This window comes from Nostoc sp. (assembly GCF_036917755.1).
GTDB lineage: Bacteria > Cyanobacteriota > Cyanobacteriia > Cyanobacteriales > Nostocaceae > Nostoc.
This window is the reverse complement of the sequence record NZ_JBALFC010000112.1, coordinates 1-115,343: the sequence shown is the minus strand read 5'-3', so window position 1 is coordinate 115,343 and position 115,343 is coordinate 1. Positions and strand designations below refer to the sequence as shown.

The 115,343-nt window shown below is 42.2% G+C and carries 114 protein-coding genes, 1 tRNA gene and 1 pseudogene (1 of these 116 running past the window's edge); 66 read left to right on the top strand and 50 right to left on the bottom strand.

Going from position 1 to position 115,343, the window contains the following annotated elements:
* The 8 genes from V7L05_RS25110 to V7L05_RS25075 form a co-directional block, all read right to left on the bottom strand.
* Positions 1-501, bottom strand: the 5' portion of a protein-coding gene (locus V7L05_RS25110; RefSeq protein WP_335168109.1) for a pPIWI_RE module domain-containing protein. 2,040 nt of this gene lie to the left of the window's left edge; the window shows 501 of its 2,541 coding nt (coding positions 1-501); it begins with the start codon at positions 499-501; its stop codon lies beyond the left edge, outside the window.
* Positions 502-503: 2 nt separating this feature from the next.
* A complete protein-coding gene (locus V7L05_RS25105; RefSeq protein ID WP_335168107.1) occupies positions 504-3,917 on the bottom strand; it encodes a hypothetical protein in 3,414 nt (1,137 codons plus the stop codon).
* Positions 3,901-5,421, bottom strand: a complete 1,521-nt coding sequence (locus V7L05_RS25100) for a restriction endonuclease-related protein (RefSeq protein WP_335168105.1) — start codon at positions 5,419-5,421, stop codon at positions 3,901-3,903. Before V7L05_RS25100 ends, V7L05_RS25105 begins: the two co-directional genes overlap by 17 nt.
* A 132-nt stretch (positions 5,422-5,553) precedes the next feature.
* Positions 5,554-6,759 (bottom strand): bifunctional phosphopantothenoylcysteine decarboxylase/phosphopantothenate--cysteine ligase CoaBC, encoded by a 1,206-nt coding sequence (coaBC, locus tag V7L05_RS25095; protein WP_335168104.1) that lies wholly within the window; start codon positions 6,757-6,759, stop codon positions 5,554-5,556.
* Positions 6,760-6,870: 111 nt separating this feature from the next.
* The gene (gene isiD, locus V7L05_RS25090) at positions 6,871-7,083 is read right to left on the bottom strand and encodes a protein IsiD (RefSeq protein ID WP_292761436.1); all 213 of its coding nucleotides are present in this window, start codon (positions 7,081-7,083) and stop codon (positions 6,871-6,873) included.
* A gap of 154 nt (positions 7,084-7,237) precedes the next feature.
* The gene (locus tag V7L05_RS25085; RefSeq protein ID WP_335168120.1) at positions 7,238-7,858 is read right to left on the bottom strand and encodes an alpha/beta hydrolase; all 621 of its coding nucleotides are present in this window, start codon (positions 7,856-7,858) and stop codon (positions 7,238-7,240) included.
* A 222-nt stretch (positions 7,859-8,080) separates the two neighbouring features.
* Complete coding sequence (locus V7L05_RS25080; protein WP_335168102.1) at positions 8,081-12,004, bottom strand: helicase-related protein; 3,924 nt, start codon at positions 12,002-12,004, stop codon at positions 8,081-8,083.
* Positions 12,004-15,198 carry a hypothetical protein gene (locus V7L05_RS25075; protein ID WP_335168100.1) on the bottom strand — a complete coding sequence of 1,065 codons (3,195 nt, stop codon included), beginning with the start codon at positions 15,196-15,198 and terminating at the stop codon, positions 12,004-12,006. Before V7L05_RS25075 ends, V7L05_RS25080 begins: the two co-directional genes overlap by 1 nt.
* Before the next feature lie 279 nt (positions 15,199-15,477).
* Here V7L05_RS25075 and V7L05_RS25070 point away from each other — a divergent pair, with 279 nt between their 5' ends.
* From V7L05_RS25070 to V7L05_RS25060, 3 genes are all read left to right on the top strand, one after another.
* Positions 15,478-16,338 carry a DUF6429 family protein gene (locus V7L05_RS25070; protein WP_335168098.1) on the top strand — a complete coding sequence of 287 codons (861 nt, stop codon included), beginning with the start codon at positions 15,478-15,480 and terminating at the stop codon, positions 16,336-16,338.
* 163 nt (positions 16,339-16,501) lie between these two features.
* Entirely contained in the window at positions 16,502-18,022 is a 1,521-nt protein-coding gene (gene purH, locus V7L05_RS25065) for a bifunctional phosphoribosylaminoimidazolecarboxamide formyltransferase/IMP cyclohydrolase (protein ID WP_335168096.1), read from the top strand.
* A 576-nt stretch (positions 18,023-18,598) separates the two neighbouring features.
* Positions 18,599-19,213 carry an HD domain-containing protein gene (locus V7L05_RS25060; protein WP_335168094.1) on the top strand — a complete coding sequence of 205 codons (615 nt, stop codon included), beginning with the start codon at positions 18,599-18,601 and terminating at the stop codon, positions 19,211-19,213.
* Here V7L05_RS25060 and V7L05_RS25055 read toward each other — a convergent pair.
* Entirely contained in the window at positions 19,204-19,932 is a 729-nt protein-coding gene (locus V7L05_RS25055; RefSeq protein WP_335168092.1) for a lipoate--protein ligase family protein, read from the bottom strand. The genes V7L05_RS25060 and V7L05_RS25055 overlap by 10 nt on opposite strands.
* A 73-nt stretch (positions 19,933-20,005) precedes the next feature.
* Positions 20,006-20,485 (bottom strand): YbjN domain-containing protein, encoded by a 480-nt coding sequence (locus V7L05_RS25050; protein ID WP_335168090.1) that lies wholly within the window; start codon positions 20,483-20,485, stop codon positions 20,006-20,008.
* A 433-nt stretch (positions 20,486-20,918) separates the two neighbouring features.
* Between V7L05_RS25050 and V7L05_RS25045 the strand changes: the two genes are divergently transcribed.
* Both V7L05_RS25045 and V7L05_RS25040 read left to right on the top strand, forming a co-directional pair.
* Positions 20,919-21,314, top strand: a complete 396-nt coding sequence (locus tag V7L05_RS25045) for a type II toxin-antitoxin system RelE/ParE family toxin (RefSeq protein WP_335168088.1) — start codon at positions 20,919-20,921, stop codon at positions 21,312-21,314.
* Positions 21,286-21,603 carry a helix-turn-helix domain-containing protein gene (locus tag V7L05_RS25040; RefSeq protein WP_335168086.1) on the top strand — a complete coding sequence of 106 codons (318 nt, stop codon included), beginning with the start codon at positions 21,286-21,288 and terminating at the stop codon, positions 21,601-21,603. The genes V7L05_RS25045 and V7L05_RS25040 overlap by 29 nt, the downstream gene beginning before the upstream one ends.
* A gap of 292 nt (positions 21,604-21,895) precedes the next feature.
* Here V7L05_RS25040 and V7L05_RS25035 read toward each other — a convergent pair whose 3' ends face one another.
* Entirely contained in the window at positions 21,896-24,025 is a 2,130-nt protein-coding gene (locus tag V7L05_RS25035; protein ID WP_335168083.1) for a helicase-related protein, read from the bottom strand.
* A gap of 192 nt (positions 24,026-24,217) precedes the next feature.
* Here V7L05_RS25035 and V7L05_RS25030 point away from each other — a divergent pair, with 192 nt between their 5' ends.
* From V7L05_RS25030 to V7L05_RS25000, 7 genes are all read left to right on the top strand, one after another.
* Positions 24,218-24,490, top strand: a complete 273-nt coding sequence (locus V7L05_RS25030; protein WP_194003525.1) for a hypothetical protein — start codon at positions 24,218-24,220, stop codon at positions 24,488-24,490.
* Positions 24,487-24,855 carry a clan AA aspartic protease gene (locus tag V7L05_RS25025; protein WP_334706161.1) on the top strand — a complete coding sequence of 123 codons (369 nt, stop codon included), beginning with the start codon at positions 24,487-24,489 and terminating at the stop codon, positions 24,853-24,855. The genes V7L05_RS25030 and V7L05_RS25025 overlap by 4 nt, the downstream gene beginning before the upstream one ends.
* 98 nt (positions 24,856-24,953) lie before the next feature.
* Positions 24,954-25,076, top strand: a complete 123-nt coding sequence (locus V7L05_RS25020; protein WP_335168080.1) for a hypothetical protein — start codon at positions 24,954-24,956, stop codon at positions 25,074-25,076.
* Positions 25,052-25,138 carry a hypothetical protein gene (locus tag V7L05_RS25015; RefSeq protein WP_335168119.1) on the top strand — a complete coding sequence of 29 codons (87 nt, stop codon included), beginning with the start codon at positions 25,052-25,054 and terminating at the stop codon, positions 25,136-25,138. Before V7L05_RS25020 ends, V7L05_RS25015 begins: the two co-directional genes overlap by 25 nt.
* Positions 25,139-25,268: 130 nt before the next feature.
* Positions 25,269-26,702: a BCD family MFS transporter gene (locus V7L05_RS25010; RefSeq protein WP_335168077.1), complete on the top strand. Its 1,434-nt coding sequence runs from the start codon at positions 25,269-25,271 to the stop codon at positions 26,700-26,702.
* A gap of 74 nt (positions 26,703-26,776) precedes the next feature.
* Entirely contained in the window at positions 26,777-27,574 is a 798-nt protein-coding gene (locus tag V7L05_RS25005) for an inositol monophosphatase family protein (protein WP_335168075.1), read from the top strand.
* Positions 27,575-27,679: 105 nt separating this feature from the next.
* Complete coding sequence (locus V7L05_RS25000; protein WP_335168073.1) at positions 27,680-28,219, top strand: hypothetical protein; 540 nt, start codon at positions 27,680-27,682, stop codon at positions 28,217-28,219.
* Between the two features lie 329 nt (positions 28,220-28,548).
* Here V7L05_RS25000 and V7L05_RS24995 read toward each other — a convergent pair whose 3' ends face one another.
* The 4 genes from V7L05_RS24995 to V7L05_RS24980 all read right to left on the bottom strand — a co-directional run bounded on the left by V7L05_RS24995 (position 28,549) and on the right by V7L05_RS24980 (position 30,315).
* Positions 28,549-28,908, bottom strand: coding sequence for a cupin domain-containing protein (locus V7L05_RS24995; RefSeq protein ID WP_335168071.1), 360 nt, complete (start codon positions 28,906-28,908; stop codon positions 28,549-28,551).
* Positions 28,909-28,986: 78 nt separating this feature from the next.
* Entirely contained in the window at positions 28,987-29,634 is a 648-nt protein-coding gene (locus V7L05_RS24990; protein ID WP_335168069.1) for a pentapeptide repeat-containing protein, read from the bottom strand.
* On the bottom strand, positions 29,631-29,840 hold the full coding sequence (locus V7L05_RS24985; protein ID WP_335168067.1) for a hypothetical protein: 210 nt from the start codon (positions 29,838-29,840) through the stop codon (positions 29,631-29,633). The genes V7L05_RS24990 and V7L05_RS24985 overlap by 4 nt, the downstream gene beginning before the upstream one ends.
* Positions 29,821-30,315, bottom strand: coding sequence for a hypothetical protein (locus tag V7L05_RS24980; protein WP_335168066.1), 495 nt, complete (start codon positions 30,313-30,315; stop codon positions 29,821-29,823). Before V7L05_RS24980 ends, V7L05_RS24985 begins: the two co-directional genes overlap by 20 nt.
* Positions 30,316-31,294: 979 nt before the next feature.
* Between V7L05_RS24980 and aroF the strand changes: the two genes are divergently transcribed.
* From aroF to V7L05_RS24965, 3 genes are all read left to right on the top strand, one after another.
* Complete coding sequence (gene aroF / locus V7L05_RS24975) at positions 31,295-32,167, top strand: 3-deoxy-7-phosphoheptulonate synthase (RefSeq protein WP_335168064.1); 873 nt, start codon at positions 31,295-31,297, stop codon at positions 32,165-32,167.
* A gap of 451 nt (positions 32,168-32,618) precedes the next feature.
* On the top strand, positions 32,619-33,242 hold the full coding sequence (locus V7L05_RS24970) for a Uma2 family endonuclease (RefSeq protein ID WP_335168063.1): 624 nt from the start codon (positions 32,619-32,621) through the stop codon (positions 33,240-33,242).
* 245 nt (positions 33,243-33,487) lie between these two features.
* Positions 33,488-34,435 (top strand): fatty acid desaturase family protein, encoded by a 948-nt coding sequence (locus V7L05_RS24965; protein WP_335168060.1) that lies wholly within the window; start codon positions 33,488-33,490, stop codon positions 34,433-34,435.
* Between the two features lie 109 nt (positions 34,436-34,544).
* Here the strand turns inward: V7L05_RS24965 and V7L05_RS24960 are convergent, their stop codons facing one another.
* Positions 34,545-35,303 (bottom strand): YebC/PmpR family DNA-binding transcriptional regulator, encoded by a 759-nt coding sequence (locus tag V7L05_RS24960; protein WP_335168059.1) that lies wholly within the window; start codon positions 35,301-35,303, stop codon positions 34,545-34,547.
* A gap of 300 nt (positions 35,304-35,603) precedes the next feature.
* Between V7L05_RS24960 and V7L05_RS24955 the strand changes: the two genes are divergently transcribed.
* The gene (locus tag V7L05_RS24955) at positions 35,604-35,726 is read left to right on the top strand and encodes a hypothetical protein (protein ID WP_267870679.1); all 123 of its coding nucleotides are present in this window, start codon (positions 35,604-35,606) and stop codon (positions 35,724-35,726) included.
* Positions 35,727-35,738: 12 nt separating this feature from the next.
* Positions 35,739-35,831 (top strand): hypothetical protein, encoded by a 93-nt coding sequence (locus V7L05_RS34840; protein WP_442937010.1) that lies wholly within the window; start codon positions 35,739-35,741, stop codon positions 35,829-35,831.
* Between the two features lie 346 nt (positions 35,832-36,177).
* On the opposite strand, the gene V7L05_RS24950 is transcribed toward V7L05_RS34840, so the two are convergent.
* The 3 genes from V7L05_RS24950 to V7L05_RS24940 all read right to left on the bottom strand — a co-directional run bounded on the left by V7L05_RS24950 (position 36,178) and on the right by V7L05_RS24940 (position 37,941).
* Positions 36,178-36,363 carry a hypothetical protein gene (locus V7L05_RS24950; protein WP_335168055.1) on the bottom strand — a complete coding sequence of 62 codons (186 nt, stop codon included), beginning with the start codon at positions 36,361-36,363 and terminating at the stop codon, positions 36,178-36,180.
* 499 nt (positions 36,364-36,862) lie between these two features.
* Positions 36,863-37,591, bottom strand: a complete 729-nt coding sequence (locus tag V7L05_RS24945) for an ABC transporter ATP-binding protein (protein WP_335168053.1) — start codon at positions 37,589-37,591, stop codon at positions 36,863-36,865.
* A gap of 125 nt (positions 37,592-37,716) precedes the next feature.
* The gene (locus V7L05_RS24940; RefSeq protein WP_229495593.1) at positions 37,717-37,941 is read right to left on the bottom strand and encodes an indolepyruvate ferredoxin oxidoreductase subunit alpha; all 225 of its coding nucleotides are present in this window, start codon (positions 37,939-37,941) and stop codon (positions 37,717-37,719) included.
* Between the two features lie 852 nt (positions 37,942-38,793).
* Here V7L05_RS24940 and V7L05_RS24935 point away from each other — a divergent pair.
* Positions 38,794-39,609 (top strand): class I SAM-dependent methyltransferase, encoded by an 816-nt coding sequence (locus V7L05_RS24935; protein ID WP_335168052.1) that lies wholly within the window; start codon positions 38,794-38,796, stop codon positions 39,607-39,609.
* Between the two features lie 215 nt (positions 39,610-39,824).
* The gene (locus V7L05_RS24930) at positions 39,825-41,495 is read left to right on the top strand and encodes an HAL/PAL/TAL family ammonia-lyase (RefSeq protein WP_335168049.1); all 1,671 of its coding nucleotides are present in this window, start codon (positions 39,825-39,827) and stop codon (positions 41,493-41,495) included.
* A gap of 510 nt (positions 41,496-42,005) precedes the next feature.
* Here the strand turns inward: V7L05_RS24930 and V7L05_RS24925 are convergent.
* The 6 genes from V7L05_RS24925 to V7L05_RS24900 form a co-directional block, all read right to left on the bottom strand.
* Complete coding sequence (locus V7L05_RS24925) at positions 42,006-43,220, bottom strand: ATP phosphoribosyltransferase regulatory subunit (RefSeq protein WP_335168047.1); 1,215 nt, start codon at positions 43,218-43,220, stop codon at positions 42,006-42,008.
* The gene (locus V7L05_RS24920) at positions 43,220-44,173 is read right to left on the bottom strand and encodes a J domain-containing protein (RefSeq protein WP_335168044.1); all 954 of its coding nucleotides are present in this window, start codon (positions 44,171-44,173) and stop codon (positions 43,220-43,222) included. Before V7L05_RS24920 ends, V7L05_RS24925 begins: the two co-directional genes overlap by 1 nt.
* A 55-nt stretch (positions 44,174-44,228) precedes the next feature.
* Positions 44,229-44,396 (bottom strand): histidine kinase, encoded by a 168-nt coding sequence (locus V7L05_RS24915; protein WP_335168042.1) that lies wholly within the window; start codon positions 44,394-44,396, stop codon positions 44,229-44,231.
* Positions 44,397-44,401: 5 nt separating this feature from the next.
* Positions 44,402-45,214 (bottom strand): inositol monophosphatase family protein, encoded by an 813-nt coding sequence (locus V7L05_RS24910; RefSeq protein ID WP_335168040.1) that lies wholly within the window; start codon positions 45,212-45,214, stop codon positions 44,402-44,404.
* Between the two features lie 131 nt (positions 45,215-45,345).
* Entirely contained in the window at positions 45,346-45,891 is a 546-nt protein-coding gene (locus V7L05_RS24905; protein ID WP_335168118.1) for a thermonuclease family protein, read from the bottom strand.
* A gap of 25 nt (positions 45,892-45,916) precedes the next feature.
* Positions 45,917-46,285, bottom strand: a complete 369-nt coding sequence (locus V7L05_RS24900) for a 2Fe-2S iron-sulfur cluster-binding protein (RefSeq protein WP_334944103.1) — start codon at positions 46,283-46,285, stop codon at positions 45,917-45,919.
* 106 nt (positions 46,286-46,391) lie between these two features.
* Between V7L05_RS24900 and V7L05_RS24895 the strand changes: the two genes are divergently transcribed.
* The 3 genes from V7L05_RS24895 (at position 46,392) to V7L05_RS24885 (ending at position 48,115) form a co-directional block, all read left to right on the top strand.
* A tRNA-Ser gene (locus V7L05_RS24895) sits at positions 46,392-46,476 on the top strand.
* A 316-nt stretch (positions 46,477-46,792) separates the two neighbouring features.
* Positions 46,793-47,473 (top strand): HEAT repeat domain-containing protein, encoded by a 681-nt coding sequence (locus tag V7L05_RS24890; RefSeq protein WP_335168038.1) that lies wholly within the window; start codon positions 46,793-46,795, stop codon positions 47,471-47,473.
* 75 nt (positions 47,474-47,548) lie between these two features.
* On the top strand, positions 47,549-48,115 hold the full coding sequence (locus V7L05_RS24885) for a phycobiliprotein lyase (protein ID WP_335168036.1): 567 nt from the start codon (positions 47,549-47,551) through the stop codon (positions 48,113-48,115).
* A 157-nt stretch (positions 48,116-48,272) separates the two neighbouring features.
* Here the strand turns inward: V7L05_RS24885 and V7L05_RS24880 are convergent, their stop codons facing one another.
* Positions 48,273-49,793, bottom strand: coding sequence for a site-2 protease family protein (locus V7L05_RS24880; RefSeq protein ID WP_335168116.1), 1,521 nt, complete (start codon positions 49,791-49,793; stop codon positions 48,273-48,275).
* Positions 49,794-49,986: 193 nt separating this feature from the next.
* Here V7L05_RS24880 and V7L05_RS24875 point away from each other — a divergent pair, with 193 nt between their 5' ends.
* The 3 genes from V7L05_RS24875 to V7L05_RS24865 all read left to right on the top strand — a co-directional run bounded on the left by V7L05_RS24875 (position 49,987) and on the right by V7L05_RS24865 (position 58,296).
* Positions 49,987-50,715: an MBL fold metallo-hydrolase gene (locus tag V7L05_RS24875; protein WP_335168034.1), complete on the top strand. Its 729-nt coding sequence runs from the start codon at positions 49,987-49,989 to the stop codon at positions 50,713-50,715.
* Between the two features lie 441 nt (positions 50,716-51,156).
* The gene (locus V7L05_RS24870; RefSeq protein WP_335168032.1) at positions 51,157-57,528 is read left to right on the top strand and encodes an ATP-binding sensor histidine kinase; all 6,372 of its coding nucleotides are present in this window, start codon (positions 51,157-51,159) and stop codon (positions 57,526-57,528) included.
* Between the two features lie 39 nt (positions 57,529-57,567).
* Positions 57,568-58,296 carry a Uma2 family endonuclease gene (locus tag V7L05_RS24865; protein WP_335168030.1) on the top strand — a complete coding sequence of 243 codons (729 nt, stop codon included), beginning with the start codon at positions 57,568-57,570 and terminating at the stop codon, positions 58,294-58,296.
* 47 nt (positions 58,297-58,343) lie between these two features.
* Here V7L05_RS24865 and aroQ read toward each other — a convergent pair whose 3' ends face one another.
* Positions 58,344-59,024 carry a gamma subclass chorismate mutase AroQ gene (gene aroQ / locus V7L05_RS24860; protein ID WP_335168028.1) on the bottom strand — a complete coding sequence of 227 codons (681 nt, stop codon included), beginning with the start codon at positions 59,022-59,024 and terminating at the stop codon, positions 58,344-58,346.
* Positions 59,025-59,239: 215 nt separating this feature from the next.
* A complete protein-coding gene (gene ctpA / locus V7L05_RS24855) occupies positions 59,240-60,484 on the bottom strand; it encodes a carboxyl-terminal processing protease CtpA (RefSeq protein WP_335168027.1) in 1,245 nt (414 codons plus the stop codon).
* 457 nt (positions 60,485-60,941) lie between these two features.
* Here ctpA and petB point away from each other — a divergent pair, with 457 nt between their 5' ends.
* From petB to V7L05_RS24830, 5 genes are all read left to right on the top strand, one after another.
* Positions 60,942-61,589 (top strand): cytochrome b6, encoded by a 648-nt coding sequence (gene petB / locus V7L05_RS24850; protein ID WP_334828689.1) that lies wholly within the window; start codon positions 60,942-60,944, stop codon positions 61,587-61,589.
* A 260-nt stretch (positions 61,590-61,849) separates the two neighbouring features.
* Positions 61,850-62,332: a cytochrome b6-f complex subunit IV gene (gene petD, locus V7L05_RS24845; protein WP_292771259.1), complete on the top strand. Its 483-nt coding sequence runs from the start codon at positions 61,850-61,852 to the stop codon at positions 62,330-62,332.
* A gap of 643 nt (positions 62,333-62,975) precedes the next feature.
* Positions 62,976-63,419, top strand: a complete 444-nt coding sequence (locus V7L05_RS24840) for an ATP-binding protein (RefSeq protein ID WP_334944163.1) — start codon at positions 62,976-62,978, stop codon at positions 63,417-63,419.
* 541 nt (positions 63,420-63,960) lie between these two features.
* Positions 63,961-65,142: a glycosyltransferase gene (locus V7L05_RS24835; protein ID WP_335168025.1), complete on the top strand. Its 1,182-nt coding sequence runs from the start codon at positions 63,961-63,963 to the stop codon at positions 65,140-65,142.
* A 58-nt stretch (positions 65,143-65,200) separates the two neighbouring features.
* Positions 65,201-65,572 (top strand): hypothetical protein, encoded by a 372-nt coding sequence (locus V7L05_RS24830; RefSeq protein ID WP_335168024.1) that lies wholly within the window; start codon positions 65,201-65,203, stop codon positions 65,570-65,572.
* 168 nt (positions 65,573-65,740) lie between these two features.
* Here the strand turns inward: V7L05_RS24830 and V7L05_RS24825 are convergent, their stop codons facing one another.
* Positions 65,741-66,040, bottom strand: a complete 300-nt coding sequence (locus V7L05_RS24825; protein ID WP_335168022.1) for a hypothetical protein — start codon at positions 66,038-66,040, stop codon at positions 65,741-65,743.
* A 31-nt stretch (positions 66,041-66,071) separates the two neighbouring features.
* Positions 66,072-66,503, bottom strand: a complete 432-nt coding sequence (locus V7L05_RS24820) for a hypothetical protein (protein WP_335168020.1) — start codon at positions 66,501-66,503, stop codon at positions 66,072-66,074.
* Between the two features lie 295 nt (positions 66,504-66,798).
* Here V7L05_RS24820 and V7L05_RS24815 point away from each other — a divergent pair, with 295 nt between their 5' ends.
* The 8 genes from V7L05_RS24815 (at position 66,799) to V7L05_RS24780 (ending at position 73,127) form a co-directional block, all read left to right on the top strand.
* Positions 66,799-67,140: a hypothetical protein gene (locus V7L05_RS24815; protein WP_335168018.1), complete on the top strand. Its 342-nt coding sequence runs from the start codon at positions 66,799-66,801 to the stop codon at positions 67,138-67,140.
* A gap of 185 nt (positions 67,141-67,325) precedes the next feature.
* Positions 67,326-69,467, top strand: coding sequence for a pentapeptide repeat-containing protein (locus V7L05_RS24810; protein WP_335168017.1), 2,142 nt, complete (start codon positions 67,326-67,328; stop codon positions 69,465-69,467).
* A gap of 6 nt (positions 69,468-69,473) precedes the next feature.
* Positions 69,474-69,608, top strand: coding sequence for a hypothetical protein (locus V7L05_RS24805; protein WP_335168015.1), 135 nt, complete (start codon positions 69,474-69,476; stop codon positions 69,606-69,608).
* A gap of 23 nt (positions 69,609-69,631) precedes the next feature.
* Entirely contained in the window at positions 69,632-70,123 is a 492-nt protein-coding gene (locus V7L05_RS24800) for a hypothetical protein (RefSeq protein WP_335168013.1), read from the top strand.
* Positions 70,124-70,267: 144 nt separating this feature from the next.
* Complete coding sequence (locus tag V7L05_RS24795; RefSeq protein ID WP_094352643.1) at positions 70,268-70,474, top strand: hypothetical protein; 207 nt, start codon at positions 70,268-70,270, stop codon at positions 70,472-70,474.
* A gap of 204 nt (positions 70,475-70,678) precedes the next feature.
* On the top strand, positions 70,679-71,935 hold the full coding sequence (locus V7L05_RS24790; RefSeq protein ID WP_335168012.1) for a GNAT family N-acetyltransferase: 1,257 nt from the start codon (positions 70,679-70,681) through the stop codon (positions 71,933-71,935).
* A 1-nt stretch (position 71,936) separates the two neighbouring features.
* The gene (gene ruvX, locus V7L05_RS24785) at positions 71,937-72,413 is read left to right on the top strand and encodes a Holliday junction resolvase RuvX (protein ID WP_335168010.1); all 477 of its coding nucleotides are present in this window, start codon (positions 71,937-71,939) and stop codon (positions 72,411-72,413) included.
* 141 nt (positions 72,414-72,554) lie between these two features.
* Complete coding sequence (locus tag V7L05_RS24780; protein WP_334944072.1) at positions 72,555-73,127, top strand: DUF3727 domain-containing protein; 573 nt, start codon at positions 72,555-72,557, stop codon at positions 73,125-73,127.
* 7 nt (positions 73,128-73,134) lie between these two features.
* Here the strand turns inward: V7L05_RS24780 and V7L05_RS24775 are convergent, their stop codons facing one another.
* The gene (locus V7L05_RS24775; protein ID WP_335168007.1) at positions 73,135-74,409 is read right to left on the bottom strand and encodes an RNA-guided endonuclease InsQ/TnpB family protein; all 1,275 of its coding nucleotides are present in this window, start codon (positions 74,407-74,409) and stop codon (positions 73,135-73,137) included.
* A 377-nt stretch (positions 74,410-74,786) separates the two neighbouring features.
* Here V7L05_RS24775 and V7L05_RS24770 point away from each other — a divergent pair, with 377 nt between their 5' ends.
* The 5 genes from V7L05_RS24770 to V7L05_RS24750 all read left to right on the top strand — a co-directional run bounded on the left by V7L05_RS24770 (position 74,787) and on the right by V7L05_RS24750 (position 78,155).
* Positions 74,787-75,020 (top strand): HNH endonuclease, encoded by a 234-nt coding sequence (locus tag V7L05_RS24770; protein WP_442937071.1) that lies wholly within the window; start codon positions 74,787-74,789, stop codon positions 75,018-75,020.
* A 314-nt stretch (positions 75,021-75,334) separates the two neighbouring features.
* On the top strand, positions 75,335-75,874 hold the full coding sequence (locus V7L05_RS24765; RefSeq protein WP_335168005.1) for a YqeG family HAD IIIA-type phosphatase: 540 nt from the start codon (positions 75,335-75,337) through the stop codon (positions 75,872-75,874).
* Positions 75,875-76,129: 255 nt separating this feature from the next.
* Positions 76,130-77,239, top strand: a complete 1,110-nt coding sequence (proB, locus tag V7L05_RS24760) for a glutamate 5-kinase (protein WP_335168003.1) — start codon at positions 76,130-76,132, stop codon at positions 77,237-77,239.
* A 52-nt stretch (positions 77,240-77,291) separates the two neighbouring features.
* Entirely contained in the window at positions 77,292-77,879 is a 588-nt protein-coding gene (locus V7L05_RS24755; protein ID WP_335168001.1) for a Uma2 family endonuclease, read from the top strand.
* A 39-nt stretch (positions 77,880-77,918) separates the two neighbouring features.
* On the top strand, positions 77,919-78,155 hold the full coding sequence (locus V7L05_RS24750) for an AbrB/MazE/SpoVT family DNA-binding domain-containing protein (protein WP_335167999.1): 237 nt from the start codon (positions 77,919-77,921) through the stop codon (positions 78,153-78,155).
* 36 nt (positions 78,156-78,191) lie between these two features.
* On the opposite strand, the gene V7L05_RS24745 is transcribed toward V7L05_RS24750, so the two are convergent.
* Complete coding sequence (locus V7L05_RS24745) at positions 78,192-78,833, bottom strand: HAD family hydrolase (RefSeq protein ID WP_335167997.1); 642 nt, start codon at positions 78,831-78,833, stop codon at positions 78,192-78,194.
* A 13-nt stretch (positions 78,834-78,846) separates the two neighbouring features.
* Positions 78,847-79,845 carry an ROK family protein gene (locus V7L05_RS24740; RefSeq protein WP_335167996.1) on the bottom strand — a complete coding sequence of 333 codons (999 nt, stop codon included), beginning with the start codon at positions 79,843-79,845 and terminating at the stop codon, positions 78,847-78,849.
* 111 nt (positions 79,846-79,956) lie between these two features.
* Between V7L05_RS24740 and V7L05_RS24735 the strand changes: the two genes are divergently transcribed.
* Positions 79,957-80,178, top strand: a complete 222-nt coding sequence (locus V7L05_RS24735; RefSeq protein WP_335167994.1) for a hypothetical protein — start codon at positions 79,957-79,959, stop codon at positions 80,176-80,178.
* An 18-nt stretch (positions 80,179-80,196) separates the two neighbouring features.
* On the opposite strand, the gene V7L05_RS24730 is transcribed toward V7L05_RS24735, so the two are convergent.
* Positions 80,197-80,949, bottom strand: coding sequence for a Mut7-C RNAse domain-containing protein (locus tag V7L05_RS24730; protein ID WP_335168114.1), 753 nt, complete (start codon positions 80,947-80,949; stop codon positions 80,197-80,199).
* Positions 80,950-81,825: 876 nt separating this feature from the next.
* Here V7L05_RS24730 and V7L05_RS24725 point away from each other — a divergent pair.
* Positions 81,826-82,803, top strand: a complete 978-nt coding sequence (locus V7L05_RS24725) for a sucrase ferredoxin (RefSeq protein ID WP_335167992.1) — start codon at positions 81,826-81,828, stop codon at positions 82,801-82,803.
* 205 nt (positions 82,804-83,008) lie between these two features.
* Here the strand turns inward: V7L05_RS24725 and V7L05_RS24720 are convergent, their stop codons facing one another.
* Positions 83,009-84,598, bottom strand: a complete 1,590-nt coding sequence (locus tag V7L05_RS24720) for a helix-turn-helix domain-containing protein (RefSeq protein WP_335167990.1) — start codon at positions 84,596-84,598, stop codon at positions 83,009-83,011.
* Positions 84,599-85,592: 994 nt separating this feature from the next.
* Here V7L05_RS24720 and fdxB point away from each other — a divergent pair.
* From fdxB to V7L05_RS24695, 5 genes are all read left to right on the top strand, one after another.
* Positions 85,593-85,886: a ferredoxin III, nif-specific gene (gene fdxB / locus V7L05_RS24715; RefSeq protein ID WP_335167989.1), complete on the top strand. Its 294-nt coding sequence runs from the start codon at positions 85,593-85,595 to the stop codon at positions 85,884-85,886.
* A 554-nt stretch (positions 85,887-86,440) separates the two neighbouring features.
* A complete protein-coding gene (locus V7L05_RS24710; RefSeq protein ID WP_335167987.1) occupies positions 86,441-86,578 on the top strand; it encodes a hypothetical protein in 138 nt (45 codons plus the stop codon).
* Positions 86,579-86,583: 5 nt separating this feature from the next.
* Positions 86,584-87,573, top strand: coding sequence for a cytochrome c oxidase subunit II (locus V7L05_RS24705; RefSeq protein ID WP_335167986.1), 990 nt, complete (start codon positions 86,584-86,586; stop codon positions 87,571-87,573).
* Positions 87,574-87,796: 223 nt separating this feature from the next.
* The gene (gene ctaD / locus V7L05_RS24700; protein ID WP_335167984.1) at positions 87,797-89,488 is read left to right on the top strand and encodes a cytochrome c oxidase subunit I; all 1,692 of its coding nucleotides are present in this window, start codon (positions 87,797-87,799) and stop codon (positions 89,486-89,488) included.
* 362 nt (positions 89,489-89,850) lie between these two features.
* A complete protein-coding gene (locus tag V7L05_RS24695; protein WP_335167982.1) occupies positions 89,851-90,447 on the top strand; it encodes a cytochrome c oxidase subunit 3 in 597 nt (198 codons plus the stop codon).
* Here the strand turns inward: V7L05_RS24695 and V7L05_RS24690 are convergent.
* On the bottom strand, positions 90,444-90,593 hold the full coding sequence (locus V7L05_RS24690; protein WP_335167980.1) for a hypothetical protein: 150 nt from the start codon (positions 90,591-90,593) through the stop codon (positions 90,444-90,446). The genes V7L05_RS24695 and V7L05_RS24690 overlap by 4 nt on opposite strands.
* 13 nt (positions 90,594-90,606) lie before the next feature.
* Here V7L05_RS24690 and V7L05_RS24685 point away from each other — a divergent pair, with 13 nt between their 5' ends.
* The 5 genes from V7L05_RS24685 to V7L05_RS24665 all read left to right on the top strand — a co-directional run bounded on the left by V7L05_RS24685 (position 90,607) and on the right by V7L05_RS24665 (position 93,845).
* Positions 90,607-91,092 (top strand): hypothetical protein, encoded by a 486-nt coding sequence (locus V7L05_RS24685; protein ID WP_335167979.1) that lies wholly within the window; start codon positions 90,607-90,609, stop codon positions 91,090-91,092.
* 29 nt (positions 91,093-91,121) lie between these two features.
* Positions 91,122-91,247 (top strand): hypothetical protein, encoded by a 126-nt coding sequence (locus tag V7L05_RS24680; RefSeq protein ID WP_335167978.1) that lies wholly within the window; start codon positions 91,122-91,124, stop codon positions 91,245-91,247.
* Between the two features lie 188 nt (positions 91,248-91,435).
* Positions 91,436-92,047: a cupin gene (locus tag V7L05_RS24675; protein ID WP_335167976.1), complete on the top strand. Its 612-nt coding sequence runs from the start codon at positions 91,436-91,438 to the stop codon at positions 92,045-92,047.
* 223 nt (positions 92,048-92,270) lie between these two features.
* Complete coding sequence (locus V7L05_RS24670; protein ID WP_335167973.1) at positions 92,271-92,768, top strand: nitrogenase-associated protein; 498 nt, start codon at positions 92,271-92,273, stop codon at positions 92,766-92,768.
* 318 nt (positions 92,769-93,086) lie between these two features.
* Positions 93,087-93,845 carry an HAD family hydrolase gene (locus tag V7L05_RS24665; RefSeq protein WP_335167972.1) on the top strand — a complete coding sequence of 253 codons (759 nt, stop codon included), beginning with the start codon at positions 93,087-93,089 and terminating at the stop codon, positions 93,843-93,845.
* Positions 93,846-93,887: 42 nt separating this feature from the next.
* Here V7L05_RS24665 and cysK read toward each other — a convergent pair whose 3' ends face one another.
* The gene (gene cysK, locus V7L05_RS24660) at positions 93,888-94,847 is read right to left on the bottom strand and encodes a cysteine synthase A (RefSeq protein ID WP_335167970.1); all 960 of its coding nucleotides are present in this window, start codon (positions 94,845-94,847) and stop codon (positions 93,888-93,890) included.
* Between the two features lie 1,029 nt (positions 94,848-95,876).
* Between cysK and V7L05_RS24655 the strand changes: the two genes are divergently transcribed.
* From V7L05_RS24655 to V7L05_RS24630, 6 genes are all read left to right on the top strand, one after another.
* Positions 95,877-96,299: a hypothetical protein gene (locus tag V7L05_RS24655; protein WP_334944026.1), complete on the top strand. Its 423-nt coding sequence runs from the start codon at positions 95,877-95,879 to the stop codon at positions 96,297-96,299.
* Between the two features lie 39 nt (positions 96,300-96,338).
* Entirely contained in the window at positions 96,339-96,620 is a 282-nt protein-coding gene (locus V7L05_RS24650; RefSeq protein WP_292759915.1) for a hypothetical protein, read from the top strand.
* Between the two features lie 2 nt (positions 96,621-96,622).
* Positions 96,623-96,934: a hypothetical protein gene (locus V7L05_RS24645; protein WP_335167968.1), complete on the top strand. Its 312-nt coding sequence runs from the start codon at positions 96,623-96,625 to the stop codon at positions 96,932-96,934.
* Between the two features lie 412 nt (positions 96,935-97,346).
* Positions 97,347-97,709, top strand: coding sequence for a hypothetical protein (locus V7L05_RS24640; RefSeq protein WP_335167966.1), 363 nt, complete (start codon positions 97,347-97,349; stop codon positions 97,707-97,709).
* A 199-nt stretch (positions 97,710-97,908) separates the two neighbouring features.
* The gene (locus V7L05_RS24635; protein ID WP_335167964.1) at positions 97,909-98,916 is read left to right on the top strand and encodes an LLM class flavin-dependent oxidoreductase; all 1,008 of its coding nucleotides are present in this window, start codon (positions 97,909-97,911) and stop codon (positions 98,914-98,916) included.
* Positions 98,906-99,280: a hypothetical protein gene (locus V7L05_RS24630; protein ID WP_335167962.1), complete on the top strand. Its 375-nt coding sequence runs from the start codon at positions 98,906-98,908 to the stop codon at positions 99,278-99,280. Before V7L05_RS24635 ends, V7L05_RS24630 begins: the two co-directional genes overlap by 11 nt.
* A gap of 293 nt (positions 99,281-99,573) precedes the next feature.
* On the opposite strand, the gene hypB is transcribed toward V7L05_RS24630, so the two are convergent.
* From hypB to V7L05_RS24575, 11 genes are all read right to left on the bottom strand, one after another.
* Positions 99,574-100,395 carry a hydrogenase nickel incorporation protein HypB gene (gene hypB / locus V7L05_RS24625; protein WP_335167961.1) on the bottom strand — a complete coding sequence of 274 codons (822 nt, stop codon included), beginning with the start codon at positions 100,393-100,395 and terminating at the stop codon, positions 99,574-99,576.
* Entirely contained in the window at positions 100,386-100,727 is a 342-nt protein-coding gene (gene hypA / locus V7L05_RS24620; RefSeq protein WP_335167959.1) for a hydrogenase maturation nickel metallochaperone HypA, read from the bottom strand. Before hypA ends, hypB begins: the two co-directional genes overlap by 10 nt.
* Positions 100,728-100,740: 13 nt before the next feature.
* Positions 100,741-101,844, bottom strand: coding sequence for a hydrogenase expression/formation protein HypE (hypE, locus tag V7L05_RS24615; protein ID WP_335167958.1), 1,104 nt, complete (start codon positions 101,842-101,844; stop codon positions 100,741-100,743).
* Positions 101,845-101,890: 46 nt separating this feature from the next.
* Positions 101,891-103,075: a hydrogenase formation protein HypD gene (gene hypD / locus V7L05_RS24610; RefSeq protein WP_335167956.1), complete on the bottom strand. Its 1,185-nt coding sequence runs from the start codon at positions 103,073-103,075 to the stop codon at positions 101,891-101,893.
* A gap of 188 nt (positions 103,076-103,263) precedes the next feature.
* Positions 103,264-103,524, bottom strand: a complete 261-nt coding sequence (locus tag V7L05_RS24605) for a HypC/HybG/HupF family hydrogenase formation chaperone (RefSeq protein ID WP_335167954.1) — start codon at positions 103,522-103,524, stop codon at positions 103,264-103,266.
* 78 nt (positions 103,525-103,602) lie between these two features.
* A complete protein-coding gene (hypF, locus tag V7L05_RS24600; protein WP_335167951.1) occupies positions 103,603-105,951 on the bottom strand; it encodes a carbamoyltransferase HypF in 2,349 nt (782 codons plus the stop codon).
* Positions 105,952-105,999: 48 nt separating this feature from the next.
* Positions 106,000-107,208, bottom strand: a complete 1,209-nt coding sequence (locus tag V7L05_RS24595; RefSeq protein WP_335167950.1) for a hypothetical protein — start codon at positions 107,206-107,208, stop codon at positions 106,000-106,002.
* A 590-nt stretch (positions 107,209-107,798) separates the two neighbouring features.
* Positions 107,799-108,644 carry a NifU family protein gene (locus tag V7L05_RS24590; RefSeq protein WP_335167948.1) on the bottom strand — a complete coding sequence of 282 codons (846 nt, stop codon included), beginning with the start codon at positions 108,642-108,644 and terminating at the stop codon, positions 107,799-107,801.
* 126 nt (positions 108,645-108,770) lie between these two features.
* Positions 108,771-108,995: a hypothetical protein gene (locus V7L05_RS24585; protein WP_335167946.1), complete on the bottom strand. Its 225-nt coding sequence runs from the start codon at positions 108,993-108,995 to the stop codon at positions 108,771-108,773.
* Between the two features lie 8 nt (positions 108,996-109,003).
* Complete coding sequence (locus V7L05_RS24580; protein WP_335167944.1) at positions 109,004-109,270, bottom strand: hypothetical protein; 267 nt, start codon at positions 109,268-109,270, stop codon at positions 109,004-109,006.
* A gap of 100 nt (positions 109,271-109,370) precedes the next feature.
* A complete protein-coding gene (locus V7L05_RS24575) occupies positions 109,371-110,345 on the bottom strand; it encodes a hypothetical protein (RefSeq protein ID WP_335167941.1) in 975 nt (324 codons plus the stop codon).
* Positions 110,346-110,756: 411 nt separating this feature from the next.
* On the opposite strand from V7L05_RS24575, the pseudogene V7L05_RS24570 reads away from it, so the two are divergent.
* Positions 110,757-111,551, top strand: a pseudogene (locus V7L05_RS24570) (Rpn family recombination-promoting nuclease/putative transposase).
* 93 nt (positions 111,552-111,644) lie between these two features.
* A complete protein-coding gene (locus tag V7L05_RS24565; protein ID WP_335167940.1) occupies positions 111,645-111,866 on the top strand; it encodes a hypothetical protein in 222 nt (73 codons plus the stop codon).
* Between the two features lie 133 nt (positions 111,867-111,999).
* On the opposite strand, the gene V7L05_RS24560 is transcribed toward V7L05_RS24565, so the two are convergent.
* Complete coding sequence (locus V7L05_RS24560; protein ID WP_335167938.1) at positions 112,000-112,227, bottom strand: hypothetical protein; 228 nt, start codon at positions 112,225-112,227, stop codon at positions 112,000-112,002.
* Positions 112,211-112,672, bottom strand: a complete 462-nt coding sequence (locus V7L05_RS24555; protein ID WP_335167936.1) for a PIN domain-containing protein — start codon at positions 112,670-112,672, stop codon at positions 112,211-112,213. Before V7L05_RS24555 ends, V7L05_RS24560 begins: the two co-directional genes overlap by 17 nt.
* Before the next feature lie 60 nt (positions 112,673-112,732).
* Here V7L05_RS24555 and leuB point away from each other — a divergent pair, with 60 nt between their 5' ends.
* The 3 genes from leuB to V7L05_RS24540 all read left to right on the top strand — a co-directional run bounded on the left by leuB (position 112,733) and on the right by V7L05_RS24540 (position 115,099).
* Positions 112,733-113,821 carry a 3-isopropylmalate dehydrogenase gene (gene leuB, locus V7L05_RS24550; RefSeq protein WP_335167934.1) on the top strand — a complete coding sequence of 363 codons (1,089 nt, stop codon included), beginning with the start codon at positions 112,733-112,735 and terminating at the stop codon, positions 113,819-113,821.
* A gap of 90 nt (positions 113,822-113,911) precedes the next feature.
* Positions 113,912-114,172, top strand: a complete 261-nt coding sequence (locus tag V7L05_RS24545; protein ID WP_335167932.1) for a hypothetical protein — start codon at positions 113,912-113,914, stop codon at positions 114,170-114,172.
* Between the two features lie 102 nt (positions 114,173-114,274).
* Positions 114,275-115,099, top strand: a complete 825-nt coding sequence (locus tag V7L05_RS24540) for a prepilin peptidase (protein WP_335167931.1) — start codon at positions 114,275-114,277, stop codon at positions 115,097-115,099.
* The last annotated feature ends 244 nt before the right edge of the window (positions 115,100-115,343 follow it).

Here is a 115,343-nt window from a genome sequence, read left to right as displayed (position 1 = left end):
ATCCTCTTTTTCAGAAAACGGTTTGAGATAATTTGTGAACCAATCATTAATAATTGGGCGAAGCATTTTCTTTATTTCTTCTTCATTGCCACCAGTAAGGTAAACAAAAGGTGCTGGCACAGCATCGCCTTTAGCATATTTAGCATAATTCAAGGCATACTTGCTAAGACCTACTTCTGGTTCAATTCGTGCTGCATCTTTCAATACTACTTGTAGGAAATTTCGCAATGAGCCATAAGGAAGATTTTTGACATTAGCTCCTTGTTGAATCTCGACAAAACATTGCAAACCTGCTTTTGTCCAAGTAAGATTAGAACCCTCTACTATGATTGGAGCAAGATTGTCTGGTACCGTGAAAGCTAAAGGAAATTCTTCAATTAATTCGAGGCGTTGCTGAATGTAAAATTTACCCGAAACTAAATCACCTTCAGTTTCTTCGTCTTCCTCTTCTGCAAATAAATCTTCTTTCAATTCAATTTCATCATCAAATTTGTTAATCATTTTTACATTTCCAATAGTGGTGAAAACTCATCAAAACCTTCTTTTTCATCCGTAGATTCTTCTAACGAATTTAGTTCATCAGGATAAATTACTCCTTGAATGCGTTGTAAAGGTTCTAGAAATGCGCCATAAAGTTCCTGATAAATTTCTCGAATTACGGGGTCTTTATGGTTAATACATTCTTCTAAAATTATTCGCATTTGAACCAGCATACTATCTCGTCCAGAGTCTGCTTTACCTTCTGTTGATTTTGTAGCCCAAGCTGCATCAACAAAGTAAACTGATACCGGGCATCCATTCCGCATCCCTCGACCAATTGTTTGCAGAATAGCAACCATTTGATTAGCTGTAAACGATTTGAACAGTTCAGGGCCTAAACGGCTAGCCATTAAGGGTTCACGTAACAATCTATTAGCAGTTTTCCAAAGGTCTTTTCTTGATTGTTGCCAAGAAGTTGCGATCGCATTTAAATCTTCTGTTTCACTAAAAACTCGACTATCAAATTCTTGTGTTGCCCGTCCTGCCAAGCTGTACAACAGCCGCATATCATCTTTGGTAGGATGAGGACGAGTCAGGAAGTAAATCGAGCCAATTGCCGCATCTAGTTTCCTATCCCCTTTGGTGAAAACGATGTTGACACCTCGATTAATTGCCAACATGGGAAAAATTAAAATATCACAGTTTTCATCATCTCCTAATGCCTCACACTGAGCAGAGGTGATAAAATCCTGCGGTTGTTCTCCATCTCTGAGGGATTTAACAATTGCCTTTGTATGCCGCCCAACTTCAGGATGATAGTCATTGATATACTTCTTGATTGTGCGAGCCTGTTCATAACTATTGACAACTAAAGCGGCTTTGCGGCGAATACCAGATTTTACATCAAAATGACGCATGGACTTGTAAATTTCAGATTTAGTAATTCCTCCCCGTACAAGAGCATCTACCATCCGCAGAAGATTACGTTTTTGAAGATCGCCAGCACCGCTATATTTGAGGGGTTCATCACCACGTTCACTATCTGGAAACCATTTGAAACGATAAACGCTCTGTTCCGGTTTATGTTCTGACTGACGCGGTTTTAGTAAATAATGAGGGCCAGCGTTAATGTGGTAGGCGGGACTAGCTTCTAAAAATGAAGTTGCCGAGGTAATTAAAACGGCTGGGCTGGGATGTCCATCATCTGCCTCTAACAACTGATGAAAGCGATGCATTAACATTCGAGGCGCACCAACAAATGTAATGTAGGACAATCGCACATTTTTGGCGGCGGTACGTGTTGTTTGTGCTTTGAAAAAACTGTATTCCACCCCAGAAAATGAACCTAAAATGCTTTCTGGAATAAATTTTCGGAGTTCTGGTGATGCAGTTGACTCTCCAATGGTTTCACGAATGAATCCCTCTGCAACCATCGTTCTAGTTCCTGGTACAATTCGCTGATAACCCAAAATTACGAAAGTAACAGTCACAAGTAATTTAGCCAAATCTTCTGCTTCTATTGTTGGTAAATGATCTGAAAAACAGAGCTTGAGAAATAATTCAGCAATTTCTTCAACGATCGCATCACGTCGCTTAATGAGATTTTCAGCCAGGTAACGGCGGAAATGACTAATGAGAGTTTTCCATTGCTTTTCAAGGGTTTCACGGTTATAGCCTAAAATCCGAGGCCACAAATCTGCTTTAAAGTCTTGAGCGTTCTCAACACCTGTGCGATCGTAGAAGGCGTTATATGCTGCGGCTTCCCAAAATTCAGTCAGTGCCCGACTTTTACTAAAGCCTAGTTTGGCTTCTTGTTCATCAAGGTCATTCTGCTGAGAGGATTTCTTTAAAGTATTCAATAGTTCGCTAACAATCCGTAATACAGTCAGCAATTGATTTTCGTAGCGTTCTCCCACCCGCGACTTAGACATATTCTGAAGGGTGGTAATTAAGGAAGTATTATGGTTGCCAAATTCTGACAAGTCACGACTATAAAGTTCTACATCCCGATCAAATAATCGATAGTTTTCACCACGAGCAAAGCGGTTATGGATTTGTTCTAGAATTACCCGATGAATGGATCGCTCTGAGCCTGAAATACTTAAGGTTGCTGCCCCATAACTATCTAACACTGATTGCACCATGTCGCCTTCGTCGAAAACAACTACGTCGAAGGTACGAGCAATTAATTCAAAATATCGTACTTGTTCCTGAATCGCGTGAGGTGATATTTGAGTATCGAGCGATCGCACATGACCAACCCAAATATTAGCATCCAACAAATCTCGCGGTGCTTTGTTTCGACCGCACATTGTCCATAAAGGACACAGGCATTTCTTCATCTTTCCCTGTTTCCCCCCACCTTGCAATATCTCGTTGCAAGGTGCATAACCAAAGCCCCACATAGACATATCGGCAATTGAAAAGGCTGGTAAAACGCAGTTCATCCCAAAAACTTCTGCCTGTTCTAAGGTGTAAGCAAAGCCACCATTACCTTTTGTTGCGATCGCCTCAGCAATATTATCTGCATGGCCACGGCGAGTTTCATCGCCTTGACCTACCAGCATTCCCACCTTAACTTGATGAAATGCCAACTCAGCCATGTACTGTCTAGCAACTTCTATGGAGGGAAACACAAACATTGCTTTATAGTCATTTAGTCCCAGCCAGATAGCGATCAACACGAGAATGGTTGTTTTACCTGACCCTGGCAAACCAATTAAGTGCTTGATGTCTTCTAATTCCAACACATCATCTTCTTTCCGCAGACCTTTTCCACCCTCGGATACCATGAGGTCAAAGCGCTCAAAACGATCTGCCCAATTACCACGTCGTCGCTCAGTATCTTGCTTTTCACGCTCATCCATCTCAAGAGCCAGATCGCGCAGTTCACTTAGGGGAATGCGAATTTTTCCTCTTGGTTGGCGGTTAAGAGAATGTGTGCGACGTGCAGCAATCGGGGCAGTTATACGAGGGATGTCTAACTTCACGGCGGTTGACTCTTCACCTAATGCAACCGCCATCGCCTGACGAGGATCGGCAAATGTAAAACCATACGAATCGTATGACAAAGGAGTACTCAAAATTTGACGCGCTTGTGTAATTTGAGAATCTTCTAAAGGATCTGTTCTTTTGAAGTGCAGTGTTTCGGTGTCAATCTCATACGTCCCTTTAGTGTGGTTGCAGTAGTGATGATTGTTATAAAGAGCAATTGCGTGTTGAACTGACTGCCGTGTAACAAAAGTCAGCGACATCTGCCGCATATTGAAAATGGCTTGACGGGCTTCCTCTAATGCAGGTGCATTTAAAATGCTGGCCATGCCTGACATAATTACTGGCGCGTACTCCAGTGAATTAGTATTAATAAATTCCTCCATTAAGACGCAAAGCCAGCAAATTCGGTTTATACCTTTCCAAAAATCAGGTTTGGTTCGCATAAGGCATCTTCTTTAAAAAATCAATTACAGAGGAAACCAACATAATTTCTAAACTGGCAGGATCGCCCTTTTTATCTAATGTTGAGATGAGGGTAGAAATGTAGCTTGGGTTATCCTCAATTAAGCGATCGCTCACAGCAAGAATGCGGCGGCGATAGTGAATCAGCCCGCCAATACTACGATTGAGACGCAAAGCCAGAGTCACCGGACTTGTGTAAGATTTGGCATCAATTCCAATTGCCCGTTCGTTAATTGCCACATCGCATAAATCGGACTCTGGGTAAAGTTCAGCATTGAGCTTATTTTGTCGGGCTGTATCAAAAATAGCTAATTCGTCAATTGCTGGGCCTGTCCAGTAGGTAAGAATTCGTGGCTCGGCAATTCGTAAAATATCTTTGGTGGGATCTAGTTTTTCAGATACTTTTGGTGAGTTGTGGCCAATGCACTGGCGAATTGGACAGCGCCCTTGTGAAAAATGTTTTTTGTTGGGATGCGATCGCATCAATGTGCCACAGTGGGCGCAGCGATGTGCTAATCCATCAACTAGCCAGATATCTGGTACTGAGTCGAAGAATTTCTCAATGAGCATTCCCTGTAAAGGGGTCAAGTCATTTTCAACCAAGTAGTCTAATAGTTGCCGTTCTCCTATTAAAGAGTACCTGCCAAACAATTCTCTTAGCGCGGTGTAAGCTTTGTGTTGACGACGGCCGCCCAATCGTTCAGTTGCTTGGCATAAGTCAGTATATAATCGATGCTCAATCACATTGTCTTCCCCAAAAGCTCCGCTCAGGTTGGCAATCTCTGCACAATCTGAAGTAGGTACTCGTAAATCTGGATCGATTAAGGTAACGCTAGAAAAGCGAAAGTCTGATTGGTTAAAAACCCCTAACTGCCAAGGATCACAACCAAGAGAGTATCGAGCGTTATCTAAAACAGTATGCACGCAAGCAGCGCGATCGCTTAATCCTTCTTCAATATATAGACGACCTAATTTGCACATTGCTTGATAGAGTTCTGGAGGCAACATACTATCGTCTTGGCGCACAATTTCTCGACCTGGGAGAACCCGATCGTATTGGCGAAGAATTCCCTGAGCAAGTAACATCACAGCATCTTCAGCCAGATCCCTCGCTGGGCGGTGTCCTGTAGGTAAAGGCAAAGAAGTTGCTGAAATTGCAGGTAGCCATGTCGGATCATGACCTTGAGCCTCTGCAATAATTTGCCTCTCTAAAACATCTTCAGGAAAGGAAGGTAAAACTTGAGCGATCGCCGCAAGTGTCCAACCCTTCTTTAATAGTAAAATTGTTGCCAATCCCTCCAAAATCTGCCGCAAGCCAAATTCTTGCCCTTTAGGTTGTGATAAAAGTTGTTTCGCTCTCCATGACCGAACGGTACGCAGGGCAGGTGGTTCTATAGACAGTTTAAGCTGTTCAATCTGGCGTTTTAGCTCCTTTGCCAGAGCCTCCGCAGTTCCCTGCCACTGACGCACGTCCTCAAAGTACATAACTGTAATCGGATAGTTTTTACATCAATCTGTGTTTACACTAAATGATGTAATTTAAAATGTCAATACATCAACAAGACGCAAAGAGAAATTTTTGTGTCTTGTTGACGTATTGAGGATTAGGAAACTTGGTCAAAATAGGACAAAATCAAATAATTGATGTGCCATTTCTAATTTAGAACAAGGTGCGATCGCTAGCTGCCGTCCTTGACTATCTAAAAATATCGCTTGATTATTATCACTACCAAAACCACTATTAGGTTGATCGATGGGATTAGCAACAATCGCATCTAGTTTTTTATTCTGTAACTTTTCTAACGCAGGCTTGACAATATCACCAGTTTGTGCAGCGAAACCAATTAATCTCTGATGCGGTTGTTTGAGTTGTGCTAATTGGGCGACTATATCCGGTACTGCTTCCAGGGGTAAAGCTTGGGGGAGCGATCGCTTAGGCAATTTCTCTGTACTATAATCTCGTGGCTTCACATCTGCCACGGCTGCTGACATCACAATGATATCAGCGTTGGGTAAGCATTCCACCATGACGTGCTGCATTTGTTCGGCACTAATGACGGGAATTGCTTGCACTCCCAATGGTACATCCCAATTAGCTAGGCCATGTACTAAGGTGACGTTTGCCCCTCGGTGAAGTGCGGCTTGAGATAGCGCCAATCCCATCTTACCTGTGGAAGGATTACCAATAAACCGCACTGGGTCAAGATACTCTCGCGTTCCCCCAGCACTAATTAACACTCGTTTACCTGCTAAATCTCGTTTGCCTTGAGTGTGTAACAAAGATTGGATGTGAGCCAAAATTTCTGGAGGTTCTGCTAATCTACCAGCACCGATGCGATCGCACGCTAATAAACCCGATGCTGTACTCATTCCATGATATCGGCTATCTGTCAATAGCTGTTGCCAATTTCGTTGCACCGATAACTGTTCCCACATATCTGTATTCATTGCGGGTGCTAACAGCACGGGACAAGTAGAAGCCAGCACGGTATTTGTGAGTAAATTATCAGCCATACCGTAGGCTAACTTTGCTAATGTATTAGCTGTCAAGGGGGCAATTACCATGACATTTGCCCATTCACCCAACTCAATATGCAACGGACGAGAGTGAGTTGGTTTCCAGAAATCATCATCTGTGTAGGCGGGATGACGAGATAGGGTGGCTATTGTTAGAGGCGTGATAAATTCTTGCGCCGAACGGGTGAGGATAACTCGGACTTCCACCCCAGTTTTAAACAGCGTCGAAACCAATTCACAGATTTTGTAGGCGGCGATACCGCCACCTACACCAATTATAACCCTGTTCAATTTTGGATTAGTCATGGTAAAAAGTTAGGAGTAAGTAGTAATTTAAGAGCAAGTAGTTACGAATATTAATTTCCAACTCCTAACTCCTGTACAGACGCGATTAATCGCGTCTCTCCTAACTCTCAACTACGCTTCATCGTAGGGTTCCAAGTCTAAGAGGTAGATATAGGGTTCAACTAACTCTGGACGCTGAAATGCGATCGCTCGCAATAGATGCCAATCATTTAAACCCTCAAAAGCATTGCTATAATTATCCAGTTCCAGACGTGTCGCTAGTTCTTCTACTTCTGCCGCAGTCATGGCAGCAATTTCTTTTTGGGAAATGCTTAGAGTTGTCATAATGCTTGCCCCTCCCTTATGCAGCACTCGCCTTCAGCATGGGTTAAGTTGCGTTGAACGCACCCACCCAATATATATTACTCATTAAAAGTCATTAATTTCGTGAAAATTGTCAGAATTTGTACCAGAATTTATAAAAAATTCGTAATGCTGACTAGCCAATTGTATTTACAACGAAATTCCGTAGTACCTTTAACGTTTGTGGATGTATTTCATGCCCCATGTCAAATTCGTGGTATTCTACCGCCACTCCTAGAGACTTGAGAGTTTCTCGTGCCTTCAAAGCGGCTTGTAGGGGCACAACTTCATCATATCTCCCGTGGCTGATTAAAGTCGGCGGTATCTCACTTTTAGCTGCCGTTAGTGCATCAGGATGTAAATACCCGCTCATGACAACTAAACCTGCTAGGGGCAATTTTGAGCCGACATCTAAAGTCATTGCTCCGCCTTGAGAAAATCCACTTAAAATGGTGCGTGATAAAGGTACGCCAGTGCTACTCTCTAAAGATTGCAAAAAATCTATGAGTAGTTGCCGACTTTCTGCCAACCCTTGATACATATTCTCAACCCGCAAGTCATACCATGCCCTTCCTACAGGGGAATAGGCATAAGGAAAAGGTGCATTGGGTAATACAAACTGGTAATCGGGTAAGTTGAGCAAGGGTAACAAAGATGCGACATCCTCAGCATTAGCACCCCAACCATGCAAAGTTACAATTAAGCCTGCGGGGGGTTGAGAAGTTGCTGTGGGAACGGTGATAAATTGTAAAGACAGAGGTTTACTCCTAAAATTATACTCTTCTAATAGATCCTATCTCTTCAAGCAGACTTAGTATTTAATGCTTGTTCAAAGAATGCGATCGTCATAGACATCGCTAAGTACAGCATTTCATAAATCAGTGACGAATTGAGTGAGCTACTAGTAAGGCTTTGCGAGACTTGATAACGCTACGAACTTGTGAAATTTTGTACTAAGTAATTCTTAAGCGTACATTAACTATTTGTTATCTGCTTCATCTTCAAGCAGGATGGTGTTCAGAAGATTCAATTCACTGGATGCCATAAAATAGCGATCGCTAAAAACTGTTTCTAATTGTGTAAAAATCCGTCTACCTGCTACAGCTACCCAAGGAAATGTTCGATAGTGAGATACTACGGGTATAGTTAATCCTTGAGGAGTTAGGGAGCGTCCTAGCGCACTTCTCCAAGCTTGCGGATCTTCTAATACCTGTTGGCGCATATCATCTTCTGATTGTTCATCCCAGAAATGGGGATAGTCTAGAGGTAAGCCAATAACTATGTTTTTAGTTTTTAATGCTTGACGTGTGGAAGATTCAATCACAAATCCCTGTTGTTCCCGACTCAATAGTTTATACAGTTCGTTGGCAGGACGTTTGAGTTTTGAGGGAAATTTGAACTTCTTACTTTCGGCAATTTCTTTTAGTAATCCTAAAAGATGACTGCTATTTTGTTTAACCTCAGCTTTCCATGCTTCAAAGCTAAATATTTCTTCAGTTTGGCGATCGCTCCAGTCTTCTATCCAGAAAGGGCCGATACAAGTTAGATTATCCGGTATCTTTAGCTCATCGTTATCTAAAGATGGCAATAATCGGCTCGAAATCCTAGAAACAGTTTTGGTCAAAGCTTGTAAAGTTTGATAATTTGCATACGACTTGGCATTTCTGTCTAATGATTGACCTCTCAAGTCAAAATGTTTAAAGATTTTTCCGATTAACTGATCTGCTTTGCCCACAATAGCTTTAGCGTCTTGGGGGTGACTATCGCGGATAAAAACTTTAGCTTCATGCAAGAAATCTAAGACATCATCAGACATTAAACGCAACAATTCTTCATTCCCAACAGAGCCAACAGGGACAAATGCAATTCGGTTTTTATTAAGTCCTGCATCACCTTTGATGCGGGTATGAATTGTAGAGCGCAACATTACCAGTAAAGTCAATAAATCGCTTGACTGACGCAGCCATAGTCTTTTGGGGTCAATGTCCTCTCTTTCAATAATGAAATCATTGATGAGCATAACTAACCGTCTATCTTTGTCATCTCCAGAAACTTCCATTCCGGTTTCTAGATTTGTATACATTCCTCGACCACGATAAATTAATTGCGCGACTTCCATTAAAGCAGCTTCAATATTAAATCGGGGAATTGCAGCTATAATGCAATCTGTTTTCGGGAAAGAAACACCTCTTGCGCCTGAAGAAGTCATAAGGAAAACTCGGACTTCATCTCGTCGTGGCGGCTTTACTAATTGCAATCGCCGATCGGGTGATACACTTTGATCCAAAACCTCCACCTGTTCTCTGTTTACCAGAGCTTCTTTACCAGTGGTCAATTTTTCCTGCAACTGGCGCAGAAAAGCTTTATCCTGAGCAAAGAAAATTAACTGCTCTGCTCCCTGTTGTAACCCAGCCTTGATTTCTAAGTAGGCATTTGTTAGCGATTCCTCTTCTGATTTTTCTCGAATTGCTTGTCTAATTGTCTGCTCTGTGCCGTCACTGTTTTGACCTGGTTTAATGGACGACAGCCTAATACTGTAGTCAATACTGAGTTTACTGGCGGGATAGCTATTTGTCATGACGTGTAACGTTGGGTGTTTTCTGAGGCCAATTTTTGTATGAGTGCCTGTCACCCGAAACGGCGCTTCACCTCGACTTTGACTTATTAGAATTTTATCAGGAGCGCGATCGCCTGAGTTCAAAAAGCTATCCAACACAACTTCATTACTGAGTGAGGCATCAGCAAGAATCAGCACAATTTTAAACGGGGATGGAGTTGTCTCAAACGGTTGAATAAACTGCTGTTGCAACCATTCTGCTAACTTGCGGACAAAGGGCGCTCCTGCTCCATCACCAGCCAGTTCGTCTACCATGACAACTATAGTGGGAATCCGCGCTGCAAACTCTGAACGTTCCTTTTTTCCAGGCTTTGTATCAGCTTTTTTTGCAAACAAATTGCTGAAGGCATTAACTGTGGTTGATTGATCGTTAAGCGTCCGATAACCTTGGATAGCAGCAGTCATCACCAGTTGATTAACTTGGGGATTGGCTTTGAGCAATATTCGGGCTGACTTTGCTATGGTACCCAATACACCAGGACTTTTAAGCGATTCTACGCTGTAATCCCGTTCGTTGAGGCGACGTTTGAACCGAGTCGAGCCGACTATATTGCAATCAATATCATGTTCTTGTTCTGGGGTGAGGAAGAAGATATGCTCATCAGGACGTGTGAGTTTTTCGATACCATCGACAACAACGCCACTATCGATCAAGCGAGGTGGAAAGTTGTTTTGCTGAACCTGTTTTTTATACCATTCGGGAGCTGCATCAATCAAATTTTTATTGCTGGTGATGGTTAATATCCCAGTAGGCTGCTCATTTTCTCTAGCAAGTTTGTCCGTCACATCTCGATTAATTACAACTCGCGGACTGAGATACAAAAATAAGAAACCTTTATCCTGCTGCTTGAGAAATTTCATCACAGCAGTCGTTTTACCAATACCCGGATTTCCTTCCAAAGCTAGGACGTTAATTTTACCGACTTGAGCAGCAGTTATACCAGCAAATACTGCTGCCTCGTGTACTTGTCGCAGAGGAATTGTTGCCTTATCGGGATTGATTTCATTGATACAATCGGCAATTCGTGTAACAGGATTGCCTCCAAAGAACTCAAGTAATGCGTCATGCTCTTCAATAGATGCGATCGCCTCAGTCTTGCTAATTTCACCCATTGGGTTGTAAAAATCCGTCACATTCTCATGAAAAAGAAAGTGAGAGTATTGACCTAGAGTTGGTTTTTCAGCTAGATGTTGTGCTTGTTCTTTAAAAGCAGAGGGTAGCGATCGCACTAACTTTCTGAACACCAAACGAATTTCTGCATCTAGATCCAGTGGCACATCATCATTTGAATGTTTAGTATTACGATATGCTTTTCCCAATGATTGCATTAACTTGGCTCTAGTATCTGGTTCAGGTTCCACACCGAAGAATTGAGCCGTAAGACTTTCAATACCATTGGATGTGACAGCGATCGCTCTAGCATGACAACTTCCTTCTAATCGCTTATGCACGCGCAACAGATGAATCAGGCGATCGGTATAAGATGATGCCTGACAGAGCTTAAATAATGGTTTATCTTGACCACTAAATGCTGAAAGAAAATTTTCCAACCTTTTAGAAAGTAAAAACTCTTCACCCTCCACCTCTGCACAAACTCTAGAGAAGACCCCCCGCGATTCAATGTAACGCGCATAGCGACTCATTTCTTCTCTATGAGGGGCTTCTTTTTGAAAATCTGCAAATTTGATGGGTGCGTTATAGGAAAATTCCAAACAGAGAATTAAGTTTTCAATTTTTTTGTGTTTTGGATTTTTTGGCTGAGAGAAGGCAGTTTTCCCATCTTTAGGGAAACTAGATTCGTTGGACAGCCATAAAATAAAATCGGCTCTGGCTGGTTGTCCTCGGTTGACTAAGTTCTCATCTGGTTTTCCTGGTAGTTTGAAAGCTTCTTGAAATGCTTTTGCTGTCTCTTCTTTTTCTTCATCCCGTTGCATTTGCTGACCTGGGAGTGTCAACGGACACCAAATTGCTTCTAGTTTAGGTTGTCTAATTTGACTGTGGTTGAGACACTCACGCATTGCTGTCCAACCTAAACCATAGCCGAGTACCAGCAGATGACGCAGCATTGTTTCCACCCATTCTTTGTTATTGGGATCTGTTATTTTGAATGCTTTCACTAGTTGCTGGGAGACATCTGCATTTTTGTGAGATTGCCAAGGCTGGAGAACAGGATGATCGTTCAACAGTAAGTTTCTGTGAATCAACTGTTGTAAAACACCGCGTTTAACAGCAATTTCAAATACCTGCCCCCAAATAGAGGCTTGTTGTAGAAAGGATGATTCCATTACTTCCTGTGCAGAACTTGAGAAACGTGGGTAAGTACAGCGCGATAATTAAGTAATACCTGTCCTTTGCGGCGGTTATGGAGAACTTTGACTTCACCAGCCTCTTCAACTGTATTAGGCGATATCCAACTAAATGGATCTAGTACTGGGCTAAGTTGACTTTTGTACACACCTCGTTCAGCTTCAATAAAATGCAAGCCCCGTAGTACAGCTAGTAAGCAAGGATGAATACGAGAGTCTGAATCAGGATTAATCAAATGCTGACGAGCGCGTTCAGTCCAGTTAATATTGCTAACTTTTCCATCTGATACTAAGAAATAAATGCAGAAACCAGATTGTAGGCGCTCTTCTGCTTGGATAGCATAAAGTGTGGCAAAAGTATAAACCGGAATTAAATTACGAAAGTAGTCTGCCCTAACAGAGCGCTGAAAATCTGAATGATCTCCAGCTTGCAAAATTTCAAATGCCGCTTCACTGTAACCGCGATCGCGCAAGCGTGTAGCCGGAAATACATCCCGCACCATTGGGTAAATGTTGATATCAGGAAACGTTTGAAAGACTTCTTCTAAAAATTCTGTAGGTATTAAAGAAGAATTGTAATCTGCGGCTCGATTAATGCGGCGATCGCCATAGGCATGAGCTAATAAAATAATGTGCTGACATCCTTGGGCTTTAAGATGACGAATTTCTTCTTGAACTAGGCGTTGCGTTTTCAGATGTTCTGGAGAATCAAGCACATCAGACTGCATCCGTTCTCTTTTCAGTTCATAACCGATAAACGGTTCACTAACGGCTGTGGCAATATAACTTTGAGTGAGAAAAAGATAAGCCTTTTCTTCATCATTGGGAAAATTTCCCTCGTTACAGGGACGGCTGGCGTATGAAATTAAACCAATCTTGGGGGCTGAATGAGAATCTGGGCTACTAATGCAAAGTGGAAACGCACTTAAAAACGCCTTAAAAGTACCAGATTTAATAAAATCTTGCGTTTTTTTGGGTTGTTTCACCAAATTATCTAGAATAAGTCCCTGCATTCGGATCGGGGTATCTTCACCTAGTATGGCTTCCAAGGTTTGGGCGGCTGCGTAAACGTAAGCATCGCCGCTCTTGTCCTTATCTTCATCTAGTTGTTTTCCTGTTTCTTGCAGTCGCAGCATTAAGGTTGTAAAGTCAACCGATTTTTCCTTCTGACCACGTTTTTGCAATCGTGTAATAATCCGCCATAAACAGCAGTAAACTAGCACAGCAAAGGCGGTAACTGCGGCTGCATGATACTGCTTATTTTCCTCAGATTCTCTTGTATTTGCTCGCCGCCTCACAGTTTCAACATCGTATTCCACTATGATTGCGGCTGATAATGCCCACCCAGCAAATTGAGAAGCATTTGTAGATAGCTCATAAGTCCATTGACGATCTTCTCCCCTCTGCCAAGAACGAGGAACCCAACAAACTTGGAGGAGTTTCTGTGGCAATAAACGCTTTGCCCGTAATTGACTTAGTGTATCTTTAGTTTTTAAGTCATACTCCGAAAGCTCGGCAGTAACTTTAACCGAGAAAAGAAGTCCTGATGTTGCTGGTTGCTCACAAATTTCAATATGTTTGAACCATTCAACCTTTTCGCTGGAATTTTCTTGTGGCTCTACAAGCAACTTTCTCACACCCAATGTTGCACCTTCTAGGCGATCCCAATTAATTATGCTGCTTTTTACACAGATGAATTGTTGTGAGGAGCGATCCTGAACTTGAGATATGACTTTTTGGTTCCTGTCGCGCAGTACTTCCTTCAGAGCCTTGGCAATAGACTTCATTGACTCGGAGCGTTCCTGTAATTCTTCTAAAGTCTGGCGAATAGCTTCTGTACCCTGCGATTTAAAATTTGCTAGGAGTTGATTCACCATATCTGTTAGTGATTCTTTAGTTAGCGGTTCCTCGTCCTTTTTGGGAACGACGACAGCCAAAAAGATCAGTTGAGCTAAACGACGACAAATTTCCCAAGGTTTTTGTAAGGAAGATTCATCATTACTCAGTAAATATTCTCTAATTTGATCGAGTCGTACTTCAAAAGCAGGTTTGCCTAATTCTGGATTTTCCCCATTGACTCGAAAACGATAACTTACTTCACGCTCTACTTGATTTTTAGTCTTTTGCTCGAAAATTTGAGTTTTCCACTCAGGCCAAACAGCTAGACAATAATAAAAGGTCGCTTTGCTAAGTTCATCTGCCAAGTCGAACTCAGCTGCACTACCGAAATGAGCCGTTAAATCAACCGTATAGCCTTCTTCTTGAGCAGATTCAACTAGAGTGAGTATTCGATTGACATACTCTACTAAAAGTTGGTAATCTGGGTCGTGACTTGAGCGGGCATTTTCTGCGATCGCTTCCATAATCCGAAAGCTAATTGTCAATCGGACGCGTGACAATGCTTCGTCGTCTATGAAATTTAAAAAACGCTGAATTTGGCTATCGTATCGATTTTTTTCTTCTTTCAAAGTTGTGATCGATGAATTAACATTATCTTCATCATTGTCAAGTTCGTTTTCTAAATATTCTGTGGCAGCACTGCACATTTGCTCAAAATAATCAGTATTTTCAACTCGTTCGCGCGCACAAATAACCGTCGCCACAGACTTGTTATCTTTAGTATCTCCAGCTTGAAATGCTATATGTATGAGGTTGGCAGTATTGGCTATATTTTGGAAAGACGTACCTGCTTTTTTAGCAAGATGTTTGAGTTGCTTATCAGGGTCATCTAACAGCAATGTGGATAATAAGCTGTCGGAAGGCACAGCAGTATTGAGTGCTTGGTCAATAGCAGCCATTAATCTGTCTATCGCACCAGGTAACTTTGTAGCATTGCCATCACTCAAACAGCCGCCAACGCGCGACCTATTTCCATAAGCTGGCATCGATAAATCTTGAATAAACCCACCGCCAGGAGCAGGTTTAAAAGCTTCTTTAAATTTAGCTTGTGCAAATAGCCGATACATAACGGCTGAAGTACTTATTCTCAGGCGTTTATTCTGTTTGTCATCAAATTCAAACAGCTCCATCCCTCTAGGGTTTAGCTGGTCAGTATTTGCCTGATTACTGCTAGGAGAAATAGCTTGAGCAAGTAGCTCTATGACTGTAGCGAGGTCAATAGAAGGCTTAAGCGATCGCGGGTCAACGTTAGCGCCAGTACCTTGTGAAGGCATAATTATTTCCTTTGTAATTTTCAGTATTACGACTGCTTCATTTGCCTGAACTTTACAGTCTCAGCAAATGGACTCTATATTTTTATTTATCTTAAATGTGTCTAATCTGTCAAGATACTTGTATTTTACGTTTATAATACTTTTCTTAAGATTTTTTACATTAAATAATTTTTTACATGATAATGTGTTTCTTTGAAAAGATCAGGGGAAACTTAATGAATATAAATTTATAAACAGAAAAGAAATAATATAAATTTTAATTTTTTCTAAAAAGCAAAAATGGATAAAAATAATTTTGAAGCATTTACTAACTTACCAGCATTGAAAAAAAATGCTATTCAAGTCTGTGGTCAAGAATTTATTGATAACTTGACTAAAAAAGGTATATATGCGAAAGATAGTGAATTCTGGGAAGAGGTTAATAAGAAGCTAAATATTCCTAATGATGCCTATGAAATTAAACAGGCTAGAGAACAAGCAGAACGCGAACAACTGTTGTTAGAAAAGAAAGCTAAAGAGCAAGCAGAAACACAAAGATTGCTGACAAATAAAAAAGAAATCTTTAGTAAAAACATAAAAGATTGGAAAATTACTGTTTTTGAACTTCCAGAATCAGATATTTTTGGCAAAAATTTTCTAGCAGAGTGTACTAAAGAACCAGACTTAATAAAAACTACTTGGTTTTACAAGAATCAACAAGAAGCCTATAGTAGAGCTTGTAATCTTGCAGATGAATTTGAAGTACAACAAGAAAGTTTAAGGATTTTTATGGAGCATTACGCAGTAATGAAAGATTTATATCTAATGATTATATACCTTTCAAGTGGAGATCAACACAACCGCTACCTTAACAATAATCGTGAAAAATCTAAAGAAAATTTTACTGGCGTTAGCTGTTGGAATGGATTTGATTTTGAGATAATTCATGCTTTAGAGGCAGAAGGATTATTAGAAACTTCGTCAACTAAAAAAAGTCTGGTAATGAATAAAATAGGTATGAAAGCTGCAAGAGAGATTTTACAAAGGATTAATATTGATGGAGTTGAAAGGCTACTAGAACAGCGCGAATATCATGAAGAATATATTAATTACACGAGTCAATTAGATATTATGCAAGAGCAAGAAGAAGATGAAGAATAGATGTTGGCCTGCGACAATGCCTGCCATCTGTAGCGATCTTAATAGATAAAATTGATAATCAGATGGTTATTAACGTTATTATCCCTAATGATCTTGAACTAAAGTAAGGCTTATGTAAAACTTGAGATCCTTCGCTTCCAGCCTATTTTTAAGGAATTGATCAATGGCGCGTCTAGCCCTGCTGAGTGTATCTAACAAAACTGGTTTAATTGACCTAGCCCGTAGCTTGGTTGAAGAATTCGACTTTGATTTAATCAGCAGTGGGGGAACAGCTCAAGCCCTCAAAGATGCGGGACTCCCTGTTACCAAAGTTGCAGATTATACAGGTTCACCAGAAATTTTAGGTGGTCGAGTCAAAACGCTGCATCCGCGAATTCATGGCGGAATTTTGGCGCGGCGAGATGTTCCCCAAGATATTACAGATTTAGAAAATAACCAAATTCGCCCGATTGATTTAGTGGTGGTGAATCTATATCCTTTTGAGGAAACGATCGCTAAACCAGGAGTAACATTATCCCAAGCTGTTGAGCAAATTGATATCGGTGGCCCGGCTATGCTACGAGCATCATCGAAAAACTTCGCTCATCTGGCTGTATTATGCGATCCAGCACAGTATGACGAGTATTTGGAGGAATTACGCCAAAATAACGGCGAAGCATCCCTAGAGTTTCGGCAAAAGGCGGCATTAAAAGGATTTTCGCATACTGCTAGTTATGATCAAGCGATCGCATCTTATCTCGCAGGAACAGAAAATTACAACCTTAGCGGTACACAATTGCAATCTCTGCGTTACGGCGAGAATCCCCATCAACCCGCCGCTTGGTATCAAACTGGTATTACTCCAACGGGATGGACAGCCGCAACGAAATTACAAGGCAAAGAACTTAGTTACAATAACTTAGTTGATTTAGAAGCCGCACGCCGAATTATTGCTGAATTCACTGATACCCCAGCAGCAACGATTATTAAACATACAAATCCCTGTGGTACAGCGCTGGGAAGCACTATTTCAGAAGCCTATCAAAAAGCTTTCAACGCTGACTCTACTTCTGCTTTTGGTGGGATTGTCGCACTCAACCGCCCGATTGATGCGGCTACAGCTAGTGAGTTAACCAAAACATTTTTAGAATGTGTGGTTGCACCAAGTTGTGATGCAGAAGCTCAAGAAATCCTTGGCAAAAAATCTAACGTGCGGGTTTTGACTCTAGCTGATTTGAGCAGTGGTTCTAAGGATACAGTGAAAGCGATCGCAGGTGGTTTCCTTGTCCAAGCTAGCGATGATGTGATTGCTGACACCAGTCAATGGCAAGTAGTCACCGAACGTCAACCCACCGACAGCGAATTAGCCGAATTGCTGTTTGCTTGGAAAGTTTGCAAACACGTTAAATCTAATGCCATTGTTGTGACAAGCGATCGCACTACACTAGGAGTAGGTGCTGGTCAAATGAACCGCGTCGGCTCAGTTAAAATTGCCCTAGAACAAGCTGGAGAAAAAGCCAAAGGTGCAATTCTCGCCAGCGATGGATTCTTCCCCTTTGATGATTCAGTCAGAACAGCCGCAGCAGCAGGAATTACAGCCATTGTCCAACCTGGGGGAAGTTTGCGCGATAAAGATTCCGTCAAAGCTGCTAACGAACTGGGTTTAGTTATGGTCTTAACTGGTGTACGTCATTTTTTACACTAGATTATTGACCGTAAAGTGTGCAGTTTTGAAAGTGTCACTCAATATACTTGCCCTTTGATAGAAGCAGTGATATCGTAGAGTCGTGTGTGAGGAGCAAGTTAAAAATAAAGAGCGCCTGGGGTGGAAACACGGCAACACTCCCAAGCGCTTTTTAATTTGTCAGAAATTGGATTGCTCGTACAGTTTTGAAAGTGTCACTCAATATACTTGCCCTTTGAGAGAAGTAGTGATATTGTTTATTTGTGTGTGAGGAGCAAGTTGAGAATAAGAAATGCCTGGGGTGGAAACACGGCAACACTCCCAGGCATTTTTTAATTTGCATATATAAATATAAATTGGCGGTGCAGTTCTGAAAGTGTCACTCACTATACTCGCCTTTTGATTGAAGCAGTGATACTATTTATTTGTGTGAGGAGCAAGTTAAAAATAAAAAGCGTTTGGGGTGGAAACACGGCAACACTCCCAGGCGCTTTTTAATTGGTATGCAAAAAAAGTACTTGCAGATTCGCTGGAATTTTTGAGATAATCAGCTACAGTCCAAGATGGAGTCAACACTACCCACAATCAGAAATTCAGGTGCAAATCAATCGGCTGACTCAACAAATTCAGTTCATCATCGAGATTGATCAATTGAAACAGGTGATGCGTCAAACCCTACTTATTGATGGATCACGCCGGGAAAATAGTGCAGAACACTCTTGGCATTTAGCGATGATGGCGATCGCACTAGCAGAATATGCCCCAGAGGGTGTTAATATATTCCACGCGATCAAAATGCTGCTAATTCACGATTTGGTAGAAATTGATGCAGGTGACACCTTTTGTTACGATGTGCAGGGTAATCACAGCAAGGCAGAACGAGAAGCACAGGCAGCGTTGCGCTTATTTGGACTTTTGCCAGCAGATCAAGGTAGCGAGTTGCGTTTACTCTGGGATGAGTTTGAAGCCGGAGAAACACCCACTGCTAAGTTTGCCGCAGCCCTAGACCGTATACAACCCTTGCTGCACAATCAGCAAAATGGGGGCGGAAGTTGGCGCATTCATGGCATTAGGCGCGATCAGGTGATGATACGGGTAGCACCAGTAGAAACAGGTGCGCCGGAACTTTGGCCGTTTGTTCTACAACTGATTGATGATTGTGTGACAGCAGGGTATCTAAAAGAGACTTCTACCCTCAAGATTCAGGGCTGATGCGCCAAAATTTTCTCCCACTCAGATTGCGAAAGTGGCTGCACCTCTATCTGCATATCAAAATAATTACTAGCTGCGGCAACCAAAGCTGCAATAATCTTTTCAATACTCAGACTTTGAGGCAATTGTACATTCGTAAAAGATTCTGCACCAAATACCTGAGTGAACAGTTGAGCATCCGATCGCAAACGGATTGAACCATGTTGCAAAATTGCCCCACCACGCCGCAGTTGAGCGCTACCAATAAGTTTGCCACCATCTGGCAAAACTAAGTCTGCACTGGTAGCGGTGCCAAAACAATTAGGGTTGTGGATGTAACCTCGCCCAGCCGTACCGTAATCTAATTCTACACCTAGCGATCGCCAGCCTTGAATCAAAAACTCACAAATTATTTCATACACCTGGAGGCGATTACCCGTCAGTCCAGATGTGACTACAGCGTAAGTTAAATCACCTTGATGTAGCACCGCCCGTCCACCAGTCGGACGCCGTACTAAATCCAGTTTTTGCCCTTGCCAAGTTAAATGTTGCCAATATTCCGGGTATTGGCGTTGATGATAGCCGAGAGAAATAGCAGGTGGCGACCAAGTATAAAAGCGCAGAGTTGACGGATGCTTTCCAGACTGGTGCTGTTCTAGCAACCAGAGGTCAATCGCCATCTGCACATTGCCAGGCGCCTCTAGCAAAGGAATTAGCCGCCACACTTGATTGCTATGCATCCGATGCAGCAACAGCCAAATCTAAAATCCAAAATCCAAAATCCAAAATCCAAAATCCAAAATCCAAAATTCCTTAAGTTGCACCAAATTCAGTTTGTAAAGCTTCATCGTTATTATCAGCGATCGTTGCCACAACGGTAATCAGCCGAGACACTTCGCCAGGAGATAACTCCGCTAACGTGCGTGTTGATATCACAACCACGCGGTTTTCAATAATACCAAAACGCGCTTCAAAAGTACTGGAGCAGTTCAACTCCAACAGATAACGCATCAGCTTAGGTTCATCTTTGGCAGGTAAATTTAGCACCGCAGACCAAACCGTTATCGTGTCTTCATCGGTTGTCCCGTTGAGTTGGACAAATACTTGCACACTTCCGTACTTAAACTTCCAGAGATGACCACCCTCTGGAGTGTGGCTAACCATCGCACTGTCGTCTTCTTCCAAAGAATCGATGACATTTTCAATTACCTCCACATGGTTAATGCTTGTCCTCTCAGCAATTAGCTCATTGACGGATTCGTTACTAGTTACGGTTTCTTGGTAGTTTGTCATAGATTTTTTCTCAATATACTCGCTGTTTTATCTACACATACTTTATAACTTGTGGACGCAGTTAGTTTGAGCTTTATTTTGCGGCTACCAAATGCCCAAAGACCAGACTGTAGGGGTTTAGCAAAGCTCATGTGTGTCAAGAGCATCTTAATATCTCACATTTTGGCGCGATGTTTGATGACAAGGCTAGCGCGATCGCTATTTTTTAGCTAGTCCCTGCTCAATGTTGTGATCAGTCTTTGTTTAAGCTTTTTGACTTTTATAGTGCGATCGTCATGGGCAAGACTGCGAATAGGGCATTGGGTATTAAGAATTTGGCGCGTCATTTTTGAGACTTCTAAATAGACAAAAATCTATCAAAACCTATCAGGATATTGATCTGGCAAAGCATAGCACCAAGTGCTATATAATAAGCGAAGGTAATGACCAGATCATGATAATCTACAAAACCCGATGGTTTGACCGTTGGGCACGTAAAGAGGGTTTAAATGAGCTTAGCCTCTGTGCGGCTGTAAACGAAATGACGGCAGGACTTTACGAAGCCGATCTAGGCGGGGGACTGTTCAAAAAGCGGATTGCCCGCTCTCGACAAGGTAAGCGTGGTGGCTTTCGTACCCTAGTCGCCACCAACAAGGGCGATCGCTGGTTTTTTGTTTTTGGCTTCCCGAAAAACGAGCGCAGCAACATTAACAAAAAAGAAGAAGAAGCATTAAAAAAGCTGGCATCGGTGCTGTTATCTTACACGCTAGAGGATCTCGAAAAAGCCAAGCTGGAAGATGAATTGATGGAGGTAATTTGCAATGCCGAAGAAGAAATCAGCGATTCTTGAAGCCGTTCACGAAACGGCTACGGGACTGCACAAGGCTGGACTGATGGATCAGACTACGTTGCGTGAATTCGATTGTCTGTGCTTGTCTGGGATTGAACCGCTAGAACCTAAGCAAATTAAGCAAATACGCGAATCATCTCATGTTAGTCAAGCAGTATTTGCTGCGATTTTGAATACAAGTCTATCAACGGTTCAAAAGTGGGAAATCGGTCAGAAGCATCCCAGTGGCACCGCTCTTAAGCTGTTGCACCTAGTTAAGAAACGGGGATTGAATAGCTTGATTGATTAAGGGGTCAACCCTTCACAATCTGCACCTATAGTCAATGCGATCGCTATTTTTTAGCTAGTTCCTGCTGAATGTTGCGATCGGTCTTTGTTCAAGCTTTTTGACTTTTATAGTGTTTGGTCATGGGCAAGACTGCAAATACAGCACTGGGCATTCAGGATTTGGCGCGTCCGGTTTGTGCCGATTTATTTTCATCGCGTCTGTGTAGACTCTACGATCCACAGATTACAACGTTTTGAAGCAAATTAGTTCAGAATTGCTTGACCGAGATTAGCGATCGCTCCTTTCGCTACATTTATTCAATTGTTGTAACTTCAATGTTGTTAGCCTGACGACCAAGCTTATCTTGAACATATTTAAGAAGTTCCACTTTATGTTTAAGTAACCATTTACAATTATTGCCGGGGTGTAAATATATACTATAGCCGCGAGTGGATCTGTCCCATTCTATTTTGTCAACTGCTTTGCAATGGTAAAATAAATTAACTATTCTTGTTAGAGTCCTTATAGAATGTTGACTTTCTGTTCTAAATGATAAATCCAGATTTTTGGGATCATTCAATTTTGTTGTCTTACACCGAAAATCAATTTCATTCTTGCCTTTACATCTATTGCAAATAACACACAGAGTTTGTGAGTTTTCTACAGATGTTTCCCCACCCATAGAAAACGGTTTAATATGGTCGATGTGTAATTTACCTTCGGTATTGACTCCACAACATAGGCAAGCATAACCGTCTCGCATTTTTACTTTTTCTTTTTCTCCTTCTATAAGTTCCCGTACTCTGTTGTTTCTCTTAGGTGGAGATGTAGATGTAGATGTAGATGTAGATGTAGGTGCTTTACTACCATCCCCACCAGTCATTATTTTATTGATAACCAACTGAAGGGCTATTAGAAGACGATTTGGTGTTTTATAGAAAGTTTCCCACAACATTCCAGCTTTTGAAAACTCTTGCTTGACATAGTTGTTTAGTTGTGGATTTGAAAAATTAATTAGCTCATCAGCAATTTTATCTAAGTCATAGATTTCTCTTTCTTCAAAGGAGTGATACGGAGGTGTAGAATGTAGATTATCTTGAGCGATGTGACGAACAATCTTAATTAAATCTGAACTAAGTCTTCTGCCAATGTCATCAGTTTCATCGTCAAAATACTTATCTATCCATTCTTTAACTTTAGGCTGCATCCATTCATCATCAAGATACTCTTTAGACCATTCATCTAGTAACTTTAGTAACTTTGGGTCAGTAATAGAGCTAATAAAAGCCTCAAACTTGGATTGCGTATGTTCATAGACCATGACAAATTCAGTAAATGGCTCCATTGAGTCATTGTTATTATCAGAGTCAGCATATACAATTTCAGTTTTATACCATCCAATAGGAAATATTTTCTTATATTCTATTGGATAAACTCCATCATTCTCAATTGACTTCGATAATTCTTCGATTAGACGAATTGATATATATTCCAGTGGATAATGTTCTCCTTTTTCAGGCTTTCCAGGATCAGGTTTAGTATGGCCATCTTCTGGGTTAACCCAGTCAATTAAACGTTTCCAGTCATCGAAGAACAAAATAACATTTGCCTCATCACTGCTCCCTCCTGCTTTTTTCCCACGTAAAGCTCTACCAATCATTTGAGTCATTAAAATTGAGCTTGTTGTTTGGCGAGTAATAAATACAGTTTGAACATTGGGAACATCAACCCCTTCTGTTAACATTCTTACATTGATTAAAACATCAAGCTTATTACTTTTGAAATCATCTAAAATTCTTTTATTGTCATCTTCTTTACGTTTATTTCTTGCATCTGCCGAACCTGGATCAGCATCTATATGCGAATAAATGGCATCTGCTTTAATGCCTTTTTCAACAAGTTTATTCTTTATGTATTCACATTGAAACCAACGATCAGCAAAGATAATAGTTTTACCATAAGTATCTTTACTGTCTTTTTTAGACACATAACTGTTTACAATAAAATTGTTTCTATGTTTATTATCTGCAAGAATTTCGATAATTGATTCAGGAAGGTCTTTATGTTGCTTAACTAATCGGTCGTATAATTTATCATCAACTTCCATGTCTATGCCAGTTGACACTTCAATGTAATTAGGTCTAGCTAAAATACATTGTGTTATTAAAGTTTCTTTATCAGCTTGATAAATAACTCCATTATCTCCATCTGTAAATATTTTCCATAGCCAACCTTTCTTAGCCTTATCTGTATAAGTTGGTGTAGCTGTTAAACCGAGTATGTTTGAATTGGGTACTAACGCTCGAAGTCCTTTTTCACCAATCAATAAATTTCTGCAACCATAAGCCGGTGAATGGTGAGCTTCATCAACTATTACAAAAAGTCCTGTTTCTTTAGAATGCTCAATAAATTTTCTAAAAGCTGTCCCAACTTTATTACCCAAACCGTCTAGAGCATCAGGGTGTAAATTGCTGATAGCTGTTTGTATTGAATAAACCTAAACGTTTTTCTCTTCTGCTGCTTTGAGGCGATCGCTCTCCTACCTCCTACAGAATCAAGCATTACTCTCTAACCTCTGTAGCTTCTGCTCTACAATGAAGCGAAGAATCTAGCAGCTTAAACAGGCGATTTATTTATGTCCCACCCGACGCTCAGTAGCCAAGAAGTTGCCCGACGTGGAAAGGAACTCTATCAAAGAAGTATCCGTGCCAAAGTTGAGACACAAGAGAACATTGGCAAAATTATCTCGATTAATGTTGAAACAGGAGATTACGAAATCGGTGATGATTTAGTCGAAACGAGTCTTCGATTACGATCCAAGCAAACCGATGCAGCACTTTGGGGAGAAAGAATTGGTTTTGATGCCGTTTATGCAGTTGGTGGTACATTGCTCAGGACGGCACAGTGATACACGGGACTGTAGTTGGACTTCAGGCAAGAATGAGTGTGATTATTCTTCCCCCAGAAGGTTCAGGTGTAGAAATCGAATGTGTTATTGATACAGGGTTTGAAGGGTTCTTAACCTTGCCGCCTTCTGTCATTGCTGCTCTTGGCTTGCCCTACCTCATCAACATCAACGCAAACCTCGCTAACAACTCCACTGTGGAAACCGATGTTTATTTGGCAACAGTTATATGGAATAGTGTGGAGCGTAATATTGCAGCCCTAGCAATGGGTCGTCGTCCACTCATTGGAACTGCGCTGCTTGAAGATTATCATCTCAGTATAGATTTTTGTGAGGGTGGTACGGTTCTGGTGGATGAAATTCTATAACCTTCGGCGAGAAGTGTGTATTAGCGACGCAGCATAACAATTTTTCTGTATTACGTTTCTTTGCTTCATACCAAAGCATGGTACGAGCTTCTTTTCTTATGGTTCCCATTTTGGCATCAGATGCGTTAGCGAAGCTTACCGAAGGTATCGCTTCCGATGAAGTTATGAGCATCTTAATCTGTGATATTTTGGTGCGATCGCAGATTACAATCAAGCCCTAAAGATTAATCCTAACTTGGCTCAAGCCTATGCTAATCAAGGTGTTGACCGTGCCAATTGCTAAATAAGTGCGATACCTTCGATGAGCTACGCTAACGTAACTTCCACTTTTCGTTCACTGATTTCGAGCGGGTACGGTTTATCTTTATTTAAAGAGAGAGACAAAATCCGATAAACTATACAAAAAAGTAGCTATGGCAAGCGGTGAAGTATTTGATACCAAAACAAAATCCCTATCTCTGCCAAGGGTAAACCTGTTGACCATGTTTCGGCTGGGTTTATTTCAAATGGGGTTGAGCATGATGTCCATTTTGACTCTGGGGGTACTCAACAGAGTCATGATTCAAGAAATCGCAATTCCGGCGACGCTGGTATCAGTAGTTCTAGCACTGCCTTTATTTGTTGCTCCTTCCCGTGTCTGGTTCGGCCAGATTTCCGATGCCAAGCCGTTATGGGGATACCACCGCACAGCTTATGTTTGGGTGGGTGCGGCAATATTTGCGATCGCAGCCTTTTTAGCTGTACAAGTAATGTGGCAGCTTAATAATGCCGTAAGTAGTGCAGGTGGTTGGGCATGGACAACCCAAACAATCGGCTGGACAGCGCTTCTATCCCTGATATTCGCTGTATACGGTTTAGGAATTTGTGCTAGCGGTACTGCTTTTGCTGCTTTGTTGGTGGATATATCTGAAGAAGATAACCGTTCCAAAGTAGTCGGTGTGGTCTGGTCGATGCTGATGGTGGGGATTATTGTTGGGGCGATTATTAGTGCTAGCTTGCTGAAGCAATTAACGCCAGAAGCAACAACAGCAACCTTGCAGGCAGCAATCAACAGGCTATTTTTTATCGTCCCAGCAATTGTATTTGGTTTGGCGATCGCCGCGACATTGGGCGTAGAAAAAAAATACTCCCAATATTTAAGCCGTTCCACAATGGTAAACCGAGAAGACAGCATTACTCTGGGCAAGGCTTGGGAAATTTTAACGGCTAGTCCGCAAACAGGTATATTTTTCACCTTTTTATTGGTGATGACTCTCTGCTTGTTTATGCAAGACCCGATTTTGGAACCTTATGCAGGTCAGGTATTTAAAATGCCTTTGGCTGAAAGTACTAAACTGAACGTTTTTTATGGAACAGGTATACTGATTGCCTATGGTGTGAGTGGTTTTTTGATTGTGCCACGTTTAGGTAAGCAAAGAACTGCAAGACTAGGCTGTATATTAGTGGCATTTTGTACAGCATTACTTGGGATATCAGGCTTCACCGCTAATCCAGCTTTCCTGAAGCTAAGTTTAATTTTGTTCGGTTTAGGCACTGGTGTCTTAACTACGGCAGCAGTTAGCTTAATGTTGGATCTCACCGCCGCAGAAGCCGCAGGTACATTTATTGGGGCTTGGGGGTTAGCGCAGTCTGTCTCTAGAGGTGTGGCAGTGGTTTTAGGTGGTACTTTATTGGATGTAGGGCGTAAGTTATTACCCAATTTAGTTTTAGCTTATGGATTGGTATTTGCTTTAGAAGCCGTGGGAATGATCGTGTCGATTTGGTTTCTCAATCGGGTGAATGTAGCGGAATTTCAAACAAATACAAAGCTTGCGATCGCTTCGGTTTTAGAAAGCGATTTAGACTAAATATGGGGCATTGGGCATGGGGCATGGGGCATTGGGCATTGGGCATGGGACAAATGACAAATAACGATTAACCAATGAATGATTTTTGGACAACTATTCTTGATTTTGCCCAAACTACCACTACCAGAGTGGGCAAGCAACTAATGCAAGATTTTGGGCAAGTACAGGCTTCGCAAAAAGCTGATGGTAGTTTGGTGACGCAAGCAGATAAATGGGCAGATCAGGAAATTCGGGATGCGATCGCTTCTAATTTCTCTGGTTACGGCATTTTGAGCGAAGAGAGCGATCAGTCATTTCCCGGTACCGAGTGGTGCTGGGTAATTGATCCTCTGGACGGTACAACCAACTTCACACGCGGCATTCCCATCTGGACAATATCTCTGGGTTTACTGTATCGAGGTACACCTATTTTTGGTTATGTTTACGCACCAACCTTGAATCAAGCTTTTCATGGTTTCTGGGCAGGTTCATCTGGTTTAGCAACGCCAACAGGAGCATTTCTCAATCACCACCCCATCCACACCAGTGTAGATAATCCCAGCAAAAATCACTTTTTTAACCTCTGTTCCCGTAGCACCGCAGTCATCCAAAACGGCTTTCCCTGCAAAATTCGGATGTTGGGTGTGGCTAGCTATAACTTTTTGACAGTTGCCACTGGGGCTACTCTCGGTGGTATTGAAGCGACACCAAAAGTTTGGGATTTAGCGGGGGCTTGGGTAATTGTCCAGGCTGCTGGCGGAGTTTGGCGATCGATCAAGTCAGAACCGTTTCCGTTGTCATCAGGAGAAGATTATAGCGATCGCTCTTTTCCCACCCTCGTTGTTAGTCGCCCAGAATTAGTTCCGGTATTTCAACCTTTTCTGGATGACTAGACAGAAGTGAACTATAAATAAAGCTAGTGATAATCGGAGCATTCTGATAATTTAAGTAGGATTGTAGCTTCGACTACACTGGTTAATATAGTATAAAGAATTTTTATGCTGTCTAATCTAGATTTAATTCGAGAGTTTGTGCAAAACTCGATCCAGAAAAAAGAAATTTTGTTGTCAAATCATTCTTTGACAGCGCAAACAGTCTATAATACCAACCAACTAACAGCGAAATCTGAAGGCGTAATTGGCACAGCCCAACTATCTAATACCCTATCTGAATTCTTGATTTATCCGAAATCATCCCACTGGGAATTGATAAATGAGGCATTAGCAGAATATGGTTATCTCCTGAAAGGAGAAGTAGATAGTCGGGGTTTCTATCAGTATGAATACTGCGAAATTCCCAAAGGCTATGAGATGCACTGTACTAAATCTGTACTTCTATGGCGAGCTTGGTGGAGATATCGCAAGTATACTTCCAGAGTAGGAATTCCGTTGGAACTTCTGGTTAGAAAACGAGAATCATGGTATCCAATTAGAGATTTAATTATTAGCGACGGACTTCTTTATATCAAAACATTAGGAAGCGAGATCGCACTTGACTCAGATGACTTGGTTACTTGGTTAAACAAAATTGACGGCTGAAAGTGAGTAATCGTTGAAAAATGCTGAGATTTTTTTCGCTTACTTTGAGACTATAGGAATCATATTTGATTTTTGTTCGCGCAGCGTGGCGTAGCCATAATTATTTGCGTAGACAGGGAGTGGGGAAGAAACCTTTTCGGGGTGTACTGATTTTTTTCAAAAATCAAATACCAGTCCTATATGACTGTAAGTGGTTTTAATAAACGCAAGAATTCAGAATTAAGAAGACTTTGATAGTCAAGATTAAAAGACGAGAAAAAATCAAGCGTGCTAGAGATTATTGATTTTCCAACCATTCTGGATTCTGACTTTTGACTCCTGAATTCTTACTAATAAACTGTTTGATCTTCTTTACGCCATGCTGGATCAACAATACAAATAAATACCAGAGGTTCGATGCCAGAGTTAGAAATAAATTGCCGCGTATTAGGAGGAATATACACAGCATCTCCCGGCTGAACTATCTGGGTTTGATCATCAATGTGCATTTCTCCCGTGCCACTGAGAATATAATAGACTTCTGAGGTAGCGAGCGAGTGGAGTTGAGAGGTTTTTCCTGCTGGCAGTGTTACATGAGCCAAACTATAGCGCAATGCCAGAGGTTGCTTATCTGGATGTAGCAGTTCTCGCAGAATAGTGTTATCTCCGGCGATGAATTCTGGACAGTCTTGAAGTTTTTGAACTAGCATCAATCAATTTTTAGTTTGAGGTTTTGAATCTCACTATAAAAGTATAAGCCCACTTGCCGCACCTTATAATCTGATCTGTTATTGATAAACTGCCCCATCAGGCATAATTGCCCCAGCTAAGTTAGCACCAATTAGTTTAACCAGAAGGCGATCGCCAGAGCGAATCCGCGCTCCCGTCAAATCGGCTCCTCGCAAGTCTGTCCCACTGAGATCCGCTCCAATCAAATTAGCACCACGTAAATTCGCCTCCCTGAGATCCGCTAAAAGTAGGTTTGCCCGAAATAAATTTGCTTCAGATAAATTCGCACCTCTGAGGTTGACTTTGTGCATAAAAGTATCGCTGAGATTAGCACCACTCAAATTGGCATAACTCAGATTTCTGCCAGATAAGTCTTTATTGCTCAAATTTGCCCGACTATAGTCTTTGCCACTCAAGTCGGAATTTGGCTTTGGTGATTGCTGGGTTGTTTGAGATGGTTTTTCTTCTTGAGGTGGCGGTGAGTTGAGTGTGGTTTGATGCTTGGTTTTTAGAGAGCGCAATTTTTCACGAGCTTCATTTATGGCTTTGAGCTTGTCTTGTGCTTTCTGCTGTAAACGGAGATTGTCTTTGGGAATGCGATCGGGATGCCAAACAAAAACTAAATCTTTGTAAGCCTGGTTCACTTCCTCAAGTGTTGCCCCAGGCTCTAATTCCAAAACTCTATAGTACCGCTCCAGATCGCTCATACGATATTTTGGTGGACAATCAACTTAATTATCAGTGATGGAGCCGTCTTTTCGCTGTATCTTTTGTTATTGATCATGGGGCATGGGGCATGGGGCATTGGGCATTGGGCATTGGGCATTGGAAAGAGGAGGCAGAAGTTCTTTAATTTTGAATTTTGAATTTTGAATTTTGAATTGATTTCTCCCTCATCTTTCCATCTCCCCATTTCTCCATCGAGCGATCGCTCTCAAATATGCTCCAACTGGAATCTGATAGACTTCAATAAAAATCCAAACAATAATTGCTAAATGTGATAAGAAAGTTAATATCGTCCAAATATATGGCATCCAGGTAATCGGTTCCTTGAGATTAGCAGGAAAATAGTAAGCTACTATGCCAATTAGAGTAGTGGGAAGAATTACAAAAACTGCTGCTGCTAGTCCATAACCCCAACCTAATTCCACACCTTCCAACTGGCCTTCTGTCCAACTAAACCCATTCCAACGCCAACTTAAGGGTGGTTGCCTAGAAGGCATCTTGATTTGCTCTAATTCTAGGTTGACTGTAAAAATCTCGTGGCAAAAGTCACAAGCCATAGCTTCCATCAATGGCATATGAGAAATCTTACCGATCCGACAGACTGGGCAGGGGTAAACTCCATGATAGTCGAAAGATTGGGCTAAGATTTTAGAACTCGGCATAATGAAACTGATGATCCTAAAAAGTTGATCTGGTCAATGAGATTTGGGTAAGAATAATGTATAGCGATCGTCAATTGTCTGCAATCAGCTTTCGCAAGGTGAGGTGACAAGTCAGGAGAATTATAATTTTAACTTCTCAATTCTGGCTCTTTGAACTTCTGAGGGACGGAAGTCACCGCTTAAAATTCTCTCTGATTACCTTGAGTTAGCTGTATTTTATTGATTAAAGAATGGCCATATTTTGAATTTTTAGATTTTTCACTCTTGATTTTTGATCATTTACACTACCCATTAGTTATGACACAACAATATTTGTCAACTTACATATATAGCGGTTTTTAGTTGAGTTGAATACAGACCTAACAAGAACAGCCCCTTTCCTACTAGCGTTGGGGAGTAAGATTCAAAGCCTATTCAAAATCAATACAGCGTAAGCGTTTTATTTATTGGGAATGGGTGGTTTATTTACGCCAACCTGTACTAGTCTTGACTCCCACAGTTGTACTGAGTCTATCGCTTTTTTATCGTTTGTGGGGGTCTTGACACCGCCGACTCTTCCTGTTATTGTTACATAGCATAGGTATATTTCTTAAGTTTTCCAGCAAAAGTCCGCAAATGCTTAACACAAAATCCTACTTTTATTTTTGGTATAGGGTGGTTCACCGGGGGTGAATTAAGTTTCCTAACGGAAACCGCCCGGTGAACCGCAGAGCGAACTCTGCGGTTTTTGTTTTTTTAAGGAGAATTTCATCGTCATGACTTATTTCAGTAGCTGGTTTTATGGCTTTTACTTTTGGCCCAGAGTAAGTTCCGGGTAAATAGCGTCATGCCAATGAATCAGAACGCGCCCGGAACTTTTCAAAGGTTCCGGGCTTTTTTGTTCTGATCGGGGAGGGGGATGAGGGAGATGAGGGGGATAACCAATGCCCAATGCCCAATGCCCAATGCCCAATACTTAATTTTTTAGGAGAATAAAACCATGATTAATGCCAAACTTGCTGCACAATCTCATCTGAACCACCAGACAATTGTTAAAATCTCGGAAAAAGTCGCTTTCGGGGGCGAAGAACTGGTAATTATCGGCGGTCCCTGCACCGTTGAAAGCTTAGAACAAATGGAGGTAGTCGCCCAGAAGCTATCTACTGCATCCGTGCAGGGGTTGCGTGGGGGTGTCTACAAACCCCGCACTTCTCCCTACGCTTTCCAAGGTATGGGAGAGGCAGGATTAGAGATTTTGGCAAAGGTGCGATCGCATTACAATCTGCCAGTTGTTACTGAGGTGATGTCAATTTCCCAAATTGAAGTAGTCGCCGCCCACGCTGATATGCTTCAAGTTGGTAGCCGCAATATGCAAAACTTCGACTTGCTGAAAGCTTTGGGACAAGCTGGTAAACCAATACTGCTCAAGCGGGGTTTAGCAGCGACAATTGAAGAATTCATTATGGCTGCTGAATATATCCTCAGTCACGGTAATCCTGATGTGGTGTTGTGCGAAAGAGGTATCCGCAGTTTCGATGATTACACTCGCAATGTCCTAGATTTAGGGGCAGTAGCAGCACTCAAGCAAATAACTCACCTGCCTGTGATTGTAGATCCTTCCCATGCCGTTGGAAAACGGGAACTGGTGGCACCTCTGGCGAGGGCGGCGATCGCTTGCGGTGCAGATGGATTAATTATTGAATGTCACCCAGAACCAGAAAAATCTGTTTCTGATGCCCGTCAAGCACTTTCTTTAGAAGATATGGTGCATTTAGTTAATAGTTTAAAGCCTGTTGCCACAGCCGTTGGGCGCAGTATATCAGAAGCGATCGGGGCGGGTTTGGAACCTGCCCCGATTTTTTGTGCTGCTTAAATTTTAGTTGAGAATGTACTCTGTTATTAATGGAGTTAAAAGGCTCGTCAGCGAGTATAAAAGACTCGTTAACGAGTATCAAAGGTGGATTCATCCAGTTCAAAGACTCGTTAACGCAGTTCAGAGGTGGATGCATCCAGTTCAAAGACTCGTTAACGCAGTTCAGAGGTGGATGCATCCAGTTCAAAGACTCGTTAACGCAGTTCAAAGGTGGATTCATCCAGTTCAAAGACTCGTTAACGGAGTTCAGAGGTGGATTCATCCAGTTCAAAGACTCGTTAACGGAGTTCAAAGGTGGATTCATCCAGTTCAAAGACTCGTTAACGGAGTTCAAAGGATGAACAAGCATTAAAATTGCAATACGCTTAGAATAAGTCATTTTTATCACCCCGCTCTCCTTACCTCCTGCCTTCTTCACGCTCATATCAGTTTTGCTTTGAGGAATAAAGCCATGACTCAAGCCTTACGCAAACTAGTTACATTCGATGAATTTGTTGCTCAATACCCAGACAACCCACAACGACGTTATGAACTGCATGATGGAGTAATTGTTGAGATGGTACAACCAACAGGCGATCATGAAGAGGTCGTTGGATTTTTAGTCAAAAAACTTAGTGTTGAATTAGACCGATTAAATCTTCCCTATCTCATCCCAAAAGCAGCATTCGTCAAACCACTTGAAAACGAATCAGCTTATTCACCAGATATCCTTATATTAAATCAGCCTAATTTAGTAAACGAACCTCTATGGAAAAAAGCATCTACTGTAAGCTTTGCCGCATCTATTCCTTTAGTGGTGGAGATAGTGAGTACTAATTGGCGTGATGATTACCATAAAAAATACGCTGACTATGAACAAATGGGAATTCCTGAATACTGGATTGTGGACTATGCCGCATTGGGCGGTAGGGAATTCATTGGCAAGCCAAAACAACCTACTATTTTGGCTTGCTGTTTGGAAGAAGGTGAGTATCTAATTAATAAATTTCGAGATAATGACCGTATCCAATCACCAACTTTCCCAGAGTTGAATTTAACCGCAGAACAAATTTTTCGCGCTGGTGTGGTCAGCTAAATTCATGGTGTCTATTAAAATTACATCAGGAGTCAGAATTCAGGAGTCCGAATTCAGGAGTAATATCATGTTCCGGCAATTAAGCATAATACCCGGAACCCCAAAAAGCCAAAGCTGCGCTTTAGCTCCCCTCCTCGCCTGCGGGGAGGGGTTGGGGGTGGGGTTCTTTTATTATGGGTATGCTACCGGACATGATATCAGAATGGAACCCACGCGCAACTATTCACGCCGACCTACTTAAAATTATGTCTAATGACGCAATTATTCAATCTGAATTATTGGATTACAAAGCGGATAACGAGCAAAACCTCGGTCAGATTCTCACTGTACAAGAATTAAGTCTTCTAAACGATCGCTCCAACACCAAGGGGCTAGTTCAACTGGCTTTTCATCTCACTGTTATCGGTTGCAGTGGCTACCTGTGGGCAACGAATTTTGGCAATTGGTCGGTAGCTATACCAGCGTTAGTCATCTACGGCTTTAGTCTGGCTTCGATGTTTGCACCGATGCATGAATGCGTTCACAGAACGGCTTTCGCTAACAATCGTTTGAATGATGCTGTGGCTTGGTTTTCCGGCTTGCTCTCATTTTACAACAGCACGTTCTTTCGCCGTTATCATAAGTGGCATCACCGTTACACTCGCGTTCCTGACAAAGATCCAGAACTAACCGATCTCAAACCGAGTAACCTGGGCAAATACTTGTTGATAATTAGCGGTTTACCGTGGTGGTGGGGTAAAGTAAGTGGGCATTTTCAGGTGGCAACTGGTCAATTTGACGATTGTCCATTTGTGCCAGAAGCAGCACGAGCCGAAGTTATTCGTTCTACACGATGGCAATTAAGTATTTATGCAGGTGCGATCGCTATCTCAATTCTAGTTGGTCAACCTTGGTTTTTACTCTATTGGCTGCTGCCCCTGTTTATCGGTCAGCCGATTCTCCGGTTTATTCTGCTAGCAGAACATACAGGTTGCACTCTGGACGCAAATCTGCTCACGAATACCCGCACAACGCTGACCCTCTGGCCTGTGCGATTTTTTATATGGAATATGCCATTTCATGCAGAGCATCATTTATACACATCAATTCCGTTCCATGCCCTACCAAAAGCACATCAGCACTTGAGCAAACACTTTACCCACATTGAACCTGGCTATCTGAAAGTCAACTGGAATATTATAACTAATTCGTAATTGGGCATTGGACATTGGGCATTGGGCATTGGGCGAGGACAACGAAGCCGGATTTGAACTTTCTCGGTCATCACATCCAACAACATCCAGTTGGTAAATACAAAAGTGACTAGGAAATGCTGAGAGCCATTAATTCTTCTGATATTTCAAAGTTAGCTGTGACATTTTGCACATCATCCAAGCCTTCTAGAGTATCAATTAACTTGAAAAGCGATCGTGCCTGATCGGGATCAGTAACTTCTACGCTATTACTGGGAATCCAGCGCAATTCGGCATCAATTACCTTAATGCCTTGATTTTTGAGTGTTTGACTAAGGTTTTCTAAATTGGCAAGCTCAGTAAATACCTCAGCCATCTCATCTTCAATCATCTCATAAGACTGGGCATCGCCTTCGAGGGATACTTCTAAAAGCTGTTCTTCATCAACCACACCCTGCACCACACAAACGCCTTTTTGGTCAAACATCCAGCTAACGCAACCTACTTCACCAAGATTGCCACCATTTTTACTAAAAGCTACACGCAAGTCAGCAGCAGTGCGATTGCGATTATCTGTGAGGGCTTCGATTAAAATCGCTACACCACAAGGCCCGTAACCTTCGTAGCGAATCGCTTCAAAGATAGCATGATCACCGCCAAAAGTGCCTGCACCTTTAGCGATCGCTCGTTCAATATTATCATTGGGGATACTCGCAGCCTTTGCTTTGTCAATTGCTGTGCGAAGTTGAAAATTCAGCGCCGGATCTGGTACGCCGCTTCTAGCCGCAACAATAATCGCCCGCGATAACTGAGTGAAGGTTTTTCCCTTCCTTGCATCTACTACGGCCTTCTGACGCTTAATATTTGCCCATTTACTATGTCCTGCCATAATCTGAAATTATCAAAACTCTATTCAACATTAGGATATATTCGCTGGCAATAACCATAACTTTAGATAATTGTGCAAAGCTAGATCAGGGCATCTCTAAAAATTTGGTGAAGGTATTTTTAGATCAAGCTAAATATGGGCGATCGCTACGATTGATTGAGATCAGCAAAAAAGTCACAAAAAAATGCCAAGACTAAGAATATCTAAAATAAAAATGAGGGTCTCGGCTGTGTTCACTATTGTATCTCGCCTTGACATCACGCAAATTTTCTGCGACGTAGATGATTTCTGTAACCAAACATGAGTTCGACGGAACTAAAAATATCACAGGCATCTTTAGAAAATCTGAAATTAGGAGCGATCGCAATGGAGAGCCTAACCGCGATCGCCCCCATCTTTGCACTGGAAATACTGACAATCTGAGAGCTAAAGCGGATGGTTAGTTCTTTAGGGGTGAGGAATTATAGCAGTATGAGAAAGTGCCATTTGATTGAACAGATACTAGCCAAGGAATCAGCAGCAGCGTAATAGTTCAGGGGTATCTGTGACAGCGATACCCCTAATTTAGAGATTATAGACAACTCCTCAGTCCTTAGCGCTTTACTTGATTATTCTCTCATAAGAGTGATGAAAGAGCGCTTGTTCATAAATCTCGCCAAAATGGTATCAAATAGTTGGCAAGTTTTGGCGACTAAATTTATTTATGGGGATTTTAATTTTTAATTTTTAATTTTTAACTAGTTCCGTGGGTTTAAGTCCCCCGGTTCTATAACCGGTAAGTTTTGTGTTGGGGTAAAATCCCCATTACAAAACTTAATTACGAACGCGAGTGCGTGCCGGAGGCTCTATTACGAATTACGAATTACGAATTATTTTAATTCCCCGAAGGGGCTGACGACTGTGGAGAATAATAACTCGCGAGTGTAGTGGGTTGAATGGCACTACGTTCAAACAGTTCATCCAGAATTTGGGGACATAACGCTTTTTCTAAAAGCCCACGAACCATTACGGAAACTGGACTTTCTTTTAGAAATCGCTCAAACACCTGCCCTACCAACATTTCTATTCTCCACCCAACAGAGTTTCACCTATGCATGAGCAAACTACAAATCAAGCCATTACACAACACCTTGAAAGGGCTACTAGTAGAACTTACGCATTGACAAACTAGACGAAAAATGCAATAAGGGGGCAAGAGAAAAACAGGCGATGCCTACGCTAATCGCTAGGGACTTTAACCTGTTCGTAATTAAGAATTAAGAATTGTTAATAGGGGTTCTGGCAGATCCGAATAATTTACGTTTTGGTGATTTTTTCCTGAATGAATGTCCTGTTTTACCTTTCTACTCGCTGTAGATGTGATTAGAAACGCAAGGATTATTGGGGAGAATTCTTTGAGCATCGAAAACGACGGTCGCGGCAGTGGCAGGAAGTGTTATGGCTTTTGTATTAGTTATAGATAGCGTCGGCGCAGCCCAACCTAGCGATCGCTATCCCTTGGTGAAGCTCCCATCTTAAACTGGTGTAATGTTGAATGGGGCAAGAGTGATTAAAAAGGGTTAATGTCTCTTACCTGCTCCCAGATATAGCTCACCCACTTTCGGGTCATTCAACAATTCTTCACCAAGACCGGAGATTGCATCACGTCCCGACTCTAATACATATCCACGATTGGCCATCTCTAAAGCTTTACGGGCATTTTGTTCTACTAGTACGATCGCAGTACCCGCCTGATTAATTTGTTTAATCTGCTCAAACACTTGTGTCACCAAGATGGGGGATAAAGCAGCAGATGGTTCATCCAAAATCAGCAAACGAGGTTCCAACATCAAAGCTTTGCCCATCGCTAGCATCTGGCGTTCTCCTCCAGAGAGAGTACCAGCGCGTTGACGACGGCGATCGCTTAATCTAGGGAACATAGTAAATATTTTATCTTTGATTGGTTTCAGGGGAACGTTAAGCACAAAAGCACCCATCTCCAAGTTCTCTTCAACACTGAGAGAAGGGAACACATTGGCGATTTGCGGTACGTAGCACATTCCTCGTTGGACGATTTGATTGGACTTTAGCCCCACTATATTTTCACCTTTGAAGGTAATTGTACCTGTGTGGGGGATCAAAAGCCCAAAAATTGCTTTTGCCAGGGTAGATTTACCCGCACCATTGGGGCCAATCACGGTTACCAATTCCCCTGGTGCAACCCGAAAATTCACACCTTGCAGGATATCTACATCTTTGATGTATCCAGCGTGGACATTTTGAACATCTAGTAAATAGTCATTTGTCATTGGTCCTCTCTTACAAAGTTTTGATCGGAGGAAACCTCCGCTCAGACTTTGCGCTTTGTCATTTGTCGTTGGTCAACAGTCAAGTCAAACATAACTATTGACTATTGACTGTTGACTATGGACTATTACGGAGTTTTTTGCAACTCCGGTCGTTCTTCTGGAAGAATCGCCCCTTCTACTGGGCAAACTTGGAGACATATACCACAGTCTATGCAGGTGGCAAAGTCAATCCAGTACCAATCGGTGCCCTTGGCATTTTTACCTGGGCCTTCATGAATACAAGCTACTGGACAAGCACCTACACAGTCAGCGACACCTTCACAGACTTCTGTAACAATCGTATGCGGCATGTTCTCGATTCCCTCTCTTCTGTATCGGTTATTTCTAGCCTAGCAGGGGAGTGGAGTACCCAGTGCTGACAGGGAGAGTGAGGAAGTGAGGGAGCGCGGGAGACGGCGTGAAATGAACAATCGATACTGTTGGCGAATTCATTGGAAGGGTGGTTTTTAGAAACTTTCGTTGGCGGGTTTCTATGACAGCAGTAGGATTTCTAGCGTTAAGAAATATTTTGCCAACGGTATCAGCAATGGAACAGGAATGTACGTTAAGCCCAAGATGCCTACTGTAATTGAGTTATAGCCGTCGCCCTAAGTTCTATGTATTTCTGTGATAAAGATTCTTATCACAGGAAAAATACGCTCAAAGCCTGAATTATCGGTGACAATCAGGCATTGAAGAAGGTAGAAATTTTATCGTTATCACAGGAATCATTCATTAGCGTACATTTTGGTTCCAATGCTACTCGCACGCGACCTCATATTCATCCAGTCCCAGCATCAATTAAATCATAGAGAAGCAAACAAGGAGTAAAGAGAGATTAGGCAACAGGCAAAAACTCGCCAGGGAATGGATTCATCAATACGAGGTGTGATGGCGATATCTGGGCAGTATCAGCAAAGCGATCGCCTGAAGATAATCACAAGGTTAACCATCGCCCTTACTGTATTTTATTGAGAAAAGTAATAAAAGTGGGAAAAGTAGGATGTTTTGTCTAAGCTCTTGATTATCCTGTTAATAAGCTGTAACTTAGTGCATAATACGCAGTTACTAGACCGAAAAGTTTTGCCAATGCCAAAAAATAGTAGTTTTAATTCGGCACTGGTTTTTCATGATTTAAAAAGTCATCAGGAGTATTTTATTAAATGTTTGAGATTAATCAAATTAGTAAGACAGCTTTCGTTACTGCTCAATGGAGAGTCGAAGAGAATGATAATGTCGCTCCTCTTTTTGTAGACGACATCGCTAAAAGTTTTCTGAACAATGAAACAAAAATAATTGCTGATAGCGCTGCTCAAACATTTCCCTTAAGCAAGGAAATGATTAAATATCGAACCAAATACTTTGATGATTCTCTTTTAAATCAAATCAATTCTGGTGTCAAACAAATAGTCATATTAGGTGCGGGTATTGACACTCGTTCTTTACGATATAACGCTAAAGACATTAAATTTTATGAAATCGATCAACCAGGAATTTTAAAGTTTAAGGAATATATTTTAACTACACAGTTATCAACAAATATTTCTTATATTGCTTGCAATTACATAATTGAAGATTTTATTAGACTGCTCAAAGATAACGATATCTGTTTTTCTATCCCAACTTATTTTCTTTGGGAGGGTAATACTTTTTATCTGAAAGAAGAAGATGTAAATTTAGTATTACAAACAATTGTCAAAAACTTTGAAATATTTAACATAGCCTTTGATTATTTTGATGAAAAAGTTATTTCTAGAGCCACAGGATATCAGGAATGGACTGATGTTACAGACTCATTTCAAAAAATGGGTTCTCCTTGGTTAACTGGGTTCAGAAACATTGAATATGTTGCTAGAAAATTTAATTTAAGGCTTGTTGAAAATTACTCTTTTTCTGATCTGAGTAGAAAATATAGACCGCTTAATTCAGTAGATACTGAAAAACTCGCTTTTTACTTCGTTTGCTGTCTGGCTAAATAACTAGAAGTGTAAAGCTACTGAAATTTAATCTGCCTAAAAAGGAAGAAAATAAATACTCAATTCTGCTCAAATGCCAGCTAAAGGTTTTCTAAGGAAATCACCAAAAAATTTATAGACATTCCCAACTATAACTTAATTAATTAGTCTGGCATTCCTGTAAACAGTTCTAGTCCATTGGTTATTTAAATTTGTTGAAGGTCAAGGGTAGAGGAACAATGCTAACAGAAGCAATCCTGCTGAATAATTTAGACAAAATCCTAGTAGTGGGCGATCACTTTCTGACCATAGAAGAAGTTGTCAGCGTAGCACGTCACAGCGTCCAGGTACGCATCACTAACGATCCTGATATTCTAGGCGGAGTGAAAGCATCCAGCGAATATATACAACATGCTGTGGAATTAGGCCAGCCCATTTACGGTGTCACGAGTGGCTTCGGCAGCATGGCAAATATCGTGATTTCTCCCGAATGTGCAGCACTGCTACAAAACAACCTGATATGGTTCCTCAAGTCAGGAGCCGGAAAAAGATTGCCTCTAGCTGATATTCGCGCCGCTATGCTTTTGCGTATCAATTCTCATTTGCAGAAAGCCTCAGGCATTCGCTTTGAACTGATCGAACGCATGGCAAAATTCCTCAATGCAGGTGTTACTCCCTATGTCTATGAATTCGGCTCAATTGGTGCAAGTGGGGATTTAGTACCATTGTCGTACATCACGGGAGCGCTAATTGGCTTAGATCCCACCTATACCGTAGACTTTAATGGAAAACAACTAGATTCTCTCACAGCTTTGGAACTGCTCGGTTTAGACCGATTGCAGTTACTTCCAAAAGAAGGGTTGGCAATGGTAAATGGCACATCAGTGATGACAGCTATTGCAGCTAATTGCGTCTACGATACTAAAGTTTTATTAGCGCTATCAATGGGTGTCCATGCCTTAGCTATCCAAGGTTTAAACGGCACTAATCAATCATTCCACCCCTTCATACATAAGCTGAAACCCCATCCAGGGCAACTCTGGGCTGCCAACCAAATGCTCGACCTGTTAGCTGGTTCGCGCTTGATTAGAGAAGAGTTAGACGGCTCTCACCACAATCGCGGCTCTCATCCTATCCAAGACTGCTATTCACTACGCTGCTTACCACAGTACATGGGGCCGATTGTAGATGGTATTGCAGAAATTCAAAAACAAATTGAAGTGGAAATTAACTCGGCTACCGATAACCCGCTTATTGATGTAGAAAACCAAGCCAGCTATCACGGCGGTAATTTCTTAGGGCAATACGTTAGTATAGGAATGGATCGCTTGCGATACTATATCGGTTTATTAGCCAAGCATTTGGACGTACAAATTGCCTCTCTTGTCGCTCCAGAATTCAACAACGGACTGCCACCGTCGTTAGTAGGAAATCCACAGAGGAGCGTTAACATGGGGCTAAAGGGTTTGCAAATAGCTGGCAACTCAATCATGCCATTGTTAACTTTTTATGGAAATTCTATAGCCGACAGATTTCCTACCCACGCCGAACAATATAACCAAAATATCAACAGTCAAGGCTTTGCTGCGGCCAATTTAGCTAGAACGAGCGTAGAAATTTTCCAACAATATATGGCGATCGCTTTGATGTTTGGAGTGCAAGCCGTTGATTTACGTACCTATGAAATTTCCAAACATTACGATGCCCGTGACACCCTCTCACCTGCAACCAGAGAGTTATATATGGCAGTGCTAAACCTAGTGGGGCACCCTCCTTCTGCTGACCGTCCTTACATTTGGAATGACAATGAACAATCGCTAGACTTGCACATTGCCCACATTGCGGCTGATATTGCCTCTGGGGGTAAGATTGTTGCTGCTGTTAACCAAACTTTGTCTAGCTTGAAGTAAAAATGAAAGCACTATATATCCCACATTCGGCACCTAACTGTCATAAGGTGATTTCCGAAAAAGAAATTACCAGTTAAGGTGGTTGAATCAAGATATCCCATTTGAGCAAAAGTGGATTTCGTTGCAATCTAGACTCGACTGGCTTCATAGCTTTCTTGGTCAAGGAAATCCCTTATCTCAATCAAAAGAATGCTGTATTGATGGAGCGAAAACCAATTGCTTTCTCCAAAATAGAACTTGAGCTTTTACGCGATCACATTTTGCTTGACTTGAAATTAGGCAAGCAAGCCCCTAGATACAAAGCTGTTCAAAAAGCTCTCAATCGTTTCATCGCTGAATTGACTTACCCAAACACGAGCGTTTTTTGACTTCGCCAACAGCATTGATTGCTCATTTCACCCCGAAACAAGGGAGTTTTGAGTGTTCAGTGCTGAGTGGGGAATCTCACTTCTTTACTCAGCACTGAACACTCAAAAAAGAGGAACTGTTTTGCCCAATGCCCAATGCCCACTAACGCAATGATTCAATGGTTGGTGAGCCATTAGCTTTGATCCAAGCAATTTGGGCTATGCTACGATCGCGTGCATATTGGCGAATAGCGTCTGCATCCCTTCCCCCCAAATCAATTTCTACCCGCACCAAATGAGTAGAATCTCTGAGTTTTTGCGCGTAGGCAAAGGCGGCAGTGTTAGCACTCGGTGTCTCTGGTACTACCAACCAGTTACTAGCTGGGGTTACTTGTGGTAATTGCTGAGTAGACAACAGAACTTGGTATAAATCTTCGATATTGAGTCCAAAACCAATTCCGGGGATATTTTCTCCTTGGGGATGATATAGCCCCAAAAGCTGGTCATAGCGACCACCGCGCCCTAAAACTCTGGCTTGGGATTCGGTATCGTTGACAACTTCAAATACAATACCAGTGTAGTAATCTATGGTCTGAATCAGGCTGAGGTCGAGGATTAAGGGAAATTTTTTCTCTGATTCTAGTAATTCTACTAGAGATTTGAGGTTATTCACTGCCTCTCGCTGTTCTTCATCTAAATCCAAACTACTAACTTTTTGTAACACGTCTGCACTAGAGCCACGCAAATCCAGCATGATTCTGGCGCGATCGCGCAGTTTGTCACTTAGAGGTAAAGTATCTATAGTAATGCGGTCAAGATGAGCGATCGCACTGCGAACTTTATCCTGTAAATTAGCAGGAAAGGCACTCAGAAGCGATCGGGTAATTCCCGCCTCACCTAAAATTAAATGCCATTCCCGCAAACCTAGCGCTGCCAAACAATCTGCTATTAACAACAATACTTCGGCATTCGCCAGCAATCCGCCAGCACCCAATAACTCCACCCCAGCTTGATAAAACTCTTGCTGGCGATTATGTCTACTTTCCCAAGTGCGGCGAAATACATTAGCGTTGTAGTACAAGCGTTGTGGATAACGCAGATCTGCCATCCGAGTCACAACGGTGCGAGCAATGGATGCTGTTAATTCTGGACGTAGCCCTAACTCATCATCTTCGCCATTTTGTTGTAGTTGAATCACCATCTGGCGCTGGATTGCTTCCCCTGCCATCAGAGTATCCATGCGTTCTAAAGTCGAGGTGATAATCCTGTGATATCCCCAACGGTGAAACACCTGCTGTAACCGATCTTCAATCCAGCGTTTTTTCGCCACATCCAAGGGCAATAAATCCCTGGCTCCCGATGCAGGTTGATACACCATTATTTTTTCTTCCCACCAAACAAACCACCGAACAAACCGCCACTACCAGATTTATCTGGTTGCTTATCTTTATTATTGGGGGATGAAGTCACCTTATGATCACCATGTTGTTGTCCTAAAGCTTTATCTATTTTAGGTTTCCATTGCAGAGCCGTTTCGTCATTGGGGTCTAATTTTAGAGCGTTGTCGAAGTGGATTTTTGCCATTTTTAGCTGATTTTGCTTTAAATACACCATTGCAATTAAGCTATGGCAGCGACTATTTTTAGGTTCTAGCTTTAGGGCATCTTGCAACTCTACTTTGGCTTGGGCAAATTGGTTTTTGCCAATCAAAGATTGAGCGCGACGAACATACTGTTCTATAACCGAGTCTTCTTTTGGTGGCGCTGGTGCTGATGGTGTATTTTTTGCTGTATTTGGATGAGGCGTATCTGAGTTAACTTGGGGTTGAGCATGTGGCGGCGCTGTAGATGATTTGTCCGCACTCCGCATTAAATACACTAAATTCAACTCACTGACTTGGGCAATGACTTGCAGCACTTGCTCTAAAGAATCATATTGAGTTTGGGCTAGTTTAGCGATCGCATTTTTATAGAAATGAGCGAGATTAGGGGCTTGAGCTAACTGTCTAGCCAAGTCAGTGTTTAGAGTTACCGAAGTAGACTCTTGTTCCAAGCGTTTGCCAATTTGCGACAAAATTATAATATGTTCGGTGCGAGTGCGATCGCCAGTAAGTTTTTCGTAAGCCGGGTTAACTAGCTTTGATAACAATTCGTTCCCTAGCTGTTTTTGAGCCGCACTTTCAGTAAGATTACTGTCCGGGTGCAGACGGCGAGCGATTTGGAGATAACGTTTGCGAATCTCTTTGACATCTGCATCAACTGGAACGCACAATATTGCGTGATAATCTATGAAATCATATTTAAATAGTCCACGATCTATTTTGAAAGACATACAGAGCTCTTGCACCAAAGGAGCAGTTAGATTCTTTCTAGTTTACTTCGCTTGATCAGTGATTAGTGACTGGGCATTGGGCATTGGGCATTGGGCATTGGGCATTGGGCATTGGGCATTGGGCATTGGGCAATAGTTCATCTTCCCCTGCTCCCTCATCTCCCTCATCTCCCTCATCTCCCTCATCCCCTTCATCCCCCACTCCCCACTCCCCACTCCCCACTCCCCTCACACCCACGCTGACAGTGGCGGAACTTGTGAAAGTTCGTTACTGAGAGAGTCGTGAATATAACTATTTGTTGCGAGAATTCTACCTGATTCAATTTTGACGGGATTGCCATCGTAGGCGGTAACTTTGCCCCCAGCTTCTTGTATCAAAATTATCCCGGCGGCAATATCCCAAGGAGCAAGCCCTCGTTCCCAGTAACCATCGACACGTCCACAGGCAACATAGGCCAAATCTAGCGAAGCCGAACCGCTACGTCTGACTCCTTGGGTAAGATGGGTAAGGTGACTAAATTCTGCGTAGTTGTTATCAGAGGTTTCGCGGCGATCGTAGGCAAATCCTGTCACTAGTAGGCTTTTATTCAGTTCCGATGTTACCGAAACCTTGATGAGATGACGGTTTCGCGTTGCTCCTAAGCCAGCAGCCGCACGGAATAGCTCATTGTGAAATGGGTCATAAATTACACCAACTTGCGGAACGCCATTAATTAACAGCCCGATGGAAACCGCAAAAAATGGATATTGATGGGCATAGTTGGTTGTGCCATCTAGAGGATCTATTGCCCAGAGGTATTCATTCTCTTGATTACCTAATTTCCCTGATTCTTCAGCGAGGATAGAATGCTGGGGAAAGTGGCGGCGCAAAAGTTCTAAAATCAACTCTTCTGAGGCTTTATCAGCAACGGTGACTAAATCACCAGGGCGTCCTTTTTCAATAATTGCGTCTTCTAACTTACCCAAGTAACCTTGCAAAATAGTACCAGCAGCTAAGGCCGCTTCCGTAGCAATATCTAGAAAAATTTGTAGATTAGTCATTTGTTATTGGGCATGGGGCATTGGGCATTGGGCATTGGGCAATTCAATTTTGGATTTGGGATTGACGATTTTGGATTAAATTTCAATCTAAAATCTAAAATCTAAAATCTAAAATTCTTACTCCCCACTCCTCAAAGATTTTGGCGGCGAAACTCGCCGGGAGTGAGGCGCATGGGTTTTTCTGCATTCCAGATTCCTTGCCCCATGAGTCTAGCCCATTGTTGGGCACGTTCTAAACGCTGGTCATATTTGTGGTTAGGCGATCGCCCAACAAACATTGCATTCCCTTGTTTCACCAATTCTTCATTCAACAACACCTTATTTTTCCACACATAAGCTAGAGTTCGACCGATTTTGTCTTTTGCTTCTAAATCAAACTCCAGCGTTACCGATTGTTCTGCACCACCAATTAGATTCTCTAACTGTTCTTTTGCTGCTTCCCCCCAAGGTCTCTGTCGCAAATCTGGTGCATCAACACCAACTAACCGCACTTGGGAAATCAAATTTGGTTGTTCAGCCATGCCTAACACTTCCAAACTTTGCCCACTAACTACCCGTGCTACTTTCACCTGAGCTTCATTGTTTGGCAGCTGGTTTTTATCTTGGCAACTCATCAAGAGCAATAAGCAAGACAAAATAGCTATTTTTCGCACCCAGTTACTAAAATGTACAGGCATCAGAGCTTTGGTGATTTTGAATTGTTTAATCTTCATCTAAGGGTAAACCCGCTTTAACTCTCCCCCTAGCAAAATAGCGTCCAAACTGGAGTTCGTAGACTTCATCTTCGTCTTGTGTCTCCACCTCCAAGTCAGAGCGGGGGTAACTCACACACAACAAGGCATAACCTTGCCGACGTAAATCTGGCGATAATCCGATCGCCTCTGGTTGATAAATTTCTCCTGACAACACTCTCACAGCACAAGTGGTGCAAGCCCCGTTGCGGCAGGAAAACGGCAGTTCCACCCCTTGTTTTTCGCCAGAGTGCAGGATGTAGCGGTCTTCTGGAACTTCTAGGGTGTATGTTTTGCCAGTGGCGCGATCGCTAACTCTAATTGTGTATGTACGGGACATCTGGATTTGCTTTTTGGGATTGGGACTTTCAGATTCAATCGAAAATATCTTTCTTTATCTTTGCATTTTCTGCGATTCTATAGTATTATCGTAACTTGTGGCACCTGGAGAGGTGGCCGAGCGGTTTAAGGCGCAGACCTGGAAAGTCTGTTTAGGGCAACTTAACGAGGGTTCGAATCCCTCCCTCTCCGTTCTCAAACCTAGTTCAAATATATAGTTTGAACCAGACTTATAGAAATAGTCCGGTTTAAAAAATAGCAGAATATATTCTTAAGATTGCTTTGAAGGTGCGTTAGCGTAATCCGGCTCTTAAGCAAGCTATGCACAGCGTTGTGTTAAATCTGACTGCTAAATTCAATACACAATCTCGCCGGAAGTAACATCTGTTTATTTTAAAATCATAGTTGAGGCACTTTGTCAAGTAGCCAAACTCCTACTTCACTATGGTGACAGCCTGATGAACGGATCGAGTAAATTAAGATAAGTAAAGAAAATGCTTTGAACCAAATGGCAACTCTAAGCTTACAAGAAATTTCTACTCAGTTAGAGAGTCCGAATTTACGCGATCGCATGGTAGCCCTGGCGAATCTGCGTCATGTTGCTGCTGAGGATGCAGTCCCTTTGATTAAAAAGGTACTAGATGACGAATCTTTGCAACTGCGATCGATGGCAATATTTGCTCTTGGAATCAAGCCGACGCCAGAATGTTATGCAATTTTGGTCAGAATTCTCGAAAATGACCCCGATTATGGTATACGGGCTGATGCTGCCGGTGCTTTAGGATATTTGGGTGATGCTAGAGCCTTTGAAGTGCTTTCACGGGCATTTTATGAAGATACTGATTGGCTAGTACGCTTTAGTGCCGCCGTTTCTCTAGGTAATATTAAAGATCCGCGTGCGCGTCAAATTCTGCTTCGGGCATTGGATAGCGAAGAAGTAGTGTTGCAACAAGCTGCAATCTCTGCACTGGGAGAAATTCAAGACATTGAATCTGTCGATCAGATCCTGCGCTTCGCTCAATCAGATGATTGGTTAGTAAGGCAGCGTTTAGCAGAAGCTTTGGGAAATCTTCCTACTCCCAAGAGTGTCTCAGCTTTAAAATACCTGGAAAAAGACAATCATTTCAACGTTGCTGAGGCAGCCAGGATTGGACTGAAGAAGCTTGAGGAAAGAGCCAATCAAGCTTAATATTAAAGTTTCCTACTATATTTTAATCATAATTAAGTGGGAATTTTAGCATTTTGATGCAGGGTAATTTCATTCATGAATATTGAAGAGTTTTTTCAGTTAAGTGCTGGTAAATGGTTTTCTCATCGTACTAGTCAACATTTGGCTTTTAACCAATCTGAAAATAGCAAGTCAGACATTATCATTGAGACACTGGCAGTAGATGATCCAGAAGTGATTAAACTGTGTCAACAGTACAAAATTAATCTTAGTTCTGCCTCTTGTGCTACCAAAATTACTTGGAACGGCACAATGGAAAAAGATCAAGCAAAACACAGTGGTTCAACTGTGTTAGTTTTGGCGCCTGATGCAGATAATCCAGATCAAGGCAAGTTACTACGAGAAATAGTTGAGGCCGATAAAACTCCAGTTGCCGGACGCTATAAAATTGATAGTGATGGTGCTTTGACTCTCACTACAGAGGATGAAACCATGAGTTCTGAGGAACGTCTGTGGTTTGCTAGCCCTAATTTGCGAATGCGGGTAAATGTCCTGAAAAGTTTTGGTGGACTTAGTATCACTTCCTTCACTTCTGAGATTCGCATGGGTGGTTTTCCACCAGCAGCGAAGCCTTCCGAGGCGGCTAATTCAGTATCTAGTTAGTTTTGTAGGGGAGCCAGTGCGTTAGGACTAATGTCCATAACGCACCCTACCAGATTATTTTACTGGGGAACAAGTTCAAATCACAAAATACCAACCTGTGGTTAATTCCATAGTTGGGAAAAAATTTAGATATATTTTTCTCTGGCGTTGATACTTTTTAAATTTGCAAAAAGTTAGCGATCGCCTGCGGTAATGGCAGAACAATTATAATCAGTAAAGCGATTGCCAGTAATCCCCAAATGTCACGTCCATTATCCAATTCCGTCACATCATTCAGCGCCGGTTCATCAACCAACGGCATAAATAATAAGATAATCGCCCACACCAAAAATTCTTCCCGAACTAAAGAAAGTAATAGCAACAATACGCGAGCAATTTGACCAATTACCATTGCAATTCGTTGTCCAAACATCGCATGGACAATGTGACCTCCATCTAGTTGTCCTACAGGCATTAAATTTAACGCCGTGACAACTAATCCCAGAAAACCAGCGACTGCAACTGGGTGTAAGTCAAGGGCTGATTTTGCTGTTAACTGACTTCCCAAGGCTAACTTCGAGAGTAGCGCCAGTAAAATTGAATACTTGGGATTAAGAGCATCAAGATTCAAAACTCGGGTTTTTTCGTTCAGGGAAACCACGTCAGAATGAGCCAAGCCCCATATTAGTAATGGCAAGGTTATAACAAAACCTGCAATTGGACCAGCGATACTAATATCAAATAAAGCTTTGCGGTTAGGAATAGGACTACGCATCTGAATAAATGCGCCAAAAGTTCCCAAGAAGAAAGGCACGGGAATAAAGTAAGGCAACGTCGAGCGAATATTGTAAAATTTAGCTGTCAAATAATGCCCAAGTTCGTGAATACCCAAAATAGTCATTAGTCCTAAAGCATAGGGCAATCCTTTGAATAGGGCATCTGGGTTAGATAGAACTTTGAACAAAGAGCCAATTTTCCAGATAGGCGGGAGAGAAACACCAGCATTTTCCATTCCCACCAAGGTAGTAGTTACCAAAGTAGCTGCTAGCAGTAGAAGCGCTAATCCGGGTCGAGTTAACCGTTCCTGGTTGCGTGGTGGTGTATTTCTCTCTTTAGCAGCTTGAGTGTTAGGAACCAGCACAAAGAAAGGTTTGTCATTTAAACCTTCTTGAAAGATCAGCACGAAGCGATCGCCAAATTGTGCTTCAATATTAGTCTTAATCTGCTGGTAGGCGTTGCTGGCTTTAGTTCGCAACTGACCACGGCAAATCACAGCTTGTGGTCGATACTCAATATTTTGAACGTAGTATACAGACCAAGGAAAACAATTTCGTAGTTGGGTTTCTTCTGTTAGCTCAATGGGACGCACTATTGGTTCTGGGGTAGGTTGGATAGTCGGCTGTGATTCGGAGGCTTGAGCTTGGGCTTCGGTCTGTGTATCTGTTGGCGCTTGACGCCCCCATTGAAACAACGTCCAGTACAATAGTGTGCAGACAAATAACGCCCAGAGAATCAGCGCTGGCGGCGGAGGTTGTTTCGCCCCATATATCAGCGTCCATCCACTCAACAGAAATGCTGGTGTCATTAAAACCAGCCATAACAACCACACTGGCGTCCGGGTGATCTGAGCGACGCTGTGCTGCACCATTAGATAAGTAGCTAGCCCTAGTAGGAGGATAAACAGAAACCAAAATGCCATATTCTCTTCAGTAATTTGGACAAAACGCCCCACCAGTAGCTTCAGCACCATAGCATTAACTACAAGGCAGACCTGAAACCCCAATTTTATTCCCAACGGTTAACAGTGCTGTTTAAGGCTTAAGTCTCAATTCTTCAGAATTTCCACACTGTCACCAGATTGTTCACAATTTCTCAGTTTCGGTTTTTTGATCATGTGCCCTTTACCTCAAGTGCCAAGTCATACAACTAAGCCACCACGGGCTGTCTTTCTTGACGAAGTTCCTAGCGGAGGTTCTCTGCAATCGGACTTCGCCCCAGAGAGCATTTTTGCCTTTCCACCCAATCGGGACACATTAGGGGGAACCTCTTATTTTATTGTAAGAAATGAAGGCAATATCCTCATAGATTGCCCTGCCCTAGACCAAACAAATCAAGATTTCTTAGGAGCGCATGGCGGCGTGCGTTGGTTATTTATCACCCATCGAGGCGCTATTGGCAAAACTGCTGAAATTCAGCAAACCTTTGGTTGCGAGGTGCTGATTCAAGAGCAAGAAGCTTATTTATTACCAGGCTTAACCGTAACTACCTTTAGGCAGGAATTTACTCTCGATACCGCTACACAAGTGATTTGGACACCAGGGCATTCTCCCGGCTCATCTTGCCTCTACTACAGGGAATTTGGAGGTATATTGTTTTCTGGTCGCCATTTAGTTCCTAACCAACAGGGTCAACCACTACCATTACGGACAGCGAAAACCTTTCACTGGCCTAGGCAAATTAACAGTCTTCGCTTCTTGTTAGAACGTTTTACACCAGAAACTCTCCGCTACATTTGTCCCGGAGCTAATACTGGCTTTCTCAGAGGTAGGCGTGTTATGGATCAAGCTTATCAACACCTCGCCTCTCTGGATTTACCAGCTTTGCTGCGGATACAGCCCTGATAATCTCCGTCCGCGAGTATTAAGGGACTGACAAATTACAGCTATTTTCAGGTAAATAGACCACGCGGTAGGGGCACAGCAATGCTCATTGGTGTCAACTTAAGCCAAAACTGATTTAAAATCTCGTTTCCAGCCTCTGGCGTTCAAAGACTCGTTAACGGAGTTCAGAGGTGGATGAATCCAGTTCAAAGACTCGTTAATACCGTTTTACTTTAATAATGATACAAATACGTTGGTAGGGGCACAGCAATGCTGTGCCCCTACGAAAAATCTATATGTATCAGGCTTTGTGTGAAATGGTATAAGTCATCAAAAAGCGATCGCCACATCTACTTAAAGTGCTTTCCTGCCTCTTGCCAATACAAGTTTTGTAAAGTTTGTTAACTAAGATATTCTCCTGGGAATTCTAACTTTAGTACACAGGAATTCTCGGAAAAGTTTATGAGCGCAAAAGTTGATGGAACTGTAACGATCGCTGGCTACCAAATCATTGAGCAACTTTATTCAGGTTCTCGTACTCAAGTATATCGGGCAGTTCGAGAAGGCGATCGCCTACCAGTTGTGATCAAGCTCCTAAAACGAGAATACCCTACTTTCAGTGAATTAATACAGTTTCGCAACCAATATGCGATCGCTAAAAATCTAGATATTCCCCAGATCATCAAGCCCTACAGCTTAGAAGCTCATCGCAACGGCTATGCCTTAGTGATGGAAGACTTTGGCGGCATTTCTTTGCGGGAATTTACCCAAGGACGACCATTGACTTTAGAGCAATTCCAAGGAATTGCTCTGCAACTGCTAGACACGCTACACCTGTTACATCAACAGCGCGTCATTCACAAAGACATTAAGCCAGCCAACATCCTGATTCACCCCGATACGAAACAAATTAAGCTGATTGACTTCAGCATTGCCTCGCTTTTACCACGAGAAACCCAAGAGATCCAGAGCATCAACGGACTGGAGGGAACGCTAGCGTATGTTTCCCCAGAGCAAACCGGACGGATGAACCGGGGCATTGACTACCGCAGCGACTTCTATTCATTAGGTGTGACTTTCTTTGAACTATTGAGCAAAGAACTGCCCTTTGAGTCTCATGACCCGATGGAATTGGTGCATTGCCACATTGCAAAGCTTCCACCCTTCCTCTGCGATTTGAATCCCGATTTGCCTTTGATGCTGGGCGAGATTGTCCGCAAACTGATGGCGAAGAATGCCGAAGATCGCTATCAGAGTGCGCTGGGACTTAAACATGACCTTGTTACCTGCCTAGAACAGTGGCGAGAAACAGGCAAGCATACCTGGTTTGAATTGGGACAGCGCGATATCAGCGATCGCTTTCTCATCCCCGAAAAACTCTACGGACGCGAATCGGAAGTCCAGACGTTATTGGAGGCATTTGGTCATGTTGCCAATGGTGGCTGTGAACTGATGCTGGTGGCAGGTTTCTCTGGCATTGGCAAAACTGCCGTCGTCAATGAAGTGCATAAGCCCATCGTCCGGTGGAACGGCTACTTTATCAAAGGGAAATACGACCAGTTCAACCGCAACATTCCTCTCTCTGCTTTTGTGCAAGCTTTTCGTGATTTCATGGCACAGTTGCTCAGTGAAAGTGATACCCAACTGGAGCAATGGCAGAGTCAGATTTTAGCCGCAGTTGGAGAGAACGGGCAAGTCCTGATCGAGGTGATTCCTGAATTGGAACAGATAATCGGTAAACAGCCTGCGATCGCTGAATTATCGGGCAGTGCAGCCGAAAACCGTTTCCATCTGCTGTTCCAAAATTTCATTCAAGTCTTCACCACAAGAGAGCATCCGTTAGTGATATTTCTCGATGACTTGCAATGGGCAGATTCGGTATCGCTCAATTTGCTGAAGCTGTTGATGGCAAGCAATCGCGGTTATCTGTTCATTATTGGCGCATACCGCGATAATGAGGTGTTTGCGGCTCATTCACTGATGTTAACGCTAGATGAAATTGAAAAAGCATCCTCACCTCTCAACACTCTGACTCTAGGTTCCTTGAGTCAAGCAGATGTGAACCATTTAATCGCCGACTCGCTCAGTTGTGCAACGAGCAAGGCATTGCCGTTAACAGAATTAGTTTATCAAAAAGCCAAAGGCAATCCCTTTTTCACGACTCAGTTTCTGAAAGCGCTGTATGAAGATGGGCTGATTACCTTTAATTGGGAAGCAGGTTTTTGGCAGTGTGATGTCGGGCAAGTGCGTAGACGCGTAGCGGCTTGTCGTCAGACATCGCTGGCTCTCACCGATGATCTGGTGGAATTTATGTCCCAACAGCTTCAGAAATTGCCCGACATCACTCAAGATGTTTTGAAACTGGCAGCTTGTATTGGCAATCACTTTGATTTGGCGACGCTAGCGATCGTTTTGGAAAAATCCCACACAGAAACCGCTTCGGACTTGTGGAAAGCATTGCAAGAGGGATTTATCATTCCGATCAATGAGGTTTACAAGTTTTATCAAAGTGAAACATCAACCGCCACAGTTCAAGCATCAGCACAGAAAGTTGACACCTGTGGTTACAAATTCTTGCACGATCGCGTCCAACAAGCTGCCTATTCGCTCATCCCAGAGGAGCAAAAACAGGCAACTCACCTGAAAATTGGACAACTGCTGCTGAATAATACGCCAGTCACAGAACACAATGAAAACCTATTTGAGATTATCAATCAACTCAATATCGGGAAATCTCTGATTATTGAACCATCCCAGCAAATAGAACTGGCTCAACTCAATTTTAAGGCTGGACAAAAAGCGAAAGCCGCAACAGCTTATGCAGCTGCATTGGAATATTCCACCACTGGTATCGCCTTGCTGAACTTGAGTCAGGGGCAGTCTTGCTGGCAAACCCACTACAACCTCACCCTCGCACTGTCTGAACTAGCAGCAGAAACCGCATACCTCAACGGCGATTTTCAGCAGATGGAGCAATGGGTAGATATTGTCCAGCAACAGGCAAAAACTTCTGTTGACAAAGTGAAAATCTATGCAGTCAAAATCCAAGCTGATATGGCGCAAGCCAAAAAGTTAGAAGCAGTCAAAATTGGGTTAGAAGCCTTGAAACTTGTGGGGGTAAGCATACCAGAATCACCCGAACCCTCAGACATTCAGCAAGCACTGACTCAAATCGCCAGCAATCTGGAGGGGAAGAATATCGAAGAATTGATTAACTTACCATTGATGACAGATATTGAGCATCTATCTGCTGCCAGGATGTTAGTCAGTATTGGCCCTGCTACCTATCAAGCTGCACCGATACTGTTTCCCTTGGTTATTTGTGAACTGGTAAATTTATCAATCAAATATGGCAATTCACCTTACTCAAGTTATGGTTACGCTTCTTACGGTATCCTTTTAAATGCAATATTTCAAAATATTGAATCGGCTTATGAATTTGGTAGATTAGCCTTAAACGTAGCAGAAAAGTTCAATGCTCCAGACATCAAAGCATCTGCATTTTTTGTCATGGGAGTTTGTATAGCTCATGGCAAAATTCATGTCAGAGAAACGTTGCCAATTCTTTGGGATGCCTACCAAAGCGGACTGGAAGGCGGCAATTTTCAATTTGCTGCCTATGCTGCCATACATAAATACCAGCACACATATCTAATGGGACAGGAACTAACAATAGTTGCACAAGAAATGGCAACCATTAGCGATGTTTTAGCTCGACTCAAGCAAGAAAATGCTTTAGGTCTTCATCAAATCTTTCAACAATCAGTCTTGAACTTACTGAATCCCTCAGAACATCCATACATCTTACAGGGTGAAGTCTACAACGAGGAAACAGCTTTACCACAGATGAAGGATGCTAATGATAGAACTGGGCTTCATCACTTTTATTTTAACAAATTGATTCTTTGCTACTTGTTTGGTGACTATCCACAAGCACAGGAAAATGTGCTGCAAGCTGAACAGTATTTAGATGGAGTGCCAGGTCTTCTGGTCGTACCAGTATCGTATTTCTATGATTCTTTGACGCACTTAGCAGTCTACCCATCCGTGCCAGATTCACAACAAGAATCTTTTTTGAGTAGAGTCACAAACAACCAGCAAAAAATGAAGAAGTGGGCAGAACATGCGCCGATGAATTTCTTGCACAAATTTCATCTAGTGGAGGCGGAACAGCAGCGAGTGCAAGGAAATAAAGCTGAGGCTATGGACTTGTACGATCGCGCCATCATTGGAGCCAAAGAAAACGCCTACATCCAAGAAGAAGCACTTGCCAATGAACTAGCAGCTAAATTTTACCTCAACTGGGGCAAAGAGCGGATTGCCCAAGAATACATGACCCAAGCCTACTACGGCTATGCTCGTTGGGGCGCTAAAGCCAAAGTCGCCGACTTGGAACGACGCTATCCCCAACTCCTCGCCCACATCTTAGAGCAAACCCGTTCTCCCCTCTCAACTAATGAAACTATTTTCAGATTAGAGAGTGTCACCTCTACCAGTTCCAGCAGTTCCAGCAGTAGCAGCGTCTCTGTTGCTTTAGATTTAGCTACCATTCTCAAAGCTTCCCAAACCCTTTCTGGCGAAATCGAACTCGAAAAACTGCTCTCGGTATTTCTGCATATCGTCATTCAAAATGCCGGAGCCGATAAATGTGTGTTCATGCTTTTGGAGTCAGGTTGTTTGCTAATTCACGCCTTAGCACAGCTTTCCCCTGGTGTTACATCTGGACAGAACAAGGGAATTGCCCACATCGATTTTTACCCAATGTTGCTCAACCCGCAACCCATTGAAGACTCTGTTGATGTGCCAGTTAGCTTAATTAATACCGTCAAACGCATCTTAAAACCAGCAGTAATTATTGATGCCACGGTGCATCCGCAATTAATCAATGACCCGTATATTCAGCAACAGCAGCCCAAGAGTATCTTGTGCAGCCCGATTTTGCATCAGGGTAAGTTGCTTGGCATATTGTATCTAGAAAATAATCTGGCAAGCGGAGCCTTTACACGCGATCGCGTCGAACTGCTGAACTTACTTTGTACTCAAGTCGCAATCTCTTTAGAAAATGCTCGACTTTATCGAAATTCCCAGAACTATGCTCAACAGTTGGAACAATCTCTAGCAAAATTGCAGGCTGGTGAAGTTCGCTTCCAAAATTTGGCGAATAATATTCCTGGTATGGTGTACCAATTCCGGATCGCAGCTGACGGTTCAACTTCAACACCCTACGTTAGCTCTGGCTGTCTCGACTTGTATGGTTTAGCGCCAGAGTTGGTAATGTCTGGGACAGATAGCCTTTACGCCATGAATCATCCTGACGATCAACCAGGTATTGCCCAAGCGATCGCCTACTCTGCCCAAACTCTGACACCGTTTAAGGAAGAATGGCGGATTATCCTGCCTTCAGGAACCGTGAAATGGATTCAATCTGCGGCTCGTCCAGAGCGACAAGCCGATGGCGCAATCTTATGGGATGGGGTGGTAATTGATATTAGCAATGTCTACAACGAGCTTCGCTTACGCAAAGAAGCCGAAGCATCTCTAGCCAAAGAACGAGAGTTTTTGAATGTGATCATTCACAATATTACAGATGGGATTGTTGTTTGTGATGCTAGTGGCAAGTTGACCTTATTCAATAACGCAACTCGTGAGTTTCATGGCTTACCAGTGGAATCATTACCAGCAGAACAATGGGCAGAACACTTCTCACTCTATCAACCTGATGGTCAAACACCTCTGTCAATTACAGAAATCCCTCTGTTTCGCGCCTTGGAAGGGGAAATAGTCGAAAATGCCGAAATGGTAATTGCGCCGAAGCATGGTTCTACGAGAATTTTGTTAGCAAGCGGACAAGCAATCTTCGATCCTTTGGGTAACAAAGTCGGTGCTGTAGTTGTGATGCGAGATATTAGCGATCGCAAAAAAGTTGAACTTGCCTTGCAGCAAAAATCACTTGACTTAGAACACGCGTTGAACAATCTGCAAAACGCCCAATTACAAATTGTCCAAAGTGAAAAAATGTCAGCACTGGGCAACTTAGTTGCTGGTGTGGCTCACGAAATGAATAATCCTCTCGGTTTTATTGCTGCCAGTCTCAAACAAGCTAAACCTACCTTTGGTGATATTATCGAACACTTAAAACTTTATCAATCAAGCCTGCCCAATGCCAGTGATGAGATCAAAAACCATGCTGAAGAAATCGACCTAGATTATAGCTTAGAAGACTTGCCCAAGATGATTGATTCCATGACGATGGCGTGCGATCGTCTGAAAAATATCAGCACCAGTTTACGAACTTTTTCCCGTGCCGACAAAGATTATAAAGTGCCATTTAATATTCGCCAAGGCATTGATAGCACAATTTTAATTTTGAAACATCGTCTCAAGGCGAATGAACAACGTCCAGCAATTGAAGTGATAACTGACTACAGCACTTTTCCTCAAGTTGAGTGTTTTCCTGGACAATTAAATCAAGTATTTATGAATATCTTAGCAAATGCTATTGATGCATTAGATGAATCAAATGCAAATCGGAGTTTTGAAGAAATTAAGCTTAATCCTAACCGCATAACAATTAAAACATCATTAGAAAATGGCAGTGTAAAAATTACCATTGCTGACAATGGTAAGGGGATGACTGAAGAGGTAAAACAAAAGATATTTGACCATTTATTTACGACGAAAGCTGTCGGTAACGGTACAGGATTAGGACTTGCGATCGCTCGTCAAATTATTGTAGAAAAACATGGCGGTCAAATCATCGTCGAATCTGAAGTTGGCAAAGGCACAAAATTTGTGATTCAGTTACCGTTGTCGGCATCAGCGAGAAAATCATAGTTATTGTAGGATAAAAATAATTTGTTGCTGCCCTAATTTATGCCTCGTTCCTCGCTTTGGCGTTTGACAGTTCCCCCATTGGAAAACGGCGATCGCTTAACCCGCTTTGAATTTGAGCGGCGCTACAGCGCCATGCCAAAGCTGAAAAAAGCCGAATTGATTGAAGGAACTGTCTACATGGCTTCACCTCTGCGTTTTGAACCCCATGCTGAACCTCATGCTAGAGTCATAACCTGGCTAGGAGTGTATCAGGCCATGACCCCAGGAGTGCGTGTTGGTGATAACCCAACCGTTCGCCTTGATTTGGACAATGAACCCCAACCCGACGCGGTGTTATTGATTGATGCTCAGTCGAGTGGGCGATGTCTGACGACAAGCCGCTACGCGTCTACGCACCTGAGCCAGGATGGTTATGTGGAAGGAGCGCCAGAACTGGTTGCCGAAATTGCCGCCAGTAGTGCCACGGTTGATTTGGGTGACAAAAAGCGTGCTTATCGGCGGAATGGAATACAGGAATACCTAGTGTGGCAGGTGTTTGAGCAGCGCATCGATTGGTTCCACTTAGAAGCAGGAGAGTATATAAATCTGCACCCTGATGCCGCAGGTGTGATTCAAAGTCGAGTCTTTCCAGGATTGTGGTTAGATCAATCTGCCTTACTGTCGGGTGATATGCAACAGGTATTAAGCGTATTACAGGCAGGGGTGAATTCTATCGAACATCAAGCCTTTGTGCAGCAGTTAGCCCAGGCAGTCCAATCGGATGAATAATTTGGCACATCTTCATACATAATTGGCATTAGGTATCGCTAACCCGATCAACGGAAGTTACCCACTTTGCAGGAAGCGCTTTGAAATTGCAGCAGGGGTGAAATTGCTAGGCTCTGCACTCGCTGATCAATACCATCTCCCTGAATAATCACCTGAGAACGTGACTGAATTAATTGCCGTATCTGCGGACAACCTAGAACAGGAGTCAGTTCTTTTAAAGCAAAGATAAATTCTGTGTTTAATTTATCTAACGACGGTCGCAATGTCTGGTTTAAATCTGGCACGTTAGGAAAAGATTTAACGCCTTGCTTTTGCCAGTTTTGAAAATCAACTGTTTGGATGAGTTTTCCTGCTTCTATTTGTGCTTGAAAAAATGCTGCAACTGTATCGGGTTCTAAACTATGGGTTGTTGCTTGTTGCCTAACCTTTAATAGTAACTCTTGTTCCCGCTTTCGATCCTCAATAGGACGTTTGTGATTCCATTTCCACCGGGCTACATCATGTGCAATTAGCAATCGCTGCTGGATCAATTTTAGTAATTTATCTACAGGTAGTTGTTGATCTGCGATCGCAATAGCTTGAGGATTTGCTGATTGTACTGACCCAGACTTCTGAGCAGCGAAATATAATTTTAAGTTGGCTGCAACTACTGTACTACTGAAAAAAAGCCCAAATAAAATTATGATGACAAACAACAGTGGATGCTTTCTGAAAAAACTTAAATTCATGTCAATAAGTTTATACACCCTGCTACTTAGCAAGAACTTTCAGTAATCCGATAGGAATACAGTATTTTCAATCTCAGACAAAATATCTCATAGTTCCTGACAAAAAGCAAGTTCAGGAGCTATCGGATAACAATTTCGGTGATTCCCAGTCTCTGACTGGGAACAAGGCGAACTCCTAACGTACAGATGCGATTAATCGCGTCTCTCCTAACTTTTTACGCCTTTCCCGCCATCACCGAGTTTTTAACCAAAAGTTCCACTGCTGCTTGATATTGCAAATCCGCTTCCGTGCCAATCTGTTCGCGGTTAATTGGCTCTTGGGAAATCACCTTATCCGGCTTAATACCTAGTTTGTTGATATCCCGATGTTGAGGAGTTTCATACTTAGCAATTGTGACTGCCAAGCCCGAACCATCTGATAATTCAAATAAAGATTGAATTAAGCCCTTGCCAAAGGTGGTTTCGCCTACCAGTTGGGCACGACCATTATCTTGGAGTGCCCCAGCGAGAATCTCACTGGCACTAGCTGTTCCTTGATTCACCAAAATCACCAGAGGATCGTTTGTCAGGGCTGGCCCAAGGGCTTCAAAACTACCCTGAATGCCTTGTCGGTTAACAGTGTAGACGACAGTGCCGGAGTCTAACCACAGACGGGCGATTTCAATTCCTGATTGCAATAGCCCCCCAGGATTATTGCGTAAATCCAGAATGTAGGCAGCAGCGCCTTTTTTTTCTAGACTAGAAATAGCGTGTGCCAATTCCGTTGAAGCGTTGGCATTGAATTGAGTCAGGCGAAGGTAGCCAATAGGTGTACCCTCAGTGGAAACACGTAATTCGGAGACCACAGGGTTAAGGGCAATGCGATCGCGTGTCAATCTAATTTCTGTTTGTGTCTCTCCGTCCCGTTCGATCACCAGAGTCACAAGGCTGCCACTCGTCCCGCGCATTCTGGTGGCAGCTTCATCAAGAGTGAGATTTTCCGTCGAAACGCCCTCAATTTTAAGAATGTGATCGCGTGGTCTAATCCCCGCTTTATCTGCTGGTGAACCGGCGATGGGAGCCACTACTTCCAACTTCCCAGTCTCAGGATTCAAGGCAATTTGCAATCCTACCCCAGTCAGTTCCCCAGAAGTATTGACCTGTAAGCTGCGGTACTGTTCGGGATCTAAAAAGCGGGTAAAAGGATCATCGAGGCTCTTGAGCATCTTCCCAATTGCCGTATAACTGGCATTTGAGTCCGTGAGCGGCTTCTCCAGAGCCTTTTGCCGGACAGCCGCCCAGTTTTGATGATTAAACGTCTCATCTAGATAAGTGCGATTAACAATTCGCCAAACTTCCGAAACCAGCTTTTGTTCCGATGTCAAAGCCACCGCCGGCTGAGTGAGCGTACCCAACGCCAACCAAAATGCCATTAACAATGAAAATCCAACCCGAAAGACTTGTTTATTCATGAACCCCATTATCAATTCCACCTCAACCCAAATTGCCTAGAAATGCCCACTTCCCCTGTTGTTGATGAAATCTATCTCTCGATTATGTTACTTTTTTTATAGAAGTGGTGCATTTTTCTCATCAAGTTGTTCAGTCAACTGATGCATCGTATCCACTCACCAAAGGATAAAATCTACTTTGTGTCCACCATTTTCTGTGTAGGGGCGTAAAGAGATCGCAATATATTCCATCTTTACAGAGTGTAAAGTTTCTGAAGTCTCTTAGCACGCCAAAAGCTGACAAGCAAAAAAACTCCCCTTTACTAAAATCCCAAAATTGCTAATTGGGAGAGAAGTCTGAGCGACAGTGAGACAGCGTTGCAGGAGGGTTTCCCTCCGCAGGCGACTGTGAACCCGAAAGGGCTTTTGCCGATTCAGAACTTCGGGATTTATCAACCGCAACCGACTTTTAGGAACTTGAGATTGTATGGCCAACGTTTACGACTGGTTTGAGGAACGCCTAGAAATTGAGGCGCTCGCTGAAGATGTCACTAGCAAGTACGTCCCTCCCCACGTCAATATATTTTACTGCTTGGGTGGAATTACCCTAGTTTGCTTTCTCATCCAGTTTGCCACTGGATTTGCCATGACGTTCTACTACAGACCAACAGTAGCTGAAGCTTTCTCCTCAGTGCAGTACATCATGACTGAAGTCAGCTTCGGTTGGCTAATTCGCTCCATCCATCGCTGGTCTGCCAGCATGATGGTATTGATGATGATTTTGCACACCTTCCGGGTTTACCTGACTGGTGGTTTCAAAAAGCCCCGCGAATTGACCTGGATAAGTGGTGTCATCCTGGCTGTGATTACCGTTTCCTTTGGAGTCACCGGCTACTCCCTACCTTGGGATCAAATTGGCTACTGGGCTGTGAAAATCGTTAGCGGCGTACCAGAAGCTATTCCCGTGGTTGGCGTTCTCATCTCCGACCTGCTGCGCGGCGGTTCAAGTGTTGGTCAAGCAACACTAACTCGATATTACAGCGCCCACACCTTTGTGCTGCCTTGGTTGATTGCAGTCTTCATGCTGTTTCACTTCTTGATGATTCGCAAGCAAGGCATTTCCGGTCCTTTGTAATCTTAGCTATTAGCGAAAGGTAACATTTGTCAGTTTTCAGATGAAGTTGTTTGTTTTAAACTTATGAAACACAAGAAATTAATTGTACATAAGTTCCAAAAAACAAACACTTTGTATCTGAAGCCGAAAGCTGTAAAGACCCTCCAGGCAGCTGACTGTAAATAGACAAACGCTATTTGCCGCTTTTGCTAGGGTTGCCTAGTAGCTGATAGCTTTCACAAATGCTTTAATTTAACTTAAGCAGGAGAGCACATTTCAAAATGTCAACACAAAAAAAACCTGACCTGAGCGATCCTCAGTTAAGAGCCAAACTCGCTAAAGGCATGGGTCACAACTACTATGGTGAACCCGCTTGGCCTAATGACCTACTTTACGTATTTCCAATCGTGATCATGGGTTCCTTCGCGGCGATTGTGGCTCTAGCTGTATTAGATCCCGCGATGAACGGTGAACCAGCAAATCCTTTCGCCACACCATTGGAAATTTTGCCAGAATGGTACTTATATCCAGTCTTTCAGATTTTGCGATCGCTTCCTAATAAACTTTTAGGAGTGTTAGCAATGGGTTCAGTACCAGTCGGGCTGATTCTCATTCCTTTTATTGAGAACGTCAATAAATTTCAAAACCCTTTCCGCCGTCCAGTTGCAACCACAGTATTCCTCTTTGGTACCCTTGTCACCCTGTGGCTGGGTATTGGTGCTGCCTTGCCATTGGATAAATCTTTGACCTTGGGACTATTCTAAATTAGTCACCAAAAAGTGCTTTGACGCCTGTGAGTTTCAAGAGCAGATGCAGATGTGCTTTTGAAAAAAATCAACAGGCGTCAATTTTAACAGGAAAGAATTCAGGAGTCGGAATTCAGGAGTCAGAATTCAGGAGTCAGAATTGAGAATTGAATTCTGAACGAAAAAGCGGATAGCGCAGCAGTAGCGAGTATTCGAGCTTTGCGTCTAAATAAACGGATTTAAGTTACCACTAAATAGCTTTCTTTAGTGGTTAATAAGACAGTAGTAACTGAGCTTGCGTCGTACCCCTACGGGGAAGCAAGCTACGCGTAGCGTCTCTAAGAGTTGGGTCGAAGTATGGGTCTGAATCCCCCATTCATTGATTACATTCTGAATTCTGTATTCTGAATTCTTCTTGAAGTTTTGGATTGAAAAGCTATTCCAAAATCTCAAATCACTAAAAGTCAACAAATACAAACATTTTTCACTTACTTAACGTAAGTTGCTAGTTACAACCCTCGAAATGCCAAAATGGTTCATGTTTTGTATTTTGGTACACAAAATATGTCAATTGAGATTTTTCTATGTCAGAGAAATTTTGCGAATAGTGCAAAATTTAATAACTAGTAACTTGGGTTTATTTATATTCAAGTCACAGTTAATTCTTAGCATAGTGCAGCAAGATCATCTGAGGGTTAAGAGCGAACTCAGTCTCCTAAATCAGGTGCAAGAATGGTTCGAGCAATTTTGTCTGCAACATTTGTCTCAACTTGGCTGGTCAAAAACCCAACTTGATCGCCTCAATTTAGCATTAGCAGAAGGCTTTACCAACGCTGTTCGTCATGCTCATCATGCTTTACCCCCGGAAACAATCATTGAGATTAATGTTTATCTCTGGATTGACCGACTAGAGATTAGAATTTGGGATTATGGAAAACCTTTCAATCCTGATGCGATCGCAGAACCAGCCCCAGGTACTCTACAAGTAGGCGGGTATGGATGGTTTCTCCTGCGGCGGTTGGCTGACCGTGTTGTATACGAACGTGGTGCGGATGGTAGAAATTGCCTGCTCATCGTCAAATACTCTGTAGAAACACAAAAATAAAAGTGAAACAGTCAAGGGTAAAGGAAGGTAAGAATACTTCTGATGCCAATTTTACGGTTTTGAGCGCAGGCAAAGCGTAGGGAACGAGTACCAGCAGCGTGCGAGGGCTTGTCTTCTCTACAAAAGACTGGGCATAGCTTGTTTATACTTAGGAGTATGAAAAACAAAACTTCTCCGATGGTCGCCGCTACGCGTAGCTTCCCCGTAGGGGTACGGTTATTTTGCCCAAAGTTGAGCCACTCACTTCAAAACAGAAGGATGAGCCAAAGGTGTCTCTGATCAAATATATAGTTATTTGATTGACAAGAGTATACTCTTTTTTCAATATTGTTTGGATTGGAGTAATATGTTTTTTAGGTGAAATTGCTTATCTATTATTATGATTTTTGGTAAAGCTCTAAAGAATATTTTTGTCTAAAAAGAAGTGAGCTTTGAGGAACTTCTAGAAGAAATGGTAAAAGCAGATTGAGAACGGTTACAAAGCGGTGCCGCAGCTACGCCCGTCGTAGACATCGCGCCCTGACTGCGAGTATAATCTAATATGCTTATCACTACAGTGACAGAAAACCTCAAGTTAGGTAATAAAGTTAACAAAAAAACTAACCATGTCTTCGTGTTTTTAGAGATTTTTGCCCACGAAGGTGGTATTCAATCATATATAAAAGATATTTTTCGCGCCTATCTGGGATTGAGCCAACCCTACAAGGCAGAAGTCTTTTTGCTGCGAGATAGTCCTGATAGCTCAAATCCGTTTGAAGACGAGAACTTAAAATTTAATTACTTTAAAAATCAGTCTGCCCAAATAGGAAGACTGCAAATGGCAGCAGCTTTACTTAAGTGTCTGTTGCAAAGCCGTCCGCAGCAAGTTTTCTGCGGTCATATTAACTTAGCAGTATTAATCCAAACTCTTTGCCAGCCCTTGGGGATTCCTTACACCGTGCTAACTTACGGTAAAGAAGTCTGGGAACCGCTCAAAAATCAACAACGTCGCGCCCTGACATCAGCAGCTGGAATTTGGGCAATTAGTCGCTACAGCCGCGATCGCGCTTGTGTTGCTAATAGTCTAAACCCGGAAATGGTACAGATGATGCCTTGTGCAATTGATGGGGATAAATTTACTCCTGGTTCCAAGCAGCCAGAATTAGTCCACAAGTATGGCTTAAGTGGTGCTAAGGTGTTAATGACCGTAGCGCGGTTATGGTCAGGGGATATTTACAAGGGTGTAGATATCACGATTCGGGCATTATCACAAATCGCTCAGGTTTTCCCAGAAGTGAAATATTTGGTAATTGGTCGCGGTGATGACCAACCGCGATTAGCTGAACTTGCAAAAAATTTAAGTGTGAGCGATCGCGTCGTCTTTGCTGGTTTCGTTGCCACAGAAGAATTAATCGAACATTACCGCCTTGCTGATGCCTATATTATGCCTTCGCAAGAAGGCTTTGGCATTGTTTATCTGGAAGCAATGGCTTGTGGAGTGCCGGTATTATCCGGTGACGATGATGGGTCAGCTGATCCCTTGCAGGATGGTAAACTGGGATGGCGGGTACCACATCGCAATTTTGATGCTGTAGCAGCCGCTTGTATAGAAATGCTTCAAGGGGATGACCAGCGCTGTGATGGAAAGTGGCTGCGAGAACAAGCGATCGCGCTGTTTGGCATAAATACCTTCCAACAGCACTTGCAAAAAATACTTCTATCCTCAGTAATCAAGTCCAAATGACAAATGACCAATGACTAAAATCGCTATCCTAGAAGGAGAGCAGGACGACATTTAAAAAATGAGCTTTAAGTCATTTCAATTGAATCTTTTAAATCTCCGCCCTTGGCTCACCCTGCTGGCAGTTATTTGGTTACTGGCATCACTGGGCTTGGGTTGGTTGGTTAATTCGTTGCTAATTATTTTCGGGTTGCTGTTGTTGGCACCCATTGTGGCTTTTTTTGGCTTTCGTTGGTGGCTGCAACGCAACTTGGTTGCTGATCAGTGTCCCGTCTGTGGATATGAATTTACAGGTTTAAATAACAGTCAGTTGCAGTGTCCTAACTGTGGGGAGTCACTGTTAGTACAAAATAGTCATTTTCAGCGTTTCACACCAGAAGGCACAATTGATATCACTGCTGTCGAAGTTCCAGCCCAATCACTGGAAGATTAGTCACACAATTTTGGATTTTAGATTTTAGATTGACCCTAGCAATCAAGTCACTAGCTCTGTCATTTAATTTTGGATTTTAGATTTGTTTCACGTAGCTTGCTTCTCGCGGAGCAAGTATAAATTCGTTTGCTCGTAACCCTTTTTAAATTTTAGGCTTCGCCGTGAGCCTCAGCCGAACGGTTTTGAATCTTCAATCCCTTCTCCCAAGGGGAGACGCTGCGCGTAGCAAGATCCCGTTCGCCCCTGGCGTCCCGTAGGGAAGGGTACGGGTTGGTGCAGTCGCTCATGGGGGAAAACCTCCAAGACCCTTACGGGTGATGCCTCCGGCACGCCAAGGGCGAACGCCAGTCGCTTCTCCCAAGGGGAGACGCTGCGCGAACAACTCGGCAAAGCCGCCCAACGCACTGGCTCACCGCGCTGCTTCACCAAAATCCAAAATTTAAAATCTAAAATTCGGTTATTGGTCATTAGTTATTAGCAAAAGACCAATGACTAATGATTATTTATTTTTTTGCGAGATTGAGAGGGTGTAGCTATACTTTCGTTGGGATAGTTCGCCCACATACAGCGAGTATTTTCCTGCCTGCCAGAAACCAGATTGTTCTGACTTACCTCCAGAGTAACTATCTGCTAGTACACAAAAGCGACCCCCAGGCCCGTCGATCAATAGCGTTGGCTTACCTTCACTCTCTACTGTTAATCGCAAATAAGGTAGTGACTCTGTAACCTGGATAACTTGACTAGGTTCAGTGCTAATATTGCCACAATTACTTTTGACAGTTCCCCCAGACTTTCCGTTCAAAATCAATGGATCTGGTTGGAAATTCCGATTAATTTTGATCTCTGGTGTCTGTGCCAAATTAGCCTCAGTGAAAACCAAACTCATCGCCAAAGCTGTGGGAACAATTGCAAGTAGCCTAAGCGTCTTCATCTTAATTAATGCTCCAGATTTGTTTGAGAGCAATATTGTTATACAGTAGTAATTTAATTGACGACAGCAATCCATCTTGGTTCCAAAAGCTGCCGTATAAAGTAATACTATTCAGTTAAGGATTGTTTGTGAAGATTTCAGTTGTATAGAAACCATCAATCGTGCAAATTATCTATTTACAGATAGAGCGCGAGGCTTCTATCGGAACAAGCTAAAATCACTAAGACAACCACCAAAAAGAGAATTTGGTTGATCTGTTGTTGAATAAGTGACTTAGCTGAGGTAAAAAAGATTGATGAATCCTCAACCAGAAGAAGACTTACAGCGTCGCCTCAATAAGTTAGAGGCAGAGATTAATTCCTCACCTGGAGTGGTTCCCCAACCACAAGAACAAAAACAAACGTCTCAGTCTGTTTTTGCCAACTTTAACTTGCAACTGGAGCGATTTCAGATTTGGTTCAACAGCTTATCTGGGGTAAAAAAGCTGGTAGTTTCGGGTGTGACGGTGCTAGTGGGCTTGGCGATGCTGCAAACAGTGTTTAAACTGGTTGCATCTGTAATTACTCTGGCACTTTTGGCAGTGTTAGTGTATGTTGGATACAAATTTTTTGTGTCTGGTAGCTTTCAACGTAAGTAATAAGTTGATATGCCTTTACTTTGCACTCTGCCCGGAGTTATGAGAGTCAGGAGCCAGAATACAAACGGCTCCTGACTTATGTCTCCTAAATTCTATTTCAAGATGCTTTTGTTTTTGCCGATTAGCTTAGTCTATTTTAATTGTGCCGATCGCGGCGTAGAAATAATATCGAAGGGAATTATGCGATGACGACACCAATTGTCAGGAGAAGTACTAATCAATCTCGTCAGTCAAAAGAACCGGAAAAAGCCAAGTCGTTGTTGCTAGCAAGTAGGCGTTTTGCAGCTTGGGCGGCTGAAATCACACTAGTGGTTACTAGTGGGTTGATTCCCTTCGGCATTGGTGTCTATGCCAATTCTAGAAGCGATCTCAACCGAGTACCCCTTAACCCCGTGCTGGTAGTAACCCAAAGAGCGATCGCCAGACCCCTGGCTCTGCCTGTGAGCTATGGCATCCCTAACGTCGCATGGCCGACTAATATTTTATGGACAATCGCCCTGTTAGCGCCTGTAACTCTCTCGTGGTGGCAATTGTATTTACTGGCTAAGACTGGTAGCACAATTCCTAAACGTTGGTTAAAACTGCGGGTTGTCAACGAGTCAGGGACACCGCCCGGTTTGGGGGCAGTTGTGATTAGAGAAGGAGTTGGGCGTTGGACTGTACCCATTTCCATCGCTTATCTGCTGTGGCGCTACAGCTTTGCTTTTCCGAATTTAGGATTATTCACATTTTTGTCTTTGTTAATGATTGTGGGTGAAGGGATCGGCTTACCGTCGCGCCAGGGACGTCGCGCACTGCACGATCAACTTGCAGGTACTTATACAATAGATGGACTCTTAGCTAGCAACAAACAAGTTCAGTCTGCTGACGGTAACGATCAAGCAGAAGAATGGCAGGAGGGAAATGAAGAATTAGCAGTACCTCAAACCAACCAGTCGCCTAATCTGTGGCGGCGGATACAGGAAAATCCTAATCTTACCTTGTTTGGGGTAGGGCTTACGAGTATGACTGCTGTGTTGGCAACTTTAATCGGCACTCAAGTTTATATCCAAATTCAACAATCTCAGCGAGCAACTAAGCAAATCAACAGCCAACAGTTTCTCGAACTCGTTAAACAATTGAGTCCCAACTCTAGGGCGACTAATAAGGAGCGTGAAACTGCAATTTTAGCTATGGGTGGTCTTGATGACCCACAATCGATTAAATTTCTGGCGGATCTCTTGGTTAGCGAAACCAACCCTAGCCTTTTGGATACAATTCAACAAGCTTTGACAACTGTCGGGCCGAAAGCCATCCCCGAATTAAAAAATAAGAATCAGTTTTTGGTGGGTGAACTGGAGACTGTGGGTAGCACTGCAACCCAAGAGCGGGAATTGCAGCAAGGGCGGCTACAAAGAAACCAGAAGACGATTAACAAGATTCTCTCTGTTTACAGTGGTAAAATCGAGGGCGTTGATCTGAGTCGCACCCAATTAGGTCAAAGCGGTACTCCAGGAAGTTCCTTTTTTAACTTGGTATTAGACAACGTTGATTTATCAGGAGTTAAGTTAAAATCTGCAAATCTTAACCAAGCCAGTTTGAAGGGTAGCCGCTTTCGGGGTGTGGGTGAAGATGGACGCTGGGATACTTATGACGATGCGATCGCTGATTTAAGTCAAGCTCAGTTGCAGCAAGCCAATCTGACTGATGCTAACCTCAGTCGCGTCTTGATGAACCGTACTGATTTGAGCCGCGCCACTCTCAACAGAGCCAACTTATCCAACGCGCGTCTATTTGACGCTAAACTCAACAGCACTCAACTAGTAGGAGCCGATCTGCGGAACGCAGTCTTGGAAAGAGCCAGCTTGACTGGAGCGGATTTGGGCGACGCCAACTTGACTGATGCTAATCTGTACGCCGCGCGTTTAGGTCGTGTCAGTGCTATAGGAACGCAATTATCCTTTGCCAACTTAACTAACACTGATTGGCAAGGGGCAGATTTATCAGGAGCCTATTTGGATCGTGCTAATCTCAGCAATGCTAACCTGGGCGCCACTCGTCTAACTGGTGCTGTTTTGCGTTCTGCCCAGATGGAAAACGTTAATTTGCAAAATGCCGACCTGAGTCTTGCAGATTTACGAGGAGCAAATGTCGCCGGAGCCGATTTTAAGGGGGCAATTCTCGCCCCTACCAAACAAGATCCAGCAGATCAATTTGTCCAAACCCCAGATTTAGGCTCAGTATCTGCCGTAGTCCAAGGGGTTGATTTTTCTCAAGCCAAAAATTTAGATTCCAAGCAATTAGCATACATTTGTACTCAAGGAGGGATTCATCCGCGTTGCCCGTAGAATTAGATGGGGGCATGGGGCATGGGAGATGAGGGGGATGAGGGAGCAGGGGGAAAATTCCTCTCCTCTGCACGCTTCCTTCTGCACCTCTGCCTCTTCTCAATGCCCAATGCCCAATGCCCAATGCCCAATGACAAATGACAAATTGGTGTGAGGAGTCGGTTATGAAGTATATTCCATATTTGGTTTCAGTTTTAGGGGCTGGTTTGGTCTTGAGTCTGGTGAGTACTAAACCAGCGCAAGCTCAAGTAGCCTATGGCAGTTATATCGGTATAGGCCCCGCTATTGGTATTACCGATGGTATCCAACTCGGAGGGGTGATAGCGGGACGCTACAAGCTCTTGGAAGCACCAATTTCACTCCGCGCCCAAGTGTTAATTGGTAATAATACGGCAGTTGTACCAACGGTTTCCTACGATTTCCCCCTCAACTGGCAAGCTGATGCCTACCTGGGTGCTGGGTTGGTGTTGGCTGGTGGTGGTGGATCTTCTCCTGTGGGTGACAAAATTAGTTTTGCTTTACAACCGGGAATTGATTATATGATTCCAAATAGCAATACTGTGCTTTTTGGCAACGCCATCATCGCTTTTGATGCCTACCGAGATAGCAGTGGTACAGCTATCTCCGTACAAGGTGGTATTGGTTTGAGATTTTAATGGGCAGATGAAAACCCGATAGCGATCGCTATCCCTAAGAAGCGTTAAACTTCATTGCAAATTCAGAAGTTAGTCCGAACAACGTGATAATTTTTGGTGATGAAGAGAAACAGCACAGGATTAACACAGGAGAACACAGTGGCAATGGAATCAAATTTATTAACGGATGCGGGCGCAGATGAAGTGAATCAAGATTTCAGTGAATATGTCGCCAACCTGCAACTTCACATGACTCTGCAAGCTCGCAATCTTGTTCCAACCCTGAAACAAACACTGGTAGATAGTCGCCACCAATTACTCCATCAAACCCAAGCCCACTTTGAAAAGCTCGTTTCTCGACAAGGGCTATAAATATATACAAATTTTAATCAAAATTCCCATAAAATAAAGGCAGATGTTGTTGGGTCAATGCCAATGGTGTTCTCACAAGGTCTGCTTTTTCGGCTTTTTTAAGCATTAAGTTACTCAAATCACCCTTTTGGCGCAATAGTAAAGAGCAGAAACTAGTTAAGATTATTGCAGCAGTCCCTTTGAAGAGCAGTTAGTTAAGGCTAAATGGCGGCTCGAATTAAAATGACTTCATTACTTCCCCGAAACCTCAGCGTTGTTATCCGACCAGTCCAATACCGGGATTTGGATGGGATTGAGCGCATAACTCAAGAGTCATTCGCAGCCCTTACTCCCAAGGGAGCAGGTTTTGCCATCAGCCAGATGCAAAGGCTGCGTCGCTGGTATGGATTACTCAAATTTTTGAGTTGGTTTCCTAACCCGCTACAGTATCGCCTTTGTGCCTACGTGGCAGAGCAAGGGCGGATGCTTCTAGGAATGATTCAAGTGTCACCGTTTAACCGGACACGCAGTACTTGGCGGATTGATCAAGTGCTGTTAGAGCGTGGTGTCGATAAACAAGGAATTGGCTCGCAACTTTTGCGTCATTGCTTTGAATCGATTTTGGAAGCTCGCACTTGGCTACTGGAAGTTAACATCAACGACATTGAGGCGCTGGCACTATATCGACAAAATGGATTCCAACGTCTGGCAGAAATGACGTACTGGGAAATTAGCCCAGAATTACTGGCTGAATTGGCACAAGCAGAGCCAGATTTGCCCAACCTCTTGCCAGTGAGTAATGCTGATGCCCAGTTACTATATCAGCTTGATACGGCATCGATGCCACCTTTGGTACGTCAGGTTTTTGACCGCAATACCCGCGACTTTAAAACCAGTTTGTTCGGCGCTTTAACTGATGCAGTGACGCAATGGCTGACGAAAACAGAAGTGGTGAGTGGTTACGTATTTGAACCCCAACGCAAAGCTGCGATCGGCTATTTTCAGGTGCAACTTGACCGTAAGGGTGAAGTTCCCCATGTTGCAACGCTGACGGTTCATCCTGCTTACACCTGGCTGTATCCAGAATTATTATCTCAACTGGCTCGCATTGCTCAAGATTTTCCCCAGCAAGGTTTGCAACTAGCTTCCTCAGACTATCAGGCAGAGCGAGAAGAGTATTTGGAGCGAATTGGAGGAAAACGCATAGAACATACATTAGTTATGTCTCGCTCTGTGTGGCACAAGCTACGGGAGTCTAAATTCGTCTCCTTAGAAGGGATTCAGTGGACTGATATGCTACAAGGTTTACAACCGTCACGTAAACCTATACCAGGTGGGATGTCATGGATACAACCACCAAAGTTGCCATCTTCAGAGAAACCGTTGCAAAGCTTGTCAGAACCGATTAACTTTTCGGGAAAAAACCCTAACATAGAACCATCGCCGATTCCTGAATCAGCAGATGCACAGCAGGAGAATTAGTGTGATATCCCAAGAGCAAGCAAAACCGTTTATTTCAGCGTTGGGACTAGATTTTGGTCGCAAGCGGATTGGTATTGCCGGGTGCGATCGCACGGGTTTAATTGCCACGGGAATCACTACAATTGAACGCACATCTTTTGAGCAGGATGTCGAGCAAATCCGACAAATAGTTAATGAACGTGAGGTGCAAGTTCTAGTTATGGGCTTGCCTTATTCAATGGATGGCTCACTAGGATTTCAGGCACGTCAAGTTCAGAAATTTACAACAAGACTTGCTAGAGCGCTGAAACTGCCTGTGGAATATATGGATGAGCGATTAACTTCATTTCAAGCAGAGCAACTGCTGATAGCTGAGAATCGCTCCCCGTCACGCCATAAAGGTTTGATTGACCGCAAAGCAGCCGCTTTGATTTTGCAACAATGGCTGGATGTTAAGCGTGCCAGTTCCCGCAGTTCAGTGGCGGCTATTGAATATTGATACCTTTTAACATGATATTCTGAAAACGATTAGCCAGCAGTTGTATCTACGTATAGAGCTATTTAATTAACATAATATGTGATTAAATAGTTAAGCGATTTTCAAACTTGCTGGTATTTATTAAATTTCTACATTTCGGCTATGTTTTCCTCCCCATTTCCTGAAGAAAATGATAACGCTCATGCGGGTTCCATCACTTTAACCGATGACAAAGGGCGATCGCTCGAATGTTACATAGAGCATTCCCTGGAGGTAGATGGGCAAGAATACGTTTTACTTCTTCCTGTAGACTCACCTGTAGAAATTTTTTCTTGGGAGGGTGAGGGTGAGGAAGAAGAGGCGGTTCTGGTAGAAGACGACAGCACCATTGAGCAAATTTTTGGCACTGCCCAAGCTGTACTATCTGAGCAGAACCTGATATTGAAGAACACAGCCTATGCTCTGACAGTTGCAGGTGATTTACCGCCAGTTGAAGAATCAGAGCTTTTCACCTTAGAAATTGAAGACGAAGAGGCAGATTTAGAGCCTGAGCAATTACAGCTACTCGCTAGCTTCTATGATGAAGATCAGGAGTATGCAATTTATACACCCCTCGATCCTTTGTTGTTTTTTGCACGGATAGCTAAAACAGGTCAACCTGAATTACTCTCTCCAGAGGAGTTTCGCAAAGTGCAACCTTTATTAGAGGAACATCTTTTTAATGAAGTCGAATAAGAGTGAACTACCCACACTGACTTGGAGTACCAAGTACAGTTTGGGCTTCTGTAATCACGGGGGAGTGCCTAAACTTAGACTTTCGCCCAAGATTAGGACTTACCACCCCTCCTACAGCAGAGACGGCTGAACCTTCCGCCTTTATCATTCTGATACCTTCTGCTCTAATATTTGTCGCGGCGTTCCCATCACGATCATGATGAGTATTGCAATGAGGACAAGTCCATTCACGGACATCCAATAGCATCTCACCAATTTGATAAAAACAATTAGAACAGAGTTTGGAACTAGGGAACCACCTATCAATCTCAACTAACTTCCCACCATTGCGTTCTAGCTTGTAAGCTAAAAAGTTAGTGAATGTTCCCCAACCCACATCAGATATTGATTTTGCTAATTTATGGTTGCGTACCATGCCTTTGACATGAAGGTTCTCTACTATGACAGCTTGGCTATCGCTGACCAACTTATGACTAAGTTTATGTAGAAAATCCTGCCGCGAATTACTAACTCGCTCGTACACTTTGGCAACAACTTTTCTATATCTATTCCTTGATTTACTCCCTTTTTGTTTACGTGCTAATTTTTGTTGTTTACGCTTGAGGTTAAACTCATGTTTACCGAGATGCTTAGGGTTATCATAAAAAGATACTTTTTCGCCATCTGTGACAACTGCGAAGTGTTTCAACCCTAAGTCAATACCGTAGATTTTAGCCGCCGATATTACAGGGTTTTCTCCCGCAGTCGCTACAACGGGGGGAACCCCCTTTAGCGCCTGCTCCTCTATCTCGGTCAGGATAGATGCAAGATATTTACCTGAAGGCGTTTTACTCACAGTAACAGTTTTGACTTTCCCCTCAATCGCTCTGTGTATTTTGGCTTTGACTATCCCTATATTGCCAGGGAGTTTGACATTACCATCTACAATCTTGACGTTTTGAGGATACTGGATAGACTGTAAAGCATGCTTAGACTTGAACTTAGGAAAACCCGCACGGTTCTCAAAAAAGTTTTTGTACGCTGTGGTCAAATTGAGCGTTGTGGACTGTAAAACTTGGCTGTAACAATCAGCTAACCAAATCGTATCAACAGATTTTTTAAGCGATGGAAGAAGTGCGTTGAGTGCTGCCCGGCTAAGTCCTTTCCCCGTCTCCTTATAAGTCTCAATTGACTTATTTAGGGCATAATTCCACCACCAACGAGCGCAACCAAAAGCTTGAGCTAATTGTATCTCTTGCTCTTTTCTTGGATATAAACGAACTTGTACAACCTTAAGCAACACTTAACATCACCTCCTTGATATATCTATCTTAGCATGATATATATTTCCTGGTAAGAAATTAATAAGAAAATAATTGTTGATTCGTCATACATCTAATATTTGTCTTTGCTGAATGCATTTAACGGGACTTAAACATTTTTTCGGGATAAACAAGCCTCAAACCCATGCAGGGTAAGGGAAATACACCAAATGCTCAAAAACGGCTCAAACCCAGATATATCAATCAACCAAGCAAAACGATGTCAAAGTCTCTCTGTATATAGATTTGAGGCTTTTTTATGGGTGTTTTTTGTCTAAGTCCCATTAAGCAACAAAAGGGCAAATGTCCCTAGTGCGGATTAAGCTTCCAATATTGGGATGTTCTCGAAGTAGACCACATCATCCCCAGAACGTTACGCGGTAAGGATGAAGACCAAAATCTGCAACTATTACATCGACATTGCCATGACGAAAAGACCGCACTTGACTTAAAAGAAATTCGGAAGAAAGACCACTCAAAATTTCGAGAAAAACTCTCTCAACTTTGGGAAAAAATCGAATGGGAGTGGATAAATGAAATTCCGTTCTTCACCAGTCATAGAGTCAGGAAGTCTGAAATAACAAACAGTTAGCACACTGAGTAGCCGTGTGCGCTGAAAATCGCAAGCACGGTTTCGGATGGGAGGGGTGATGCAGTAATGCACACCTCGACCCTAACAACTTGTAAGTCCTGGAGCAATTCAGGCGGAGATCGTTGAAGCAGGAATCGCGTTACTTCTAGTCATGCGAGGTTCAATTGAGTAATTATTACATCAAAGATATAGATAAAATTTTAGGGATTTTATCTCAAAGTGTTCAGGAAGATATTCCAGGATCGAGTTCGACTAACTAAACTATATTGGGTTATGCTCATTTGTCTGGAGCTACTTACATTTGACTGTTGACTATGACCTGGAACAATCTTTTACAGCCTGACTTGATTTTAGAGGGTTCAGTGTTGAACCTAACACCAGATATTATCCAAAAATACGGGCTGAAGGGGCTGGTATTGGATGTAGATGAAACTTTAGTACCCTTTAGAGTTGGGGTGGCTTCCCCAGAATTACAAGATTGGGTGGAGCAAATTCGCACCTGTACTGCGTTGTGCTTGGTGAGTAACAACCTGAGTGAAGCGCGAATTGGTGGAATTGCCCGATCGCTCAATCTACCTTACTACTTAGGTGCAGCCAAGCCTTCCCGACGCAAAATTAGGGCAGCACTTAGGGGAATGGATCTACCAGTGCATCAAGTGGGGATGGTAGGCGATCGCTTATTTACCGATGTTTTAGCAGGTAATCGCCTGGGAATGTTTACCATTTTAGTCGAACCGATTATTCATGCCGACGCAGCACTCCGTTCTCATCCCATCCGCAACTTTGAAGTCTGGATATCTGAAATTCTGGGAGCCTCTATTACCCCCAAGAAAACCAAGATTCACAAAAGTTAAGAAATCGTCAGGAAAGTAAATCTAAAGAAATGATTAAGGAATCTGAGTGTCATCCAAAAATCGGGGATCATAAGTATTAATAACATGGGGTCAGCCAAAAAAGACCCTAACCCATACTAAGTAAATATACTCCCGTAAAGCGTCAGCCTTCACTATAGAGGGATTGGCGCTTTACAATTTGTTTAGTGCTTTGTCATTTGTCATTTGTTAATAGCCGAAAATGACTAATGACCAATGACCAATGACTAATGACCAATGACTAAAACAATTGTTGTCAAAATCGGCACTTCTAGCCTAACTCAACCAGAAACGGGACAATTAGCACTTTCTACGATCGCTACCTTGGCGGAAACACTCTGCTATTTAAGACGCCAAGGACATCGGGTGATTTTGGTTTCCTCTGGCGCTGTGGGGGTAGGTTGTGCGCGGTTGGGTTTAACTGAACGTCCGAAGGCGATCGCACTAAAACAGGCTGTAGCAGCAGTTGGGCAAGGCAGGTTAATTCGTATATATGATGATTTATTTACGACTCTGCAACAGGCGATCGCCCAAGTATTACTGACTCGTAGCGACTTGGTACAGCGCAGCCGCTATCTCAACGTCTACAACACTTTTCAGGAACTACTTAGACTGGGAGTGATCCCCATAGTAAATGAAAATGATACTGTAGCAATAGACGAACTAAAATTTGGTGATAATGACACCCTTTCGGCATTGGTTGCCAGTTTAGTAGAAGCAGATTGGCTATTTTTGCTCACTGATGTCGATCGGCTGTACTCAGCTGATCCGCGTTCCGTACCAGATGCGCGACCGATCGCTTTAGTTAGTAGCATTAAGGAATTAACAGAATTACAAATACAAACAGGTTCCCAAGGTTCTCAGTGGGGTACTGGCGGTATGGTGACAAAAATTTCGGCTGCGAGGATTGCGATCGCGGCGGGAGTTCGTACCGTAATTACTCAAGGGCGATTTCCCCGGAATATCGAAAAAATTATCCAAGGTGAACTTATTGGGACGCATTTTGAACCGCAACCTGAACCAACTTCGGCGCGTAAACGTTGGATAGCTTACGGACTTGTACCTGCGGGTAAATTGTATTTAGATGAAGGTGCGATCGCGGCAATTTCTCTAGCGGGAAAATCGTTATTAGCTGCTGGAATTAAGCTAGTAGAAGGAGAGTTTGACACACAAGACGCCGTGCAATTATGTGACACCAACGGTAACGAAATTGCTAGAGGACTTGTAAATTACAACAGCAATGAACTGCAAAAGATTCGTGGGTGTCATTCGCGGGAAATTTCGACAATTTTAGGTTATGCCGGTGTGGAAACGGTGATTCACCGGGATAATTTGGTTTTGACTTAAGATGGAAATGAGATAAATTTCGTGACTACTAATCGGGAGAGTAAAAAATATTATGACTCAAACGTTAGAAAATGCTGTTAACTTACCAGAAGAACAACGCTTCTTGAAACGTGGATTAAGTTGGGAACAGTTTAAAGCAATTCAAGCTAGCTTTGAAAATGTACCGGGAGTGCGGTTGTTTTATTGTGAGGGAATTTTAGAAATTGTGAGTATTGGTAAGCCTCATGAAGTGATTAAGTGTTTAATCGCTGGACTATTGATTACTTATTTTGAAGTCAAAGGGATTGAATTTTTCCCCAGTGGCAGTTTTAGCCAGATTATTCCCAAAATAGTAGAATATCAAGCAGATTTATCTTATTGCTTTGGAACGGACAAACCTGTAGCAGACTTGTGCATTGAAGTCCTGATTACTAGCGGTAGTCCCATCAAATTACAGAAGTACAAATTAATGCAAGTGCCGGAAGTTTGGTTTTGGGAAGATGGCACATTTGAGGTTTACTGCTTACGAGAAGAAGAATATGAGAAAGTTGTTAAAAGTGAGTGGCTACCAGAATTAGATTTATCCCTGCTCAATCGTTGTCTTTTATTGTCGTCTCCCTTGGAAGCGATTAGAGAATTTCGCCAAAATATTCAACAATGATAGTAGGTTAAAGAAAACAATAATCAAATCTCTCCAAAGATGACTAACCAAAAGCTGACATTAGAAATTCCAGAATCTCTGTTTGAGCAATTGCATCATCTTGCTGAGTTAACTGGTCAATCTATAGAATCCTTAGCATTGCAAAGCATTACGAGCAACTTACCTTGCTTAAGTGAAAAAGTACATGACCTCGATGAACTACTGTCACGAGTAACACCGGATAATTTACATGGTGAAATTGACAGTGGAAAGCCTGTAGGTCATGAAATATTCTGATTCTGAATTATACATCCTCTGATTCATGCAATAAGTCTAATGGTGTGACAACAAAGAAGGCAGTTGGTACATGGAGTAAAAGACACGCGCTCCACATGCCTCAAATAGAGTAGCCTCACTTTGCTCGGTGTAACCTAAAACTCTCATACCAGCGGCAACACCTGCACGTACACCCAAAACGCTATCTTCTACAACCGTACACGATTTAGCTTGAACTTCCATATTTTTAGCCGCGTATAAGAATAATTCAGGTGCTGGCTTCCAACTTCCAATTTCATATGAGCTAAAGATACGTCCTTCAAATCGAGGTAGTAGGTTAGTTAAACGCAAAGCTAACTTAATTTTTTCAGGTGGGCCACTGGAAGCAACGCAAATAGGTAGATTAATCTTGTCTAAAGCTGCTTCTATTCCTTCTACAGGACGTAGTTCACGCTCGAATGCTTCAGCAGTACGGGAACGAAGCTGAGTTACAAAATCTTGCGGCATCTTTTTCCCAAGTCTTTGCTCAATGACAGCAACACAATCAGCCATTTTGCAACCCTTAAATAACAAAATGGCTTCTTCAAGTTTCATTGCAAGTCCAAACTCAGCGACAAATTCCACAAAAACGCGATTGCCTAATCCTTCGCTGTCTACCAATACTCCATCACAATCAAAAATAACTAATTCTGTTTGCATTTTGCTCCACGCGTCACTCATTTACAAATTCGGGATTTGTGATCAAAGCGATCGCCACACCGCCCCACAATGGCGCATCATCCCCCAGAACCGCCGGGACAATTTCAAAATCAACTTCCGGCAAAGCCGTCTCCCGCGCCACTTTACGCACCACCTGCCAAAAATCCGCCCCCGCCTTCGTCACACCGCCTCCTAAAACAAAGCGCTGCGGATTCATCAAATTCGCCACATTGCCAATACCCACACCCAGCGCCCAAGCAGCCTTATATAAAACTTCCTTAGCCAAATCATCACCAGCCGCCGCCGCTTCACTTACCAACTGCCCCGTCAATAACTTTAAATTATCCCCCACCAAACCCCTCAAAACCTCTCCACCTCTGAGTCGTCCGCGCCTCTGCTGTTCGTTTTCCAAAATTTCCTTTTCCAAAATTTCCCTAGCATTTTGCGCCATATAAGGCCCCGAAGCCAAACGTTCCACACATCCCCGCTTACCACATAAACAAATTGGCCCAGCAGGATCTACAACGATATGTCCAATTTCGCCAGCCATCCCACCAGCACCCCGCCAAGGCTGCCCGTTGAGTATCCAACCACCACCCACACCAGTGCTAACAGTTATGTAAAACAGGCTATCGTATCCCTGACCGGCACCAAAACGATGTTCACCCAAAGCAGCAACATTGGCATCATTGTCTACACCAACAGGAACACCAAACTCCTTCTCCAACAACTCTTTGAGAGGAATATTTTCCCATCCGGCAACATGATGAGATAGTCGCACCGTCCCTGTAGAAGCGTCAACTGGACCACCAAAGCTGACACCGATCGCAGCAGGTTTTGCGCCTTCTAGCAGCGAGTAAATGAGCGATCGCATAATTTCCAAGTCAGTACTAGCATCTGCACCTACTGGCGAGAGACGACGTTCATAACGCAACCACTTTCTAGAACCGATATTTACCAATCCTGCCGCCAGCTTAGTTCCACCAAAATCGAGAGCTAAAATTAATGTCATAGTTTTTTATACCTCTTTTGAATTATTAGAATAGGTGGTTTCTTTCTCAAGAAAGATGTTTGCAAGCAAAATAAATTCAACACTATAGAAGACTGTATAACTTAGCAACTCATGACTTCCGAGCAACCAAATCCACTTGTCGATTTCTCTCACGCCAATGAACCTCCTCGCTCTCTTGATATCGATAAAGCTCAAGAGGCAGATCCTATTGAACCTGAAGAAGTAACTGGAGAAAGTAAGCAAAACCCCACTCCTGATGATTTGAATCGCGAAGATGATGATCCCAGAATCGGGGGTAGTCAAATAATTAGTGGGAATATTTCAGCTGGTTAAATAATTGGCATGACTAAGTTACTCACCTTTTTGTGAGTTAAGTACCCCATCAATAAACTGTTGTAATCGTTCATAATGGGAACCTTTCCAATAAATGCGATCGCAGTCTTGGCAACGGCGGAATTCATCAATCTGCGATCGCACTGTTTCTGGTATCTTGTCAACGATGGATTGCTTATCTACAGGCTCTAATAACCCATTGCAGCGCAAACACCGTTTAAATGGTGATATTAATTTAAACAAGTCGTAGCATTGTAGTACTTCCAAGATTTGTTGTTGAGGGTTAGTGTTTCTAACATAATACCCGTGCTTTATCAAACTACGCATCAATAGAGCTTTATCACGAGTCAAGAGAATCCGCCCTTGGCTGTAGGATATTTGGGCTAATTTCTCATCCTCGTAGTCATTGCGGTATAAAGTATCAAAACCTAAAAGTCGTAGAGATGTCGTCAGCTTGCCCAAATGAATATCTAAAACAAAGCGGATAATACTAAGCGGTTCTGGCATAACAGAAATGCTTGGTATAATAGTACCCCTAGCAGAAATTGGATAAACATTGATAGTATCTCCATCCGAAATTATGTAAGAAAAATTTACATATTCACCATTAACATTTATAAAATCAACTTCTGGATGAGGGACACCCAACGACTCAATCATGTCCTTTATTGAGGCTTTCTCCTCAAAAAAATGAGAGATTTTCACCTGCTTGTGATGCCGTGGTAAAAAATGATTCAATTCTGCATGAAAGTAGAAATATGCGATCGCCATAGCTACAGATATTTGGATTAGTAAGTGCGCCCTTACTAGCAACAATTTGTCACAATTGCAAAAGTTTATCTATTATATTGAAAGTATCAATGCTTGTTCTAGTCAGCTATCTTCATTATAAAATGCCCGTTAACCTTGAATTAACCAACCTTCTGGAGGCGACAAATTGTAAAGAACTTGTAAAGATTATCAAATACTTGCATTTATTATTGACTTCAGTTACAGTCAAAGCAGATGCCTATCATCAAACCCTGACAAGAGCTTCAGAAAGTTAGATTAGGTAAAAAGCTAAATACCAGTTTTGTTAATGTTGATGTTAGTGACGCTGCTAATAATTAGTCACTAGTTTTGATCATTAACTTATCGCGCATGGAGTAAAGGGCAGTAAAGCATTTACCCCTGATTTGATTATTTTTATTTTTTCTCATCTAATTGAGAATTATTCGCAATATAGGTAAATCTACAGATACATTAAAAGCAGATAGTGTGGAAAAAGTCTTAAAACAGTATTGGCTTGCCAAAGCAGCAACTGTTTATCAAGTAATATATTTGACTTTGCCAAAAAAACCAACTTCAGAAAAACCGAGTTTCAGCAAGTGAAAATTTATGAAATACCAGATAACTATAAAACTAGATACAAAATTAACGCCATTACTACGGAAAAATATCTCTTGACACTGTTTATCTCTATTGTGGAGAATTTATTAACGGGGAAGAGGTTGATTAAAAATGATGTTATAAAATGGCTACCTAGTTGGAAGTGGCAAATACATATTGTTCTTTTTTATCTCCTTAAGTTAAGGATATTGTAGCTAAGAACACAATTGTAGTTTCTAATACCTTTTGTCCATAAAATACGTTAATGAGTATAGCTAGATGAATACTGTTTTTTGTTCTGACCATTCACGGCAAGCAGGAGAAGATATTATTGGTAATGCCACTAATTACCAAACCTATATTTTAGTTGAGTGTCCTCTACCTTGGACATCAGAAGCCTTTAATTCCAAGTGGGTACCCCAGAATTTGAGGCTTTTGGTAGAAGAAGTGAAGCGTGCTAAACTACCAATTAGATTCCTCTTAATTGCTAATGATATATCACACAAAGTAAACTACACTACACTTTTGATTTATCAAAAAAAAGAGGGGCTGAGTAATGGTTTCTGCAAGCAAGAGTTTAAGCTAACAAATATTGAGCAAGTAGCAGCAGTTGTCCAAAAATGGTTATGGGGTATCAATTCTAATTCTGAGTTAGAAACAAGTACAACTAGAGATATTTTAGTGTGTACCCACGGTAGTCATGATAAGTGCTGTGCCAGATATGGCGCTCCCTTTTACTTCAAGTTAACAGCGACTATTGCTGATTTGTGCTTGGAGAATGTGCGAATTTGGAAATCATCGCACTTTGGTGGACATCGGTTTGCACCAACAGTTATAGACTTGCCAGAAGGAAGATATTACGGTGTTCTCGATCAAGATTCATTCCGATCGATTTTGACCCGGACTGGAGATATTCAATGCTTAAATAAAGTCTATCGAGGCTGGGGAATTCTGCCTGCTCCACTTCAGATTTTGGAAAGAGAACTAATCCTCCAGAACGGATGGGATTGGTTTAACTACAAAGTTGCAGGCAAAATTTTGGAGCAAAGTTTAGACAATAATACTATTCTCGCTGAACTAAGTTTTGAAAAGCCTTCTGGTTCTGTCTATACTTATCAGGCTAAACTTGTGAAAGATGAAACCAAGACTCAACAACTGAAGAGTTCATGTAATGCTACACAAGAGTTGGTAGTTAGTAAATATGCTGTAGGTAGTCTCTGGCTTACCTCTAATAAAGTGATGAGTTATAGTACATAAAAGTAGAGAGTTTTTAAACGCAGAGGGACGCAAAGGGAAACGCAAAGTAACGCAGAGATTTTGTTACTAATTATTACAATGTTTTACTAGATACAGCATTTAATTAATTCGTGATGAACTAAATTTGGCAAGACTCTGGGTTCCTCTACGATTTCCTTTGCGCCCTTGTGCGTTTAAGTTCCAAATTCCAAATCCAAAATTAAGATTAAGCCATATTTAAGACTTTCCGTAATAGTACTTGGTCTTCTAACTTGGCTTTTAAACGACCATTTTCGATATCTCGAATCCAGCTTTGACTTTTACCTGTAAGCTTTGCTAACTCCCTTTGGGAGAGATTCAAATTTTTTCGCGCCTGCAAAATCTGTTCACCCAGCAAATCATTTGTAGCTTTGGGCTTCCTTTTGGCTTTAGCAGTTCGTCGTTGCTTTTTTTCCGATTCTGAAATTTGCTGTTCCCATTCTGGTGGGAGTTCAAAAGCCAAAATTCGCGCATTCATTAGCAGATTCCATTTACCACGGGGACCTGTGTCTGTGAGGCGAGTTTCAGCACCACCGTCATTAGTCCAAAATTCTAATGCTTCATCTGGATCTTCGGGAAGATCAACTAATTTCGCCCACAAAGGTTGAATTTCTGTTGGGTAAGTAACTGGATCGAAAAGTGGTTTCATTCCATAGTGATTGAGAATTTCCAAATCGCTTTCAAAAGTTCGCAGCAGACGTTTGCGTTCTTCCCGTTGTCTGGATGCGAGAGCGACTTTTTCTTCGCCGTAAGCAATACGCAGCAAGGTAGGAATGGTAATGCGTTGTTCTTTGCCCATTTTGGTTTTAAACAGCAACCACAGCATTAGTCGGACTGCGCCTTCATGTTGCTGCCAAATGCTCATGACTGTGGTTAGCACTGTTTTCGGGAGACTGCCGTATTGATAGAATGCGGTTCGCTCTTTACATGCTTGTTTGTTTAAGAAATATTTTGCCCAAATACCTACTTTTACTTTAAAAGTTAGCCCAATCAGATATTTGCATCCGAGATTGTCTTCTTGAAAGTGGTGCTGAATGTCTACTAAGTGCCATAAGCGGCTGCCTGTAACAGAGAATCCGTTAATTCGACCTTGTTGAGGCCAGTCAATGGAGATAATCAGAGAGCAAGCTTGCTGAACGATATTTTTCATTAAAGCTAGTTTGGCAGCTTTGCTCAAATCTTTGCGTTTCTCCATCCCCAAATATTTCTCGATTTGTCGTTCATCGATCGCAAATTCTTGCTCCCAAGGTTGATCTAAGGCTGTGGCATAAGCTGCAAAAATTAGATGTATGCAAGCGGCTCTGATGTCAAGCCCCTCAATTGCTGCTATATCTGTGGCCTTGTCGTTCACTTTGAATGGATCTTGGATGTGAAAGGCGATCGCACCTCGGCCCTGATTGACTTGTCGGCTGTAACTTATGTAGCCTTGTTCATCAGTTTCCCAATGTAGAGATGTGCGTTGTGCCAATACATTACAAGCTTCCCAAATAGCGATCGCTGAAGCAAATGGGTTATTCTTGCCATTAGAAAACAAGTCTAAGCTGGTAGCATCTCTCGGTTCAACTTTGCATCTCCCCTTTTTCGCCTGCGAGGGAATGGGAGAATTAGTTGGACAAGCTATTACACATTGCGGTTCTGAATAATAGCCCTCACAATTATTACAAAGACCAGGATCAACCCAGTATTCATTGTCCTCTATTTTGATTGCACCCGTAGGACATTGGGGGCGGCAGTTGTCACATCCAACGCAACTGTTGTTAGGAATTGTATAAGGCATTTGGCTCTTTTCCCACTCTAATCGTTGAGATGTCTGGCTCAGGTCTCCCCTGGATGAGTCCTGTTTATTCATGACTCGCTACCACATTATCTTTCTGGCGAGAATCATCTTTTCTCACCACACTTACTCCCCACATCCATATTTTGACTTCGCATCCGATTGGAAGCTATTTAAGGCTTTCAAACTGAGCCTAAGAAAACTTCTTATTAACTATACATTTCATGAAAAAAATGATTAATTTGTTCGTATTGAGCTTAGAAAAAAATCTTAACATTTATTTTATTAGGTACTTAATGAACATTTAAGATTTGACCATAAAAGCTTACTCAAGTTGTTTATAAGGAAAAATTAAGCTTATTGCAATTGGACTTCCTCTGATTTATTAATAATTTTAATATTTAATGTGGGGTAATATTCTGCCATCAAGTTTACAGTTCCTTCACAAATTAATTCTGTTTATTGAGATGAAATCATCATATTCCTTTTGTCACCATTTATCTAAATAATTGAATCAAAAAAATTAAAATTGTTGCTTGATAAAATACATATTGCATATATCAAATTGTAACTAATGAACATCTAATTTTGTATATAGGTATACTGTATATCTATATTTATTTGCTTAAACCTAAATATATTTGAAAAAGAATATCATCACTGTTTAATAAAACTGCATCTACACGAGGCTTACCCCAATTTTTCCTTATGCTGTACATGGGAATGGCTGATTAAGGGCTGCTGCCTCCAGTCAGAAATTGAGTCAGAGACTCAATGAATGCGTTCCTATGCTCTGCATAGGAACGAGGATAATTAAACATTTATAATAATTATTGTCAATAACTTGTTGAAATAAAAATAATTTTGTATTGTGTTCAAAGTCATCGAAATTTGATGAGATAAAAGTAATTTTTGAATACAACAAAAGAAAAGGTTAGGATAATATGATGATTAATGCACAAACAGATTGACAGGCAAAATTGCCGAGGATTTATTCATGGCACAACTAACAGGTTTGACATTTGGCGGTAAGACTTGGACACCAAAATTTGCTCAGGAAATTGACAAGGACAAATGTATCGGCTGTGGCAGATGCGTTAAAGTATGCGGGTACAATGTGCTAGGTTTGAAGGCGCTGAATGAAGAAGGTGAATTTGTAGAAGATGAAGATGATGAAGAAATTGAACGGAAAGTAATGGCAGTTACTTCTCCAGATAACTGTATTGGTTGTGAAGCGTGTTCACGGATTTGCCCGAAGAACTGCTACACCCATGTTGCAGTAAACAATTAAGGTTTTTGGAAGTAGTTAAAATTGTTGCTCATTCAAGGAGGCACTGTTTCTAGAAAGCGCAAATGCGCTAGGCAAGGTAACTTGAGGGGAATATTAAATATTTACCGGAACTCAAAAAAAGTTCACAGTAAACAAATCCGTAAATCGCCAAATGTTAGCTATTAACAAATTTCAACTTGCTGCTAATATAGCCTAATCAATATTAGGTCTAACAACAGTGCTATTTAATTCTCATCTAGCCCGCCTCAGAATGAATTCTGAGTCTAATAGCGAAAGTTGTCTAAAGACGACTGACAAAAGATTATAGTCCGTTTTAACGGGCTTTAGCTATTAGCCCGGAACTTTAGTTCCGGGCGGTTTATGTCTAGAACTAAATAGCTCTGAGTCTAACAGTGTCCCTTGGAACAACTAGCTTTTGTGAAAGCAGGGGGCTAACTTTGTCATAGGAGTTGAAATATAATTTGTAATTTTCTGGGGGAAAGATATGGAAAAAATCTGGAAGTTTCCCCCATTTTTTATGGCTGCACGTTAGAAAGTTAATAAGTGAAAAGGGAATGGGGAGTGGGGAGTGGGGAGATGAGGGAGATGAGGGAGATGGGGGAGATGAACCAATGCCCAATGCCCAATGCCCAATGCCCAATTCCCAATTGCTAGAAAATCACACGTTTAAAGACGGTTTACAAAGCAGGTAGCATGTATGCAACAAGTTCCTGTTTCACTATGGACTCTGGTTGCTGGGATAGTAGTTACAGCAATCAGCATTTGGATTGGTCAGAATCACACTCTCATGCCGGTGCAAGCATCGCTACAAGCGCCTTTGGTAGACGGTTTTTTCAACGTCATGTTTACCATTGCGATCGCACTCTTCTTGGTGGTAGAAGGAACAATTGTAGTTTTTTTGATTCAGTTTCGTCGCCGTCCGGGTGACGATACCGATGGCGTGCGAGTGGAAGGCAACGTTCCCTTAGAAGTCTTTTGGACAGCAATCCCAACAGTGATTGTCCTCCTCTTGGGCATCTACAGTGTAGATGTTTTTAACCGAATGGGCGGCTTTGATCCTGCGGGTCATCCTCATTCAGCAGCTCATGTTGCTCACATGCCGGGAACTGCTCTTGCAGCCACATTAAGCGATACTTCCCAAGCAACAACTGCTCCAACAATTGCCCCGACAATTGGGATTGGCGCGTCTCCTCAAACCTTAAACAAACCAGCCGACTTAGTTGTTGATGTTAAAGGCATACAGTACGCCTGGATATTTAACTATCCTGATAGTGGCATTACCTCTGGGGAATTGCACATACCCGTCGGTGCTGATGTGCAACTCAACCTTTCAGCACAAGATGTAATTCATTCATTCTGGGTGCCAAACTTCCGCCTGAAACAAGATGCACTTCCCGGTATCCCTACCGAACTACGATTTGTCGCTACAAAACCAGGTACATATCCCGTAGTTTGTGCTGAGTTATGCGGTGGTTATCACGGTTCAATGCGGACACAGGTAATTGTCCACACACCAGAAGAATATGATACCTGGCGGACAGAAAACCAGATTGCTCAACAGCAAAACCTCAATCAAGTCGTTGCAATTAATCCAGCCGACTTATCAACATCAGAGTTTCTCGCGCCCCACACCCATGATATGGGAATTAGTGCAGCAACTTTAGAGTCAGTAGTTATGAGTCATTAGTCATTGGTCATTGGTCATTGGTCATTGGTAATATTATGTCCGCTCAATTAACCATTATTAAGAGGAACCCCACCCCCAACCCCTCCCCGCTCTTCGAGAGGGGAGCAAAAGCGCAACTTTGGTGGGGTGCTTTTACTATGGGGCGACATTATAGAACTGACAAATGACAAAGGACAAATAACAAAGGACAAATGACAAATGACAAACGACAAAGGACAAAAATATGACGCAGGTAGAATTTCCCCGGAATACTCCACCAGAAGAAAATAAATCGGAAACTCTGGTGGTTGGCCACACTTCCCATCCGAAAGCGTGGAAATGGCAGGATTATTTTACATTTAATGTTGACCACAAGGTTATTGGTATCCAATACCTAGTGACGGCGTTTGTGTTCTATCTGATCGGCGGACTGATGGCTGTTGCTCTGCGTGTGGAATTAGCAACACCAGATGCAGACCTACTCGACCCCAATCTGTATAACGCTTTCATGACTAATCACGGGACGATTATGATCTTCCTGTGGATTGTCCCTAGCGCCATTGGGGGATTTGGTAACTATTTGGTGCCGTTGATGGTCGGTGCTAGGGATATGGCGTTTCCGAAGCTGAATGCGATCGCCTTTTGGTTAAACCCCCCAGCAGGTGCGCTGATATTAGGTAGTTTCATTTTTGGCGGTTCGCAATCTGGTTGGACAGCTTACCCACCATTGAGTTTGGTGACAGCACCAATCGCTCAAACTATGTGGATACTGGCGATCGTCTTAGTGGGAACTTCTTCAATTTTGGGTTCACTGAACTTTGTGATCACCATTTTGATGATGAAGGTTCCTAGCATGAAATGGGATCAAGTACCCCTGTTTTGCTGGGCAATCTTGGCAACCTCTCTGCTGGCGCTTCTCTCCACACCTGTATTAGCAGCAGGTTTAATACTGCTATTGTTTGACCTCAACTTTGGCACCTCCTTCTTTAAACCAGATGCAGGCGGTAACGTTGTAATTTATCAACACTTATTCTGGTTTTATTCTCACCCGGCAGTATATTTAATGATTCTGCCCATCTTCGGCATTATGTCGGAGGTAATTCCAGTTCACTCCCGTAAGCCAATCTTTGGTTATAAAGCGATCGCTTATTCTAGTGTAGCCATCTGCGTTGTGGGTTTGTTCGTCTGGGTACACCACATGTTTACCAGTGGTACACCCGGTTGGATGCGGATGTTCTTCACTATCTCTACCCTCATAGTTGCAGTTCCCACTGGTGTAAAGATATTTGCCTGGGTTGCGACCCTCTGGGGTGGTAAGATCCGCTTCACCACTGCGATGCTTTTCGCCATTGGCTTGTTGTCGATGTTTGTCATGGGCGGCTTAAGCGGTGTAACGATGGGAACAGCCCCCTTTGATGTTCACGTCCACGACACATATTATGTTGTCGGACATTTCCACTACGTCCTGTTTGGCGGTTCCGTGTTTGGCATCTACGCCGGTATTTATCACTGGTTCCCCAAAATGACCGGACGAATGTTAAATGAAACCTGGGGACGTGTTCATTTCGCCCTTACCTTCATCGGCACTAATCTGACCTTTTTACCGATGCACGAGTTGGGTTTAAAAGGAATGCCCCGACGAGTGGCAATGTATGACCCTCAATTTATCGACCTCAATCAGCTTTGTACCTTTGGTTCATTTGTTTTGGGGATATCAGTAATTCCCTTCGCCATCAATATGATCTACAGTTGGCTGAAGGGGCCTTTGGCAGGTGATAATCCTTGGCAAGCTTTGACTTTAGAATGGACAACTAGCTCACCACCCGCAATTGAAAACTGGGAAGTGTTGCCGGTTGTCACTCATGGCCCTTATGACTACGGTCATGGTCATAGTACAGAAGTACAGCCATCTGCAACGCCGGAAGCTAGTACTTAGTACAGCTTTGCGTAAAAGCGTAGCGTTTTTAATGCAAGCCAACGCATTAACAATGCAAGCCAACGCATTAACAATGCAAGCCGACGCATTAACAATGCAAGCCGACGCATTAACAATGTAAGCCGACGCATTAACAATGCAAGCCGATGCATTAACAATACGAGCCGATGCATTAGCATTGTCGGGTATTACCAAATTTAATTCGCTACGAATTAATGAAATGCTGTACTTAGTTAAGAAATAACTCTTGTGGGCTTGGGCATCCTGCCTTAATCTAGGACAAGTGAGACACCCATCCCACAAGCAAATCAGGACTGTGAAGAATTGAATTGCCCGACGCTTCACCTTTGAGGGTAAACAATATGACCATAGCTACGACAAGCGAAGATCACAGTGTAGGACACGAAGAACATCCAGATTTAAGAGTTTGGGGACTGTTGACGTTTCTCGCTTCTGAATCCTTGATGTTTGGGGGATTTTTTGCCACTTATCTATTTTTCCGAGGTACTACAGCAGTTTGGCCTCCAGAAGGAAGTGAAGTAGAACTACTTGTACCGACGATTAACACCATTATTTTGGTATCTAGTAGTTTCGTTATTCACTTCGGTGATACAGCGATTAAAAAGAATAACGTCAAGGGAATGCAACTATGGTACGCAATTACTGCAATCATGGGAGCAATTTTCTTAGGTGGTCAGGTTTATGAGTACTCAACATTAGGATACGGACTGACTACCAACGTCTTCGCCAACTGCTTTTATATCATGACTGGGTTCCACGGTTTGCACGTTTTTGTGGGACTGTTATTGATATTACGTGTATTGTGGCGATCGCGTCTTCCCGGTGAATATTCTGCAACCAATCATACTTTCATCGAAATGGCAGAAATTTACTGGCACTTCGTAGACATCATTTGGATTGTTTTATTCACTTTGGTGTACGTTCTCACTTTGTTTTAAATTGGGCATGGGGCATAGGGCATTGGGCATTGGGCATTGGGCATTAATTCATCTCCCTCATCCCCCTCATCTCCCTCATCTCCCTCATCCCCCTCATCCCCCTCATCTCCCTCATCTCCCTCATCCCCCCACTCCCCACTCCCCACTCCCCAATAAATTATGCAAGCTAATACAAATAAATTCTCATGGTTTCAGGTTCCAGAAGATATCAAAAACCTATTAATTTTAGCTGCACAAAGCTGGGAGAATACATCAGAATCGGAAAAATATATTCAACAAGCTTTAGCCCAAACTGGTGAAAATACAGATGTCTTAGTAGCAGCATATAGATTTTTCTATTATAAAAATAATTATTCTCTTGCACTACAAACAACAGGTAAATTATTAGATAAAATTAAAGAAGTAGAAAAACTTCCTGATGACTGGGAGCAACTTAAGCCTATATTAGTCAATCGCAAAGAAGATCCACAAATTCGATTGTACTTAAATGCTTATGCTGCTTCTGGATTAGTACTAGCAAAGTTGGGAGCAATCGAGGAAGCAAAAGAAATCAGCACCAAAGTCAAAGAGATAGACGAAAAGCATGATTTTGGAGCCGGTATTCTCCTGGATATTTTGACACGTCCAGCAGAAGAAGATGATTAATTAGTCAATGCACTTCTCGACAAGACGATGTGCGTTGTAGAGACGCGATTCATCGCGTCTGTAAGGAGTGGGGAGATAAGGGAGACAAGGACACAAGGAGAATAACCCATGCCCCATGCCCCATGCCCCATGACCCATGCCCAATTCCCTTTTAGTGAACAATCATGAACAATTGGTTATCTATCACATCATATTCCTCTTACTCCTTATTAGGAGCAGCTACTGATAGCAACTCTATCTTTCCTCCGATCACCATACCTACTAAACTTCCTGGAGGTAATAATATTCCTAATGTCTCTCCGATCATTGTCATCCAATCTTCTCCGCTATCAATTTAAAAGTTATGAAAGGTCAGGATTGGCTGCTAACGGGGGATGGTCAATATCAAGCCTGTAAATCTGTGAGAGCATGGGATTTGTTGAGAGAAAATTACCGCCTTTATCGGTTTTTAACTGAGGTGGAAGATGTTCTCAATAGTGTGGATGACGAAACCAGTCGTCTACCAGAAATCCGAATGCTCGTAAGGCGCTTGATAATAAATTCCTACTGGGTGCGAAGTCAATATTTAGAGCCTTCACCCAAAACGGGAACCTCTGTTTTACTCCTATACGATGAGTTGGGTTTTCCGTTGACGGTGCAAACAGTAACATTTGCACCGGGAACCCAATCAACTATTCATAATCATGGGACGTGGGGAATAGTGGCGGTGTTAAAAGGTCAGGAAAAAAATACTTTTTGGCGACGCACTCATAGCCCAGATTTTGAGGACAAAATTGAACCGACGGGAGAAATAACCCTATTTCCAGGCGATATTATTAGCTTCACTCCCGATGCAATTCACAGTGTAGAAGCAGTGGGTGATGAACCAACTGTGACTTTTAATATCTACGGCGAAACTGATCCGAATGAGAGATTTGAGTTTGACTCAGTTACTCATAAGGCTAGGAATTTTTAATTAGGAATCGTCAGGATTAATTCATCGGCTGGGAGCATCTCAATGAGTGTAAAAAGCCTTGTAAAACCTCACCTCAACCCTCTCCTTACGAAGGAGAGGGAGCAAGAGTCTTGTTTCTCATCTAGTATATTTGCTTTCACTGAGATGCTCCCCATCGGCTCGTAGTTGGCGCTTTAATGCTAAAGCGCAACTACAAACAATTGAGTAATTAGGAGATAGTTAAATGGCAAGAGTAATTTTCTATAGCAAACCAGGCTGTAAAGGTGGTACTAAGCAAAAAGTCTTGCTTACAGCTGCTGGTCATGAGGTGATAGCATACAACCTGCTAACAGAACCTTGGACAGTTGAGCGGTTGCGTTCATTTTTTGGCGATCGCCCCGTAGCCGAATGGTTTAATCGCTCCGCCCCCAAGGTAAAATCTGGTGAGGTGGTTCCTGAAAAAATTGATGCAGAAACCGCTTTGGGGCTGATGTTGAGAGAGCCATTGTTAATTCGCCGTCCTTTGTTAGAAATAGGCGATGCCTCCGGCGGGCAAAGCCTACGCCGCGAGGTAGGATTTGATGTACAAAAGATTGATGCTTGGATTGGCTTAAAGCCTGTGGACGAATCCTTGCAGGAAATCAGCGAAAACTTGATGAAGCAAGATTTGCAAGGCTGCTCCCACGGTAAGGATCATAGTCATCAACACCATAATCAAAAGCAAGGCAAGTGTAGTCATTAGATTTCTTGCAAAAATCCCTAACACCCCACCCCCAATCCCTCCCCGCAAGCGAGGAGGGGAGATAAAGCGTAGCTTTGGCGGGTGGGGTTTTTATTGACAATGCGATTGTTTCGACTGACAATGCCATTGTTTCGGCTTGCAAAAATTAACACACCCTTTCTTTATGATGTTCTTTAAGTAAATAAACCACGGGTTAACGCCACGGCAATGCCTTAAATGGTGTTAAACCCGGTAACAGGAGTATTAAGCTTATAATTTTTAGAGTTATACAACAAATAGCAAGATAAAATTTTTGGTAGCGATGTTATCTTGCTATTTGTGGCTGAATACATAGTTAGCTTGGCAATGAAAACTGTCCTCTTTGACTTAGACGATACTCTGATCCGCCATAATGATGCGATTAAAGGTGCATCTGAGGAACTATTCGCGCAGGTTTTGCCTGGACGAAGCCAAGACTGTAACGAATTTGTAGAGAAATGGATATCAGCTAACGCTTTGTGGTATCGCAAATTCTACGACGGTCAGGTAAGTTTTCAGGAGTCAGGACGGGGGAAGTTGCGAGAGTCATTTAGTGAATATGGATGTGTATTTTCCGATAGGACGGCTGATGCTCTGCTGTTAGAGTACTGGGAGCGTTATATTGGGTTGTGCCAGTTGTTCGATGATGTCCTGGAATGCCTTGGGAAATTAGACGAGTATAAGGTTGGAGTCATTACAAATGGTCAAGAGGCTCAACAGATTAACAAACTTAAACACTGTGGTATTTTTTCAAAATTCGATGTCGTTGTCACATCCCAAAGAGCAGGAGCGGCGAAACCATCGGCAGAGATATTTGTATATGCGTGTGAGGAGCTTAGAGAATCTGCATCAGATTGCATCTACATTGGGGATAACTTGAAGTTGGATGCGATCGCTGCGACAAAAGCTGGAATGCTGGGAGTGTGGCTTGACCGTGAACAGAAGACTTCTGAGATTGACTTATATGATGGGGAGAAAATTAATAGTCTTTCACAAATGCCGATGCTATTGGCAAAGCTAATAAGGACAAGCATCGAATCAAGTGCTAGAGCCAAATGAGAAGGACAGAGAGATTCGTTACTCTCTTGTCCCCTTATCTCCTTAACGCACCCCAGCAGTTTCTAAGGACAAATCTTGAAACATCGGTGTGCTGAGGTAACGTTCACCAAAGGAAGGTTGAATCATCACGATTAAACGTCCGGCATTTTCTGGACGTTTACCTACTTGAATTGCGGCGCACAAAGCTGCACCAGAGGATATCCCAGACAATAAGCCTTCTTCTTTTGCTAAACGGCGTCCATAGGCGATCGCTTGTTCATCGCTGACTCTAATTACTTCATCAACCAATTCCAGACGGAGAACATCTGGGATAAATCCGGCGCCAATACCTTGAATTTTATGTGGCCCGGCTTCACCGCCAGAGAGGACTGGGCTGTTACTGGGTTCAACTGCGATCGCTTTAAAAGTCGGCTTGCGCTGTTTGAGTACCTCTGCAATCCCAGTAATCGTCCCACCAGTACCTACCCCAGCAATGACGATATCTACTTCCCCATCTGTATCTGTCCAAATTTCTTCTGCGGTGGTTTCTTGGTGAACTTTGGGATTAGCAGGGTTGCGGAACTGTTGCAGCATAAAAGCATTGGGAGTATTAGCCACAATTTCTTCAGCTTTGCGAATTGCTCCCCGCATTCCCTCAACCCCTGGTGTCAACTCCAAAGCTGCACCATAAGCTCTAAGCATAGCTCGTCGTTCTTGGCTCATTGTCTCTGGCATTGTCAAAATCAAACGGTAGCCACGCGCAGCTGCTACCATCGCTAGAGCAATTCCTGTATTACCGGAAGTAGGCTCAACTAAAATGGTTTTTCCAGGGGAAATTGAGCCATCTGCTTCTGCTGAGAGTACCATACTTAACCCAATGCGGTCTTTCACCGAAGCCGCCGGGTTCATGCCTTCTAATTTGACAACTATCCTTGCTACTACTCCCTCAGCTTGGGGAATCTTGTTCAGTTGAACTAAAGGAGTTCGTCCGATAAGTTCTGTTACATCTTGAGCAATCCGCATTATTTAACTCCTAAAATCCCAAATCTTAGTACAAAGTATTTACTTGTAACAATAAGCTTTTGTGTATTTAATTTGTAGTTTAGTGTCAATGAGTGCATATACTATATATTCTAACTAAACCACAAAATATGAAAGTTTAGGAAGAACTTTTATCAGATGTTCTCATTGATTCTCACTTCAGCGCCGGTCTAGCTTGCCATACTTGTATTTTACCATTTGGAATTGCTGACTATTGCCTCTGGACTGAGATTCAATTTATATAATTCTGTATATATGCATAATTTTTACTCTTATTCTCAATATCTGATATTTGTTATGAAAATATAATTTACTTTGGAAAAATTAATTGTTTTTCCTAATTTATTAGTCTATCTTGAACAGGAGACATTGATATTGTCTTTTGAGTGCAGGTTTTGTCCGCCCAAAACTGCATCAAAAACAGTCCCTTAACCATTGCCTACATTGCTTTGAGGTTGAGTGCAGAAATACCAGAACCCCACCTCGGAAATACTAGAACCCTATCCCAAAAACACTAGCACCCATACCCCAATGAATTTTTGTAAGACTTATCAGGTAGGAATTACAGGCTTTGAGTACTATTCTAATCAATTTAATAATCTTAACAGGGCTGGAGTAAACTGTTTTGTGGAGAGCGGCTGATATAAATCGTATAGGATTTACGCAGAGATTCCCCTCTACCCCCCAACATTCCTGAGCGAAAGCTTAGTGAACTAGGGGGGACTTCTTAATCTCTCTTTTGAGAGTAGGATGGAACCACATTCTTGGAATGTGAGTGCGTTATTTCTGACTAATTAATCCGACATTTTGTGAGAAGTTTGGTAACTTTTTAGTGATCAGTGGTCAGTGGTAATTAGAAAAACAACTGACAACTAACGATTGTGAAAATTACCGTTTAGACATATTTTAATATCAAAACTGTTTGAGAGGTAGAAATATATAGCTACTTTAGATAAACAGCAAAAGATATTTTCTTACTGGGTGCATACTACCTAGCAAGGGAGAGCCAAGATGAAAACCAAACTTTTAAATGTTCTCACAGTTTGCGTAGTTACCTTAGCAGTGCTTTCTCCAGGACTAGTAGTATTTGGCATAGTTTGGGAGCGACATCTGGAGTTAGTAAAATCCCAGAATTTAGCCTGCGAAGTCAACAAGACTAGTACAGATACTCCCGCCTTTGCCCCCCAGACAGAGGGTACACATTCCTCTCAGACTAGCATCCAATCCTCTGACCGTAATGTGGTTCATCAAATGCTGACTGTTGCTGAACAATATAAATTTGCCACTATCCTGCAATGGTTCTTCTTGTTAACCCCTATTTGTGTTGGCTTAGGGATTCTCTTTTATGACAGATATCTTGTTCATCGTGCGGCTGTTTTAAGAGAACAAGTTGAAATGTTGGAAAGACTGTGGCAGCAAAGTATCGAACAGTAATCAACTCACAATTTACTCACTCAAATCACCAAAGCTACCATGACAGAACAACGCGAACAGCTGTATTTTAATCTGATTGATGAGTTACTTAAATGCCCTAATGGTCAAGAACCAGAAATTTTGGAATCTAAGCCAGAATTGATTGATTCTGGTCTAGTACAAACAATGTTACAAGTAGCAACCATGTTTGCCCATGAAGGCAATCAAGATGGTGCCCAATTTTTATTTTTTGTGGCGCGTGAGCTAGCTAAAGAATTAGGTTTATACCCGGAAGTTCCCAATACTGAAGTTGCAAATCCTGAAGCTGCAAATAAGGAGTAAAAATGCTGTTGACTTCAACGGATGCGGGACAAATAGCTTTAGAACTGCTGATGGCAGATTGGAATATTTCAGAAGAGAACAGAGAGTGGTTCACAATCTTTAACTCTCGTCTGATTGGCGAGAGTTGGTACACTGTGGAATTAGGTGTAGAAGGATTTCCAGATAGGTGGTTTATTCAAGTATATGACAATGGAGTGTGTGACCCAAATTATACATTTATTTCACCAGTCCGTGGTTCTGAAGGATTTACGGACGTTATAAATGTGCCGGATATCATAGCAGAGGTCTTAGTTTGTGAACGCAATGCTCGATAATAACAATTAAAAATTCAAAAGTTAGAATTCAATGTTAAGGCGTGCTAGTTAAATGCATTCTATTTGAATTCATAATTTTCAACATCATAGTATTTGGGAGCATCTCAATGAGTGCAAATATACCTGGCGATTAGAAATCGCGGCTACACAAACTTTCGTCCGCCTGTGCGGACTCTAGAAATTTGAAACCCACGGAGGTGGGTTTTGTCTGTATAGCTGCAAATTCTATTTGCCAGTGGTATTCAAACCAATACTTTGATATCTCATTCAATATAAAAATGTTTTACACAAATCTGAGGTGATACCAAATAAGGTACGCCTCTTTTTTGGTGTAATTTTAATATTTTATTTAAGTCTATTAGGCTATTTTGTCATATTTAACTGACAAAATTATGTTATATTAAATAGCGTGATGGACGCTACAGAAATATCAGTTCCAATGATTGCTGAAGATATCTTAGCCAAAGAATTCACAAGAGTCGTCAACCATTACTACCCGCAAGTTGGGGAATTGCTGGATGGGTGTTATGTGAAAGTCATCACCTGTTTTTGGGGACGACCTGCCAGACGTTTGCAATATATAGGAATTTATTGCTCTGACGAAATGATTTCCTGTGTGCAAGCTCAAAAAGAAATACTCAGAGAAGTAGCAGACAACATGGGTCTAATCCAAGTTGTCTGCATGAATGCCAAGCGATTGTTGCGCGATCCGATGTCGAAGGTCAAAGAGAACAATCCACGCCTATGGTTGGAGTTGCAGTGGGTTGCAAGTTAGTATTAATCGCATTAATTGAGAGGGGTAAATGTGTTTGTAATGAGGACTTTAGTACTTAAATATTTGAGGACTAAAGTCCTGTGTACGAGACGCTACGCGTAGCTTGCTTCCCCGTTCGCGCAGCGTTCCGTAGGGAAGGGGTACACTACAAACCAGAATAACGAGCACCGACGGTGAGTACAAAGTATCAACATAAGTAATGAAAACTGGAATTTTCTGCAATTACGATAATTTTCACCAAGATGCTCGTCGTGCCATCTTTGAGCAAGTCACGCTGGTAAAACAGGCTGAAAGCTTAGGTTTTGAAGAAGCCTGGGTGAGTGAACACCATTTTAGTGAATCCAATCTCAGCCCGTCTATGTTGGTGTTAATGGCACACTTGGCGGGATTGACTTCAACTATCCAATTAGGGACTGCGGCGGTGTTACTGCCATTCCATAACCCGATTAGGGTAGCGGAAGATATCGCCACTTTGGATAACCTGTGCAATGGACGATTATTATTTGGGGTTGCTAAAGGCGGTCCCTTTCCTCAACAAAACAAGCATTTTGCGACACTACCGAGTGAATCCCGTCCTAAGATGCTAGAAGCGATCGCATTGATTCAAAAGCTGTTATATGAAACTGATGTATCATTTAATGGGCAATATTATCAATGCGATCGCCTGACAATTTACCCAAAACCATTGCAGAGTAAAATACCAGTGTATGTTGCCACTGGCGGTGATGACGGTATCGAGTTTGCCGCTAAACATTCCTTCAGCTTAATGGGTGGGCCGCCATTTTCCCTAGAGAGATTGAAGGATACTGTTGCCAAATATCGAGCCTTAAATTCTAGTGGTGCGGAAAACTTTGTGCTAGCACGCTTCTTTTTTGTTGGCAAAACATTTGATGAGGCAGTGAGTGAGGCATTGCCTTTCGTTCGCCAATTTAGCCAGAAAATGAAAGCTAATTCGGCTGAAGTATTGCAGAATAGTGCGAATCCCAACCAAAAACCATTTGATCGCACAAATATTTGTTTCGATGAAGACTATTTGATTGAGAACTCAATTATCGGTGATGTGGAGACTTGTCGAGACAAAATCAAGAAATTTCAGGACGAATTAAATTTAGGTACGCTAGCACTCAAACCCTCATCTGCGAATCTGCAAAAAAACCTAGAGAGTTTGACGCGCTACAACCAAGAGGTGCGAAATTATGTCTTCTAAACTATACCTGCTTCCTCCCGATGATTTACCTCCCACTGAGGTAACAAAACAGGATGGAATGCTGCAAATGGAACTAGAACAGTCTACTGGCAGATGCTTTTATCAAGCCTGCGATCGCATTACGCGAGTACTGTTATCTAATTGTCAGTGGTATCTCACAACAAATGCTAGCATCCTAACATTAATTATTGATTGCCCTGACTTAGTATCTTACTGGCATATCGTCAGCAATATTCCCCAACTGGGTAATAGGTTAGAGCGGTTTGCTAAGAATGGCAAAATTCGCGTTTATCCGCCATTTGGCAAGGGCATGCCGTTTGAAATCAGCGTAAATGAAATATCAGCTTATCGAGATTGGCTTTGAGGTAAATAGGCATGAACTGGGAATCACACATATAGCTTATTCATCCTTATCGCTATCTTCCACCCTGTACTGATAAAGTGCAGGGTGTTGCAATTTTAGAAGAGTTACAATAGGATTTATGTTTTATTTTTATTTCATATAAAGAGGTATTTTGGGCTGGATAAGTACTGTAATAAGGCGGTTTAAGAAGCTAGTTAAATTGAAGTTAAATCTTAAATTTTTTTCTTTGAAATAGGTTTTACTTTAAACGCAGAAGAACGCAAAGGAAAGCGTAGAGGGGCGCAAAGTTTTTGCTATGACGATACAGTTAGCCACGCATACCAATTCTCTAACCCAGCACCAGTTGTTGCGGAAACCTGAAAAATCTGAATTTGGGGATTTATTTGTTTAGCATATTCTATGCACTTTTGCACATCAAAATCTACATAAGGTAGTAAATCAATTTTAGTGAGAATCATAATGTCACTAGCACGGAATATATGCGGGTATTTTATCGGCTTATCTTCTCCTTCGGTGACGGAGAGAATCACAACTTTTGCATTTTCTCCTAAATCAAATAAGGCTGGACAAACCAAGTTTCCCACATTTTCAATCATCACAACTGAGTTTAGTGGCGGATTCAGTTGTTGTAAACCCCTGTCTATCATTGATGCATCTAAATGACAGCCTGTTCCGGTGTTGATTTGGATGACTTTACAACCTGTTTCTTTAATTTTTTTGGCATCGTTAGCAGTTTCTTGGTCGCCTTCAATGACACTAAGAGATAATTGATGCTTTAAATCACTAATGGTTCGCGTTAAAAGAGTTGTTTTCCCAGCACCGGGAGAACTCATTAAATTTAGGGCGAGAATATTTCGACCTTTAAACCATCCCCGATTTTGGGCAGCTATCAGGTTATTCTTTGCCAAAATATCCTGTTCTAAGGATATTGTTGTGCTGTGTATTTCGCTATGAATTTGAGATGCTTCTATCTGAGTATCGTGACTGTGTGAATGAGTGATGACAGTACCATCTGGTAAAGTGTGAGTATGGTGATGGTTCTGTTCAGCTTCGCCTGTTTCCATATTGGTAATTTTAGTTTCGCCATCATCAGAACAACCGCAGGTTACACACATAATTCCTCTATTTCTATTTCTTTAATTTTCAATTCTTCACCAGTAATTAAATCTAATTGCACGCTACCGCAGTTACAGATACCAAATGGTTTATCTATAGCAATTTCTGTACCACATTGGCGACATTTTGCTAAACCTGGGATTTCTAAAATTTCTAATATCGCCCCTTCTAAAACTGTACCTTGAGTGCAAATATCAAAACAAAATCGGATAGCGTCGGGCATAATGGCTGAAAGTTTACCTATTTCTAATAAAACTCGCTGCACTTTTGCGCCTCTGGCGTGTTCAGCTACAATTGCCACAATATTTTTAGTAATTCCAAGTTCGTGCATACGATAAAATCTATTAACAAATTCGTGGTAATTGGTCGCCTACCAGCATATCAACAATCCTTTCAGCACCAAAAACTGTTTTTAACAAAACTATACCTGGAGGTGAAGGAATAACTTCACCAATAATACAAGCATCTTTACCTGCTGGGTGAGATTTCATGGCGGATACAATATTATCAGCATTATCTTTTGGAACCACCACCACTAACTTACCTTCATTAGCTAAATACAATGGGTCTAAACCGAGAATTTCACAAACTCCGTTGACTTCTTCACGCACTGGAATAGATTCTTCGTAGAGACGAATTCCGACATTAGAACTGAGGGCAAATTCATTTAATACTGTGGCTAAACCACCGCGTGTAGCATCTCGCATAGCATGAACTTGGGGACATACATGGAGAATAGTTTCTACTAAACTATGTAATGGCTGACAGTCACTTTCAATATTAGTTTCTAAGGCTAATTCCCCACGGGCAATTAAAATTGCTGCCCCATGATTACCTATTTCACCATTAATTATTACTGCATCTCCAGGTTGAATATTATGGGCGGAAATGCTAACTCCTCGCGGGATAATACCAATACCAGCAGTATTAATAAAGAGTTTATCGGCAGCACCGCGATGTACAACTTTTGTGTCACCAGTGACAATTTGAACACCAGCTTTTTTTGCGGCTGCTTTCATACTGGCTGCAACACGCCGCAAGGTTTCTACAGGTAGTCCTTCTTCTAAAATTACGCTACAAGTTAAATATAAAGGTTTAGCACCGCTAACAGCTAAATCATTAACTGTACCGTTGATAGCCATTTCTCCTATATCACTACCGCAAAAAAATAACGGGTCTACAACATAAGAATCTGTAGTAAATGCGAGTCTGTCTCCTTGTTGTAGCAGAGGGGCTAAGTTGAAGCTGGCTTGGTCTTCTAATTGTGAGAGAATTGGGTTATCAAAATTGCTGACAAAGATATCATCTATTAAATCACGCATGGCTTTACCACCGCTACCATGTGCGAGAGTTATATGAGTGTCTCGCACTTTACCTTGGCGGCGGCGGACTTGTTCGATTTTTTGAAATAGGGGATTTTGTATTGAGTTTATGGGGTAAATATTCATATTAAAATTGAGAATTTTTTTAAATGCAGAGGAACGCGGAGTATTATTAGTCTGAGATGAAGCCGCAGGCGGGGAGAGGTTCTTGAGTTAGGGTGATTTTTGGTTTTTGGGCGATTGTTCTTTTGCCAATTGTAGAGAGTCGCCCATATTTGTAATAGGCTGCACAAGCACCTTCGGAAGATACCATGCAAGTACCAATGGGTGTTTCTGGTGTGCAAGCTGTACCGAATACTTTGCACTCCCAAGGCTTTAAGATTCCTTTGAGGATTTCTCCACATTTACAAAGTTTATGGTCGGCTACTTTGAGATTAGGAATGGTAAATTTAAGTTCGGCATCAAATTGAGCATATTCAGGTTGAATTTGTAATCCTGAATAGGGGATGTCACCTAAGCCACGCCAATCAAAACTATCTCGCACTGCGAAAACTTTATTTATGGCTTGCAGCGCTACTGTGTTACCGCTTTTCTGGACAATTCGGTTATATTGGTTTTCAACTTCACAACGATTTTCTACTAGCTGTTGCAATAGCATCCAAATTGATTGGAGAATATCTAAAGGTTCAAATCCTGAGACAACAATTGGTTTATTATATTGTTGGGAAATAAATTCATAAGGGTCAGTGCCAATTACCATGCTGACATGGCCAGGCCCAACAAATCCATCCAGTTGTAAATCGGGATTATCTAATAATGCTTTGAGGGCGGGAATCACGAGGACGTGATTGCAAAACATACTAAAGTTATCAATTTCTTCGGCTGCGGCTTGCAGGATGGTGAAGGCGGTGCTGGGGGCTGTAGTTTCAAAGCCTAAAGCGAAGAAGACTACTTCTTTGTCGGGGTTATCTCTGGCAATTTGCAGGCTATCTAGGGGAGAGTACACCATACGGATGTCTGCGCCTTGTGCCCTGGCTTGCAGTAAAGTGGTTTTGGAACCGGGAACTCGCATTGCGTCGCCAAAGGTGGCAAAAATGACGTTATGATTTTGGGAGATTGCGATCGCATCATCTAATCTCCCTTTTGGCATAACGCATACTGGACAACCAGGCCCATGAATTAGTTCAATGGCTTCGGGTAATATTTCTTCAATACCATATTTAAATATAGAGTGGGTATGTCCGCCGCATACTTCCATAATTTTGATGGGTTTTTCTAGCTGGCTGCATAATTTGGCGATTTCACAGCGTATAACTTCAGCTTTTTCTGGTTCCCGGAATTCATCAACATATTTCATAGGATGTGTATCAGTTAATTTCGCTTTTGTGGTAAGGAGTTTTTTTTAACGAACCGCGAAGGACGCTAAGGGCGCGAAGAAAGAAAGAAAGAAAGAAAGAAAGAAAGAAAGAAAGAAAGAAAGAAAGAAAGACATGAGTTTTAGACTCGTTCTCTGTGCCTCTACGTGAGACAAAAAAAGTCTATTATTCAAGTACTAATCCCTGCTTGTGCTGCTGCTAATTCTTGGAAGAGTTGTAATGTTTCCGCCGCTTCTTGTTCGTTAATTCGATTCATGGCAAAGCCAACATGCACTAGCACCCAATCACCAATACAAGTTTCGGGTGGATGTTGTTCATCTACGATACAAGCAATATTTACTTCGCGCTTAACTCCACCAATGTTAACTAGGGCTAATTTATGCTTAACGTTGGTAATTTCTATAATTTGTCCGGGAATTCCTAAGCACATTATTTTTTTAAGATAAACGAACCGCAGAGGCGCAGAGAACGCAGAGAGATTTATTTATGAGGCAAAGTTTTTCAATTATCAACACTCATGTATTAATTGTGCGGCTGCAATAACTGCTTGTCCTAAAGATAACCCGCCGTCATTTGCTGGAACTAAGCTGTGAGTGAGTACTTTTATTCCCAATGTTTGTAATCCTTTGGTAACTTGCTCTAACAATATACAATTTTGAAATACTCCTCCTGTTAGGGCTACCTGATAAATCAGATTTTCTTGACAAAGATGCTTAACCATTTCCACAATCGCATTCGCTAAACCTTTGTGAAATTTTGCAGCCATAACTGGTTGTGGAATCTGCTGCTGTAAGTCATTGAGCAAGGCTTGCCACATTGGACGCGGGTCTATACAATAAATACTATCTGAAATGCTAAAACTAAAAGGATATATTAGCGTTTCTTTATCATTATTTAAGCTCCTAACATCTACTATAGCTTCCATTGCGATCGCAGCTTCTCCTTCATAGCTACATTCTTCAGGGCAAATACCGATAGCCGCCGCCACTGCATCGAACAACCGCCCCACTGAGGAAGCTGGAGGAGAGTTAATCCCTTTCTCTATAAGTTGATTGAGTAGTTTTAGTGGCTTTTTATTCAGAAATTTTACTATTTCTAAATCAGCATATTGTTGTTGGCAATCATCCCAAAGTTTAGCAGCTATTAATTGGGCGTATGTATTACGCCAAGGTTGATAAATTGCTTGTTCACCACCAACCATTGCTACTGATTTAAATGTTGCTAGTCGTTTAAATTTCCGGTAATCTGCTAAAATAAATTCTCCGCCCCAGAGTGTACCATCATCACCATAACCTAAACCGTCTAAAGCAATGCCTAATACTGGAGGTGAATTTAGAGGAATACCATTTTCTGCCATGCAAGCGGCGAGATGCGCGTGATGATGTTGGATTTGATAAATTTTAATTTGATTTGTATCCGCAAGTTCTTTACCAAGTTTGCTGGAGAGATATTCAGGATGTTTATCAATGGCAATTACTTCTGGTTTATGTTCAAATAAATTTAAGTATAAATTCAAAGTCTCTTGGTAAGCTTTAAAAGTCGCAGCATTTTCTAAATCGCCCAGATGTTGAGAGAGAATTGCTTCTTCTTCACCCAATAAGCAAAAGGTATTTTTTAACTCACTGCCCATTGCTAAAATTTGTGGTACATTATGAAATCCCGGTGGTAAACTAATCGCTGCTGGTGCATATCCTCTAGCACGACGAATTGTTTGAACTTTATCGCCGATAACCCGGACAACTGAATCATCTACCCGATTAATAATCTCTCGATTGTGAAAAAGAAAATAATCAGCGATTGTTCCTAATTTTTCTCTGGCCTCATCATTATCAATACATTGTGGTTCATCAGCTAGATTGCCACTTGTTAAAACAATTGGGCGATTCATCCGCCGCATAATTAAATGATGTAAGGGCGTATAAGATAGCATGAAACCGAGGGTATTTTGCCCTGGTGCAACTGGCGATGATAGTTGTTTTTTACCTGATACCTGTAGCAAAACAATTGGTGCAGCCGCACTTGTCAATAATTCTTTTTCTTTAGCGTTGACAGTACAATATTCTTCAATTACTTCAATATCCCGCGCCATTAAAGCAAAGGGTTTATGATAGCGCCTTTTACGCAGTCGCAGTTTTTGAACAGCAGTTTCCTGAGTTGCATCGCAAGCTAGATGAATACCACTTAACCCTTTAATTGCCACAATCTCACCCTTTTGCAACAGGGTACAAACGGCATCAACATCATCTAACATGGAGAACATAGAAGCAGTAACCGGTTTACCATCGGCACGTTCTAACCAAGCTGTCGGGCCGCAAGCATGACAAGCTACAGGTTGAGCGTGAAAACGGCGGTTTTCGACATCGTGGTATTCCTTTGCACATTCGGAACATAAACCAAACGCAGACATACTGGTATTGCATCTGTCGTAAGGAATGGCACGAATAATACTCAGGCGGGGACCGCAATGAGTACAGTTATTAAAGGGGTAGCGATAAAAGCGGCTAAAGGGGTCAAATATTTCTTGTTGACATTGCGGACAAATGGCTGCATCAGGGGTGATTTCTGTTTTAATGGCATTACTGACACTATTAGAAATCACAAAATTATCAAATTTAAATTCACCTTCATAAATAATTCTTGTTAGTTGATTAATTCTTGCCAACGGTGGACATTCTCTTTGCAATCTGGCAACAAATTCTGTTAATGCCTCCTCACTACCAGATACCCTAATTAAAACACCTTGGCCATCATTACAAACATCTCCACGCAAACCGCAGGCTTTAGCAAGACGATATACAGTAGGGCGAAATCCTACTCCTTGAACAGTACCACGAACTCTTATTTCTTCAGTCGGCATAAAAATGTGACTTTCCAAAATTACGAATTACGAATTACGAATTACGAATTAGTTAAACTGCCACAGCAATATTCGGTTATTTCCAGAATCAGCTATTACCGCCGTTTTGCCACAAATTTTTATCCCGTAACACCAATTTAAGCTATCTCGTTTCGGTAATCCGAAATTACGATTTTCACCTTTACTTTGAAAGTTTATTTGTCCTGCCAATCCATTCGCCGCCGCACCTTGCAATGATAAAATTGATTCTGGCTTTCTCCATCCTAACAAACGGGAATTGGCTGTATCTGCAACTAATAACCAATCCCCAGCCACCCCCACACCATAAGGCATACTTAAACTACTAGCACTAGGATAATAAATTCCTTGATTCATTTCCACAAAATCAAAGTTTTTTTGTCCTAAAACTACTGTACAAGGGGTATTATTTTCTGTTGGTATTCCCTGCCAAATCATTATTCGGTGATTACCTGCATCACTGACAACCAAATTCTCTCCCCAAAAGGTGATATCGTGACACCAACGCATACTCGCTGCGGTTGCAGAAGCACCGCCGTTTTCATTGCGAGATATCATATCTGGTTGTCCCAAAACTAAATCGGCAGGTTGACCATTTTCTGTTGGTAATTGATGCCAAATTAATACCCTTCGATTACCAGTGTCAGCAATAAATAGCCGTCCTTGATGATAGAAAACACCATAAGGCCAGTGCATTGTACTGGCGGATGCTTGTTGACTTCCCCGATTTGATTCATTATCGGTAAAATTCGCTTGTCCTAACACCAAATCTGCTGGAACATTATTATCTTCTGGTAAGTTTTTCCAAATTAAAACTCGATGATTCCAAGCATCTGCTACAGCTAACCCTTCGCCGTAAGCACAAATCCCTGTTGGTACATTTAGGCTTGCCTTTCCCGGTGTACTTTTAGCATTTTGTCCCTCATGATAAAAGTCAGGTTGTCCAATTACCCAATCAGCAGGTTGACTATCTCTTGTGGGTAAATTCTGCCATCCCAATAATCGATGATGTCCTGTATCTGATACCCATAAAGGGCCTGTTTCTGATAACAAACAAGCAGCACGAGGCCCGAAGATTGTTGTGGGACTAGGTGCTACAGGTATCACTAATTGTTGTGGTTCAATAATGTTACCTAAAATTACCTCTGCACCTTGAGATGATAGAGGTAAATCTTGAGAAATGTCTGTTGCTTCTGGCAGTAATTGTGGTATGGGATTAATTATGATTGGGATATCCATGAAGCACAGATAGACGTTGATAGTTATTTAAAAACATTAATCTTTTTCACTATGTAACAACAGTAACAAATTTACATTATATTTTTTTCAAAATTAAGTTAAAACCTTTAAAAAGTTCTGTATTTATCAATCTTAAAAAATTCCTGCAAACCCACAGTAGCTTTTGCGACACAGCGATATTTCTAATAAGTGCGCGATGTACTGAAATGAGAAAGCCAAAAGGCTTTTTTAGTAAGTAAAATGCCATTTTGCTTGCGGAAAACACCAAAATGAGTGTGCGATATACTGAAATGAGAAAGCAATATGTTTTTTTACTTGCGGAAAACACCAAAATGAGAAAGCAATCAGACATTTTAAGGAAGCAATATGTCTTTTTGAGAAAGCAATCAGTCATTTTGCTTTCTCAAAACACTAAAATGAACAACTGAATTACATAAATAAGACGCAATTCAGGTATATTGATAAAGCAATCTGTCTTTTTGCTTGGACAAAACACTAAAACCAATGGGCGAACTACTGAAATCAAAAAGCAAAGTAGCCCTGATTTCCTAATCGCCGAGTATATTTGCTCAGATGTTATTTTCGCATGATCATTTTTGCAGTTTCACAAAAATCTTATCGTCTTTAATCTTTACTAGATACGACTGAAGTGAAACATCAGGTGCAGTTAAGCATTTACCTGTCTCTAAACTGTACTGGAATCCGTGGAAAGGACAGGTAATAATCGTATTTTCAACCTTACCCTCTTCTAAGGGAGATCCTAGATGAGTACAAGCATTACGGTAACATTTTACTGTAGCACCTTGACGATGTAAAATCAGTGAATTACCAGCAAGTTGTACTGCCAATACACTAAATTCAGGAACTTGATCAATAGTCGCCACTTTGATCCAAGTAGAAGTTATTTTTGAAGAAAATGGACTGATTAAACCAGAATTCGTGTTCTTAACAGTAGGGTTGTTATTGACTGCAACTACTTTGGTAATTTCGGGACAATGGTTTTTAATTGCCTGTTCTACTCCCTGAGATAAAGTCAAAGTAGAAGCCGGACAACTGTTGCAAGTTCCGATTAATCTGACTTCTACTGTATCTGGTGGCTTAATTGCTACTAGTTCTACATCCCCGTTATGACTATTTAAACCTGGGCGAACTTCTTCAATGGCTATCTGAATGCGTTGTGCTAATGGTGCTTTTGGTGGTTTAACTAATTCGTGATAAAGCAGTACTGCGTATACTACTTCATCAGCAACAGCATCACGCAAAGCTGACATTGATTCTTGTTTTAGGCTTTTAATCAAATTAGTCAATGCTGCTTTGTGCAAAGCTTCAATTGCTCTTTTTAAACCCACCGCTACACACCGTTGGCTTTCATCCCACTCGGATATAATCGCCTCAAAGCGGTTAATTTCCTGAACTAATTCTTCAAGGTTGGACATGGGGGAGAAGAATTTTAGATTTTAGATTTTAGATTTGGGATTTTGGATTGAACAATCTAAAATTGCAAATCCAAAATTGGGCATGGGGCATCAGGCATTAGTCGTTAGCTTTGGACAAAGGACAATTCACTTCATTTTGAAATCTTTGAGGAGAAATGGCATAATCATGCCGGTGACTAAGCTAGATAGTGTTATTGTTAAGTAGAAGGGAATTGGGGCTTGTGCGAGTAACACTAGTAGTAAGAAACCTACAGCAATACCAATAGTGGTTTGCTTGACAAAATACATCGGGTCGCGTAGTAGCTTGCCTTTAAAAAATAACTTGGCAGAAAACCATCCTATCTCTAACATATTTTCTCCTAATAATTTGTCAACCAATTTAAGACAGCAAGCCCTAAGAGGATAGCGGGAATTACACCCGCAGGCGCAAATAATGCGCCAAGCATTGCTGAAAACTGATAGCCTATATCTTTTCCAGCTAACAGCATTCCACCAATTGCACCGCCGACCATAGATAAGGCTGTTGCAATGATTATCCACACGAATTCTGTTGCTAAGTTTAAGTCACCATCTGCTAAACTTGTGAGAAAATTTATCACGTTTGGGGTTGTTAAAATATCTCTCATGCTGTTTTGTCCTAATTAAGGGAGTGGGGAGTGGGGAGTGGGGGGATGAGGGAGATGAGGGAGATGAGGGAGAAATAACCAATGCCCAATGCCCTATTCCCTATTCCCTATTCCCTATTTCTGCTTCTACATCTTGTAGCGCTTGGGCTACTACCTCTGCTTGTCCAATTTGTTGGTATTTCGTAAATATTTCTAAAGCTTGTTGATAGTAGATACGCGCTTGTAAAAGATTTTTAGGATTACCAGCTTCTGGTTTTTCCTGGTCGTCTGGTAAGTTAAATAGGGCGTTGGCTTTGTTAGAAATTGTATTAGCGTACTCTAGAGGTGTATCTTTGAGATTACGCACTTTTAGCGCTTCATCGTAAGCTGCGATCGCACGCAAATTATTCTCCACAGGATGGGAACTCACTAAATATTGCAAAGCGTTACCCAAGTTGTTTTGCAACATCGCATATTCTCTGGGATGATCAATCAAATTAATATGCTTAAGCGCCACCTCAAATGATTGCACTGCTAACCCTTGACGCAAGTATTCCCGTTCTGATGCTAGGGGCATAGAAAGGTAAGCGATCGCAATATTGTTATATAAAATCGCGTATTCTTGGGGGTAATTTTCCCAAGTAAACACCCGCAACGCCTCATGATAAGCTTGGATGCTGTCGGTTATCCGTGCCAAATTAAATGGTACAAGCGACTGCAACACCAGCCCAAAATTCATCTGCGTCTCTGCTACTTCCTCTGGTGAAGCTAATTGTTGTAGAATTGGTAACGACTCTTCATAACCTGCTTTTGCTTGCAGCAGCAGTTGGTACTCAGCATCCGGTATTGCCTGTAACGTCCCTGCCATGCCCACTTGCGCCCTGGCTTTCAGTAGGGGATACTCCTCACCACACATCTCATAAGCCCGGTAATATAAGCCAACTGCATTCCGCAAATCTTGGGCAGTTTTGGGCTTTTTTTGAAAACCCTGTGCTATCTCGATCAGCATCTGGATTTTTTCCTCTGCTGTAGCTGACTCCGATGCAATAGCTGCGATCGCAGCCTTCACCGCCGAATCTGTAATGCTGGGGGTCATAACTCTGCCGTACTCTAGCCAATTGGGAATTGAGTCTGTCAACGCCCATGAATGATCAAGACACGCGATCGCATCTCATCACGGGCCATACTGATTTACGCAGGCTTCGAGTCCTTTAGGCGGAATTTCCCCTTTGTTGTCTGAGACTAGGGCTAAGGATTAGCGATTAGGGACTAGGGAAAAAGTTGACCCCATGCCCAATACCTCATGCCCAATCATTTTTTTACTATAAAACACCCTATTTCTAAAATTCTAGGGGGGAATTGCCAATATTAATGTCAGCTTTAAACACCTGATATTTTTAAAATATTTTTTGTATCATGCCAAATTTGAGTGAGCGATGTCTACGACGGGCTACGCAGATGAACACCGAAGTGTAAAATATGTTCATCAACTGTAAAACAACCTGCATTGAAAACAGACAGTATCTTTTATCGGATCTTTCAAAGTATTCCCAGCACTTTCTTTGAACTGATTAACCAACCGCCGCAACTAGCTAGTGATTACCAATTTTCTTCAGTTGAAGTCAAACAACTGGCATTTAGAATCGATGGTGTATTCCTCCCAAATGCAGCAGAACTACCCATCTATTTTGCGGAAGTCCAATTTCAACCAGACAAAAATTTTACTCACGTTTGTTTACCGAAATCTTTAACTATCTCGACAAAACCGAATTAACCAACAATTGGCGTGGTGTTGTCATTTTCCCCAACCGCAGCGTTGATACTGGAGATACCGAAAGATATACAGAATTACTCAACTCACAACGAGTGACTCGCGTCTATCTTGAAGAATTAAGCTCAATAGAGGCATCATCAATCGGCATAGAGACAGTTAAACTGATTATCGAACCCGAATCAACTGCGACAACAAAAGCTCTAGAAATAGTCAACAGTGCCCGACAGCAAATAACAGATGTCGCTACTAACTATTAGAGAAATTATACAATTGATAGAGACGACATTAATCTACAAATTGCCGCGATTGACCCAGGAGGAGATAGGGAAAATGTTTGGATCAAATGAGTTAAAGCAAACTAGATTCTACCAAGATGTTTTTGAAGAAGGTAAACAAGAAGGCAGACAAGAAAGTAAGTTAGAAATGATACCCCAGTTATTAGCGTTGGGTTTAAGTATTCAGCAGATAGCTCAAATGTTAGGTTTGGACGAACAACTTGTTAGGCAAGTTGCACAACCTAAATCCTAAAACAATAGGGTGCGCGAAGGCTTAACAGTGCGTTTAATAGAGACGATATTAATCTACAAGTTGCCGCGATTGAGCCAGGAGGAGATAGGAAAAATGTTTGAATTAAATGACTTGAGGCAGACTAGATTTTTCCAAGATGTTTTTGAAGAAGGTAAAAAAGAAGGTAAGCAAGAAGTTTTTGAAGAAGCTAAACAAGAAGCTAAGTTAGAAGTGATACCTCAGTTATTAGCGTTTGGGTTGAGTATTGAGCAGATAGCTCAAGGCTTAGGCTTGGACGAACAAGTTGTTAGGCAAGCTGCACAACCGAAATCCTAAAACAATAGAGTGCGCCAAGCTCCGCGAACACAACCTTCGCAATGACTGTAAATATTCTTGTCCAACTACTTAACATAACGTAGTGATTATCTAGATTGTTAAGTCTAGATAATCACTACCACATAAAACTTTTCTACTTTTCGCCCTTCTCCTGCTGTTTTCGTCGCTCCTCAATGCGAGCAAAGATTTCATCGATAGTGGGATTTCCCAAGATTTTATCCCTGTCTCGTGTGTAATCTCCACTACCTATTTCAAATTGCTGCATAAATCTTGCCATTCCAGCAGGGCCAAGAGCCTTTGTTAAGGCTTCTATTCCCAGTCGCCTAATCTCAGCTTGAGTCAACTTAGTCACGTCTAGCATTCATTACCTCCGATACCCACCGCAAGGGGTTTTCTACTCTCACTTGTAGCATGGCGCTGTATTTTGCTCCTAAGCGCAACATTCTGTCATCAGTTGTTAAAAAGATATCGGCATTTCCGACTTCTGCACAAGCAATATGAGATGCATCAAAGGTTTTTAATCCGAGAGCAACAACTTCTCTAGCACGGGACTTAACCTGTTCTCTAGCCATAATTTTAGTGCTTGCTAAAGCAGCCCAAGCCATCATTTGTCGTTTTCTTTCTCCGTCTGGTGTCTGTTCCAACTCATCATCCATAACTTCACTTCCCAGTAATTGCCATTCACCACTCTGACAACGAGCCAAAATGAGCCTTATAGCCTCGGCTTCTAAAAAAATCCGTTCTTGTGTCTGATCATCAAAAGGGCGATTCAGACAACACACATCTAAATAAATTAAAAACTCCATCGGTACATTTTGCTGGGTATGATATTTAATCTGCAAGCATTTACCCACTAATAACCAGCTATGACCCAGAACTACCGCATTACTCTACTCCCCGGCGATGGCATTGGCCCTGAAATTATGGCAGTGGCGGTAGATGTGCTAAAAGTCGTAGGGAAGCAATTTGATATTCAGTTTGAATTCCAAGAAGCCCTCATCGGTGGTGCAGCAATTGATGCTACAGGTGAACCCCTACCATCTGCGACTCTAGATACTTGCCGAAACAGTGATGCTGTGTTACTCGCTGCGATTGGTGGCTATAAGTGGGATTCCCTGCCATCTAATTTACGCCCAGAAGCAGGTTTGTTGGGGCTACGTGCAGGGTTGGGATTATTTGCCAATTTGCGCCCAGCGAAAATTTTGCCCCAGCTAATCGATGCATCAACTTTGAAACGCGAAGTTGTGGAAGGCGTGGATATTATGGTGGTGCGTGAACTCACTGGCGGGATTTACTTCGGTAAACCTAAAGGGATTTTTGCTACGGAAACTGGTGAGAAACGCGGTGTAAATACAATGGTTTACACAGAGTCAGAAATTGAACGCATTGGGCGGGTGGCATTTGAGGCGGCTAGAAAACGGGGCGGAAAACTTTGTTCGGTGGATAAGGCGAATGTATTAGAAGTATCTCAGTTGTGGCGCGATCGCATCACTCAACTTTCACAAGAATATCCAGATATCGAACTCTCTCATTTATATGTAGATAATGCTGCTATGCAGTTGGTACGCGCTCCCAAGCAGTTCGACACCATAGTTACAGGCAATTTGTTTGGCGATATTCTCTCTGATGCTGCTGCCATGCTCACGGGTAGTATTGGGATGTTACCCTCAGCTAGTCTGGGCGCTTCTGGGCCTGGTGTGTTTGAACCAGTTCATGGTTCCGCCCCAGATATTGCCCGACTTGATAAAGCAAATCCTCTAGCACAGGTTTTGAGTGCGGCGATGATGCTACGCTACGGTTTAGACCAGCCAAAAGCGGCAGACCATATTGAACAAGCCGTATTACAAGTTTTAGAACAAGGCGATCGCACAGGGGATATAATTTCTCCAGGAAAAAATCTTTTAGGTTGCCGCGCTATGGGCGATGCACTGATTAGAGCCATTGAAGGAAAATAATTAAATAATGCAACTTGGGCAATTTGGCAACCTTTGCTATAAGTTTCGGGTAGACTAGAGAGAAATCTAGCAATCAAATAACAGTCGATAGTGTACGCATTACGACAAGGACAAGCAAATTTTACCGCCCCTAAAAACCAGTCGCCTTTGATTGATCCCGCCGTAATCAGAGCTGCTGGACAGATATACTACACTCACTGTGAAGTACATCCTGAAATAGCTGGGCAACCTTCTGGTGTAGCAATTAATCGCATCAATCATCGAGGTAAGGTTATTTTTACTAACCAACCAGTTCTCTTACCTCAAGAATGTTTTGTACCTTTGAGTCAAATTGAATCTCATATGTATTAGTCATTGGTCATTGGTCATTGGTCATTAGTCATTAGTTCTCGACAAAGAACAAAAGATAAACGACAAATGACACAGGACAAATGACAAAGGACAAATAACTGTATGGACATTTTGTTCGCCGTCCCGGCGAGTGTAATGGTCTTTGCTTTAGGTGCATCTATTGGGAGTTTTATCAACGTTATTGTTTATCGCCTACCTGCTGGGTTGTCAATTCTTTGGCCGCCTTCCCGTTGTCCTAAATGCTTAAACCAGCTAAAAGCTTACGACAATGTACCAGTATTCGGCTGGATTTCCTTAAGAGGGCGGTGTCGATATTGCAAAAGCAAAATTTCTGTCCGTTATCCTGTGGTAGAAGGGGTAACGGGCATAATTTTTTTACTGGTTTTTTTGGTATTTCAAGTTTCGACTTTAACAATAGGCTATTGGGCTTTTTGTAGTTGGTTATTGGCGCTATCGCTTATCGACCTAGATACAATGACCCTACCCAATCGACTTACTCAGTCGGGTTTAGTGGTAGGGATTTTGTTTCAAATGGTGGTTGGTTTTTTACCAGAAGCTAGCTCTGTAGCATTGGTAAATCAGCTTATGATGGCGATAGTTGGTGCAGTATTGGGTTTATGGCTGTTTGATGCGATCGCCCTATTGGGTTCAATTGCCTTTGGTAAAGCTGCAATGGGTGCCGGTGATGCCAAGTTAGCAGCCATGATGGGAGCCTGGTTAGGCTGGAAATATTTGTTATTGGCTAGTTTTATTGCTTGTGCGTTAGGAGCGTTAATTGGTAGCAGTGTTATGATACGGCGATCGCGACAAAGCTTAGGACAAAAGATCCCTTTTGGCCCTTTTCTAGCTTTAGGATCAGTGATTACTCTGTTTAGCGGCGAAGCGATATTGTCCAGCTACCTGCGGTTATTTTTTCCAGCGTCTTAAACTGGAGTGGGGAGAAATCAATTCAAAATTCAAAATTCAAAATTCAAAATTGAAGAAAAAGATTGAGCAGATGTAGCTTTAGCTTCCCATTGGGTGGGAGAAGGGGAAGAACTATTGATTATTGCTGCATGCCCCATGCCCCATGCCCCATGCCCAATGCCCAATGCCCAATGCCCAATGCCCAATGCCCAATGCCCAATGCCCAATGCCCAATGCCCAATGCCCAATGCCCAATGCCCAATGC

Bases quoted from the DNA above. Each gene is read 5' to 3' on its own strand.
- V7L05_RS24755 (WP_335168001.1), top strand. From the start codon at position 77,292: ATGACTCAAACGTTAGAAAATGCTGTTAACTTACCAGAAGAACAACGC.
- V7L05_RS25010 (WP_335168077.1), top strand. From the start codon at position 25,269: ATGGCAAGCGGTGAAGTATTTGATACCAAAACAAAATCCCTATCTCTG.
- fdxB (WP_335167989.1), top strand. From the start codon at position 85,593: ATGGCACAACTAACAGGTTTGACATTTGGCGGTAAGACTTGGACACCA.
- V7L05_RS24815 (WP_335168018.1), top strand. From the start codon at position 66,799: ATGAATCCTCAACCAGAAGAAGACTTACAGCGTCGCCTCAATAAGTTA.
- V7L05_RS25050 (WP_335168090.1), bottom strand. From the start codon at position 20,485: ATGACAAACTACCAAGAAACCGTAACTAGTAACGAATCCGTCAATGAG.
- V7L05_RS25055 (WP_335168092.1), bottom strand. From the start codon at position 19,932: ATGCATAGCAATCAAGTGTGGCGGCTAATTCCTTTGCTAGAGGCGCCT.
- V7L05_RS24945 (WP_335168053.1), bottom strand. From the start codon at position 37,591: ATGACAAATGACTATTTACTAGATGTTCAAAATGTCCACGCTGGATAC.
- V7L05_RS24585 (WP_335167946.1), bottom strand. From the start codon at position 108,995: ATGTTAGAGATAGGATGGTTTTCTGCCAAGTTATTTTTTAAAGGCAAG.
- V7L05_RS24640 (WP_335167966.1), top strand. From the start codon at position 97,347: ATGGACGCTACAGAAATATCAGTTCCAATGATTGCTGAAGATATCTTA.
- V7L05_RS24995 (WP_335168071.1), bottom strand. From the start codon at position 28,908: ATGCTAGTTCAAAAACTTCAAGACTGTCCAGAATTCATCGCCGGAGAT.
- V7L05_RS25040 (WP_335168086.1), top strand. From the start codon at position 21,286: ATGCCGAAGAAGAAATCAGCGATTCTTGAAGCCGTTCACGAAACGGCT.
- V7L05_RS34840 (WP_442937010.1), top strand. From the start codon at position 35,739: ATGGTTAGTTCTTTAGGGGTGAGGAATTATAGCAGTATGAGAAAGTGC.
- V7L05_RS24885 (WP_335168036.1), top strand. From the start codon at position 47,549: ATGAATATTGAAGAGTTTTTTCAGTTAAGTGCTGGTAAATGGTTTTCT.
- V7L05_RS24870 (WP_335168032.1), top strand. From the start codon at position 51,157: ATGAGCGCAAAAGTTGATGGAACTGTAACGATCGCTGGCTACCAAATC.
- V7L05_RS24560 (WP_335167938.1), bottom strand. From the start codon at position 112,227: ATGCTAGACGTGACTAAGTTGACTCAAGCTGAGATTAGGCGACTGGGA.
- V7L05_RS24790 (WP_335168012.1), top strand. From the start codon at position 70,679: ATGGCGGCTCGAATTAAAATGACTTCATTACTTCCCCGAAACCTCAGC.
- V7L05_RS24580 (WP_335167944.1), bottom strand. From the start codon at position 109,270: ATGAGAGATATTTTAACAACCCCAAACGTGATAAATTTTCTCACAAGT.
- V7L05_RS24955 (WP_267870679.1), top strand. From the start codon at position 35,604: ATGAGTTCGACGGAACTAAAAATATCACAGGCATCTTTAGAAAATCTG.
- V7L05_RS24745 (WP_335167997.1), bottom strand. From the start codon at position 78,833: ATGCAAACAGAATTAGTTATTTTTGATTGTGATGGAGTATTGGTAGAC.
- V7L05_RS25005 (WP_335168075.1), top strand. From the start codon at position 26,777: ATGAATGATTTTTGGACAACTATTCTTGATTTTGCCCAAACTACCACT.
- V7L05_RS24705 (WP_335167986.1), top strand. From the start codon at position 86,584: ATGCAACAAGTTCCTGTTTCACTATGGACTCTGGTTGCTGGGATAGTA.
- V7L05_RS24735 (WP_335167994.1), top strand. From the start codon at position 79,957: ATGACTTCCGAGCAACCAAATCCACTTGTCGATTTCTCTCACGCCAAT.
- V7L05_RS25100 (WP_335168105.1), bottom strand. From the start codon at position 5,421: ATGTACTTTGAGGACGTGCGTCAGTGGCAGGGAACTGCGGAGGCTCTG.
- V7L05_RS24675 (WP_335167976.1), top strand. From the start codon at position 91,436: ATGAAAGGTCAGGATTGGCTGCTAACGGGGGATGGTCAATATCAAGCC.
- V7L05_RS24925 (WP_335168047.1), bottom strand. From the start codon at position 43,220: ATGGTGTATCAACCTGCATCGGGAGCCAGGGATTTATTGCCCTTGGAT.
- V7L05_RS24910 (WP_335168040.1), bottom strand. From the start codon at position 45,214: ATGACTAATCTACAAATTTTTCTAGATATTGCTACGGAAGCGGCCTTA.
- V7L05_RS24605 (WP_335167954.1), bottom strand. From the start codon at position 103,524: ATGTGCTTAGGAATTCCCGGACAAATTATAGAAATTACCAACGTTAAG.
- V7L05_RS24835 (WP_335168025.1), top strand. From the start codon at position 63,961: ATGCTTATCACTACAGTGACAGAAAACCTCAAGTTAGGTAATAAAGTT.
- V7L05_RS24765 (WP_335168005.1), top strand. From the start codon at position 75,335: ATGACCTGGAACAATCTTTTACAGCCTGACTTGATTTTAGAGGGTTCA.
- V7L05_RS24920 (WP_335168044.1), bottom strand. From the start codon at position 44,173: ATGTCTTTCAAAATAGATCGTGGACTATTTAAATATGATTTCATAGAT.
- V7L05_RS24970 (WP_335168063.1), top strand. From the start codon at position 32,619: ATGACTCAAGCCTTACGCAAACTAGTTACATTCGATGAATTTGTTGCT.
- V7L05_RS24875 (WP_335168034.1), top strand. From the start codon at position 49,987: ATGTGCCCTTTACCTCAAGTGCCAAGTCATACAACTAAGCCACCACGG.
- V7L05_RS24670 (WP_335167973.1), top strand. From the start codon at position 92,271: ATGGCAAGAGTAATTTTCTATAGCAAACCAGGCTGTAAAGGTGGTACT.
- V7L05_RS25030 (WP_194003525.1), top strand. From the start codon at position 24,218: ATGTCCCACCCGACGCTCAGTAGCCAAGAAGTTGCCCGACGTGGAAAG.
- V7L05_RS24565 (WP_335167940.1), top strand. From the start codon at position 111,645: ATGTTTGAATTAAATGACTTGAGGCAGACTAGATTTTTCCAAGATGTT.
- V7L05_RS24720 (WP_335167990.1), bottom strand. From the start codon at position 84,598: ATGCCTTATACAATTCCTAACAACAGTTGCGTTGGATGTGACAACTGC.
- coaBC (WP_335168104.1), bottom strand. From the start codon at position 6,759: ATGACTAATCCAAAATTGAACAGGGTTATAATTGGTGTAGGTGGCGGT.
- V7L05_RS24750 (WP_335167999.1), top strand. From the start codon at position 77,919: ATGACTAACCAAAAGCTGACATTAGAAATTCCAGAATCTCTGTTTGAG.
- V7L05_RS25000 (WP_335168073.1), top strand. From the start codon at position 27,680: ATGCTGTCTAATCTAGATTTAATTCGAGAGTTTGTGCAAAACTCGATC.
- V7L05_RS24645 (WP_335167968.1), top strand. From the start codon at position 96,623: ATGCTGTTGACTTCAACGGATGCGGGACAAATAGCTTTAGAACTGCTG.
- V7L05_RS25080 (WP_335168102.1), bottom strand. From the start codon at position 12,004: ATGGAATCATCCTTTCTACAACAAGCCTCTATTTGGGGGCAGGTATTT.
- V7L05_RS24810 (WP_335168017.1), top strand. From the start codon at position 67,326: ATGACGACACCAATTGTCAGGAGAAGTACTAATCAATCTCGTCAGTCA.
- V7L05_RS24710 (WP_335167987.1), top strand. From the start codon at position 86,441: ATGGGGAGTGGGGAGTGGGGAGATGAGGGAGATGAGGGAGATGGGGGA.
- V7L05_RS25075 (WP_335168100.1), bottom strand. From the start codon at position 15,198: ATGCCTTCACAAGGTACTGGCGCTAACGTTGACCCGCGATCGCTTAAG.
- proB (WP_335168003.1), top strand. From the start codon at position 76,130: ATGACTAAAACAATTGTTGTCAAAATCGGCACTTCTAGCCTAACTCAA.
- V7L05_RS24725 (WP_335167992.1), top strand. From the start codon at position 81,826: ATGAATACTGTTTTTTGTTCTGACCATTCACGGCAAGCAGGAGAAGAT.
- V7L05_RS24930 (WP_335168049.1), top strand. From the start codon at position 39,825: ATGCTAACAGAAGCAATCCTGCTGAATAATTTAGACAAAATCCTAGTA.
- V7L05_RS25045 (WP_335168088.1), top strand. From the start codon at position 20,919: ATGATAATCTACAAAACCCGATGGTTTGACCGTTGGGCACGTAAAGAG.
- V7L05_RS24985 (WP_335168067.1), bottom strand. From the start codon at position 29,840: ATGGGGAGATGGAAAGATGAGGGAGAAATCAATTCAAAATTCAAAATT.
- V7L05_RS24900 (WP_334944103.1), bottom strand. From the start codon at position 46,285: ATGTCCCGTACATACACAATTAGAGTTAGCGATCGCGCCACTGGCAAA.
- V7L05_RS24800 (WP_335168013.1), top strand. From the start codon at position 69,632: ATGAAGTATATTCCATATTTGGTTTCAGTTTTAGGGGCTGGTTTGGTC.
- hypE (WP_335167958.1), bottom strand. From the start codon at position 101,844: ATGAATATTTACCCCATAAACTCAATACAAAATCCCCTATTTCAAAAA.
- V7L05_RS24685 (WP_335167979.1), top strand. From the start codon at position 90,607: ATGCAAGCTAATACAAATAAATTCTCATGGTTTCAGGTTCCAGAAGAT.
- V7L05_RS24655 (WP_334944026.1), top strand. From the start codon at position 95,877: ATGAAAACCAAACTTTTAAATGTTCTCACAGTTTGCGTAGTTACCTTA.
- V7L05_RS24990 (WP_335168069.1), bottom strand. From the start codon at position 29,634: ATGAGCGATCTGGAGCGGTACTATAGAGTTTTGGAATTAGAGCCTGGG.
- V7L05_RS24595 (WP_335167950.1), bottom strand. From the start codon at position 107,208: ATGGATATCCCAATCATAATTAATCCCATACCACAATTACTGCCAGAA.
- V7L05_RS24825 (WP_335168022.1), bottom strand. From the start codon at position 66,040: ATGACCAATAACCGAATTTTAGATTTTAAATTTTGGATTTTGGTGAAG.
- V7L05_RS24820 (WP_335168020.1), bottom strand. From the start codon at position 66,503: ATGAAGACGCTTAGGCTACTTGCAATTGTTCCCACAGCTTTGGCGATG.
- V7L05_RS24905 (WP_335168118.1), bottom strand. From the start codon at position 45,891: ATGCCTGTACATTTTAGTAACTGGGTGCGAAAAATAGCTATTTTGTCT.
- V7L05_RS24695 (WP_335167982.1), top strand. From the start codon at position 89,851: ATGACCATAGCTACGACAAGCGAAGATCACAGTGTAGGACACGAAGAA.
- V7L05_RS25105 (WP_335168107.1), bottom strand. From the start codon at position 3,917: ATGCGAACCAAACCTGATTTTTGGAAAGGTATAAACCGAATTTGCTGG.
- hypA (WP_335167959.1), bottom strand. From the start codon at position 100,727: ATGCACGAACTTGGAATTACTAAAAATATTGTGGCAATTGTAGCTGAA.
- V7L05_RS24965 (WP_335168060.1), top strand. From the start codon at position 33,488: ATGTCTAATGACGCAATTATTCAATCTGAATTATTGGATTACAAAGCG.
- ctpA (WP_335168027.1), bottom strand. From the start codon at position 60,484: ATGGGGTTCATGAATAAACAAGTCTTTCGGGTTGGATTTTCATTGTTA.
- V7L05_RS24540 (WP_335167931.1), top strand. From the start codon at position 114,275: ATGGACATTTTGTTCGCCGTCCCGGCGAGTGTAATGGTCTTTGCTTTA.
- V7L05_RS25020 (WP_335168080.1), top strand. From the start codon at position 24,954: ATGGTTCCCATTTTGGCATCAGATGCGTTAGCGAAGCTTACCGAAGGT.
- hypF (WP_335167951.1), bottom strand. From the start codon at position 105,951: ATGCCGACTGAAGAAATAAGAGTTCGTGGTACTGTTCAAGGAGTAGGA.
- V7L05_RS24590 (WP_335167948.1), bottom strand. From the start codon at position 108,644: ATGTCCAACCTTGAAGAATTAGTTCAGGAAATTAACCGCTTTGAGGCG.
- hypD (WP_335167956.1), bottom strand. From the start codon at position 103,075: ATGAAATATGTTGATGAATTCCGGGAACCAGAAAAAGCTGAAGTTATA.
- aroF (WP_335168064.1), top strand. From the start codon at position 31,295: ATGATTAATGCCAAACTTGCTGCACAATCTCATCTGAACCACCAGACA.
- hypB (WP_335167961.1), bottom strand. From the start codon at position 100,395: ATGTGTGTAACCTGCGGTTGTTCTGATGATGGCGAAACTAAAATTACC.
- V7L05_RS24950 (WP_335168055.1), bottom strand. From the start codon at position 36,363: ATGTTGGTAGGGCAGGTGTTTGAGCGATTTCTAAAAGAAAGTCCAGTT.
- V7L05_RS24555 (WP_335167936.1), bottom strand. From the start codon at position 112,672: ATGGAGTTTTTAATTTATTTAGATGTGTGTTGTCTGAATCGCCCTTTT.
- V7L05_RS24830 (WP_335168024.1), top strand. From the start codon at position 65,201: ATGAGCTTTAAGTCATTTCAATTGAATCTTTTAAATCTCCGCCCTTGG.
- V7L05_RS24890 (WP_335168038.1), top strand. From the start codon at position 46,793: ATGGCAACTCTAAGCTTACAAGAAATTTCTACTCAGTTAGAGAGTCCG.
- leuB (WP_335167934.1), top strand. From the start codon at position 112,733: ATGACCCAGAACTACCGCATTACTCTACTCCCCGGCGATGGCATTGGC.
- V7L05_RS24575 (WP_335167941.1), bottom strand. From the start codon at position 110,345: ATGACCCCCAGCATTACAGATTCGGCGGTGAAGGCTGCGATCGCAGCT.
- V7L05_RS24940 (WP_229495593.1), bottom strand. From the start codon at position 37,941: ATGCCGCATACGATTGTTACAGAAGTCTGTGAAGGTGTCGCTGACTGT.
- V7L05_RS24650 (WP_292759915.1), top strand. From the start codon at position 96,339: ATGACAGAACAACGCGAACAGCTGTATTTTAATCTGATTGATGAGTTA.
- V7L05_RS24795 (WP_094352643.1), top strand. From the start codon at position 70,268: ATGGAATCAAATTTATTAACGGATGCGGGCGCAGATGAAGTGAATCAA.
- V7L05_RS24780 (WP_334944072.1), top strand. From the start codon at position 72,555: ATGTTTTCCTCCCCATTTCCTGAAGAAAATGATAACGCTCATGCGGGT.
- V7L05_RS24730 (WP_335168114.1), bottom strand. From the start codon at position 80,949: ATGGCGATCGCATATTTCTACTTTCATGCAGAATTGAATCATTTTTTA.
- V7L05_RS24980 (WP_335168066.1), bottom strand. From the start codon at position 30,315: ATGCCGAGTTCTAAAATCTTAGCCCAATCTTTCGACTATCATGGAGTT.
- V7L05_RS24630 (WP_335167962.1), top strand. From the start codon at position 98,906: ATGTCTTCTAAACTATACCTGCTTCCTCCCGATGATTTACCTCCCACT.
- V7L05_RS24865 (WP_335168030.1), top strand. From the start codon at position 57,568: ATGCCTCGTTCCTCGCTTTGGCGTTTGACAGTTCCCCCATTGGAAAAC.
- cysK (WP_335167970.1), bottom strand. From the start codon at position 94,847: ATGCGGATTGCTCAAGATGTAACAGAACTTATCGGACGAACTCCTTTA.
- V7L05_RS24960 (WP_335168059.1), bottom strand. From the start codon at position 35,303: ATGGCAGGACATAGTAAATGGGCAAATATTAAGCGTCAGAAGGCCGTA.
- V7L05_RS24740 (WP_335167996.1), bottom strand. From the start codon at position 79,845: ATGACATTAATTTTAGCTCTCGATTTTGGTGGAACTAAGCTGGCGGCA.
- V7L05_RS25070 (WP_335168098.1), top strand. From the start codon at position 15,478: ATGGATAAAAATAATTTTGAAGCATTTACTAACTTACCAGCATTGAAA.
- ctaD (WP_335167984.1), top strand. From the start codon at position 87,797: ATGACGCAGGTAGAATTTCCCCGGAATACTCCACCAGAAGAAAATAAA.
- V7L05_RS24880 (WP_335168116.1), bottom strand. From the start codon at position 49,793: ATGGCATTTTGGTTTCTGTTTATCCTCCTACTAGGGCTAGCTACTTAT.
- aroQ (WP_335168028.1), bottom strand. From the start codon at position 59,024: ATGAATTTAAGTTTTTTCAGAAAGCATCCACTGTTGTTTGTCATCATA.
- petD (WP_292771259.1), top strand. From the start codon at position 61,850: ATGTCAACACAAAAAAAACCTGACCTGAGCGATCCTCAGTTAAGAGCC.
- purH (WP_335168096.1), top strand. From the start codon at position 16,502: ATGGCGCGTCTAGCCCTGCTGAGTGTATCTAACAAAACTGGTTTAATT.
- V7L05_RS24935 (WP_335168052.1), top strand. From the start codon at position 38,794: ATGTTTGAGATTAATCAAATTAGTAAGACAGCTTTCGTTACTGCTCAA.
- V7L05_RS24805 (WP_335168015.1), top strand. From the start codon at position 69,474: ATGGGGGCATGGGGCATGGGAGATGAGGGGGATGAGGGAGCAGGGGGA.
- V7L05_RS24635 (WP_335167964.1), top strand. From the start codon at position 97,909: ATGAAAACTGGAATTTTCTGCAATTACGATAATTTTCACCAAGATGCT.
- petB (WP_334828689.1), top strand. From the start codon at position 60,942: ATGGCCAACGTTTACGACTGGTTTGAGGAACGCCTAGAAATTGAGGCG.
- isiD (WP_292761436.1), bottom strand. From the start codon at position 7,083: ATGACAACTCTAAGCATTTCCCAAAAAGAAATTGCTGCCATGACTGCG.